At 43.9% G+C, this 115,343-nt stretch carries 111 protein-coding genes, 4 pseudogenes, 1 riboswitch and 1 other annotated feature (1 of these 117 cut by a window edge); of the genes and pseudogenes, 98 read left to right on the top strand and 17 right to left on the bottom strand.

Annotated elements, in window-relative coordinates; genetic code table 11:
- Positions 1-147 precede the first annotated feature (147 nt).
- The gene (locus tag MHH52_RS21280; RefSeq protein ID WP_340004329.1) at positions 148-402 is read left to right on the top strand and encodes a hypothetical protein; all 255 of its coding nucleotides are present in this window, start codon (positions 148-150) and stop codon (positions 400-402) included.
- 489 nt (positions 403-891) lie between these two features.
- Complete coding sequence (locus tag MHH52_RS21275) at positions 892-1,482, top strand: hypothetical protein (protein WP_340004328.1); 591 nt, start codon at positions 892-894, stop codon at positions 1,480-1,482.
- A gap of 502 nt (positions 1,483-1,984) precedes the next feature.
- Here the strand turns inward: MHH52_RS21275 and MHH52_RS21270 are convergent.
- A pseudogene (locus MHH52_RS21270) lies at positions 1,985-2,421 on the bottom strand (transposase); the annotation flags it as partial.
- A 715-nt stretch (positions 2,422-3,136) separates the two neighbouring features.
- Between MHH52_RS21270 and MHH52_RS21265 the strand changes: the two are divergent.
- The 5 genes from MHH52_RS21265 to MHH52_RS21245 all read left to right on the top strand — a co-directional run bounded on the left by MHH52_RS21265 (position 3,137) and on the right by MHH52_RS21245 (position 9,616).
- On the top strand, positions 3,137-4,069 hold the full coding sequence (locus MHH52_RS21265) for a sugar ABC transporter permease (protein ID WP_340004327.1): 933 nt from the start codon (positions 3,137-3,139) through the stop codon (positions 4,067-4,069).
- A 25-nt stretch (positions 4,070-4,094) separates the two neighbouring features.
- Entirely contained in the window at positions 4,095-4,925 is an 831-nt protein-coding gene (locus MHH52_RS21260; RefSeq protein WP_313638529.1) for a carbohydrate ABC transporter permease, read from the top strand.
- 103 nt (positions 4,926-5,028) lie between these two features.
- Positions 5,029-6,354: an extracellular solute-binding protein gene (locus MHH52_RS21255; RefSeq protein ID WP_340004326.1), complete on the top strand. Its 1,326-nt coding sequence runs from the start codon at positions 5,029-5,031 to the stop codon at positions 6,352-6,354.
- 62 nt (positions 6,355-6,416) lie between these two features.
- Entirely contained in the window at positions 6,417-8,087 is a 1,671-nt protein-coding gene (locus MHH52_RS21250; protein WP_340004325.1) for a histidine kinase, read from the top strand.
- Positions 8,084-9,616 carry a response regulator gene (locus MHH52_RS21245; protein WP_340004324.1) on the top strand — a complete coding sequence of 511 codons (1,533 nt, stop codon included), beginning with the start codon at positions 8,084-8,086 and terminating at the stop codon, positions 9,614-9,616. The genes MHH52_RS21250 and MHH52_RS21245 overlap by 4 nt, the downstream gene beginning before the upstream one ends.
- Positions 9,617-10,507: 891 nt before the next feature.
- On the opposite strand, the gene MHH52_RS21240 is transcribed toward MHH52_RS21245, so the two are convergent.
- Together MHH52_RS21240 and MHH52_RS21235 are read right to left on the bottom strand one after the other, a co-directional pair.
- The gene (locus tag MHH52_RS21240; RefSeq protein ID WP_340004323.1) at positions 10,508-11,698 is read right to left on the bottom strand and encodes a coenzyme F420-0:L-glutamate ligase; all 1,191 of its coding nucleotides are present in this window, start codon (positions 11,696-11,698) and stop codon (positions 10,508-10,510) included.
- A gap of 528 nt (positions 11,699-12,226) precedes the next feature.
- Positions 12,227-13,132, bottom strand: coding sequence for an AraC family transcriptional regulator (locus tag MHH52_RS21235; protein ID WP_340004322.1), 906 nt, complete (start codon positions 13,130-13,132; stop codon positions 12,227-12,229).
- A 184-nt stretch (positions 13,133-13,316) separates the two neighbouring features.
- Between MHH52_RS21235 and MHH52_RS21230 the strand changes: the two genes are divergently transcribed.
- The 8 genes from MHH52_RS21230 (at position 13,317) to MHH52_RS21195 (ending at position 19,526) form a co-directional block, all read left to right on the top strand.
- On the top strand, positions 13,317-14,171 hold the full coding sequence (locus MHH52_RS21230) for a sugar phosphate isomerase/epimerase family protein (protein ID WP_340004321.1): 855 nt from the start codon (positions 13,317-13,319) through the stop codon (positions 14,169-14,171).
- 17 nt (positions 14,172-14,188) lie between these two features.
- Positions 14,189-14,545 carry a Gfo/Idh/MocA family oxidoreductase gene (locus MHH52_RS21225; RefSeq protein ID WP_340004320.1) on the top strand — a complete coding sequence of 119 codons (357 nt, stop codon included), beginning with the start codon at positions 14,189-14,191 and terminating at the stop codon, positions 14,543-14,545.
- Between the two features lie 3 nt (positions 14,546-14,548).
- Positions 14,549-14,830, top strand: coding sequence for a Gfo/Idh/MocA family oxidoreductase (locus tag MHH52_RS21220; RefSeq protein WP_340004319.1), 282 nt, complete (start codon positions 14,549-14,551; stop codon positions 14,828-14,830).
- Entirely contained in the window at positions 14,824-15,837 is a 1,014-nt protein-coding gene (locus MHH52_RS21215) for a Gfo/Idh/MocA family oxidoreductase (protein WP_340004318.1), read from the top strand. The genes MHH52_RS21220 and MHH52_RS21215 overlap by 7 nt, the downstream gene beginning before the upstream one ends.
- 668 nt (positions 15,838-16,505) lie before the next feature.
- Positions 16,506-17,036, top strand: a complete 531-nt coding sequence (locus MHH52_RS21210) for a hypothetical protein (protein ID WP_340004317.1) — start codon at positions 16,506-16,508, stop codon at positions 17,034-17,036.
- 55 nt (positions 17,037-17,091) lie between these two features.
- Positions 17,092-17,700, top strand: coding sequence for a hypothetical protein (locus MHH52_RS21205; protein ID WP_340004316.1), 609 nt, complete (start codon positions 17,092-17,094; stop codon positions 17,698-17,700).
- Positions 17,701-17,799: 99 nt separating this feature from the next.
- The gene (locus MHH52_RS21200; protein WP_340004315.1) at positions 17,800-18,912 is read left to right on the top strand and encodes a hypothetical protein; all 1,113 of its coding nucleotides are present in this window, start codon (positions 17,800-17,802) and stop codon (positions 18,910-18,912) included.
- A 41-nt stretch (positions 18,913-18,953) separates the two neighbouring features.
- Positions 18,954-19,526, top strand: a complete 573-nt coding sequence (locus MHH52_RS21195) for a type 1 glutamine amidotransferase family protein (protein ID WP_340004314.1) — start codon at positions 18,954-18,956, stop codon at positions 19,524-19,526.
- A gap of 164 nt (positions 19,527-19,690) precedes the next feature.
- Here MHH52_RS21195 and MHH52_RS21190 read toward each other — a convergent pair whose 3' ends face one another.
- Entirely contained in the window at positions 19,691-20,245 is a 555-nt protein-coding gene (locus MHH52_RS21190) for a hypothetical protein (protein WP_340004313.1), read from the bottom strand.
- Positions 20,246-20,554: 309 nt separating this feature from the next.
- On the opposite strand from MHH52_RS21190, the gene MHH52_RS21185 reads away from it, so the two are divergent.
- From MHH52_RS21185 to MHH52_RS21175, 3 genes are read left to right on the top strand one after another with little or no spacing between them, the layout of a single operon-like run.
- Entirely contained in the window at positions 20,555-21,217 is a 663-nt protein-coding gene (locus MHH52_RS21185) for a ribonuclease H family protein (protein ID WP_340004312.1), read from the top strand.
- Positions 21,218-21,260: 43 nt separating this feature from the next.
- Positions 21,261-21,926 carry a uracil-DNA glycosylase gene (ung, locus tag MHH52_RS21180; RefSeq protein WP_340004311.1) on the top strand — a complete coding sequence of 222 codons (666 nt, stop codon included), beginning with the start codon at positions 21,261-21,263 and terminating at the stop codon, positions 21,924-21,926.
- Between the two features lie 34 nt (positions 21,927-21,960).
- Positions 21,961-22,365: a hypothetical protein gene (locus MHH52_RS21175; protein ID WP_340004310.1), complete on the top strand. Its 405-nt coding sequence runs from the start codon at positions 21,961-21,963 to the stop codon at positions 22,363-22,365.
- 81 nt (positions 22,366-22,446) lie between these two features.
- Here MHH52_RS21175 and MHH52_RS21170 read toward each other — a convergent pair whose 3' ends face one another.
- Together MHH52_RS21170 and MHH52_RS21165 are read right to left on the bottom strand one after the other, a co-directional pair.
- Entirely contained in the window at positions 22,447-23,556 is a 1,110-nt protein-coding gene (locus MHH52_RS21170; protein ID WP_313638970.1) for an AI-2E family transporter, read from the bottom strand.
- 193 nt (positions 23,557-23,749) lie between these two features.
- A complete protein-coding gene (locus MHH52_RS21165) occupies positions 23,750-24,031 on the bottom strand; it encodes a hypothetical protein (protein WP_340004309.1) in 282 nt (93 codons plus the stop codon).
- A gap of 307 nt (positions 24,032-24,338) precedes the next feature.
- On the opposite strand from MHH52_RS21165, the gene MHH52_RS21160 reads away from it, so the two are divergent.
- The 5 genes and pseudogenes from MHH52_RS21160 to MHH52_RS21140 all read left to right on the top strand — a co-directional run bounded on the left by MHH52_RS21160 (position 24,339) and on the right by MHH52_RS21140 (position 29,139).
- The gene (locus tag MHH52_RS21160; protein ID WP_340004308.1) at positions 24,339-25,103 is read left to right on the top strand and encodes a DeoR/GlpR family DNA-binding transcription regulator; all 765 of its coding nucleotides are present in this window, start codon (positions 24,339-24,341) and stop codon (positions 25,101-25,103) included.
- Between the two features lie 145 nt (positions 25,104-25,248).
- Positions 25,249-26,160, top strand: a complete 912-nt coding sequence (gene pfkB / locus MHH52_RS21155) for a 1-phosphofructokinase (RefSeq protein WP_313638968.1) — start codon at positions 25,249-25,251, stop codon at positions 26,158-26,160.
- A 38-nt stretch (positions 26,161-26,198) separates the two neighbouring features.
- Positions 26,199-27,471, top strand: a pseudogene (locus tag MHH52_RS21150) (fructose-specific PTS transporter subunit EIIC).
- Positions 27,472-27,649: 178 nt separating this feature from the next.
- Positions 27,650-28,150, top strand: a complete 501-nt coding sequence (locus MHH52_RS21145) for a Crp/Fnr family transcriptional regulator (RefSeq protein ID WP_340004307.1) — start codon at positions 27,650-27,652, stop codon at positions 28,148-28,150.
- 317 nt (positions 28,151-28,467) lie between these two features.
- Positions 28,468-29,139, top strand: coding sequence for a YitT family protein (locus MHH52_RS21140; RefSeq protein ID WP_340004306.1), 672 nt, complete (start codon positions 28,468-28,470; stop codon positions 29,137-29,139).
- Between the two features lie 395 nt (positions 29,140-29,534).
- Here MHH52_RS21140 and MHH52_RS21135 read toward each other — a convergent pair whose 3' ends face one another.
- Positions 29,535-30,431 carry a rhodanese-related sulfurtransferase gene (locus tag MHH52_RS21135; RefSeq protein ID WP_340004305.1) on the bottom strand — a complete coding sequence of 299 codons (897 nt, stop codon included), beginning with the start codon at positions 30,429-30,431 and terminating at the stop codon, positions 29,535-29,537.
- Positions 30,432-30,612: 181 nt separating this feature from the next.
- Here MHH52_RS21135 and MHH52_RS21130 point away from each other — a divergent pair, with 181 nt between their 5' ends.
- The 11 genes from MHH52_RS21130 (at position 30,613) to metE (ending at position 42,232) form a co-directional block, all read left to right on the top strand.
- The gene (locus tag MHH52_RS21130; protein WP_060622514.1) at positions 30,613-30,807 is read left to right on the top strand and encodes a helix-turn-helix transcriptional regulator; all 195 of its coding nucleotides are present in this window, start codon (positions 30,613-30,615) and stop codon (positions 30,805-30,807) included.
- On the top strand, positions 30,804-31,301 hold the full coding sequence (locus tag MHH52_RS21125; protein WP_340004304.1) for a DUF3278 domain-containing protein: 498 nt from the start codon (positions 30,804-30,806) through the stop codon (positions 31,299-31,301). Before MHH52_RS21130 ends, MHH52_RS21125 begins: the two co-directional genes overlap by 4 nt.
- 132 nt (positions 31,302-31,433) lie before the next feature.
- Positions 31,434-32,228, top strand: coding sequence for a TIGR00266 family protein (locus MHH52_RS21120; protein ID WP_313638964.1), 795 nt, complete (start codon positions 31,434-31,436; stop codon positions 32,226-32,228).
- A gap of 421 nt (positions 32,229-32,649) precedes the next feature.
- On the top strand, positions 32,650-33,114 hold the full coding sequence (locus MHH52_RS21115; RefSeq protein ID WP_340004303.1) for an NlpC/P60 family protein: 465 nt from the start codon (positions 32,650-32,652) through the stop codon (positions 33,112-33,114).
- Positions 33,115-33,349: 235 nt separating this feature from the next.
- Positions 33,350-34,051 carry a response regulator transcription factor gene (locus MHH52_RS21110; RefSeq protein ID WP_340004302.1) on the top strand — a complete coding sequence of 234 codons (702 nt, stop codon included), beginning with the start codon at positions 33,350-33,352 and terminating at the stop codon, positions 34,049-34,051.
- Positions 34,048-35,046, top strand: coding sequence for a sensor histidine kinase (locus MHH52_RS21105; protein WP_340004301.1), 999 nt, complete (start codon positions 34,048-34,050; stop codon positions 35,044-35,046). The genes MHH52_RS21110 and MHH52_RS21105 overlap by 4 nt, the downstream gene beginning before the upstream one ends.
- A gap of 85 nt (positions 35,047-35,131) precedes the next feature.
- The gene (locus tag MHH52_RS21100) at positions 35,132-35,902 is read left to right on the top strand and encodes an ABC transporter ATP-binding protein (protein ID WP_340004300.1); all 771 of its coding nucleotides are present in this window, start codon (positions 35,132-35,134) and stop codon (positions 35,900-35,902) included.
- Positions 35,877-37,826: an FtsX-like permease family protein gene (locus MHH52_RS21095; protein WP_340004299.1), complete on the top strand. Its 1,950-nt coding sequence runs from the start codon at positions 35,877-35,879 to the stop codon at positions 37,824-37,826. Before MHH52_RS21100 ends, MHH52_RS21095 begins: the two co-directional genes overlap by 26 nt.
- Before the next feature lie 17 nt (positions 37,827-37,843).
- Positions 37,844-38,467, top strand: coding sequence for a DedA family protein (locus MHH52_RS21090; RefSeq protein ID WP_313638832.1), 624 nt, complete (start codon positions 37,844-37,846; stop codon positions 38,465-38,467).
- A gap of 50 nt (positions 38,468-38,517) precedes the next feature.
- Positions 38,518-39,378 (top strand): undecaprenyl-diphosphate phosphatase, encoded by an 861-nt coding sequence (locus tag MHH52_RS21085; RefSeq protein WP_313638831.1) that lies wholly within the window; start codon positions 38,518-38,520, stop codon positions 39,376-39,378.
- 193 nt (positions 39,379-39,571) lie between these two features.
- Positions 39,572-39,778, top strand: a riboswitch (cobalamin riboswitch).
- A gap of 153 nt (positions 39,779-39,931) precedes the next feature.
- Positions 39,932-42,232 carry a 5-methyltetrahydropteroyltriglutamate--homocysteine S-methyltransferase gene (gene metE, locus MHH52_RS21080; protein ID WP_340004298.1) on the top strand — a complete coding sequence of 767 codons (2,301 nt, stop codon included), beginning with the start codon at positions 39,932-39,934 and terminating at the stop codon, positions 42,230-42,232.
- Positions 42,233-42,371: 139 nt separating this feature from the next.
- Here metE and MHH52_RS21075 read toward each other — a convergent pair whose 3' ends face one another.
- Positions 42,372-42,524 carry a DUF1540 domain-containing protein gene (locus tag MHH52_RS21075; protein ID WP_313638829.1) on the bottom strand — a complete coding sequence of 51 codons (153 nt, stop codon included), beginning with the start codon at positions 42,522-42,524 and terminating at the stop codon, positions 42,372-42,374.
- Between the two features lie 124 nt (positions 42,525-42,648).
- Between MHH52_RS21075 and MHH52_RS21070 the strand changes: the two genes are divergently transcribed.
- Both MHH52_RS21070 and MHH52_RS21065 read left to right on the top strand, forming a co-directional pair.
- Positions 42,649-42,888: a hypothetical protein gene (locus MHH52_RS21070; protein WP_340004297.1), complete on the top strand. Its 240-nt coding sequence runs from the start codon at positions 42,649-42,651 to the stop codon at positions 42,886-42,888.
- Between the two features lie 239 nt (positions 42,889-43,127).
- Positions 43,128-44,252: a DUF4349 domain-containing protein gene (locus MHH52_RS21065; protein WP_340004296.1), complete on the top strand. Its 1,125-nt coding sequence runs from the start codon at positions 43,128-43,130 to the stop codon at positions 44,250-44,252.
- A 72-nt stretch (positions 44,253-44,324) separates the two neighbouring features.
- Here the strand turns inward: MHH52_RS21065 and msrA are convergent, their stop codons facing one another.
- Positions 44,325-45,311, bottom strand: a complete 987-nt coding sequence (msrA, locus tag MHH52_RS21060) for a peptide-methionine (S)-S-oxide reductase MsrA (RefSeq protein WP_340004295.1) — start codon at positions 45,309-45,311, stop codon at positions 44,325-44,327.
- Positions 45,312-45,410: 99 nt separating this feature from the next.
- Positions 45,411-46,031, bottom strand: coding sequence for a VTT domain-containing protein (locus MHH52_RS21055; protein ID WP_313638825.1), 621 nt, complete (start codon positions 46,029-46,031; stop codon positions 45,411-45,413).
- Positions 46,032-46,195: 164 nt separating this feature from the next.
- On the opposite strand from MHH52_RS21055, the gene MHH52_RS21050 reads away from it, so the two are divergent.
- The 5 genes from MHH52_RS21050 (at position 46,196) to ric (ending at position 49,863) form a co-directional block, all read left to right on the top strand.
- A complete protein-coding gene (locus tag MHH52_RS21050; RefSeq protein WP_340004294.1) occupies positions 46,196-47,131 on the top strand; it encodes a Gfo/Idh/MocA family oxidoreductase in 936 nt (311 codons plus the stop codon).
- Positions 47,132-47,156: 25 nt separating this feature from the next.
- Entirely contained in the window at positions 47,157-47,480 is a 324-nt protein-coding gene (locus MHH52_RS21045; RefSeq protein ID WP_340004293.1) for a hypothetical protein, read from the top strand.
- A 124-nt stretch (positions 47,481-47,604) separates the two neighbouring features.
- Positions 47,605-47,922 (top strand): helix-turn-helix domain-containing protein, encoded by a 318-nt coding sequence (locus MHH52_RS21040; RefSeq protein WP_313638822.1) that lies wholly within the window; start codon positions 47,605-47,607, stop codon positions 47,920-47,922.
- Between the two features lie 241 nt (positions 47,923-48,163).
- Entirely contained in the window at positions 48,164-48,895 is a 732-nt protein-coding gene (locus MHH52_RS21035) for a hypothetical protein (protein WP_340004292.1), read from the top strand.
- Positions 48,896-49,167: 272 nt separating this feature from the next.
- Positions 49,168-49,863 carry an iron-sulfur cluster repair di-iron protein gene (ric, locus tag MHH52_RS21030; RefSeq protein WP_340009761.1) on the top strand — a complete coding sequence of 232 codons (696 nt, stop codon included), beginning with the start codon at positions 49,168-49,170 and terminating at the stop codon, positions 49,861-49,863.
- A gap of 55 nt (positions 49,864-49,918) precedes the next feature.
- On the opposite strand, the gene MHH52_RS21025 is transcribed toward ric, so the two are convergent.
- Complete coding sequence (locus MHH52_RS21025) at positions 49,919-50,875, bottom strand: IS30 family transposase (protein ID WP_340003901.1); 957 nt, start codon at positions 50,873-50,875, stop codon at positions 49,919-49,921.
- A gap of 308 nt (positions 50,876-51,183) precedes the next feature.
- Between MHH52_RS21025 and MHH52_RS21020 the strand changes: the two genes are divergently transcribed.
- The 4 genes from MHH52_RS21020 to MHH52_RS21005 all read left to right on the top strand — a co-directional run bounded on the left by MHH52_RS21020 (position 51,184) and on the right by MHH52_RS21005 (position 55,749).
- Positions 51,184-51,894, top strand: a complete 711-nt coding sequence (locus tag MHH52_RS21020; protein ID WP_340004291.1) for a hypothetical protein — start codon at positions 51,184-51,186, stop codon at positions 51,892-51,894.
- A gap of 228 nt (positions 51,895-52,122) precedes the next feature.
- Positions 52,123-54,546: a nitrite reductase large subunit NirB gene (gene nirB / locus MHH52_RS21015; protein WP_340004290.1), complete on the top strand. Its 2,424-nt coding sequence runs from the start codon at positions 52,123-52,125 to the stop codon at positions 54,544-54,546.
- A 38-nt stretch (positions 54,547-54,584) separates the two neighbouring features.
- Positions 54,585-54,905, top strand: coding sequence for a nitrite reductase small subunit NirD (gene nirD / locus MHH52_RS21010; RefSeq protein WP_340004289.1), 321 nt, complete (start codon positions 54,585-54,587; stop codon positions 54,903-54,905).
- A 52-nt stretch (positions 54,906-54,957) separates the two neighbouring features.
- The gene (locus MHH52_RS21005; RefSeq protein ID WP_313638816.1) at positions 54,958-55,749 is read left to right on the top strand and encodes a formate/nitrite transporter family protein; all 792 of its coding nucleotides are present in this window, start codon (positions 54,958-54,960) and stop codon (positions 55,747-55,749) included.
- A gap of 174 nt (positions 55,750-55,923) precedes the next feature.
- Here the strand turns inward: MHH52_RS21005 and MHH52_RS21000 are convergent, their stop codons facing one another.
- Positions 55,924-56,649 carry a Crp/Fnr family transcriptional regulator gene (locus MHH52_RS21000; protein WP_313638815.1) on the bottom strand — a complete coding sequence of 242 codons (726 nt, stop codon included), beginning with the start codon at positions 56,647-56,649 and terminating at the stop codon, positions 55,924-55,926.
- Positions 56,650-56,946: 297 nt separating this feature from the next.
- On the opposite strand from MHH52_RS21000, the gene MHH52_RS20995 reads away from it, so the two are divergent.
- From MHH52_RS20995 to MHH52_RS20900, 20 genes and pseudogenes are all read left to right on the top strand, one after another.
- Complete coding sequence (locus MHH52_RS20995) at positions 56,947-57,087, top strand: hypothetical protein (protein ID WP_340004288.1); 141 nt, start codon at positions 56,947-56,949, stop codon at positions 57,085-57,087.
- Positions 57,080-57,481: a glycosyl hydrolase family 65 protein gene (locus MHH52_RS20990; protein WP_313638814.1), complete on the top strand. Its 402-nt coding sequence runs from the start codon at positions 57,080-57,082 to the stop codon at positions 57,479-57,481. The genes MHH52_RS20995 and MHH52_RS20990 overlap by 8 nt, the downstream gene beginning before the upstream one ends.
- A 32-nt stretch (positions 57,482-57,513) precedes the next feature.
- The gene (pgmB, locus tag MHH52_RS20985; protein WP_340004287.1) at positions 57,514-58,152 is read left to right on the top strand and encodes a beta-phosphoglucomutase; all 639 of its coding nucleotides are present in this window, start codon (positions 57,514-57,516) and stop codon (positions 58,150-58,152) included.
- Positions 58,153-58,684: 532 nt separating this feature from the next.
- A pseudogene (locus tag MHH52_RS20980) lies at positions 58,685-59,770 on the top strand (extracellular solute-binding protein).
- Between the two features lie 399 nt (positions 59,771-60,169).
- Positions 60,170-62,791, top strand: coding sequence for a bifunctional acetaldehyde-CoA/alcohol dehydrogenase (gene adhE, locus MHH52_RS20975; RefSeq protein WP_340004286.1), 2,622 nt, complete (start codon positions 60,170-60,172; stop codon positions 62,789-62,791).
- A 251-nt stretch (positions 62,792-63,042) separates the two neighbouring features.
- Complete coding sequence (gene pflB, locus MHH52_RS20970; protein WP_340004285.1) at positions 63,043-65,304, top strand: formate C-acetyltransferase; 2,262 nt, start codon at positions 63,043-63,045, stop codon at positions 65,302-65,304.
- Positions 65,305-65,521: 217 nt separating this feature from the next.
- A complete protein-coding gene (pflA, locus tag MHH52_RS20965) occupies positions 65,522-66,259 on the top strand; it encodes a pyruvate formate-lyase-activating protein (RefSeq protein WP_340004284.1) in 738 nt (245 codons plus the stop codon).
- Between the two features lie 425 nt (positions 66,260-66,684).
- Complete coding sequence (locus MHH52_RS20960; RefSeq protein ID WP_340004283.1) at positions 66,685-68,094, top strand: extracellular solute-binding protein; 1,410 nt, start codon at positions 66,685-66,687, stop codon at positions 68,092-68,094.
- 127 nt (positions 68,095-68,221) lie between these two features.
- Positions 68,222-69,106 (top strand): sugar ABC transporter permease, encoded by an 885-nt coding sequence (locus tag MHH52_RS20955; protein WP_340004282.1) that lies wholly within the window; start codon positions 68,222-68,224, stop codon positions 69,104-69,106.
- Positions 69,106-69,936, top strand: coding sequence for a carbohydrate ABC transporter permease (locus MHH52_RS20950; protein WP_313638806.1), 831 nt, complete (start codon positions 69,106-69,108; stop codon positions 69,934-69,936). Before MHH52_RS20955 ends, MHH52_RS20950 begins: the two co-directional genes overlap by 1 nt.
- Before the next feature lie 128 nt (positions 69,937-70,064).
- The gene (locus MHH52_RS20945; RefSeq protein WP_340004281.1) at positions 70,065-71,921 is read left to right on the top strand and encodes a sensor histidine kinase; all 1,857 of its coding nucleotides are present in this window, start codon (positions 70,065-70,067) and stop codon (positions 71,919-71,921) included.
- A complete protein-coding gene (locus MHH52_RS20940; protein ID WP_340004280.1) occupies positions 71,896-72,687 on the top strand; it encodes a response regulator in 792 nt (263 codons plus the stop codon). Before MHH52_RS20945 ends, MHH52_RS20940 begins: the two co-directional genes overlap by 26 nt.
- Before the next feature lie 915 nt (positions 72,688-73,602).
- Positions 73,603-75,837, top strand: coding sequence for a stalk domain-containing protein (locus tag MHH52_RS20935; protein WP_340004279.1), 2,235 nt, complete (start codon positions 73,603-73,605; stop codon positions 75,835-75,837).
- Positions 75,838-76,061: 224 nt separating this feature from the next.
- Positions 76,062-76,523: a Fur family transcriptional regulator gene (locus tag MHH52_RS20930; RefSeq protein WP_042129860.1), complete on the top strand. Its 462-nt coding sequence runs from the start codon at positions 76,062-76,064 to the stop codon at positions 76,521-76,523.
- Positions 76,524-76,525: 2 nt separating this feature from the next.
- Positions 76,526-76,789 carry a membrane protein insertion efficiency factor YidD gene (gene yidD, locus MHH52_RS20925; protein WP_234532379.1) on the top strand — a complete coding sequence of 88 codons (264 nt, stop codon included), beginning with the start codon at positions 76,526-76,528 and terminating at the stop codon, positions 76,787-76,789.
- A 39-nt stretch (positions 76,790-76,828) separates the two neighbouring features.
- Positions 76,829-77,089, top strand: a binding site (T-box leader).
- Between the two features lie 49 nt (positions 77,090-77,138).
- Complete coding sequence (gene metG, locus MHH52_RS20920) at positions 77,139-79,151, top strand: methionine--tRNA ligase (RefSeq protein ID WP_340004278.1); 2,013 nt, start codon at positions 77,139-77,141, stop codon at positions 79,149-79,151.
- A 221-nt stretch (positions 79,152-79,372) separates the two neighbouring features.
- Positions 79,373-80,362 carry a zinc ABC transporter substrate-binding protein gene (locus MHH52_RS20915; RefSeq protein ID WP_313638837.1) on the top strand — a complete coding sequence of 330 codons (990 nt, stop codon included), beginning with the start codon at positions 79,373-79,375 and terminating at the stop codon, positions 80,360-80,362.
- A gap of 34 nt (positions 80,363-80,396) precedes the next feature.
- The gene (locus MHH52_RS20910) at positions 80,397-81,146 is read left to right on the top strand and encodes a metal ABC transporter ATP-binding protein (RefSeq protein WP_340004277.1); all 750 of its coding nucleotides are present in this window, start codon (positions 80,397-80,399) and stop codon (positions 81,144-81,146) included.
- A gap of 351 nt (positions 81,147-81,497) precedes the next feature.
- The gene (locus tag MHH52_RS20905) at positions 81,498-82,301 is read left to right on the top strand and encodes a metal ABC transporter permease (protein WP_313638799.1); all 804 of its coding nucleotides are present in this window, start codon (positions 81,498-81,500) and stop codon (positions 82,299-82,301) included.
- An 89-nt stretch (positions 82,302-82,390) separates the two neighbouring features.
- Positions 82,391-83,104, top strand: a complete 714-nt coding sequence (locus tag MHH52_RS20900) for a cytochrome c biogenesis protein CcdA (protein WP_313638798.1) — start codon at positions 82,391-82,393, stop codon at positions 83,102-83,104.
- Positions 83,105-83,170: 66 nt separating this feature from the next.
- Here MHH52_RS20900 and MHH52_RS20895 read toward each other — a convergent pair whose 3' ends face one another.
- Positions 83,171-83,299, bottom strand: a complete 129-nt coding sequence (locus MHH52_RS20895) for a hypothetical protein (protein ID WP_313638839.1) — start codon at positions 83,297-83,299, stop codon at positions 83,171-83,173.
- 119 nt (positions 83,300-83,418) lie between these two features.
- On the opposite strand from MHH52_RS20895, the gene mntR reads away from it, so the two are divergent.
- The 3 genes from mntR to MHH52_RS20880 all read left to right on the top strand — a co-directional run bounded on the left by mntR (position 83,419) and on the right by MHH52_RS20880 (position 86,791).
- A complete protein-coding gene (mntR, locus tag MHH52_RS20890; protein ID WP_313638797.1) occupies positions 83,419-83,844 on the top strand; it encodes a transcriptional regulator MntR in 426 nt (141 codons plus the stop codon).
- Between the two features lie 303 nt (positions 83,845-84,147).
- Positions 84,148-85,770: a family 10 glycosylhydrolase gene (locus MHH52_RS20885; protein WP_340004276.1), complete on the top strand. Its 1,623-nt coding sequence runs from the start codon at positions 84,148-84,150 to the stop codon at positions 85,768-85,770.
- A 91-nt stretch (positions 85,771-85,861) separates the two neighbouring features.
- On the top strand, positions 85,862-86,791 hold the full coding sequence (locus tag MHH52_RS20880; protein WP_340004275.1) for a patatin-like phospholipase family protein: 930 nt from the start codon (positions 85,862-85,864) through the stop codon (positions 86,789-86,791).
- A 105-nt stretch (positions 86,792-86,896) separates the two neighbouring features.
- Here the strand turns inward: MHH52_RS20880 and MHH52_RS20875 are convergent, their stop codons facing one another.
- The gene (locus MHH52_RS20875) at positions 86,897-87,238 is read right to left on the bottom strand and encodes a hypothetical protein (protein ID WP_313638794.1); all 342 of its coding nucleotides are present in this window, start codon (positions 87,236-87,238) and stop codon (positions 86,897-86,899) included.
- A gap of 7 nt (positions 87,239-87,245) precedes the next feature.
- Entirely contained in the window at positions 87,246-88,244 is a 999-nt protein-coding gene (locus MHH52_RS20870; RefSeq protein WP_340004274.1) for a DUF1385 domain-containing protein, read from the bottom strand.
- 156 nt (positions 88,245-88,400) lie between these two features.
- On the opposite strand from MHH52_RS20870, the gene MHH52_RS20865 reads away from it, so the two are divergent.
- The 3 genes from MHH52_RS20865 (at position 88,401) to efp (ending at position 90,642) form a co-directional block, all read left to right on the top strand.
- Positions 88,401-88,892, top strand: coding sequence for a YqhR family membrane protein (locus MHH52_RS20865; protein ID WP_340004273.1), 492 nt, complete (start codon positions 88,401-88,403; stop codon positions 88,890-88,892).
- A gap of 74 nt (positions 88,893-88,966) precedes the next feature.
- On the top strand, positions 88,967-90,037 hold the full coding sequence (locus MHH52_RS20860; protein WP_340004272.1) for a Xaa-Pro peptidase family protein: 1,071 nt from the start codon (positions 88,967-88,969) through the stop codon (positions 90,035-90,037).
- 47 nt (positions 90,038-90,084) lie between these two features.
- A complete protein-coding gene (gene efp, locus MHH52_RS20855; RefSeq protein ID WP_339319696.1) occupies positions 90,085-90,642 on the top strand; it encodes an elongation factor P in 558 nt (185 codons plus the stop codon).
- A 166-nt stretch (positions 90,643-90,808) separates the two neighbouring features.
- Here efp and MHH52_RS20850 read toward each other — a convergent pair.
- Positions 90,809-92,177 (bottom strand): annotated as a pseudogene (locus tag MHH52_RS20850) (IS1182 family transposase).
- Between the two features lie 442 nt (positions 92,178-92,619).
- Between MHH52_RS20850 and MHH52_RS20845 the strand changes: the two are divergent.
- The 3 genes from MHH52_RS20845 (at position 92,620) to MHH52_RS20835 (ending at position 95,085) form a co-directional block, all read left to right on the top strand.
- On the top strand, positions 92,620-93,168 hold the full coding sequence (locus MHH52_RS20845) for a dihydrofolate reductase family protein (RefSeq protein ID WP_340004271.1): 549 nt from the start codon (positions 92,620-92,622) through the stop codon (positions 93,166-93,168).
- 194 nt (positions 93,169-93,362) lie between these two features.
- Positions 93,363-94,616: an aspartate kinase gene (locus MHH52_RS20840; RefSeq protein WP_313641870.1), complete on the top strand. Its 1,254-nt coding sequence runs from the start codon at positions 93,363-93,365 to the stop codon at positions 94,614-94,616.
- Between the two features lie 124 nt (positions 94,617-94,740).
- Positions 94,741-95,085, top strand: a complete 345-nt coding sequence (locus MHH52_RS20835; protein WP_340004270.1) for a hypothetical protein — start codon at positions 94,741-94,743, stop codon at positions 95,083-95,085.
- 77 nt (positions 95,086-95,162) lie between these two features.
- On the opposite strand, the gene MHH52_RS20830 is transcribed toward MHH52_RS20835, so the two are convergent.
- Entirely contained in the window at positions 95,163-96,029 is an 867-nt protein-coding gene (locus MHH52_RS20830; RefSeq protein WP_313641868.1) for a YitT family protein, read from the bottom strand.
- Positions 96,030-96,351: 322 nt separating this feature from the next.
- Between MHH52_RS20830 and MHH52_RS20825 the strand changes: the two genes are divergently transcribed.
- From MHH52_RS20825 to recN, 24 genes are all read left to right on the top strand, one after another.
- Positions 96,352-96,594, top strand: coding sequence for a YqhV family protein (locus MHH52_RS20825; protein ID WP_313641872.1), 243 nt, complete (start codon positions 96,352-96,354; stop codon positions 96,592-96,594).
- Positions 96,595-96,676: 82 nt separating this feature from the next.
- A complete protein-coding gene (gene spoIIIAA, locus MHH52_RS20820) occupies positions 96,677-97,678 on the top strand; it encodes a stage III sporulation protein AA (RefSeq protein ID WP_313641867.1) in 1,002 nt (333 codons plus the stop codon).
- Complete coding sequence (gene spoIIIAB, locus MHH52_RS20815; RefSeq protein WP_060622567.1) at positions 97,671-98,189, top strand: stage III sporulation protein SpoIIIAB; 519 nt, start codon at positions 97,671-97,673, stop codon at positions 98,187-98,189. Before spoIIIAA ends, spoIIIAB begins: the two co-directional genes overlap by 8 nt.
- 13 nt (positions 98,190-98,202) lie before the next feature.
- Entirely contained in the window at positions 98,203-98,406 is a 204-nt protein-coding gene (gene spoIIIAC, locus MHH52_RS20810) for a stage III sporulation protein AC (protein WP_036682849.1), read from the top strand.
- A gap of 7 nt (positions 98,407-98,413) precedes the next feature.
- Positions 98,414-98,803 carry a stage III sporulation protein AD gene (gene spoIIIAD, locus MHH52_RS20805; RefSeq protein ID WP_042129828.1) on the top strand — a complete coding sequence of 130 codons (390 nt, stop codon included), beginning with the start codon at positions 98,414-98,416 and terminating at the stop codon, positions 98,801-98,803.
- A 42-nt stretch (positions 98,804-98,845) separates the two neighbouring features.
- Positions 98,846-100,087 (top strand): stage III sporulation protein AE, encoded by a 1,242-nt coding sequence (spoIIIAE, locus tag MHH52_RS20800; RefSeq protein ID WP_313641866.1) that lies wholly within the window; start codon positions 98,846-98,848, stop codon positions 100,085-100,087.
- Positions 100,088-100,121: 34 nt separating this feature from the next.
- Complete coding sequence (gene spoIIIAF / locus MHH52_RS20795; RefSeq protein ID WP_313641865.1) at positions 100,122-100,883, top strand: stage III sporulation protein AF; 762 nt, start codon at positions 100,122-100,124, stop codon at positions 100,881-100,883.
- 40 nt (positions 100,884-100,923) lie between these two features.
- Positions 100,924-101,565, top strand: a complete 642-nt coding sequence (gene spoIIIAG / locus MHH52_RS20790) for a stage III sporulation protein AG (protein WP_340004269.1) — start codon at positions 100,924-100,926, stop codon at positions 101,563-101,565.
- 67 nt (positions 101,566-101,632) lie between these two features.
- Positions 101,633-102,532 (top strand): SpoIIIAH-like family protein, encoded by a 900-nt coding sequence (locus MHH52_RS20785; RefSeq protein ID WP_313641116.1) that lies wholly within the window; start codon positions 101,633-101,635, stop codon positions 102,530-102,532.
- A 147-nt stretch (positions 102,533-102,679) separates the two neighbouring features.
- Positions 102,680-103,189, top strand: coding sequence for an acetyl-CoA carboxylase biotin carboxyl carrier protein (gene accB / locus MHH52_RS20780; protein WP_340004268.1), 510 nt, complete (start codon positions 102,680-102,682; stop codon positions 103,187-103,189).
- Positions 103,190-103,243: 54 nt separating this feature from the next.
- A complete protein-coding gene (accC, locus tag MHH52_RS20775) occupies positions 103,244-104,587 on the top strand; it encodes an acetyl-CoA carboxylase biotin carboxylase subunit (protein WP_313641114.1) in 1,344 nt (447 codons plus the stop codon).
- A gap of 114 nt (positions 104,588-104,701) precedes the next feature.
- On the top strand, positions 104,702-105,118 hold the full coding sequence (locus tag MHH52_RS20770; protein ID WP_042132343.1) for an Asp23/Gls24 family envelope stress response protein: 417 nt from the start codon (positions 104,702-104,704) through the stop codon (positions 105,116-105,118).
- A 74-nt stretch (positions 105,119-105,192) separates the two neighbouring features.
- Positions 105,193-105,732, top strand: a complete 540-nt coding sequence (amaP, locus tag MHH52_RS20765) for an alkaline shock response membrane anchor protein AmaP (protein ID WP_313641113.1) — start codon at positions 105,193-105,195, stop codon at positions 105,730-105,732.
- Positions 105,733-105,747: 15 nt separating this feature from the next.
- The gene (locus tag MHH52_RS20760) at positions 105,748-105,981 is read left to right on the top strand and encodes a DUF2273 domain-containing protein (protein ID WP_313641112.1); all 234 of its coding nucleotides are present in this window, start codon (positions 105,748-105,750) and stop codon (positions 105,979-105,981) included.
- Positions 105,982-106,270: 289 nt separating this feature from the next.
- A complete protein-coding gene (nusB, locus tag MHH52_RS20755) occupies positions 106,271-106,723 on the top strand; it encodes a transcription antitermination factor NusB (protein ID WP_313641111.1) in 453 nt (150 codons plus the stop codon).
- A gap of 38 nt (positions 106,724-106,761) precedes the next feature.
- Positions 106,762-107,619 carry a bifunctional methylenetetrahydrofolate dehydrogenase/methenyltetrahydrofolate cyclohydrolase FolD gene (gene folD, locus MHH52_RS20750; protein ID WP_340004267.1) on the top strand — a complete coding sequence of 286 codons (858 nt, stop codon included), beginning with the start codon at positions 106,762-106,764 and terminating at the stop codon, positions 107,617-107,619.
- A gap of 11 nt (positions 107,620-107,630) precedes the next feature.
- Positions 107,631-109,010 carry an exodeoxyribonuclease VII large subunit gene (gene xseA / locus MHH52_RS20745; RefSeq protein WP_340004266.1) on the top strand — a complete coding sequence of 460 codons (1,380 nt, stop codon included), beginning with the start codon at positions 107,631-107,633 and terminating at the stop codon, positions 109,008-109,010.
- Entirely contained in the window at positions 108,988-109,245 is a 258-nt protein-coding gene (gene xseB / locus MHH52_RS20740; protein WP_042129807.1) for an exodeoxyribonuclease VII small subunit, read from the top strand. The genes xseA and xseB overlap by 23 nt, the downstream gene beginning before the upstream one ends.
- Positions 109,232-110,179, top strand: a complete 948-nt coding sequence (locus MHH52_RS20735; RefSeq protein ID WP_313641109.1) for a farnesyl diphosphate synthase — start codon at positions 109,232-109,234, stop codon at positions 110,177-110,179. The genes xseB and MHH52_RS20735 overlap by 14 nt, the downstream gene beginning before the upstream one ends.
- 99 nt (positions 110,180-110,278) lie before the next feature.
- Positions 110,279-112,183, top strand: coding sequence for a 1-deoxy-D-xylulose-5-phosphate synthase (gene dxs, locus MHH52_RS20730; RefSeq protein WP_340009758.1), 1,905 nt, complete (start codon positions 110,279-110,281; stop codon positions 112,181-112,183).
- A gap of 46 nt (positions 112,184-112,229) precedes the next feature.
- Positions 112,230-113,129 carry a TlyA family RNA methyltransferase gene (locus MHH52_RS20725; RefSeq protein ID WP_340009757.1) on the top strand — a complete coding sequence of 300 codons (900 nt, stop codon included), beginning with the start codon at positions 112,230-112,232 and terminating at the stop codon, positions 113,127-113,129.
- Between the two features lie 227 nt (positions 113,130-113,356).
- The gene (locus tag MHH52_RS20720) at positions 113,357-113,722 is read left to right on the top strand and encodes a hypothetical protein (RefSeq protein WP_231573852.1); all 366 of its coding nucleotides are present in this window, start codon (positions 113,357-113,359) and stop codon (positions 113,720-113,722) included.
- An 88-nt stretch (positions 113,723-113,810) separates the two neighbouring features.
- On the top strand, positions 113,811-114,260 hold the full coding sequence (gene argR / locus MHH52_RS20715; RefSeq protein ID WP_313641106.1) for a transcriptional regulator ArgR: 450 nt from the start codon (positions 113,811-113,813) through the stop codon (positions 114,258-114,260).
- A gap of 64 nt (positions 114,261-114,324) precedes the next feature.
- Positions 114,325-115,343, top strand: partial view of a DNA repair protein RecN gene (gene recN / locus MHH52_RS20710; protein ID WP_313641105.1) — the 5' portion only. The gene runs 709 nt beyond the window's last position; 1,019 of the gene's 1,728 nt are visible here — the first part of the coding sequence; it begins with the start codon at positions 114,325-114,327; its stop codon lies off the right edge, out of view.

Below are 115,343 nucleotides of genomic sequence, written 5' to 3'. Positions count from 1 at the left end.
CTATCGGGAAACGTTAGCTGAATAGACTTACAACGGTAGCCGGACAACGATCGGCTACCGTTTTCTCAACTAACAGGCAGGATAATCCAACTGGTCACCGAATACTAAACTCAGGTTTTAGAATGACTAAAGATAAGGATGAATTATGTGCCAAATGATTATGTTTGGGGGATTTTCGTTGCTGATGCTTCAACTGGTTTTCCAAATTTCTTTCCAATAGGTATTTACACCACACGTGAGTTAGCCATTAATGAAGTCGAAGCTTTGCCAAGAGATCACAATTATCAATTACTTCGAATGCCGCTAAATAATAACTTCGCATATTACCATAGAAAGAGTAGTAAGTTGGTTGGAATGGATGCGATCCATCATGAACATTTTCATTTCAAAGATGAAAGTTAAACCGATTGGTTGTTACGCTAACGGGACACTTTAGTTCAAAAATGAGAGGGCTGCCGAGAGCTAGCCCTTTGTTCAACAAACAGGCAGTTTAGCGTAGTAAAGTTAATGATAATTGACCATTGTGTCGGAAAGAGTTTGTTTGGTGGTATTAAACAGATGGAAAGTTTTACTAGCAGAACGTTAAATGGAAGTAGCCTTAGAGCCCTTCCTTAATCTGCCGCCCCGCAAAATTGGTTCAACTAACGCGTATGATATCTTCAAATTTGAAGGGGGCATGAAATTGTAAAGAAAGGTTGTTGTGTTGTTTTGAACGAAAGAGCGGGATAGTGGAATAGTTAGAGGGAATTAATAAACACACATTTTATATTACATATATTTTTTATATAATAGATGTTTGCATTTGATTAATCTGTACGAGGGAGAATAATTATGGGGTCCTCATGGTGGAAAAATTTATTTTATTTTGTTGTTTTCGTATTTGCGTTATTCATGACAATCAATGATTATCCCCCACTCCTGACAGTCGGGGTTGTTAGCGTTGCAGCCTTATTAGCGTTTCTACTGTTCTTTTATTATCCATTGCTATTTGAAAAGCGCATAGACCGCTTGGAGTCCTTTTTGCGCAAACAGAAAAAAACGCCTGCGATTTACATTAACTATGTCTTAGCGAACAGGCTAGAGGATGAAGCAAGATTGATTATAGATCAGCTTATGAGCAAATATAAGAAGGCAGAGACACAGGCACAGTTCAAAGCGGCTTTCGGTGTTTATCAGAAGGATATGGCTACTGTTCGGGAAGCTGTGCCTCATATGCGTAAATCCGATTATCGCACGTATTACGAAACGTTTTTGCTAATAGAAAACAGGGAGAGCGATCAAGCGAGAGAAACCCTTCAGTCAATCAAGAAACACTGGATGAGATTAACGCTGCTTGTGGAAATAGAAATTAATGCTGGCCGCTATGAAACCGCCATTCAGTATGCTAGGGAAGCACTAAACTCTTCCAGAGGCGTCCACCGTTATGTGCTATATAGAAAATACGAAGAGGTATTGCCGCAAGCTGTTGAAGGCATATCATAAATTCACACGTTTAGCCAGGTTGTTACCATGCATCAGATTCGCCATCAGATGGCCACGTGAATTGAACGGCGCGCAGTCGTCCTGCTTTTTGATTAAAGTAACGGGACACGATAGTTCAATCACCAACAACTAGGCCGTCGACGATTACTTCGACGGCCTTCCGTGTATATTATGAAAGCTTGATCATAGTCCTAGGATTAAGCTTTGTTTGATTCTTTAATTCGGGAATTTTCCTAGCAGGTAGGAATCCCATAGTTTATTGATAAATTCAATATTGATCTTGTTTTCAAACACCTTGGAAATTAGACCGAAGTCGTCCGACGTATACCCTGCCAGCTCTGAATTCTGGGTTATCCGAAAAGTTTGCTTGAACACAAATTCCCTAATTTCTCTAATCACCTTATTTTCAGAGGGATCAATTTTATCAACTTTTTCGTAACTTGAACTCCATGCCGCATCAAAATTCAACAGCATCCCTAGCGTCTAATTCAGCGTCCCAATCAATAGCCTGGAACTGCAGCTTCGCTTGAACATACATACCCGTTAAAGATTCATGCTGGTGAGTGAGATAGCGTAAATTCATGAGATGCTGACCCCGTTTTTTGATGGGTTCAAACTCTTCTTTATAGAACAGCGCCCCAAGTTGATAGTCATCAGCAGCATCCGTCTTGACCCGTCTCAAATTAGTTTTTTTTGCTTCATATGAGATTAACAGATTAATGACGATGTACAGATACTGGTGCTCATCAAGAAACTGAACAACAGGGCTATGATAATGGCAGCAGCTGATTCCACTGCTCTAACATAATTAAGAAAAGACGATAATCCCTCTAGATCATGATTAAATCTAAAGATCTTCCCATGAGGTACTCCACGGTCTAAAAAAGCTTGTGCATGGCTCTCTCCCTTGGACACATCCAAACCAATGACTGGATTCATGACATCACTCCTGTAGTATTTTCACCGGCAACCCCTAACCTTCTTGTCTTCCACACTATCGCATGTGATACGGGATCAACGTCCCAACCAGCCTAACCATGGTTGAACAAGTAGGGGGGGATGAACAGAATAGCTCTCGGGATCCAAGTCCCACGGGCAGAAACGTTCGATCCCCGGCTACCGCTATCTTACGACCACACAAAAATGAGGTCCACCAGAAAGATCTGGTGACCTCATAATACGAACGGGCAGGATAGTATACTTGTGATTTGCTAGCAAAGCAAATTGGACAAAACTTTGAATAAGGGCGCCTACACAGGCGTTCTTATTTTTTGCTTTTATGTTTTTTATATCATGCGTATCATATACCTGTAAAAGTATATCCGTCGATTGCCATTGTACTCTTGGCAGGTTGGAATTACCGATTACAGCGATAAGGGGCCATTCATGCATCTTTCGTTTTTAGTATTTGAACTAATAGAAATGCACAATATTCTCGCATCTTATTCTCCTATTTTGGGAGGGTATTTTTATGCGAAGGATAGCGTAAGAGGATGACTAGGCTAATGCTAGATGCTAGAGATGAAGGATCACGACTTATTCCGTGTAAGCTGAAACGGACGATATTACAAATAAGTGCGGTCATTGTTTCATTCCTTCCCAACCGCTGATTAAGTCATAATATTGACAAGAAGCAAAGGATATAGGAGGAAGCATGATGGAGATCGTATTGAAAAACGAACCCAAAAGGAAAAAAATAAGATCGTACTCATTGGAGAAATTAGAACGGCGAGCTGGCTTGTTGTTTGCCACTCCGGCACTTATTGGTTTTTTATTGTTTGTGCTGATCCCCATGATTTGTGTTTTCTTGCTGAGTATTTTCAAGGTTGATTTGATGACTAATACGTTCGAGTTCAAGTCATTTATCTACTATGACAAAATGATCCACGACGCGGACTTCTGGAAAAGCGTCAGGAATAGCTTGGTCTATATGGTCATTTATGTTCCTTTAACCTTAGCAATGGGTCTTGGGATGGCGCTCATCTTGAATAGTAAAATGCGGGGAAGAGGTATCGTTAGAACCTTCTTCATTATTCCCTACATCACTACGTACGTTGCAACTCTTGTTGTATGGAATGTATTCCTTCACCCGACGGAAGGCCCATTGAACAGCTTGCTCATGAGTCTGGGGGTAAATCACCCACCCCAGTACATGGTCGATGTAGATTGGGCACTTCCCATCCTGGCTATTATTGGTTCATGGAAAGACGTTGGCTATCATTGTATCTTGTTCTTGGCCGCCCTACAGTCCGTGTCCAAAGACTATTATGAGGCGTCTTCTATTGATGGAGCTAATGGGTTAAAAAGGTTTAAGCACATCACGTTTCCGCTTATTTCTCCAACCTCATTTTTTCTGTTATTAATTACGATTATCGGAAGTCTGCAAGCCTTCAATCAAATGGCGCTTCTGACTAAAGGTGGACCAGCCTTCAGCACGACTACGCTGACGTACCATATTTATCGTTCTGCGTTCGAATATTATAATTTCTCTTACGCTTCGGCAGTAGGCATGTTCTTATTCTTACTTACTTTGGTGTTTATATTAATCAACTGGTTTGCTCAGAAAAAGTGGGTTTTCTATCAATGATTCATCACGGAGGGAGGTTTTGAACGTGCTGTTAAGCCACAAAGTAAGGTACACAGTTCGCTCTATTATTTACTTGCTGATAGGTCTTATCTTTATCACGCCGTTACTGTGGATGTTTTCTACTTCTTTCAAATATGAGAGTCAAGTATTCGAACGGCCGTTTGTTTTTTTTCATTGGGATCAGATCAATCTGGATAATTATAAGCATATTTTGACGGAAACCGCATTTCCAACCTGGATGTGGAATTCCCTGTTTGTCGTGGTTATTTCCGTGGTGTTCAGACTTCTGCTATCAACTTTGGCAGGATATGCTTTCGGCTATCTGAAGTTCCGTTATTCGGAAATCATTTTTTTCTTCTTTCTGACAACGATGTTTATCCCCTATCAGTTAACCTTGCTCCCTCAATTTATATTCTTTCGATTTATTGGTTTGCTGGATACGCATTGGGCGTTAATTATTCCGAACATCGTCGACATTCTGTCTATTTTCCTGATGCGACAATTTTTCCTCACCTTTCCGAAAGAATTAGTCCAAGCAGCATATATAGAGGGATCTGGTATTTTTCGTTCCTTTATAAAAATTGCGCTTCCGCTAGCTAAAACACCGTTGTTAACGCTGGGACTTCTTAGCTTTTTTATGATCTGGGATCAGTATTATCAACCGCTTATCTTCTTACATTCCAAAGAGATGTATACAATACCGATGGGTCTTCAAAGCTTCCAGACGCAATTCGGTAAGCAGTACGCGATGCAAATGGCATTAGCCTGCTTAGCAATTATCCCGGTACTCGGCGTGTTCCTAGCCCTTCAGAAGCAATTTATCGCGAGTATAATGTCTTCAGGGTTAAAAGGATAAGAGCGTACTATTTTACAAATAGAAAAGCACTTATTACATTTGAGAGAATCCGATTCCGGTTCATAATGAAAACAAGACCAGATAAATAAGGGGAGGTTACAAAATGATTAAAAAGTCAGTGTTAATTTCAACAGCATTTCTACTTTTGTTCGCACTCTCCGCTTGTGGCAGCAAAGGAAACAATAGTGGTTCGGACAAAGAAGTAACGCTTAAGTTCTTGAATATTTCGGAGTATATGGATTCCACAGAATTCAAGGCGTTCTTAGAACGTTTCCAAGAGAAATATCCGAACATCAAGGTCGATCCAATTTCTGTACCTCATGAGCAATACATTAACAAGCGCAACATCATGCTGGCTAGCGGTGAGCAAGTCGATTTGATCTGGGGCAATGGTGTAGAACAATTCGATGCTATTAATAAAGGCTTTCTAATGCCGCTTGACGATGTCGCCAAAGAAGTTGATGTCGATATGGCTAAAGATTTCGGTGACTTTAAGCCGGATAAAGACGGTAAATATTATCGCTTCCCGATTCAACAAAATAACTGGATGCTGTATTACAACAAAAAAGTATTCGATGATGCCAAAGTACCTTACCCAGATGCCAAAGTGCCAATGACATGGGATGAGATGGCTGTCGTAGCACAGAAGCTTACCAACCTGAGCGGCAAGGAAAAGGTATATGGCATGTTCTATAACAACTGGGGAATGTATTTCTACGGTTACGGCAGCCAGTTGAATAACGGAAAGTTCTATACAGAGGATGGCAATGTCAATATCAATGCTCCGGAATTTAAACGTAGCTTGGAATGGATGAATGATGTCATGAACGTCAAGAAGGCAGCCATACCGATTGCGGAGTTTATCCAGAATAATACGGATTTCCTTTCCTATTGGAACGGGAATTACGGAATGGTTGTAGGAGCACAGTGGTATGCCCAACTTGCGGCGACGAAGAAGGATCAATTCCCACGTGACTGGAAAGCGGGTATCGCCCCAATGCCAGTTCCAACGGAAATGGCAGGTAAGCACATGAACTGGTCCAGTATCGATTCTTTAGGTATACCGAAGAACTCGAAGAATGCAAAAGAAGCGCTTATCCTTGCAAAAGAATATATTACAGATTACACATTGAGTACGGGTACGCTTCCAATGTATACTAAGGTAAATAAAGACAAGTATTTTGAAGACTTAGCCAATGCTTTGAAAGATGACGATATTACACTTGAGCAAGTGACCCACTTGTTCGGCGGTGATCCTAATGTGATCAACGTAGAAGAGAAGCCAATATTGGGTGCACCGCAAGAATACGAATCAACATTTCTCGATCTCGTCAGCCAATACTATACCGGCTCGAAGACGGTTGATGAGGTGTTGAATGAAGTGAAAGAGAAGGTAGATATAGCGATCAAAGAACAAAAAAATAATTAGGCCCAGCGGCTAAGCCCATCATTTGTGGTGGGCTTAGCTCGTTGTTACTAAGGGGATATGTCATGAGATGGGGAAGTAAGTGGTATCAAGGAGCGAGATCCGTACGGCGGAGAATTATCATTTTACTCGTCGCTATTTTCATCCCGTTGATCATCATTCTATTTGCTGCCTATCATTATTTCGAACGTACAATGGTGAATAAAGTAGCAGAGATTAACCGGATTAAAGTAGAGCAGACAGCCTCCAGGGTGAAGGACCTGTTTCAACGGGCTTTCATGTCGACCAATAACTTTATCTACGACAAAGCATTCATCCATGCGCTACAAGAGCAGGATCCGCTGAGTATCGAGAAAAACTCGACCTATCTTGAGGCTATTGAACGGCTTCAATACACCTTCTTCTTAAACGAAAAGTATGCGGTTGTCATACAAGACAACTTCGGTAATATGTTTGAGTCTAATCCATCTAGATTTGGTTTACAAAAAGGAGAACTGCAAGCGGGAATCCTCAAGACGGTTCAGTGGAACGGGTACGATTTTTTCAATAGCTACCAATGGGGATTGCTTAAGCCTCAAGAGGAAAGTGAGCCCCTGATCGTGCTTAGCCGATGGATATTCAGTCCGGTTACTGCGAGCAAAAGAGGGATCGTCTCTGTAGTTATTCCTTTAGAAAATTTGAAAGCGATATTGGGTAACGATACTGGGTCATATGCCATTTGGGACGACAAAAATAATCTGATCTTCACCACTCGATCGGAGCAGCCAAGGAGAGACGGAGCTACTACAGATTCGGAGATCTTATTGCTGCCTACGCAGTGGACGATGGTCCAGACGGACTCTACGGCCGTCATTCAGAAAGAATTGCGCTATTTTCAACTTACGGTCATAGCAACGATTCTAATTATATTAGTCATCTTTATCACGACATCGACCTTCGTATTGAAGACGATCAGCCAGGTGCTTCATCAAATACGGTTATTATCCAAACGTTTGGTTAATCCTTCGCTTAATCTATCCACCGCTGTGCACTCTGATTATCATTTAGCTGAATTGTCAGAGTTACTGCAACAGTTGACTCATAACCTCCAGATCTCCCGCAACAATTTGGAATGGGCTGCTACAGAGAAGAGGAATCTGGAAATGAAAATCCTGCAGGAGCAAATGAATCCTCACTTTCTGTTGAACTCATTGAATACCATCCGTTTTCTCGCAGAACAATCCTCTCAGAATAAGATAGGCTCACTCGTGCTGTCGCTATCGTATCTCTTACAGCAACAACTATATCGCAACGAACGATATTGGACTTTGGGGGAAGAGAAGGAATATCTTCTGAAATATGTGGAGATCCAACGGGCAAGATTCGGTGAAAACATTATTGTGACGGTAGACTTCTCTAAGGAGTTGACCCACTTGCCAGTTTTAAGAATGTTATTACAGCCTCTTGTGGAGAACAGCTTTGAACATGGCTTCAGTGGGAGAATGAAGGGCTGGATTCTAATTCAAGCCGAACGTTGGGGTAGCGGTGTACGAATCACCGTTTCTGATGACGGTGTCGGTGTTGGTTCTATGGTTTCGTCCGCATCAACTTCTCGTAATTCTATTGGGCTGAATAATGTTCGTGAGCGATTGCGTTTGCATTATGGAGAACGATCAGTATTGGAGATGACCAGCAGGCAGCCGAATGGAACGATTATATCCTTAACGATTCCGGAGTTGAAGGGTGAAGCTATATGAATATTATGATCGTGGATGATGAATACAGCATTCGCACTCACCTGGTGGTCATGCTTCGCGGCATGGAGGGCCTACGCGTCATGGAGGCGGTGAACGGTGAGGATGCACTGCAACAAATGGAACGGTCACTCCCGAATATCGTGCTGACTGATATTCGGATGCCGGTCATGGATGGAATGGAATTGATTCGACAATGTCGGATGAGGTATCCCGATGTATGGTTCATTGTTCTGAGCAACTTCGCCGAATTCGAGCTGGCGCAGAAGGCGTTGGAATATGGGGCGCGAAAATATCTCTTGAAGGCAACGATTACTAAAGATAGCGTGGTTGAGGAAATCAATAGAGCTATTCTTCTTTTGGATAAATCTATGGAAAAAGAAGCTAAATTCGAGCCCAACGAAATATTGATGGTGCAAAACTCTTTGTTCTACGAACGACTAAATGGGCATATCCACAATACTGAGCTTCTTCGGAGAGCAGAGCGTCTGTCTGTTTCCGTGTATATGGAGGCATTCCACACCCCTTCGAAATTTGCAATAATGGAAATTGAAAGATTCGTAGATTGGACAGGAAATAAATATAGGGGCCGGGCTGATCTAGCCGTTTATGCCCTGATTAATGTAGTGCGCGAAATCATTAAGCAATGGAATAAGGGAAATGAGTTATTTCATCTGGGGGATAATCGCTTTGTTGTTCTTGATCTAGGAGAATCTGACGATGACCGCCATGCCTTGAAGATTGAGGATATTTCGGCCATCACTAAGCAATATCTGGGGCTTGAGGCCTCCTTCTTGATTAACTGCGACTTTAGCGATATGGACGATTTTTTTCAGAAGGTGTTAGAATCCCGTCAGCAATTAGTTCATTTCTTCTATGAGAAAAATGCTTGTATCGTTAACACTAAACACGTGCCGGCGCCGGTTGCAGACTTGGATTTGTATTCCTTCTTTCAATCCGTGGAGGGAAGTGGCAATGAAAGGCTTCAGGTTGCGGCTTTACCTGGCGTGATCGAGGCCTATTTCGAGCTACTTCGTCATTTATGCCGCCCATCTGTATCGGTCAAGGGAGACTTAAAGACGTTGATTCAGTTTATTGAGAAAAGCGGGTTTGCCGTCCCTGCGTCATTGAAGTCGGATATCGATCAGCTTCTGGCTTTCCGGCTCACGGATTTCAAGCTTGTTTTTACAGAGTGGCTTGGAGAGCTGGATTGGAATAGTAGACATCGCAAAGAGATTTCTAAGGCTTTAACTTTCATTCATGACCGTTATGCCACCAAGGTATCTCTAGAGGATGTTTGTGCTCATGTGAATCTAAGCCGATCGCATCTGTCTAAGCTTTTTAAGGAACAACATGGCATATCTGTCATGGAGTATATGGAGTCCTATAGGCTGAAGCAGGCACGGTTACTTCTTCGGACTACCAAACATCCGATCTCGGAAATCATTGACCGAGTGGGGGTCACAGATGTTTTTTATTTCAGCAAATTGTACAAAAAACACTTTGGAATCAATCCGAGTAAAGACAGGTAGCCAGCTTCAGTCCCCACTCCCGCTCCTCTTGCATGTTCTTCCAATTTAGCATGTGCGGCAGAAGGACGATCATAAATCATAATTGAAAATCTGCGAAAGACAGACACCAATAGCGTACAATTCTGGCTTTAAAGTAATACTACCACTTTGTGTAGTGGCTTCAGATAAATGGATATAACTTGAAAGTACAGTAGACTGAGCAGTCGAATATCCAGCAGAAAATGTCCTGCTGAATATTCAAAAATTGTGGATTCGCACCGAGCCGTATTATAAGTGAGGGCAAGTTTTATGATCGAAAAATGAGGCAACAAAGAAGGAGAAGGGAAACCTTCTCCTATTTGACTTGTCCATTCAATAAGCTTATTTAATAACAACTAAGAATCTAGATATAGCTAATAATTATAACCTGCCATAGCTCATTGGTGTATCGGTATAGTCAATCGGATATGCTATATTAATTTTAATAATTTTTTACGAGGAGATTAATTTATGAGCACTCAAACCGAACCTATTAGCTGTTTGTCTGAAGGATGGACAACTTGTCGGCGATGTCGGCATTCATTTTATGGATGAAGATTTTCAGGCTGAAATAGGCATAGAATTCAGGGTCCGTCGATCCAGACAATTTGAAGTCTATAATGCTTCTTGAAAATCTAGGTTTTAGAAAAGAAGCTCACTTTATCAAAAGCTATCGACTGAATGATGAGTGGTATGATGATTGCGTTTATGCCATTTTGGCAGACGAGTGAAAGTGACCTTGCCAGAAAGTAAAAAGGGAGCCTCGTTTAGGAGACTCCCTTTTTGTTCTACGCTATAAATTATCCTTATATTTCTCGCATAAACTCTTACCGTCCTTATAGAGACGCCGAAGGCGTTTTTGCTTGACTAATCTTATTTTGTATAGTTATCGAAGTAACCTTGAATATAAATCATTGGTGTTCCTTTATCTCCACTACCAGAAGTCAAATCAGATAAGGATCCAATGAGGTCCGTTAATCTACGAGGTGTAGTGCCTTGTGCTTCCATCGCACCAACCAGGTCATCATTTTTATTCTGGATGTATTTAGAAATGGCTTGTTTTAGCTCTTCACCACGAAGATGAGAGAAGTTGTTATCTGCCAAGTATTTCAATTTCACTTCATTTGGTGTTCCATTAAGTCCTGCAGTGTAAGCGGGAGATACAACTGGGTCTGCCAGCTCCCATATTTTGCCGACTGGATCTTTGAATGCACCATCGCCATAGATCATGACTTCTACTGTTTTACCTGTTATTTCTTTGATTTTTGCTTGGATACCATCCACGATAGGTTGGCAGTTATTAGGGAATAGCTTTACGCTTTCTTCTGTTGCTTTATTTGATCCAAGAAGACCGTAAGCTTCGTTAAAGCCGCTGCCATTAATTGATTCTGTAAGAATATCATCCAGGCCAAATACTTTTTCAGCACCATTGTTTGTTAGAATGCGTTTTGTTCTGAACCGTGTGTGAATATCACAAGTTAATACATTTTTTGTATAGTCTAAAATGGTTTTCGGATTGTTGGAGAAGATGACTTCACAAGCTACACCTTCAGCTTCAATTAAACTCTTATAATATTCAATATAGTCAACACCTGTGAATGGGTGCTTGATATAGCCGAAATGCTCACGGAACTGAGCTTCTGATAATACATCCGTCCATGGGTTGATGCCTTTAGCATCTAGTTCGTCGATGTCGACAAGATGGTTACCCACTTCATCAGATGGATAGCTTAACATTAAGACTACATTACTTGCCCCTTTGGCAATACCACGCAAGCAGTTAGCAAATCGGTTGCGGCTAAGGATTGGGAAGATGATACCCACGGTTTCCTCGCCGAATTTTCCCTTTATATCAGCAGCAATATTGTCAATCGTCGCATAGTTTCCTTGTGCCCGAGCAACAATGGATTCAGTTACGGTTACAATGTCACGATCCTCTATATTAAAACCTTCGATTGTTGCTGCATTCAATACCGTTTGAACTACGATTTCTTCAATGTTATCCCCATTGTTAATGATGGGCCCGCGGAGTCCACGTACCACTGTTCCAACTACTCTTTCCAATATGATCTCTCCTCTAATAAAGGTATACTCTATATAAATAAGTAATGGTTATAATCCTATATTACTATACCCTTTTTAAGCGATATAAGTGAAATTAATGTTTGTGATATCTAATATAAAAATAATTTATATCATTGTTTCGAAAAGAGGTTAATCATGAATCGCGTTCCAATAAAAACAATCCTTTGGCAGGGGAGCCTCGTTGCTGCTGTTGTAGAAGGGCGATTGTTGTTTACCATGGAATCTTTGAGAACTCCCCTAAGTTAGCTTTGGCTTTCTGGATAGTGCTTGGAGTTTTTTGCACTTGAATAGATTGAATCAGGTCATGCTGAAAGCAGCGGAGAAAATAGAACGATTGCGGAAAAGCGGAGCGGTCGCCTAAAAGCTTACCATCGGAAAGTTCGCTTCGAAAGCATATGCTGTCCCAGGATTTTCACCGCTAAGGAGAATAATTAAAATCTGGGAACAACAGCGATTGGAGTAACGTTCCATTCGCGTAGCGTCCGCACAGAGCGATAGTTTCCGCATCTATAGAATCCTAGACAACTTACGATACGCCCGCGGAGAGATTCCCTCATTCGCTGTGAATACTCTACTGAAATAATGGATATCGGGATAACCGACCAGATCACCCACCCTTTCAATCGGCCAATCCGTTTCCCGCAGTAGCTTGCGCGCTTCCCTATGCCGGATCGAACGGAGGTATTCGCCCGGGGGCATCCCCGTCACCTCACGAAATAGCTTGGCAAAATGGTCCTCATGCATATTCATCGTCGCGGCCATGGATTTGTTGGTCCAGCGTTCTGCTGATCTCTCTTCTACTTCTTCTATTAATGCCCTGATACGCTCGGTGTGAACTGAAGATTTAGCTGCATTTCGGGAGTTTTGCATTCGAAGCAGCGAAGTTAGAATGCCTAGCAGCAGCCCCCGACAGACCCATTCATAACCAGCAGGCCTCATAGTAAATTCATGAACGAGTTGTTCCATGGCATGAACACAATCGGGAGGTGGGGAGTAGATCGGTTCTTGAGACAATGGCATGAAAGGAGCGGTTACGGCTTCAAAGGCGAATTTCTCGTCCATTACCTCATCCTCATTAACTACCATATCTTCCTCATGTGTAATAATCGACTCCCCAAAGAAATCAAAATGGATCCCAATAAGTTTGGTATCTGTTTCTGACAGGATAGCATTCTGATGATATACCCCAGAAGAGAGAAAAATCAGCTGACCAGAATTCAGTATATATTCTTTCGTGTCCATCTTTGTTGATAATTTGCCTTGGCGAACGTATAGAAGCTCGAAGTCATATAGCCTTCTTCTTGGAAAGGTACAAGGTGGAAGTGCTTGCAATTGTGCATAGTGAATTCCGGGTGACCAATCACGAGAAGGCACCTGCTTTCTCAGTGGATAACAGGGATCTTTTTCAGACACGGCACTGCCTCCTTAATGGTATATAAACGATTATTAGAACAGACCGGAATAATGCAAAAAGTCTCTTCTTCGCCTAAATAAATTCAACTTTAAATCTATTATAATATAAATAAATAAAGGTTACAAAGTGCATCTAAGTCTAGAACACCAAAAACGGAAAAGAACAAATATAAGGAGGATTCAAATGAAAAAGGGAATAAACATCTGGTCGTTTCGCGAAGGAACAGAAATTAAAGAATGCGTACGTCTGGCCAAAGCGGCTGGATTTGAGGGTATCGAGCTGTCATTAAACGAGTCAGGTGAACTTGGTCTGCAAACCACTGAGAAAGAGGCACGTATCCTTCGTGATTCCATTAATGAAACGGGTCTTGAGATCGCGGGGCTGGCAACAGGTCTGTATTGGTCTTATGCAATGACTAGTGAATCTGAAGCTAATCGAACTAAGGCAATCGACGTATGCAAAAAGCAACTGGAGCTGGCGGCTGCGCTAGGTGTAGATACGATTCTTGTCATCCCTGGTGCTGTTGGTGTGGATTTTATCGAGGGCTGTGAGGTTGTTGATTATGAAAAAGCTTATGATAGAGCGCTGGAAGCGATTAGTCATTTAGCCAAGGATGCTGAGCAAGCAGGCGTTTCCATTGGTATTGAAAATGTGTGGAATAAATTCCTGCTGTCTCCGCTCGAATTACGTACTTTTATTGATACGGTCGGTTCCAGTTATGTTGGTTCCTATCTTGATGTTGGGAATATCGTTCATTCTGGTTATCCTGAGCAATGGATACGGATTTTAGGCCATAGAATCAAGAAGGTGCACTTTAAGGATTACCGCCGGACGGCTGGTGGACTTCACGGTTTTGTTGATCTGCTCGCTGGGGATGTAGATTATCCAGCCGTTATGAAAGCGCTTGAGGACATTGGCTACAACAATTATGTTACGGGTGAAATGATACCGTCATACACACATTATACGGAGCAAATTATTTTTAATACTTCTGCAGCTATGGATGCCATTCTCGGACGCACCACTTTCAAAGCTTAAAGTAAGGGGTGAAGGCAATGCCCAAAGTCGGACTGGTAGGCTTTGGTTTCATGGACCGAATGAACTTTGATAATTATGTCCAATTAAACGAAGACGGCTATCCGATTTCACTAGTTGCCATTTGTGATTCGCAGATTGAAGCACTTCAACATATCAAATCCGGTGGCAATATGAACACGGCTCAAGAGGTATATGATTTATCCGCCTATAATCTCTATGATAATTTGGAGCAGATGCTCGCGAGTGAGGAGCTGGATGCCGTTAGCCTTGCGGTGCCTACGTACCTGCATGCTGAAATGGCTTGTTCGCTATTAGAGCGAGGGTATCATGTATTTTGTGAAAAACCGATGGCCAGACACTCTGCCGAGGCTTGAAAAATGGTAGAGGCGGCGCAAAGTAGCGGGAAGAAACTGCTGACTGGTCATTGCCTTCGCTTTTGGCCGGGGTATGAATATTTGAAGGAGCTTATAACTAGCGGTGAATTCGGTCAATTCACCGAAGGATATTTTTACAGAGGTTCCGGTGCGCCTAAAGGGTGGCTAGTCAAAGATGAACTAAGCGGCGGCTGTATGCTGGATATGCATGTTCACGATACAGATATTATCCAGCACCTGTTCGGGAAACCAAATAAAATCTCGGGGGAGGCTTCACTATGTTGAAAATAGGTTTGATTGGCTTTGGATTTATGGGCCGGATGCATTTTGATAATTATGTTCGCTTAACGGAAGAGGGGCATCCCATCGCTCTTAAAGCAATCTGTGATTTGCGAATTGAGGAATTGAAACACGGTAAAGCGGACGGGAATATGAGCACCGCTCAGGAAGTTTATGATTTGACAGCTTACAATCTCTATGATGATCTGGAGAAAATGATAGCGGATGAGGAACTGGATATGATTGATATTGCGGTTCCTACTTACCTGCATGCTGAGATGGCTTGTTCGCTGCTGGAGCGAGGATATCATGTCTTCTGTGAGAAACCGATGGCTAGAACTTCAGTAGAAGCGCAGAAAATGGTAGAAACAGCGGAGCGCAGTGGAAAGAAACTGATGATCGGACAGTGTCTTCGTTTTTGGCCGGGGTATGAATATTTGAAAGAAGTTGTGGAAACTGAGCAGTTCGGTCAAGTGACGGAAGGGTATTTCTACCGTGGCTCAGGAGCTCCTAAAGATTGGTTTCTGGATGAGAAGCTAAGCGGTGGCTGTATCATGGATATGCATATTCACGATACGGATATGATTAACTATCTGTTCGGCAGACCGGATAAAGTATCGACTTTGGGACGGAACGTCCTACCGGGAAGCGGATACGATATGGCATCTACTCACTATTTTTATAAGGATGCAAAGGTGATCAATGCTCAGGTTGACTGGACTCTGGAAGGTGATTTTGGCTTTTACATGGGTTATAGAGTTAATTTCGAGCGAGGAAATGTTGTATTTGATGGTAGTCAGGTTAAGGTGAATCCAAATGATGGAGCAGGCTTTATAGTGGAGCTTTCCCCGGATGCGGGTTACTACAGAGAGCTGGTCTATTTCCTGGATGCGATTATTCAAGATAAGCCTATCGTAATTTGTACACCGGAGAGTGCAGCGGAGTCTTTGGAAATCGTAGAGGCGGAAGTAAAGTCAGCGGATGCCGAAGGGGAATGGATTATACTTAACTAACAGTATGTAGAGTAGACATAGACGTGAACTGGAGCATGGATCATTGTAGATGATTTCTCCAGTCACGTCTTTTTGGAAATATAAGAAAGTATAAGTTTCACGCTATACATCATCCTTATATTTTTACGAGAAACGGTTGTCATCAATAAAGGACGACAACATCGTTTCTTCTTGCATGCATGATAGCCCCTATCCTTTATTCCGTTGGAATCTTGTATTGTCTCTAGCATAGTGCGATACGGAGCCGTCATATCTTCTCAGGCGTACCTGTTCATCGGAGAACTGTTCAACAATTCCTGAGGCTACCTCTGAATACATTCCATCAGGGTCAAGCTGTAGGGCAGAAATATAAGTTTAGGATAAAGCGGCTATTAAAAAATCAATATTTTTATTTAGTGTATGTGGCATGGTATTCCCTCCGGTGATATCTTCAACATGAATATTTATAATCATTAGGAGTTATTTTACCACGATTTGCTGATGATTTTGAGAAGGAATTACTTGGTATAGATCGAAAATATGCGAAATTTGGTTGTAATTGTATTTATAATCGAAGATCATCCATGGGCAGGTGGCGAAGTTATTTCGCTGTCTGTCTTTTTTTACTTCTAGTTTGAAAAGAGGCCTATGAATGGATATGATTTGGATAGTGAAAGGATGATCACTAGATGACAGAAGAAACACAAAGAGCCAAGGAGTTATATACACGATTTCTGGGTCATTTTTTAAACATGCATAAGGAAGGTTTACTCAAGAAGTATAAGAGTTTTGAAATTCCCCGAGAACAGGAGCTGGAATGGCTAAATGAAATGGCTTTGGAATATGTCAAGCAGTTGTCGATACGGGATTGGGACGCGATTTCTGTGATAGAAGCATTATCAAGAAACTTTCAAGACAGCTGGATTGTGGAGAAAATATCCTCTTTTGCTTCTCGTAATATTATGAGTGCGGATAGTCTAGTTAGGTTGATTTATGCAGAGGAACTGGTTGAAATCATTCGTTGCCATAAACAAGTGATCTCAAAAGAACTGTTATTTCAAGCATGTAAAGTCACCGTTCTAATCCTCGAAGATGTAATTTCACAGCCGCTGGTCATTGACCCTGGACACGAGCTTAAAGATCTTGGTCTTAAAGATAAAAGAGCATTGAACAGCCGTGCGGAGCAAAGTATGGAACAAGTGAAGGTGCTAATTAATTAACCGTTGGAGGGATATGATGAGGTTACTCGTAGCTCAACCTAATCACGAACCACATTTGGAGCAACTATTGGAGGAACTTAAGGAACAGGATTCTTTTGACGCGGTGTTGTATCCGGAAGGTTATGTAGCAGATGAATCCAGTGTAAAGACCTTGTGTGAACTCGCCAAAACATATAAAAAGTTGATCATTACAGGATATAGGAACGGCAATAACAAGGATAGAGCGCTAATGATTCATCCTTCTGGGGACATTATTTTGGAACGAGCCAAATCTCCCACGGATGAACAGCTGTATCGCCCGTCTGTTGTGGAAGCGAATGGCCTCAGTATTGGTTATTTGCTGTGCGTTGAGTTGCTGCAGGGATACATCGGCTTGGAAGGACAAGCAGAGTCGTTAGATTTCATTGCGCATCCAATTGGGGTGGGCATGTTTAGCGAAGAACAGTTCGCATTATGGATCGAGGAAGCCACTAGGATTGCCGTGAAATATAACACGATGATTATTGGAACGAGCCATGCTGACGGATCTTACCGAAATTGCGGGATTTCAATTCCAATCTCTTATGGGATTGATTCAACTGGAAAGCCTATATATATTTCGAGCAATGATACGAGAAGCCGCATTATTAATCTCGAGACAAGGCAGGTTGATATTCTAGATTAGGGAGTGGCCGAAGTTGACATACTGTTGTCAAATTGGGTGTGTTACGATTTCATAACAGATTAACTCTGATGATCTATAGAAGAAAATGAGGGATACACAATGGCTGAACCTTTAAAAGCTATGTACAATAAACAATTTCTACATGATTTCGGAGAAAAGATTCGTAGCGTACATAACATCTTCGATACGGAAGCATTTGTAAGCTCAGCCATGGCGGAACCCTGGGACGCGCTCGAACTTAAGGCAAGAATGCGGCGAATTACTGAGACACTAGGAACCCACCTATACCTTCCTTATGAGGAGGCGCTAGCTATTTTGTTCGCAATTACTGAGGATTGTGTGGGATTTCCATACTTGATCTTTCCGGATTTTGTAGAGGTATATGGCCAAGACGCGGAGCATTGGGAGCTGTCTATGCAGGCGCTGGAGAGATTCACTTCGAAATCGTCAGCAGAATTCGCTGTTAGGCCGTTTCTCTTGCGTGAGCCGGAGCGTATGATGGAGCAAATGCTAGTATGGTCGAAGCACCCCCAAGAGCATGTACGACGGTTAGCTAGTGAGGGTTGTCGCCCCCGTCTACCATGGGGACAGGCTCTCCCGATGTTTAAGCTTGATCCAACACCTGTGTTACCAGTACTAGAGCAACTTAAGGCGGATTCATCCCTATATGTGCGCAAGAGTGTTGCTAACAATTTGAACGATATTGCTAAGGATCATCCAGAGATTGTGCTCGAAACAGCACGCCGCTGGAAAGGTACACATTCCTACACGGACTGGATTGTGCGGCATGGCTGTCGTTCCTTAATCCGTAAAGCTGAGCCAGATATTATGGCCTTATTCGGTTACGCGGAGCAAGCAGACGAAGAAACACCACTTATAACGAGTGCTTCCATAGAGATTGATCCTTCCATACTGCGGATTGGTGAAAACTCTGAATTGCAATACGAACTTCAAGTCCGCGAAGGAACGCCGGTACGCATTCGTATCGAATACGGAATCTATTTCGTGAAGGCTGCAGGCCGAACTTCTCGTAAATCTTTCCTACTATCTGATAAAACGGTGCCAGGAGGTACAATTCTATCGGGTAAACGGACACATCGCTGGGCTGATTTAACGACTCGTCGTCATTATCCTGGGGAACACCGAATTGTACTGCTGGTTAACGGGCGTGAAGTTGCTGATGCGGTGTTGGCACTTGAAGCGGTTAAGTAAAAAGGGGTTAAGGTCAAAGTATATTAAAGGAGTGTTATTTTATGAAAAAGGAAGTTTTGATTTTTATTTCTAATGGATACGCGGATTGGGAAGCTGGGTATATAAGTGCCGAACTAAACAAGCCAGAAAGTGAATACAAAGTTAGGACAGTTTCATTAAATAGCGACAATGTACAATCTATGGGTGGATTTACTGTTGTACCTGACTATACTATAGATAGTTTACCCGCCCAGTTTGAAATGTTAATTTTAATTGGGGGTACAGGCTGGAAAGATAATTCAGCGATTACTCCAGTTATTGAAAAATGTATAAATGATAAGACACCTATATCCGCTATATGTGACGCAACCACTTTTTTGGCGGAACATGGATATCTAGATAACATTCCTCACACTGGAAATTCATTGGATTACTTAAAAGAGTACGCTCCTAATTATAAAGGGCACACAAATTTTATAGAAAAACAGGCAGTTTCGAGTGATTATATCATTACTGCTAATGGCACGGCTTCTTTAGAATTTGCAAGGGAAGTTATGAAGAAGTTAGACGGTTTTCAAGTAGAAAAAACGGATGGATGGTATAACTTTTTTAAAAATGGATTTTATCAAGAATAATTAGGTCATGAAAAAAGGTGTTCTCAGGTCTTATCGACTTGAGAGCACCTTTTTGAAATATAAGAAAGCATAAGTTTCGCACTATACATTATCCTTATATTTCTCGCAGAAACGGATACCGTCCCTTAAAGGACGGTGTAGCCGTTACCGCTTGAGCGACAATCTTATTTTTTTACTTCAGTAACACCAGTTACTTTCCCTTGATCCGAGGTATCGAATGTGGATTGATACTTAGCATCTGCGAAGTAAACATTCCCTTCAACAGTGGCATTTACTAAGCTGAAGCCTTCCGCTTCTACGTAAACATCACCAATAAATGTGCCGCCTTGAATACGAGCGTTTTTACTCTTGATCGTAATTTTTGGTGCAGTTAGTTTATAGGAGTTGGTGATATTGTGCTCCGCATCTTGTGTATAGAGAGCAATTTTGCGGGCGGGTTCATCTTTATTCGTGAATTGTCCGTCCAGCACGAGATCCTCGGTGAAGGTTAAGTCTTTCAGCGTAGCGGCAATCCAAGTACCATCTGCGCTGATAGCCTTTTTAAATGCCTCTTCATTATCAACTACTGAAGCTGAAGTAACAGCATCCGTGGTGTTATTAGTGTTACCAGGTGTAGTAGTGGCAGTAGGTGTGACGTTGGCATTGTTATTTGTTGAGTTTCCGCATCCAACCAATAGCACAATTGCAAATACTGCGGCTACGCTTGCTATCTTTCTCATCTGTATAACCTCCCTGAGTAATTGTACTGATATCCTTCGAGCTTAATATAGACTGATTAGTTAGTATTAATGTGGTGTAAGCACAAACGCTTACCGTCCTTTAGGGACGCTGAAGGCGTTTCTGCTTGTAGACACAATAATATTTACCGATCATTCTACAAATGGTAATATAGGCCTGGACATCTCTGGCGTATAGTATGACCTGGAAAATATGATTTATGCGAAGAAATTCACGAAAAATAACATTATTCTTTTGATCAAGAAGCAATTTGGATTACAATAAGTTAAGGTGAAAAAGGAGCTATACCAATGGCTAAACAGAAATATTATGTAGTATGGGAAGGCAAGCAACCGGGAGTCTATAACACTTGGGCAGAATGCCAGGCGCAGACGGATCACTATACCGGAGCCAAATATAAATCTTATGAATCTAAGGCGGCGGCAGATGCGGCTTACAAAGCAGGTTGGAAAGGAAATTGGGGAACGGGGGCATCGGCATCCGGCGCAGCTAAGTCTAAGGGGACAAGTTCTTTTAAACGGAGCGCTACAGTAGAGACCTCAGCGGAGATCGATTACAACAGTATTTCTGTGGATGTGGGTACGCGTGGCAATCCGGGGCCAGTTGAATATAAGGGCGTGGATACGCAAACGGGAGATATTATCTTCTCTTGTGGGCCGATCAAGAAGGGCACTAATAATCTAGGTGAATTTTTAGCGATTGTGCATGCCTTGGCGCTCCTGAAGAAAGAGGGGAGCAGTAAGACGGTCTACAGTGACTCTGTGAATGCAATGAAGTGGGTGAAGCAGAAGAAGGTTGCTACAACCTTGCCGCGCGATGCTTCAACAGAGGAAATATGGGTGCTTATTGATCGGGCAGAGCGTTGGTTGCAGACCAATATATATGACAATAAGGTGCTGAAGTGGCAGACCAAAGAGTGGGGCGAGATCAAAGCAGATTATGGTCGGAAATAAGTAAGTAAGGCTCTGGATTTCGGCTAGAGGAGGAGAATTGGGGATGTTCGGCAACGATTGGGATGAGATATTACAGGATGAAATGCAAAAGCCCTATTTTCTGGAGCTAATGGCTAATCTGGAACATGAATATAAGGAACATACAGTCTATCCGCCAAAAGAATTACTGTTCACGGCGTTAAAACAAACGCCTTATAGTGAGACACGGGTTGTTATTTTGGGTCAGGACCCTTACCATGGAGCGGGACAAGCCCACGGTTTAAGTTTTTCTGTAAATCCGGGGGTGCGTATACCGCCTTCACTGCGTAATATTTATGCGGAGCTAATGGAGGATATCGGTGTTACGATTCCGAACCACGGGTCCTTATTGAGATGGGCAGAGCAGGGAGTTCTTATGCTCAACTCGGTACTAACCGTACGAGAGGGTGAGCCGAATTCTCATAAAGGTCTAGGCTGGGAGACATTCACAGACACCATAATGAAGAAGTTAAATGAAAGAACTACGCCGATGGTTTTTATTTTATGGGGAAGTCATTCACAAAAAAAAGGCGCCTTCATAGACCAAAGTCGTCATGAGGTTATTCAATCTCCACATCCGAGCCCGCTCTCGTCGTATCGTGGATTCTTTGGTAGCCGTCCTTTTTCGAAGGTCAACCGGTTTTTGGAGTCGAATGGAATGAATGGGATCGATTGGTTTATTTCGGACTAATAGCTAATGGGATGTTGGGAAGGGGGAGGGAGCTATGAAGCATTGGGTTGGTAAACCGGTTATCATGTACTGCGGCGACGAACCTTACACGATCATGAAAGGCATTCTGCGCAAATGGGATCTTTCCGCTTCTGTGGCGGTAATCGGGCATCAGGAAATTGCCGTGCCATTTCGGGATATTGTGGTCATCAAGGCTTTGGCTCCTAGAGAAAGAGCACTGCCTCCAGTCTTACATTCTGTGGGTTATGTGATGAGGGAACGGCAGCAATTTGATAATGCAGTATATTTTAAATCGGCCGTAAGCGTTTGGAAAGAGGATCGGCTGATTGCACTGAATACGACCATCGTTTCACATACGAAAGGTTCAGTTACACTACAGGATGGACAGAACCTCATGAAGGGTAATCACGTATTTGTAGTTCGCTCTTTGCGGGGTTAATTTCAGTAACCCTATAATGAAGAACAAATGGTACGTCTCCGATTGGAGATGTACCATTTTTTTACTGTAATGTCCGCTATGTTATAGCTTCACATTCTTGAGAGGCTCAGCCTCTTCCTCTCTATCTGCAACAATAATCTCATACACTCTCAGGAAAATAATTTTTGCAATCATATAGACTGGCAGCGCAATAAGCACGCCAATAATACCGTAGAAATCCCCACCTATAAGAACAAGAAGGACAGTGGTCAGTGGATGAACATCTAATGATTTTCCGTAAATGATCGGTGAGAGCACATTATCTTGGATTTGCTGTGCAACAAATATGATCACCATGGACCATATTGCCATCGTAGGTGACTCAATGAAGCCCACTATGATTACCGGTATTGCTGCAAGAAAAGAACCTACATAAGGTATGAAATTGAGCGGTACAGAAATTACTGCGAGCAGCAGTGAGTAAGGCAGTCCGATGATAAGGAAACCGATATATAACATAATACCGAGTACGACGTTTAGCACCACACGTGTGACGATGAAACTGCTGAGCGCACTGTCGATATCTCCAAACATCTCTTGTCCTTGCTTGCGGTATTTTTTCGGGATTAGACCCTGTAATTTAGGTGATAACTTATAGTCATCTTTCAGCATGTAGTACAGAATGATGGGCAAGGTAGCGATTAGTACCACAATGCTGGAAACTACACCGATCAAATTGGACATTGAATTGGTAACCCAAGTAATAGCATCGCTAAGATATTCTGATATACGGGCAGCTATGTCGGAGTCCCCTTGGAAAAATCGCGACAGTGACGGATTGTCCCTTAATGCATTGAACTGATCTTGCAATCCCTGAACGAGATAAGGGGTGTTATCAATAAAGTTCTGAATTTGTTCTTGCAGCGTCGGCCAGACTAGAATCCAGAAGAGAATGAATAATCCCGCAAACAGGAAGTAAATGAGCAGGATGGAGAGCGTTCGGTTTAATTTTCTTTTCTCAAGAACTCTTACTAACGGACGCAACAGGTAGTACGTGAAACCTGATAGTACCGTGGGAACGAGTAATAATCTGAAAATGGCAGCCAAAGGTGCGAATAGAAACATTACTTTGGAGCCTAAGTACAAAATAAGTAAAAAAGCGATAATAGCAAGACTTGTCCGAAAATACTTCTGTTGTTGCAATAGGAACATCCCCCAAGTTCAAAATTACAATCTATGTAGTTTAATAACCCTAATTCACATGTCTTGATTCAAAATACAGGATTACTGCTCTATAGGTAGTTCTTGGCATATCCGTAGAGGATGTCCAGATGACTAAGGCTACGTCAAGTAAGTATGCCGACAACAAAATATCATCATATGAATTAGTGAAGTCGTTATGGCCTTAACGCCGTTTCCTACGGGGAGAATTTTTTCTGAATTGGATAAAGAGCTCTGGGCCGACTTCGCCACCGGTTTCCTTCGTAACTTGTTTTGCCTTGACGAGAGCTAAAAAAGCAAAAAAGTCCCCTAAAGTGGCCAGTGCGGCAGCAATGATCTCATAATCTTCAGCGCTTAGCTCTGCAGCTTCCTCACTGCTAGTGACTTTTCCATTGATATTATCATTATTATTATTATTAACATTGCTGTTACCGTTGTTTTTTTTGTTATTTCTTCCGTTGGCCACTTCTGATCACCCGCTTTTCCTATATGTAGTATTAATATGTTTTAAACACGGTTGAGGAGATAGGCAATTGGTATCTAATTTTCTAAGGGGATTTTTTCACCTTTAAGGTAAGCTGAGATCATTCCATTTTTTTCATCATGTCCGTGAGCCATTTTTAGTGTTTAAGCGCTTTACAGATGATGAAAACGCTGTTAAAATCACAAACGAGCACAAATGGGCAATATTAGTCATAAATAATCAATTAATGATCACAAAATTCCAAAGATAAGCGCAGAGATAGAGCTGTTACTTAAAGGAGCGAAACACGATGTTGTTTGAGGAAGAGAGAAAACAAAGAATCGTGCTTTTTGTGGAAAAGAACTCAAGGGCTTCGGTACAGGAGCTAAGTCAGGAAATGGGCGTATCCGAGTCTACTGTGCGTCGTGACCTGAAAGAGCTTGAAGATGTCAAGCTGTTGAAACGGACGCATGGCGGGGCAGTATCGCTACTAAGCGTCAACTTTGAGGCGACATATCCAGATAAGGAAGATCGCTTGTTGGATGAGAAGCAGAGGATTGCACGCAAGGCTGTAGATATGATTCAGGAGGGCGACGCTATTCTGCTGGATGCTGGAACGACAACATTGCAGATCGCCAAAGAGCTGAAGACCTTTTCTAATATCAAGGTCATTACGAATTCGATCATGGCGCTTAATGAGCTGCGGGATTGTCGCAATATAGAAGTTTCGATTACAGGCGGTATGTTGCGACCGGATACGCTGGCTTTTGTAGGACCGATGACAGAACGTTCTTTAGATATGGTGAGAGTGGATAAAACCTTTCTTGCAACAAATGGGTTGGATTTACGAGAAGGCATCACGATACCCAATATGCTTGAAGCAGCGACCAAGCGCAAGATGATCTCGGTTGCGAAACAAGTGATTCTACTGGCTGATCATAGCAAGCTGGGTCAGGTTTCCTTCTGTAAGGTTGCTGATGTGACGGAAATGGATCACTGCATTATTGATTCTGGTGCGTCTGACAAGTTCATCCGTGAGATCACGCAAATGGGCGTTGACGTCTCTCTGGTATGAACCTAGGTAATGATGTTCTACAGATCGAAATGGCTGCTACTTTGCCGCAAAGGAATCATCGTAAGATCGTTTGGAAAAATTACACTTGCCGCAAGTGTTGGCGGTAATCTATGGCTTAGAAAACCAAAATAATTGAGGGATAATCATGATCTATACAGTAACGCTTAATCCTTCCATTGATTACATCGTGGAAGTTGAAGATTTGAAACTAGGTGACTTGAACCGGATGAAACGTGATTTGAAGCTTCCCGGAGGTAAAGGGATTAACGTATCACGTGTGTTAAATCAGCTTGAAGTTCAGAATAAGGCTATGGGTTTCCTAGGAGGATTCACTGGCCGATATATTGAGGATTGGTTGCGAAAAGAATCGATTTCAAGTGATTTCATATTTGTATCTGATGATACCCGAATTAACATCAAGCTCAAGCATGGAGAGGAGACGGAGATTAACGGTGCAGGACCCGTCATCCGTGATACGGAGGCCGATGCGCTGTTACAGAAGCTGGCCGCTCTGAATGTGGATGATGTTGTGATCTTGTCAGGAAGTGTTCCCCCATCACTGGGTGCAGATTTCTATGACAAGTTGATATCAGTATGCAAACAAAGTGGAGCTGAATTCGTCATTGATACAACGGGTTCAGCGCTGAAAAAGGCACTACCTCATCAGCCGTTGCTCGTTAAGCCTAATCATCATGAACTTGCAGAGCTATTCGGCGTTACGATTCATTCAAGGGAAGAGATTATCATTTATGGACGCAAACTGCTGGAAGCTGGCGCGAAGCATGTGCTAGTTTCAATGGCTGGTGAAGGAGCTTTGTTTATCTCAGAACATGGGGTATATCATGCCAATGCGCCGGCGGGAAAAGTGAAGAATTCTGTAGGTGCAGGTGATTCCATGATCGCTGGTTTCGTCGGCACATTATCCTTGACTGGAGATTTGATGGAGGCGTTCCGTGCAGGTGTTGCCTCAGGTAGCGCAACCGCGTTCTCTGATGACCTGGCAGATAGAGAATTCATTGAGCAGCTGAGACCGCTGATCGACATCTCAGAAGTGTAAGCAAGCAGCATTCAAAGTACTCAAGGGAGTTGGAAGAAATGAAAATTACGGATTTGATGATAAAAGATACAATGATCATGGATTTAAAAGCAACCACTAAAGAATGAGCAATTGATGAATTGATTGCCAGCCTTGCCGCTAATGGTCGAATTAATGATCCGATCCTTTTTAAAGAGATTGTTGATCGATAGAGAATTCATTGAACAGCTGATGAATACCCAAACCCCGGATGAGGTATCCGCTTTGTTCGATGCCAAGCAGGCTGAAGGGGAAGCTAAGGAAAAAGAGAATGAAACCAAAGATGCGCTCAAGAAGAAGGCTCTGGAAATGGGAGTCAATATCCGCGTAGAGACGAATGGTTCAGAGGGTGCCAAAAACGTATTAACACCCGATGAGATTCGGCGTGCAAGTGGTGTAATTGTCGCAGCGGCAATGACGAAGAGTCAAAAGAGAAATCTGGCAGTATCGGCAGTAAAATATATAAGGACTTGATGAACGGTATCTCCCACATGCTGCCGTTTGTAGTCGGCGGTGGTATTCTGCTGGCGATTATATGGCCTTGAATTCTAACGCTGGATTCCTCGGCGGTCTAGCCGCAGGTTTCTTGGCAGGTTATGTAGTTATCGGACTGCGCAAAGTATTTGCAGGTCTGCCGAAAACCCTCGACGGACTGAAGCCGATCCTGTTATATCCAGTATTCGGCCTCTTGATAACTGGTGGATTGATGTACTACCTGTTTGATCCGATTTTTAGCTGGATGAATGTAGGACTTATTAATTGGCTTAATGACCTTTGAACCGTTAATGCAGTTATTCTGGGTCTGGTTCTCGGTGGAATGATGGCTATAGATATGGGAGGCCCCTTCAATAAAGCGGTTTATACTTTTGCTATTGGGGTATTCACTACCAGTGGAAATACCAACGGTTCATGATGGCGGCTGTAATGGCAGGTGGAATGGTACCTCCACTTGCAATAGCATTGGCTACTACCTTCTTTAAAAATAAGTTTACGGAATCAGAACGCAAATCAGGCTTAACGAACTATGTACTGGGCTTGTCGTTTATTACGGAAGGGGCAATTCCATTCGTCGCAGCCGATCCGCTTCGTGTCCTAACCTCCTGTATTCTTGGTTCGGCCGTTGCTGGTGGTCTTACACAGCTGTGGAATATCAACGTTCCAGCGCCGCATGGCGGGATATTTGTAGCTGCGCTCTCGAGCCACGCGCTGTTGTTCCTGTTGGCCGTTCTGATCGGATCAGTCATTTCCGGATTAATGCTCGGATTATGGAAGAAGCCGCTTGAGGCAAAGTAATAAAATAAATAATTTGAACTGCTGGGTGCCAGACTCTTATTCTGGTGCTTGGCAGTTTTTGCATGGACTTAGGTCTCCACATTCTCCTCACCCATAGGTAGATTTATCTCCTTGATTGAGGTTTATTTTTGTATAATTGAAAATATATATATAATCTGAAGGAAAAGGAGCGAGCGAGATGATACTACACAAGGGGGAGGTCTTGTTCCGCCAAGGGGACAGCTGCGAGTTCTTATATAAGGTAAAAAGCGGGCTGTTCAAGGTAACAAGGCTTCATGAGAATGGGAACATGGTGCTATTCAACATCCTGTATCCCGGTGAGATGGTTCCCCATCATTCACTCATTTCGCCAAAGGAGGCGCATGGAACAGCGGTAGCTATGATGAAGAGCGAAGTGGAGGCAGTACCTTCAGCGGAATGGTATCAACGGGTACGTGATGAGCCAGGTCGAGCGATGGAAATCGCCATTCTCCTTCAGGAGAAGGTACGGTTTATGCAGACGCGGCTAGATCACCTTACCGTTGGTACGCCAGCAGAACGTTTGGAACTGCTAACCCGCTGGTTCAATGACTACTCTCATGGCGCAGCGCTAACAGAGCTTTTGACACAGGAAGAAATTGGACAATTGATCGGTGTGAGACGCGAAACAGTCAATCGTTTGCTGCGAACCGCGGAGTGATTCCTGCCTATTTTTATAGCAAAGTGTTTAGAGTGGGGGATCTCCGTGGTATAATGTATTCAGAACTTATTAAATTAGAGAAAGGATCAGGATACCATGTGTCCCCGAAGGACGATTCCCCAAAGGACGATTTGGAAACGTTATGATCTGTCTTATACTTAGCTTCCCTGTAGAAGGTGCGTGAACCGTTGTTACTCGACGAACCGCCTCTGCGAGGGGAAGGAGTATATATATGCGAAGGAGCAACACCTCCGGTTTTACCCGTCGTAGAGGTTGGTGGGACGTTTAGCCGCCATATACGATAAGGGGAGACCTGTATGAGGAACCACAATCACGGAGTGAATGTACTGCTCCGGTTGACAGTCATTTTGTTTGGAACATTTTTGCTTGCATTTGCTTATTATCACATCAATTTTCAGAACCATTTGTCTGAGGGCGGATTCGTAGGATTATCGCTGCTCGGCAAATATGTATTAGGAATTTCACCTTCAATTTCTACTCTGCTTCTAGACGTTCCAGTACTCTTGATTGCATGGATGTTCAAAGGGAAAGCGTTCGTGTGCAACACCTTTGTTTCTGTAGGAGCTTTTACAATCTTTTACGGACTTATGGAACGATATTCCGGTTTGATCATCAACTTGCAGGGCAATTTGGCAATAGCAGCCCTTTTGTCTGGCGTACTGACAGGTTTAGGAGCGGGAATTATTCTGCGAAGCGGCGGCGCAAGTGGTGGAGACGATGTTTTGTCGCTGCTGATCAGTGAATGGAAGGGAATCAAAGTAGGTACAGTATTCATCATGTTGGATGTAATCGTTCTGGCACTATCACTCTTCTATATGCCTGTTAAAGAAACGATGTATACGGTGATGGCGGTAGTCGTAGCTGGCTATGTGATCACATTTACAACCTCATTAGGCAAACCAAAGTTAGTGAAGGCGCCAAAGATTCAGTCTACGCTGCGTAAACCACATGATGGAACGGTAATGTGAAGAAGGCTGGTATATAACAGCTTATTTGGGGATATACTACATTTAAGGTCAGCCAGAATTTCTGGTTGACTTTTTTTTTGCTGGATATGAGACGTGATTTAAAGTGTTGCAGACATCAGGCGTTGCTAGAGTAAATCTAGACCTCGGACGCTTCGTCCATACTAAAAGGTGGCGCACAGTAAAAATCCTGTGCGCCACCTTTTAGTTAACCTACGACTCTGGTGCCCATCTTTGAATCTTGTTGAGACATTTGCGTCCACCTTCAGCCAGACAATCCAGGGCTAATATTTATTGGGAAAAAGCACATTGGAGCGCTCTGTCAAATATCGTCTCGCGGGTGGACAAATCCCTCTTTGGGTTGCATGGTCAGCTCACTGCCCTATCTATACCTTTATTTAGTGCGCTGCATTCGTGATAGCGACGCATTCGTCCGAGCAATGACCACTATGCTCCTTTTCGCAGTCCTCACAGCAAATATGCTGAAGATGGCAAGCATCGTTGGCGCAGTTGATGAATTGGTCAGCTGGTTGACCGCAGTGATGGCAACGTCCGACAACGATATCCCCGTCGGTATGATTAATCTGTACGGAGATCCGCTCATCGAAGACATAACATTTTCCATCAAACAGTTGGCCCTGTACCTCAGGGTCTTTACCATAGGATACAATGCCGCCGTCCAGTTGGTACACCTGCCCAAAGCCTTCCTTCATCATAAACCCGCTTAATTTCTCGCAGCGGATCCCGCCTGTACAGTAGGTCAGGATTGGTTTATCCTTAAGCTCGCTCATATTCTCACGAATCCAGTCCGGGAATTCTTTGAAGCTGTCTACTTCGGGGCGGATGGAGCCGCGGAAATGACCAAGATCGTATTCGTAGCCGGTACGGCCATCCAGAATCACCACATCATCGCGCTGCATCATTTCATAGAAATCTTTGGGCGCCAGATGCTCTCCCGTGATCACGTTAGGGTCCAGTTCCTCCTCGACACGGAAGGTCACAAGTTCACTTTTATAACGCACGAAAATCTTTTTGAAGGCATGAGCATCAGCCTCATCAATCTTGAAGACGATATCGCTAAACAACGGGTTTGCACGCAAATCCTTCATGTATTGCTCGGTTTGGGCAATCGTACCGGATAGTGTCCCGTTAATGCCCTCATCTGAGATGAGAATCCGTCCTTTTACGTCAAGCTCTTTGCAGTAAGCCAAATGTTCCTGGGCGAATTGTTCTGCATCAGGCACTTTTACAAATTTATAGTATAGCAGAATTGCAAATTCCGATTGTGGTTTCATTCATTTCACCTTTATCATTAGAGTTAGACTTCTTACTAAATAAACATTCAAGTATAAAAAGTATTGTAACATATTATCAAGGCTTGACAAGAGATACTCTTGAATCAGTAACAATAAGTGTGTCATGTATAATTGACATTTCGCTCAAGTGTCATATATATTGTACACGAGGGGGTCTTATATGAATAAAGTTAAAGAATATAGGCAGATCGCTGGACTGACGCAAATGGAGCTAGCAACTCGTGTTGGCATCGCCCGCCAGACTGTAAATCTTATTGAGAACGATAAATATAATCCAACGTTATTCCTATGTATTGCACTTGCTAAGATCCTACATACAGACCTGAACACATTATTCTGGGAGGAAGAGCGATGAAGAACAAAATGTTAAATCGTCTTATAGGCGTAACAGATGACCGTGATGAGTATCAACTGCAAGAAATCTATAAAGAGCTTGCATTTTCGGGGGCATTGATGTTCTACCTCTCTATGGCTCTTATGTTCATTTGTCTTCTTGTAGATACGTTTAAGCATACACTTAGCATCGGGACAATAGGCTTGTTAATTGTGAATATGATTTATGCTAGCAAAGTGTTTTTTCGGATTCGCAAAAAAGAGCTGGATTCACTAGAATGTACCAGTGAAGAGGAGTACAGGGAGAAGATCAAGAAGCTGCGTAAAGGTGGATTTCAGGCAGGTCTTTATTGGGGATCGTTAATGTTTATACTAAATGCATACATACTTCCTTATCTCGCAAGTGGTCTCATTGAACTAACCTGGAGTAATTTTATCATCTGGCTATGCGGGGGGATATTCTTCGGCGTAACAATGTACTTCATAGGCAAGTCTAAAGTGAAGAAATGTTATTAGTGCCACAATATCTCTTCAATAGATAAAATTCAGGGCTGCGTCTTAATAGGATGAAACATTAGGTCGCAATACGCGTATATTTTCATTGAAAAAGTCACTGGGTGGCTTGTAATTAAAAGGAGGAACTGCGGGATGAGTGCTCACGAGATTGATTATGTCATTATGGGCGAGGAAATACAGTGTGTAGAGGTGCAGCTTGACCCCGGAGAGAGTGTAATTGCCGAAGCTGGGAGCTTCATGATGATGGATCAGGAAATAGCGATGGAGACGATTTTTGGTGACGGTAGTGGAGGCTCGCGTGGAGGCGGACTGATGGGTAAGCTGATGGGCGCGGGCAAGCGTCTGCTGACAGGTGAAAGCTTGTTCATGACCGTGTTCACACACAGCGGTTCTTATGGACGAAAAAGTGTCACCTTTGCTGCCCCATATCCAGGCAAAATCATACCGCTAGATCTTCAGCAATACAGTGGAAAAGTGATCTGTCAAAAGGATTCATTCCTCTGTGCGGCGAAGGGCGTCTCGATCGGTATTGAATTTCAGCGTAAGCTGGGCACGGGCTTTTTTGGTGGAGAAGGTTTTATTATGCAAAAGCTGGAGGGTGACGGACTAGCTTTCGTACACTCTGGCGGTTATGTTATGGAACGTACACTGCAGCCTGGAGAGACGCTCAAGCTGGACACCGGTTGTCTAGTCGCTATGACGTCTTCGGTGGATTATAATATTGAGTTTGTAAAAGGTGTCAAAACCGCACTGTTCGGCGGTGAGGGCCTATTCTTCGCTACGCTGCGCGGACCCGGGAAGGTCTGGGTACAGTCGCTGCCATTTAGCCGAATGGCTGACCGCATATTGTCCGCTGCCGGTAACAGCGGACGCAAAGAAGAAGGAAGTGTGCTTGGCGGACTCGGCAATCTGCTGGATGGCAGATAAGTTTGTATGGGCATTCGACGCGTAGAGTGTTCGGTTTTAGCGCGGTGGTTTATCAGGGGGACGAAACAAGGGCAGAAATGCCCTTGATTTCTGGGGATTGGCCCGAATGGAGCGAATCCAGCGAAAAGAACGGTATAAATCCCGTAGAAAAGCCGAATCGGGCTAATTGAGCGGCCTTAGAGTACCAGTTCAGTTTGTTTCAACAAGACATTGATTACTTATGTTCGATGTAATATCACCGTTCGACGTTTGTATTATCGACTCTGTGATGTCCACCGATACTGTATCTGAAACTAACTATATAGTGAGACCCGTGAATGATTATGCTCATTCAGGGTCTTTTTTTAGTCGATAGGCTTGGGATAGTTTAGTTTATAACCATTAAATACCGGCTCATGAGAGACTGGTTCAGGAATGTCTATTGGAATTGGAATTGAAATTAGATTATGACTTTGACCAAAAAATTGAGAATGCAATAACCTGGGCTAAGGAGCTGCTAGATTCACAGGAGTATCCGCTGCGTTGTCTTGCTTTTGTAGAAGACGCTTATGAGAGAAGCAATGGGATCGAAATGTGGGGAGGCAGCGATGCCCGCGAATCCGCAGAGTTGTATGAGGCACACAAGAATACTGGGAATCCGCCAGCGGGCGCATTTGTTTTTTATTCCTGCTCTGGCTTGGTAGAGGGGGAGCTTAAGCATTGGGGACATGTTGCTTTATCTCTTGGGAACGGTGAGGCTATTCATGCATGGGATAAGGTTAGAATAGATCACTATTTAGAAGTTTGTCATCTGCAAGCTGCTCCCGGCTGGACGAAACCTGAGTTTATCGGCTGGGCACCTGTTCAGAGAGTGCTCGCTGGGATGCAGAAGAAACAGTGGGACTAATTTATTTTATTGAGTTACTTAAAAAGCAGTCATTTCCTAATTAAATCCAACGAACCTTAAATAGCTAAGAACCCAGGAACCCCTCAATAAGCGGGAGCTTCATGGGTTCTTTTTGCACTGGATACGCTTGACGATTTGTCTAACGTTACCCCTGAAGATTTGACTAACCCTGTCCGCGATGTATATATTATTTGGCAAACCCCTATATTGTTAAGGCTGTGACCGGAGGCATGATATGTTCAAAATATTTATTATAGAAGATGACCGTGGACTGGTGGCTCTGCTACAGGATTATTTACATAAGTTTGGATATGAGACACAGGCTGTGAACGATTTCGAGCGGGTTCGCACTCAGTTTGAAACGTTTGCTCCGCACCTGGTTCTGTTAGATGTTAATTTGCCAAAATACGATGGTTATTACTGGTGCCGCCAGATTCGTGGGATATCCACCTGCCCTATCCTTTTTATATCTGCCCGCGACGGAAAAATGGATCAGGTGATGGCGCTGGAGAACGGAGCCGACGATTATATCACCAAGCCCTTTGATTATGAAATTGCGATGGCCAAAATCAAAAGCCAGTTACGACGCGCCTACGGCACCTATGCGGGAAGCAACAATGAGCGTACCCTATCCGTTGCCGGAATGACGCTGGATGTGGAGCGACTAGTGCTTACTCGAGGAGAAACCAAGGTGGACTTAAGTCACACGGAAGCCAAGATACTAGATGAGTTGATGCAAAAGTCGGGAACCATCGTTACCCGCGACAGACTGCTCGAAAAAATTTGGGATGATCAAGCCTTTGTGGATGAGAATACGCTTAATGTCTATGTCACCCGTGTACGTAAAAAGCTTGCCGCTCTTGAGATTACGGACGGTCTACAAACCGTTCGAGGTCAAGGCTACCGCTTGATTCCGAATTGGGGGGATGAGGATTGAAGCTATTTTTAAGGGAGCAGATCCCTTTAATTTTTGTCTATCTAGCACAGCTCATCTTGATCACACTAGTATATCGGCTGGATGGGGGCAGTGGTGTGAACGTAAGTCTGTACGCTGCTCTTCTCAGCACTTGTCTGCTGCTTAGCTACCTTGCTTATCGGTATATCAGCAATCGTACATTTTATGAACGTCTGGAGACACTACCCTCCTCTCTAGATGAAGCTGGCGGTCCATCACAGGATTCTCCGCTTGCCGTGAGTTTACGAGGACTACTAGGGTCACAATTCCGCCTCTACAAAAATGATTTACATAGCTACCGCCACAAGCTGGAAGAACATATTCATTTTATTAATCAGTGGGTACATGGGATGAAGACACCATTGTCTGTCATCCATTTGATGATTCAAGATAAGGACGGACCACCTTTTACAGCAATTGGTGATGAACTGGATCGTCTGAAAAAAGGACTGGATACCGTACTTTATACGGCTCGGCTAGATACTTTCGAGCATGATTTTTACGTTGAACGTTTGGATTTGGAAACCCTCGTACGTGGAGTGACCTCAGAGCAGAAGCGTCTGTTCATACGTACCCGTATATTTCCTACTATTAAAATAGATGAGCGAATCGCTGTAACCACAGATGAGAAATGGCTAAGTTTTGTGCTGACACAGCTCATTACGAATGCAATACGTTATACGACGGAAGTCGGCAAACATGTATATTTTCATGGGTACATACAAGAAGAAAAGAGAGCAGTACTGGAGATACGAGATGAAGGAGTTGGCATCCCAGCAGGTGATCTGCCACGTGTGTTTGATCCTTATTTTACAGGTGTGAATGGACGAACCTTTCAAGAATCCACGGGGATGGGTTTATATCTTGTGAAACAGATCTGCGGAAAACTTGGTCACGAGGTGAGCATTTGCTCAGAAGAAGGTAAGGGCACGACCGTGCGGATAGTGTTTAGGGAGTCCTACCTTACAAATATGTAAGGTCATTGTAAGTTAGAGAAATGGCAGCCTGTGTATACACTTTGTATAATGAAGGCAATCCAGTCGAAAGAAGGAGAGGTAACACTTGCCCATTCTAGATGTTCATAATTTATCAAAAATATATGAGGGTAAAGTGTCCACTCAGGCATTGAATCATATCCGCTTTTCTGTTGAAAAAGGGGAGTTTGTTGGCATTATGGGACCTTCGGGGAGTGGGAAAACAACGCTGCTCAACACGATCGCCACCATCGACCAGCCGACCTCCGGTCAGATTCTGATCAACGGCCGAGATCCAAATCTGCTTAGCAGAAAAGAAAAGGCACTCTTTCGCCGCCATGAGCTCGGTTTCGTCTTTCAGCATTTCAATCTACTGGATACGCTCACTGTGGAGGAGAATATTGTACTGCCTCTTACACTTGCTGGTGTCCGTGTAACGGAAATGGAGAGCAGGTTGAAAGAAGTAGCAAGTATGCTGGACATTAAGCATTTACTGCAAAAACGGACATACGAGATTTCAGGTGGGCAAATGCAGCGGACCGCCATCGCCCGGGCGATGATTCATCGTCCTGCTCTGATTTTAGCAGATGAGCCTACAGGGAATCTGGATTCCAAAGCTTCAGGTGAAGTTATGAATATGCTGACAGAGGTGAATAAGGAAGAAGGGACAACCGTGCTGATGGTCACACATGACGCAGTGGCCGCGAGCTTTTGTAATCGGGTCATCTTTATTAAAGACGGACGTTTCTATAGTGAAATGTACAGGGGGAGCAGCAGAGGCGCCTTCTTCCAAAGTATTATTGATATGTTGTCTCTGCTTGGGGGAACTAGCCATGACCTTTCGGCAATTCGCTTATAGGAATGTTACACGTAACAAGCGTAAATATGCGGCTTATTTTGTCGTCAGTGCTTTTTCAGTGATGATCTTTTTTGTGTGCGCTTTGTTTATTTACCATCCGGATATTTCTAAGAGCTTGGTTTATAGTACAGCAGCTCATACAATGATGGCGGCAGAAGCCATTATTTATGTGTTTTGCTCCTTGTTCGTTCTCGTATCGGTCGGATCGTTCCTGCAGTCACGTAAGATGGAGTTTGGGATTTTGTTGATGCATGGAATGACGAAGCGACAGCTCAACACGATGGTATTTTTGGAAAATATGATGATCGGCACCTCAGCCATCCTTACAGGTACTTTACTAGGGCTAATTCTGGGCAAGTTGTTTTTAATGATCGGATCTACTTTTCTAGGAATACCTCTTTTAACGTTTCATCTTCCATGGCAGGCGCTTGTACTTACGATATGTAGCTTTGCGCTGCTATTTATTCTAATCTCGCTGAGCACGTTCTTTTTTATTGGGAATGAATCACTGATGCGGCTGTTTCAGGGAGAACGAAAAGCAGAAGAGGAGCCTAAAGTCTCCTTGGTGTTATCTATATTGTCTGCTTTATTGCTGCTAACGGGCTATTATATGGCAGCTACAGCACAAGCGGCTTCGGTTGAAAAGGTGATGTTCCCCGTCGTTGTAATTACGGTTGCGGGTACCTATCTCTTTTATACTCAGCTCAGTATTTACACTGTTAAACTACTTAAGACGATCCGGCGCCTGTATTGGAACCACACGAATATTATTACTTTATCGGGCTTGTCTTACCGCTGGAAAGAGAATGCCCGAATGTTCTTTATGGTGACGATTGTATCCGCAGTATCTTTTACTTCAGTGGGAGTATTCGCATCGATCCATACGCTTTCCAGAGAATTGAAACTGGACTATCCCGCAGCGGTTGGTTATGTAGCCAAAGGCAATCAGTCGCAGGACCCTTTTGATCAGCATTTGGACGAAATTAAGGAAGAGCTTACAACGCTCGGTTTACCCTATGAGACACTTAGCATTCCGATCAAATACGCAGAGGTGGAATCTCAGACCGGGCCAGATCGCACGTTAAGGCTTCCCTTGATTACTTACAGCGATTATAAGCTTGCTCTGCTTCGTGCAGGGTTTACGACGGATGAGCGCCCTCTTACTGGAGATGAAGGACTGGTAATGATCGGTTCGCAACGAGACCGGAGTCTGACAGCGGGTAGAGTAAAGCCGATATACACCTTGAAGCAAGGACTTTCCATTAGAGAAATAGGTTATACCCAGCATGTTCCGATAGCCGAATATCTATTGCCGGAGCTGGATGGAAGGGATGGGGGAGATTTCAGTGGTGTCGTGATTAGCGACGAGCTTTACAAGGCCATTGATCCCGTACAGACAGATTTGTATACAGGATTTTATATGGATGACTTCCCGCAAACGGTAGGTATAGCGGCGGATCTTGCCCATAAAGGCAAACGATCCTATGAAAGTAACTCTCCATACGCGATTGTTGTTAGCGGCACGCTGTTTGAAATACAGAGAACACTGTACAACACGATGCTATTCGCTTCTTTACTGGTGGGTACTGTTTTTTTCATTGCGGCAGGCAGCTTCCTTTACTTCCGGCTGTATACAGATCTAGATCATGATCGTCATCAATATTCTACATTGTCCAAAATGGGGCTTACAGATCAAGAGCTAAACCGAATTGTAACGATACAATTGTCGTTGTTGTTTTTTGTGCCGGTTGGGGTGGCCATTTTGCATAGTGTGTTTGCCTTTATTGCGCTTCAGCGGTTGTTCTACTTATCTATTGCTGTGGAGACCGGGGCGGTGTTATTGGGATATTTGGCTGTCCAGGGACTTTACTTCTTTTTTATTCGCAGCCGTTATTTACGCAACTTGAAGAAGAACTTGATCTGAATAATGGGGGTTACGAAATGCAAGCATGGATTACAGATTTTATGGAGCAGTTTGGTTATTTCGGTATTTTCCTAATGCTCGCTTTTGAAAATATATTTCCACCGATTCCTTCCGAAGTGATCCTCCCTTTTGGCGGATTCATGACAACCACAACGAATTTGACCATTCCTGGTGTAATCATTGCTGCTACGCTTGGCTCTTTGCTGGGGGCAGTGATTCTCTATTATATTGGTCGTTTGTTGGATGTAAATCGATTGGAAAAGATCGTTGAACGCTGGGGCGGACTACTTCGAATCAGCAAAAAAGATATCCACAAGGCTGACGCTTGGTTTGACAAATATGGCTATTGGACCGTATTATTTTGTCGGATGGTTCCACTAGTGCGAAGTTTGATTTCGATCCCGGCGGGGATGTCGGGCATGAAATTTGGAGTGTTTATGATCTTCACAACGATTGGTACGCTGGGGTGGAATCTACTGCTTGTGCTTATTGGTGCGGCATTGGGTGAGTCTTGGGAAGACATCGCCATGTATATGGATATGTACTCCAACGTAGTGTACGTACTTATTGCTGGGGGATTAGTGATCCTGGGGTATCTGTTCTTCCGCAAGCGCAGCCGGAAAATGAACACCGAAGGTTGAGCCGAGAAGGACTTATAGATAAAAGTTATGATTAAAAAGGAGGAGAACAAATGGAGCTATTAACGATTATTAAAGCTATTATTTTGGGAATTGTTGAAGGATTGACCGAATTTGCTCCGGTATCCTCCACAGGTCATATGATTATTGTTGATGATATGTGGTTGAAATCGACAGAGTTATTTGGGCAACATACGGCCAATACATTCAAAGTGGTCATACAACTGGGTTCTATATTAGCGGTTGTTGTCATTTTTAGAAATAGGTTCATTGAACTGTTGGGGTTAAAGCGTTTCAGTCGGAAGCAGTTGGACCCTGTAATTGAGGAACAACCGCAGCTCGAGAAGGGTGGACACCTTAAGCTTACACAGGTGCTTGTAGGATTAGTGCCAGCAGGTGTGCTGGGCGTTCTGTTTAATGATTATATTGACGAGCACTTATTCTCTACATCAACAGTGTTAATCGGTCTAGTAGTCGGTGCTGTATTAATGATTATTGCGGATCTGTTTGGACCTAAGAAGATCCAAACGGAGAGTGTTGATCAGATTACATACAAGCAGGCGCTAGGTGTTGGTCTGGTCCAATGCTTCTCGTTATGGCCGGGATTTTCACGTTCCGGGTCGACGATTTCTGGTGGTGTCCTCCTTGGTATGAGTCATCGCGCTGCTGCTGATTTCACATTTATTATGGCTGTTCCAATCATGGCAGGCGCCAGTCTACTCTCGCTGATGAAGAACTGGCAATATTTCACCATGGATGCTCTACCGTTCTTCATCGCAGGCTTTATCAGCGCCTTTGTGTTTGCGCTGTTATCGATGCGTTTCTTCTTGAAACTGATCAACCGGATCAAGCTTTTACCGTTTGCTATATACCGGATAATACTTGCTGCTGTAGTATATTTCGTATTTTTCTAAATCCGTTATAAGGAATCGATATAACAGAAGCCCCCGTAATCTATTGCAGATTATGGGGGCTTTCACGTATGATGACATCAGATTAAGACACATACTTTATTAATTATAAGGATAAAGTAAAAGTTTCACTTTATCCTTATAATTCTCGCATAAACGCTTACCGTCCTTAAAAGGACGCCGAAGGCGTTTTAGCTTGACAATATCGGAGACAGGTGCTTGCCGGGAATTAGTAGTCCGGTAGGCTTAATAGGGAAATTCGGTTCGAAGCCGATGCGGTCCCGCCACTGTAACGGAAGAGTCCATAGCAACATATGTCACTGGCAATTTACTACTGCTGGGAAGACTGCTAAGGATGTTGACACCGCTAGCCAGGAGACCTGCCTGTTTCAACAGCACTGCTTCACCTACGGAAGATAGGAAGGTGTTAGACGCTAGCCATAGGTATATCATGGGCGTCTTTCCCTTTGACTTTTTTAGGGAAGGGCGCTCTTTTTTATAGGAATACAAGTGATATCGAGTCCAAAATAAGAAGATGGAGAAGGAGAGCTGCAAAGTGACGAACAAAGTAAAAGTAAGCAATCTTGGCTATCCAAGAATCGGAAAAAACCGCGAGTGGAAGAAAACGTTGGAAGCCTTCTGGGCGGGAAAAATAAATGAGGAAGAGTTCCGTGCTGAAATGGCAGGAATCCAGCTTCAGCATTTGAAGACTCAGCAGATGGCAGGAATTGAGCTAATTCCAGTAAATGATTTTACATTCTACGATCATGTGTTGGATACGGCTGTAATGTTCGGGATCGTACCTCCACGTTATGCGTATGATGGTGGCGACATTGGGCTTGATCTTTATTTTGCGATGGCTAGAGGAAATGCGGAGGCTACCGCCTGCGAGATGACTAAATGGTTCAATACGAACTATCATTACATCGTTCCAGAGATCGGTGAACAAACGCCGCGTCTGACCGAGAATAAACCACTGAAAGCTTATCGTTTTGCCAAATCCCAGGCGGGGATTGAGGGTAAACCTGTGATTTTAGGCCTTTATACCTTCCTTAAGCTGTCAAAAGGTTTTGCAGCTGCGGATATTGCGAAGATTGCCGCTCGGTTTCTTCCAGGCTACGTTCAGTTGTTGCAGGAACTGAAGCAAGAAGGGGTAAGCTGGGTACAAATCGATGAACCAGCGATTGTTACAGGAATAAGCACTTCAGAATTGGAATTGCTTAATTTGATATACACAGAAATTGCTGAATCCGTGCCAGGCTTGAATATTATTCTGCAGACTTACTTTGAAGCTGCTGAACCGCTGGAGGCATTGTTCAAGCTTCCGGTACAAGGTTTGGGACTAGATTTTGTCCATGATGGCGGAACGAATCTGGCGTCGATTGAACGTCTTAGCTGGCCTGAGGATAAATGGCTGGGAGCGGGGATTATTGACGGTCGCAACATTTGGCGCTCGGATCTGGATGCTAAGCTACAGCTAATAGAGAAGCTAAGTGTACATGTACCGCTTGATCGTCTTATTCTACAACCTTCATGCAGTTTGCTGCATGTTCCGGTCACCGTTCAGGGTGAGGTGAAGCTGAAGACAACCGTCAAGGCTGCTTTAGCCTTTGCTGATGAGAAGCTTAGTGAGCTTGGCCTGATTGCTGCAGCCTTAGAGGGTACCGGAGAAGCTACTGCTGCGCTGACAGCCAGTCGCGAAGCCCTTGCAGCCTTCCGTGCACTTCCTGAACGCGGCCGTAAGGATGTAGCAGAGCAAGTTATCGGCCTTGCAGATTTACCGGACCATCGCAGTCTGCCTTTTGCTGAGCGCCTGAAGGTGCAGCAAGAGAAATGGCAGCTTCCACTTCTGCCAACGACAACGATCGGAAGCTTTCCACAGACCGTAGAAGTGCGCCAGGCAAGGTTGAAATGGCGTAAAGGCGTATGGAATCAGGAGCGGTACGACGGGTTCGTTCGTGAGCAGATCGCGGATGCAATCACCTTCCAAGAAAAACTAGGTCTGGATGTACTGGTGCACGGTGAGTTCGAGCGGACGGATATGGTAGAGTTTTTCGGCGAGAAGCTGGATGGGTATTTATTTACAAATAATGGCTGGGTTCAATCCTACGGTTCCCGCTGCGTCAAACCACCGGTTATTTATGCGGATATAGCTTTTATCCAACCTATGACCGTAAAAGAAAGCGTCTATGCTCAGTCGTTGACTCAGCTTCCTGTTAAAGGAATGTTGACAGGACCCGTTACGATCCTCAATTGGTCTTTCGTACGTGATGATCTTAGTCGAGAAGAAGTAGCGAATCAAATTGCCCTAGCGCTCCGCCATGAAGTTAAAGCTTTGGAAGATGCAGGCATAGAGATGATTCAAGTGGATGAGCCAGCTATTCGCGAAGGACTTCCTTTGAAGGCAGAAGATCGTGAGGAATACTTGAATTGGGCGGTGAAGTCGTTCCGTATCGCGACGAATCATGTGAAGGCTACGACACAAATTCATACTCACATGTGCTATAGCGAATTCAATGACATGATAGATTCAATTTCGGCTATGGACGCTGATGTCATCTCTATTGAGACTTCCCGTAGCCACGGGGAACTGATCGTCAGCTTTGAGGAGCAGGAATATGATAAAGGAATCGGTCTTGGTGTATATGATATCCATAGTCCACGAGTTCCTGCAGTAGAAGAGATGACAGCTAATATTGATCGTGCGCTGCGGGTGCTGGATCCTGAACAGTTCTGGATTAATCCAGATTGCGGTCTTAAGACACGTGGCTGGCAGGAGACAGAAGATGCACTTCGTAACATGGTAAGAGCTGCTGCTATTGCTAGGGAGAAGGCAGGAGTTATAGCCTCCAAATAGGCAAAATAGGTATACGGTAAATCGAAGCCGGGGATTTTCACCCTGGCTTCTTATTTCAGCCACTTGATAATAATTCTCATTCTTGTTAGAATGAAAAAAGAAAAGAAGGAACCGTGGAGGGTCCCTTCAAGTTATTATCTTATTTGCTTTCGAAAGTTTTGCAGTCTGTTTCTTCTGCACGTGTAGGTTCTTGTGAGCTGTGGAAAGCTACAAAGATAGAATCAGCACTGCATTTTTTCTCTTCTGCCCAGTGGGTGCAGGAGTTAACTTCACAAATTACGTCTTTTGCCATGTGGGTACACCTCCCCTTGTTGTGATAGACAGCATCATTCAGTGAACTACTCTGTTCAGCAAGGTGGAGCTTGTCCGAACAGAACCATGCCGCGCCCTCATTCATTATGAATAGAGGGTATTTGGTGTTTTCTGTGTGGTTAGACGTGGTAATTGTACCAAATAAAGCGCTTGTAAGAAAATGGGTTTTTAATAACGAAATAGTTACAAAATTAACAGAGAAGAGCTATGCTAATGTTCAGGGTTCTTCAGTTCTTGTAGGTACTACTGGTTATGATGTTGATATTTACATGGCGAGATTATTAAGCGGTTCTCTACCAGATTGTGTTTATGTCATTAAACAAAGTGCTTCAAACCCAGGTTAGAACTTTGCACAAAATATAATAGCTTTAAGCCAAAAGAGTCGCAGAAATACGGCTCCTTTTCTGTTTAGTGAGCATAAAATCAAAGGAAATTGCTTGTAATTCCATTTTTCAGTGCAACCTTCCAAGTTTTGGAACGTCATAGTAAAGAGTACGGAAGAGATCTGCTTAGAACAAGACATTCCGTAACTATATTATGATCCGTGTAAGCGGTATCTACTACATTTTTTGGAGGAATGAGAATGCGAAAATGGGGTCTGCATTACTTATGTTTATTAATTCTTGCGGTGGTCTTGGCGGGTTGTGGCTCAGCGGATAGCAATTCGGCGGGGGATAGTTTGGCAAAGAATAATAGTAGTATGAGTAATGATGAAGCAGCAAAGATAGAAGAAGCTCAAAACTCAATGGCCTCATCCGCGGATCAGAGTACCTCGGCAGCACCTGAGACAGCAGCAGGTGGCAGCGAAGACTCAGCAGTAAAGGGCTCGACATCAGAGAATACAAATCAAGCAAGTGCAGGATTTACAGGCAGTGATGTAGTGGCGGGATTGAACAAGAAGCTGATCTATAAAGCCAATCTTAACATGGAAGTAGAAGACTACGGAAAAGCTCAGACTGAAATTCGTAATATGGTAACAATGGCTAATGGATATATTATTGAGTTTAACGAAAATATGTCGCAGTACGAGCAAGGCGGAACATTTATCCTTAAGGTGCCTGCAACAGGGTTCTCACCTTTTCTGAATAATTTAGAGAAAGTTAAACACGAATCTCTACAGCGCAGCATCCAAGGTCAGGATGTCTCGGAGGAGTACGTTGATCTGGAGTCGCGTCTGAAGGCAAAGCAACTAATGGAAGCGCAATATACAGAGTTTATGAAAAAAGCAACTAAATCCACTGATCTGGTCGCCTTCGCGAACGAGCTTGGTTCGATTCAGGAAACAATTGAGCAGATTAAAGGTAGAATGCGTTATATAAATCAGAATGTATCCTTCTCTACGGTAGAACTGAGAGTGTATCAGACGGATGCAAGCATTGCTGTGAAGGAGAAGGAGGAGCAAGGTCCATTAATGGAACGGGCTTCGGATGCTCTAAAAGGAAGCTTGAATGCGTTATCTGTTATGTTTCAATGGATTGTCGTTATTCTTGCAGGAGCGTTACCGATACTAATCGGAGTAGCCATTATTTTAGCCATTGTTTTAGTTACCCGCAAAAATATGCGTGAGCGTCGGGAGCAGCAGACACAGAGGATTCGTCAGGGGAATAAGGAACTGAACAGAGAGCAAGTCATGCCTGCGGCAACAGAGCCTAAAGAGGCAGCTTCAAAGGATGATCAGAAGGCTAGTGAGGATTCAAAGAAAGAGTAAGCTTATATGAAGAAACGGTTGTCATCCTTAAAGGACGACAACCGTTTCTTCTTGTGTGCTGAGGATTGATAATTAAGCAGGCTGGAAGAGTACGCGATACTCCCCGTATCCTTCCTTCTCCAAATCCTCTTTCGGAATAAATCGTAGCGCCGCTGAATTTATGCAGTAGCGTAGACCGTTTTCCCCTGGACCATCGTCGAAGACATGGCCTAGATGGGAGTCTGCTACTTTACTGCGTACTTCTGTACGAACCATTAAATGGCTGAGATCCGTCTTTTCCTTCACAGCGTAATCCTGGATCGGACGAGTAAAGCTTGGCCAGCCGCAACCGGAATCATATTTATCCTGCGAGCTGAATAACGGTTCGCCAGATACGATGTCTACATAAATTCCTTCTCCGTGGTGATCCCAGAAATCATTCCGGAAAGGAGATTCTGTAGCACTATTCTGAGTGACTTCATATTGAAGTGGAGTTAGACGTTCTTTCAAGCTTTGTTTGTCCTCTTTATGTGTCCAGTGGGTTTCGATAAAATCCTCTCGCCCAGAACCTTTACGGTAGCGTTTGTAGTGGCCTGGATTCTTATGATGGTAGCCCTGATGATATTCTTCGGCATGATAGAAGGTGGCTGCCGGAAGGATCGGGGTTACAATTGGGCTAGAGAATCGACCGCTAGCTTGCAGAGCTGCCTTAGATGCCTCTGCTTGTTGCTTTTGTTCCTCTGAATGGGTAAAAATAGCTGTTCCATAAGAAGTCCCGCGATCATGGAATTGTCCACCGGCATCGGTTGGGTCGATTTGCTGCCAAAACAGCTCAAGTAGCTTGCTGTACGGGAAAATATCTGGGTTGAACGTAATTTGTACGGCTTCAACATGTCCTGTAGTTTCAGAGCAAACCTCTTCATAAGTCGGGTTCACTGTATGTCCGCCGGTATAGCCGGAGACGATACTAATGATACCTGGCAATTCCTCGAATGGGGAGACCATGCACCAGAAGCATCCACCTGCGAATGTTGCTTTTTCCGTTTTAGAACTTATATGGTTAGTATGATGCTCACTCATTAATATCCCTCCATTCACGTAATGCAATTAAATAGATCACAATTTAATTATAAAGCAAATATCCACAGTCTGCCAGCTTGCACCAAATAAGTTCTTTCCCTATCTGCAATTCTTCGCTTCTTGAGAGCGAGGACGCAAGCTTAATCCAGCAAGAATTATTACAGCGGCATAGACGATGATTGCTGTAATTGCACTTCCGGGATTCTGTAACAGATGATCCCCGAGGAAGGCGTATAAGGCAATCCCCGGCATTTTTCCTATACCTGAAGCTACAATATAGCTCCAAAAAGGAAGGCCAGCGGCCCCAGCGTAGATGTTAACCGCTGTTTGGGGAATGATCGGCACGAGACGTACAAGGACAATCGAAGCGAAAGGCCGTCGCTCTATGCCTGCTGTGAACTTTTCGAGTGCGGGTTTGGAGGCTAAAAAAGCTCTCGCTTGGCTTTGAAATAAGTACTTCACAACACCAAAAAGGATTGCAGCAGCAAGATTTGTAGCTAGCCAGCAGATCAAAGCACCCACTAAACTTCCGTATGCATAACCGAAGAATCCGATGACAGCCTTGTAAGGTACAACTGGAAACAGAGCCAGTAGAGTTGCGATACCTATGTAGCTGAAGAGATTATGATCCTCTTTCATCCAGCTAAGGATGTCATATCTGTAGATAAACGCAAGGATTGTGCACGAAACATAAAGAATAATCGAGAACCATTTTCTCATAGATAATATGCCCTTTCTTCCACTCATTCATCTCATCATACGGGATAAGTAGTAAATATTGAAGTAAAGATCAATTGGTCAGGGAATGAGAAGCAGGTATAATAGCATTTGTAGAGAAGAAAGTGAAAGTACGAGTTCTTGAAGTCAAGAGGGGAGATAGATCAGTGATTGTTCCTAAACGCAAAAGAGTCGCCATTATCGGAATCGGCAACATTGCCCGGAAAGTATATTTGCCACTGCTCTCTCAGCATGATCATGCGGAGGTAGTTGGTGTTCTCAGTCATTCACCGACAACGGTGGAGCAGGCAGTTCACGCCTACCGTTTTCCTAAAGGTACGACGAATTTGAATGAGCTGTTATCTTGGGATCTGGATGCAGTATTTGTACATAGCCCAACAACTACTCATTATGATATAGTAACAAAATGTCTCGAACGTGGGATTTCGGTATATGTAGATAAGCCACTTTCTTATGATCTTGAAGAGTCCAGAAGAATGGCAGAGCTAGCACAAGATAAAGGGCTACTATTAGGAGTGGGATTTAATCGCCGTTTTGCCCCTATGTACGTCACTGGCAAGCAATGGCTTGAGGAAGTCGGTGGGATTAGCCATTGTAGTGCGATTAAACATCGAACGAAGCTACAGACAGGCAGTAGTCGCGAAACCGTGCATGATGATCTGATCCATATGCTTGATCTGCTGTTGTGGTTGTGCGGAGATCATTATGAACTGCTTCGTAGTCATCTTCAATCTAGTGGAGAAGGGCGTCTGATGCAGGCATCTGGAATGCTGGGCTGGAAGCATGGCGCAGTGGGAATGTACAGCATGGTTCGTGAGGCCGGTGTGGATCTGGAGAAGCTGGAACTGCACGGAAATGGCAGATCGGTAGAAGTAGTGGATCTGGACAAGGCTGTTCTTTATGAAAAGGATGCTTTGCCGCATATTCAAAGCTTTGGAAGCTGGGATACTGTGCTGGATAGAAGAGGTTTTAGTGGAGTGGTAGATTATTTTCTAAGCAACATAAATACACCGGAGCAATGCAGTATTGCAGCTTCAGCAGTCTTGCCTAGTCACATGCTAGCGGCACAGCTTGCTGAATGAGGTCTCTAAGAAAGGAGTAGAATATATGGAGGATAACCGTAAATTAGTGGAGGAACAGATCATCGAAAGTTATAAGCGCGAAGAAGAGATGATGATTCTTGTCTTTGCGCAGTGGTGTGTAAATAATGGACTCGATCCGCATGCTCTTTATTTGCAGGCCTATCCGCAGCAAGAAGGGAATGAAGCCTTGCGTAAGGCGCTTGCCCTCACGGTTTCCGCGGAGGAAGCGGGGGACATTTCCGATGACACCGTTCTGGGTGTGCTTTCGCTATTTGGAAATGATGACTTAGCCCAAATAGTGACAGAAGCAATTGCTCAAAGGGTATCTAAAGGGTATGTGGGGGATTGACACTGGGGATATAATAATAGAGTCAGATGAACTTTTTTGGGTAAACGATGTTCATCATGGTTAAAATGTGTTAATATTATATATACTAACTAATAGTAAGTTTCGCTAGTGAGAGGTGAGAACAATGGAAGAACATCAGTTTTCGATGTGTCCCAGATTTGAAACAGCCTTCTCTTTCTTAGGCAAACGTTGGAATGGACTTATTATTCAGACATTGATGAGTGGACCGAAGCGGTTTAAAGATATCTCCGGCCTCATTCCTTCAATGAGCGATAAGATGCTGTCCGAGCGGATGAAGGATTTGGAAGGTGAGGGTATTCTGGTTAGGCATGTATACCCGGAGACACCCGTACGTATTGAGTATGAATTAACAGACAAAGGCCGTGCGTTGCAGCCTGTTATGCAGCAGATTCAGTCTTGGGCTGAGAGCTGGGTAGACTAAAATTCACAGTAATGTTGTGGCCCTTTTTCCGGAATGGTGGAGAAGGGGTTTTTCAATTTCTTGTAATATAAGGCCGCCGAAGGCATGTATGCTTGAAAAAAACTTGCACAGTTTAAAAATAATTGTAATATAATAGAAAAACATTGTATGATCCTTGAATGGAAACGCTCGCGTATTGTTTTTTGCTCAAATCTACTCAGCTGGAGTACAGGCATAGCAAAACTATTAGGAGGCGAGGGAGATGAAGACGAAGACGACCCTGTTTTCCCGGGAAATAACGTATGGAAAAAAGGATGTTGCTGAGCTAGAGAATGCTTCTATCAAAGTACAGCTCATCTATGACAAGACGTTGTTCATGCTGCATAGCCATCTTCCAGATTTCTTATGGGATGCGTGGATTGGCGTGCCTTACAGCATTATCTCTTCACTCTACAAAGGCAATAATGATAGCGGGACTATTTTTCAAAAATGGATTCAAAGTCCGACCGGCTGGAAATGTATTGGCTGTGAACGACACTGTCTGGAGTCGACGGAACCTCTCCAAGATGTAAATGCGGCGAATCATGGGCGACAATATAAGTTTCATAACGGCATTCGCCAGAGTATGGTGCTTCAAGCCTTAATTTGGTCCATGTACGAGAATATCGTATTATTCAAACCCTTTTTAGGCGATGAGCCTTTTTTTGACGATGATGATTTGCATACGATATCCTCTTATTTCGTTCCAACTTATCTTAACGATTATCACCTTATTGAGCGGTCTAAGCCATGCAAAGAATACAAAGATCAGAGTATACGTGTCTTTCAGGAATGGATTTCCGCACCTGATCTTGTCCTCAAATGGAATGGCGGCCTGACAGAAGGCAGATGGATGACCGGTGTCTATATGGATCACTCCCGCTTTGCCGGCTTGGGACCTTATTTGAAGGATTCGAAGGGACAGCGGACGTATATGCAGGCTTATGTGCAATAAAGAGAGTTAAATACAGGTTTTCTATGATAAAAGCACCTTTGTAGGTAAAGGTGCTTTTTTGCGTGTATTTTGCATGTACATCTATCCCCAAATTCGTTCAAAAATAAGATACAATTTCCGTGCGTACAATCACAAGTCAAAGTTCCTTTCAGGGTTAAGGTGAGAAGGTAGAAACGATTTAATCAAAACCTGATCCCATAACCCAAGGAGGAGTTATAATGGAAACTAAACAACTTAATGATAGAATTTCGGATTCGAAGCAAGCGCAATCGGTGCAGGCTGGGTTTACCTCAGATGCACTGGTGAGGGATATTGTATTGCAGTTCCCCAAAGCGGCAGATTATTTCAAAGCAAAACGGATTGATTTCTGTTGCGGCGGAGCTAAACCTCTTGCTGAAGCAGCTGCAGAGCGTGGTCTGGATCAAGAGATAATCATCAGTGATCTTAACAAGCTGTTCGAAGAATATCCGGTACCTCAAGAGGAAATCGCTTGGAATACCGCACCTTCAGAAGAGTTAATTGACCTTATCATTAACAAACATCACCGTTATCTTCGTGAAGAGCTACCTCTCATTAGTCAAAATGTAACCAAGGTGTATCGAGTTCATGGCGAGGATTCTCCTCATTTGGCGGAGTTACACAGCTTGTTCAATACACTTAAGGAGGAATTGCTTGAGCACACGGCTAAGGAAGAAGCAGATGAATTTCCTAAGTTGTTTGCATACGCTGCTAATCCAAGTGAAGAAGGCTTGACAGCGCTCCGCGAGTCATTGACTGAGCTTGAGAATGAACATGATGGTGCGGGAGATATTTTGAGAAAAATACGTAGTATTACCGAAGATTTCACTCCACCGGCTCATGCCTGCACTACCTATCGATTGACATATGCCCGGCTGGAAGAGCTGGAGAGTATGACTTTTGAGCATGTACATCTGGAGAATAATATATTGTTCCCTAGGTTTCAGTGAAGATGAATAGAGTTCTAAAGAGTCCCTTAGGGGGCTTTTTTTAAAAGACGGATTGTCAAGCTAAGTGCGACACTTCGGACATGAAAGATTCGTGAGCAGACTTCCACCCCAGACATTTCCGGGGGCGGTGGTTGATGAGATCTAGGGCGTGGGCAAGCTCCTCATCTGAAACTTGTGCAAAATCATGGCCTTTGGGAAAGAACTCTCGAAGGAGTCCGTTGCCATTCTCGTTAGACCCTCGTTGCCAGGACGAGTAGGGATCAGCAAAGTAGACATCCAGTCCATGAAAGGCTTCCAGAGCGCTATAGCAGGCGAATTCCTTTCCTCGATCCGCAGTAGCCGTTCGGAAAGTTTCTTGCGGATACTGGCTAGCCACAACACCAAAGGCGATCTCCATCGAATGAGCGGTACGGTCGGGCATCTTTACGGCCAGATACATCCGTGTCTTGCGCTCGATAAAGGTCGCGGCACAAGCACGGCTTTTTCCTCGGCTGGAAACCACCGTATCTAGTTCCCAGTGCCCGAAGGAATCTCTCTTTCGTACTCCCTTTGGCCGTTGACTAATGGTTTTCCCCACGAGGAATCGACCACGTGTCTCCAGTGGTTTACGTCGTTTACCCTTATGCCGTAGCACCTTTACTTCGCCTGCAACCAGACGACCTGCATATAGCCAACGGTAGATCGTCTTGAAGCATACGAAGGGTTGACCACTGGCTCTACGCTGTTCAGCAATCTGCTCGGGCGACCAGGTAAGTCGGAGTTTCTCATTGATCTCTCCGGCCAGTTCCGCGGTGAAACGACCTGTCGACTTACTCCCTTGTCGACGTTCGCTATACGCGATCTGAGCGGTCTCAGCAAGATAGGTATTTCCCTTGCCTCCTCGCTTCCGTTCTCTGGCAATGACGGAGTGATGACGTCCAAGTTCTGCCCCAATCGCTCGACTAGACCATCCCAATCCGTATAGTACTTCTAGTTTGCTTCGCTCCGTTATGCTAAGATGAGTGTAACCCATGGTGTGATTCTCCTTGTGTGAATGGTGTGTGGTAACTTCATTCTACACGAATCCCCATGGGCTTTCTCTGTTTAGCTGTCGCACTTCATATTACAATCCGTCAAAATATAAGAAAGTATAAGTTTCACACCATACTTTATGTCTTATATTTCTCGCTTAAACGCTTACCGTCCTTATAAGGACGACGAAGGCGTTTTTTCTTGTTTGAGAACATGGCTTGTTTAAGTTATCCTTAAAAAGATAGTATACATAACTTTACAAGCCTGAGACGCTATATGGTCATTAGGCGGGACAAGGCGGTGCCAGAAATGTCCATACGATATTTATGGAAGTTGATGCTAGGATTAGTTATCGTATTCATAATAGGTGGATGCTCTACTAACACTGACGGTAATAGTAATGCTAATAATAGTGCGGCAGGATCAGAGGGACCGACGATATCGATAAGGATTGGTGATAATGAACTGCTTACCAAACCATCGGATAGGTCACTTAGTGGGAGCTATAGAAATGGAATAACGATCATGGAGCTACTGAAAGGTAGTAATATCGCCACATTTGCTGAGGATAACTCAAGCATTCTTTCGGTAAAGGATTTTTCACTAGAGTCGGGGATGGTTTGGGAGCTTCAGATGGACGGTCTAATCATTGGGAATGCGGATTGGAATAATACTGTAGGGTATGATTCACAGCTAGTCTTCACTGCGAAGTCGAAGGACCATCAAGCACCACTTCAAACTGTTATGCTGACTTTGAACGGTGGAAGTGTAGAAGTAGACTTACATCATTCGTATATTATGTTATATAAAGAGGATTTAACTGTAAGGGATTTGCTAAAAAGCTGCAGTTTGGTAAAGTTGGCCGATGACAATAAAAAGGTGCTTTCCGTCAACGATTATACCCCTCTTAGTAATGAAGAATGGAAGTTGAAGGTGAACGGAAAACAACTACTCGATGATGGAATGGATATGAAGCTCAGGCCTCAAGATGAATTGGAGATTTTATTGACTTTACGCTAAAAAATCGTACATTAAGCCAGATCAACGGTTGATCAGAATCGTTGATCTAGCTTTTTTTTTCTATAAAATAGACAATAATTATTGTCACAGATTTATGTGAAAATATTCACGAATAATGTGATTGTAATCACAATCACCCTTAAATTTTAAAATGTATAATTCCAATATGAAGAGAATAATTGACGCGAAATTAATCAAGAACCCATAAGCTTGAGGAGGCACCTAACCATGGCAACGATAAGAGAAAAATTAGTATTAGTCGGCAACGGTATGGCAGGCATAGGTACGATAGAGCAGATTTTGAAGCTGGGTGGAGCTTATGATATCACAGTCATTGGAAGTGAACCTCATCCCAATTACAATCGAATCATGTTGTCCTATGTTCTCGAAGGTAGCAAGACTATTGATGATATCATCCTAAATGACTGGAACTGGTATGAAGACAATAATATTACTCTGCACACTGGAACAACAGTGACACGAATTGATGAAGGCTCGAAGCAAGTTATTACTGATAATGGTATGGCAGTCTCTTACGACAAAGTGATTATTGCTACAGGATCGAATTCGTTCATTTTACCAGTGCCTGGAAGCGAAAAGGAAGGCGTAGTTGGTTTCCGAGATATTTCGGACTGTGACGCGATGCTAGAAGCAGCCAAACAATATAACAAAGCGGCTGTAATCGGCGGAGGGTTGCTTGGGTTGGAAGCGGCAAAGGGTCTTGTGAACCTTGGCATGGACGTTACTGTAGTTCATTTGATGGAAGATCTGATGGAACGTCAGCTTGATCGTAATGCCTCTTCGATGCTGCAAGCTGAGCTTGAGCGCCAAGGCGTGAAATTTGCTATGGGCAAACAAACGGTAGAATTGACCGGTGAACAAAGAGTAAATGGTTTACGTTTCAGTGATGACAGTACGCTTGCGGCAGATTTTGTGGTAATGGCTGTTGGAATCAAACCGAATGTGACTTTGGCAAAAGAAAGCGGAATCACCGTAAATCGTGGGATCGTGGTGGATGATTATTTGCAAACCTCGATGCAGAATGTATATTCCATCGGTGAATGTGCCGAGCATCGCGGAGTGTGTTACGGACTAGTGGCTCCACTGTTTGAGCAAGGCATGGTGCTTGCTAAACATTTGTGCGGTAGTGATACCAAGCCCTATGAAGGTTCTGTTGTCTCCACAAAATTAAAAATATCCGGTGTGGACGTATTTTCTGCGGGTGAGTTTATGGATTCCCCTGAACATACTGTAATTTCGAGTAAAGATGAGTGGAAAAAAACATATAAGAAAATTCTGCTTAAAAATAATGTGATTGTCGGTGCGGTTCTGTTCGGTGATGTGACGGAATCAGCTAACCTGCAAAAATTAGTAAAACAAGGCGCGGTTATGACCGATGAGATTTATTCGGAGGTTATGGGGACCGGATGCTGCGGTGGTGGAGCCAAGAAGGGCACATCCGTAGAAGCTATGGCGGACGAGGAAATCGTCTGCGGCTGTAATGGAGTAACCAAAAAAGCGATTATTGATGCTGTTACCGAGAACGGCTTCACTACTGTAGATGAGATCAAAGCATGTACTGGCGCTACTCGCTCATGTGGGGGTTGTAAACCCGTAGTAGAACAAATCCTGCAATTTGTCTTGGGCGATAGTTTCCAGCAAGGTGCGAAGCAGGGGATTTGCAGCTGCACAACGCTTAGCCGTGATGAAATTGTTGCTGAGATCACAGCTAAAGGACTTAAAACTACTAAAGAGGTTATGAATGTACTCGAATGGAAACAAGAGGAAGGTTGTTCTAAGTGTCGTCCGGCGATTAACTATTATCTGGGGATGATGAATCCTGATACCCATCAAGACGAGAAGGAATCACGGTTTGTAAATGAACGTATGGGTGCCAATATTCAAAAAGACGGAACCTATACCGTAATTCCACGCATGTACGGCGGTGTAACGACACCGGAGGATTTGAAGAAAATTGCTGATGTCTCCCTTAAGTATGATGTAAAAGTTGTGAAGGTGACTGGCGGGCAACGCTTGGATCTGATCGGTGTGAAAAAAGAGGATCTACCGAAAGTGTGGGAAGAGCTGGATATGCCATCAGGTTATGGTTATGCCAAATCTCTACGTACGGTTAAGACTTGTGTGGGTTCGCAGTTCTGCCGCTTTGGTACACAGGATTCGTTGGGAATGGGCGCACTTTTGGAGCGTAAATATGAGCGTCTTGATTTTCCTGCTAAGTTCAAAATGGCTGTTAACGGCTGTCCTCGTAACTGTGCGGAATCCTGCACGAAAGACATCGGTATCGTCGGCAACGATGGTGGCTGGGAAGTATTTATCGGTGGTAACGGCGGTATCAAACCGCGGATAGCAGACGCCTTCTGTAAAGTGAAGACCGATGAAGAGTTAATCGAAGTGTGCTCCGCTGTGATGCAATACTACCGTGAGACCGGAAATTATTTGGAGAGAACCTCCGAGTGGGTAGAGCGTATGGGACTTGAACAGATTCAAATGGTGATTTTGAACAACGAAGAGAACCGTAAAGAGCTGGCGGCACGGATTGATTTTGCCCTCACTCAGGTTACGGATCCTTGGAAAAAAATCCTGAATGATAACAGTACCCGTACTGCACTTTTTGAAGATGCGAGAGTTTAACGGATAGATAGCCACACAGAAGGGGAGAGACCAAACCAATGAAAATGACAACACAAACGTATGCGATAGGATCAGTACAGGATTTCCTGATGCAGATTGGCCGGGTAGTGGTGGCTGGAAATGTGGAACTAGCTGTATTTCGTACCTCTGATGGACGAATCTATGCTCTAGAGAACCGTAGCCCTCATCCAAAGGGTGGTCCGCTTGCTGAAGGAATCGTTTCGGGTCACTTTCTTTATGATCCACTTTACGACTGGAAAATCGATCTGCGCACTGGTGAGGTGCAGGCACCGGACCAAGGTAGCGTTGTGACTTATCCAGTCACTCTTGACGGAGAGAATGTGACAGTGAGCGTGTAGACACTGAAGCTTGTAGTAACAGATTTAATAGAAACCGGTGGGGTGGAGTATTATGTTTACGCAAAGTGTGGAGAATATCGTAGAGATGGCAGTCAGTAAGCGTGACAAAATGAATGAAAGCTTACCAAGATATTTTTTAGCAGCACTCTTGGCCGGTGCTTATGTGGGTATTGGGATTATCCTTATCTTTTCATTGGGAGCACCGCTGGCGGCTGCCAAATCTCCATTCCAACCGCTCATTATGGGGACCTCCTTCGGAATTGCACTGACCCTTGTTGTATTTGCAGGTTCAGAGCTGTTTACCGGGAATAATATGTTTTTTACAGTTAGTACGCTGGCAGGTAGAACAAGTATCTGGGATACCGCTAAGAACTGGGTGCTTGTATTTGTCGGGAACGTGGTGGGTGCAGTCATTTTGGCACTATTGATCCGCGGAACTGGACTATTCAGTGCGGCTCCCCCAGAGCATTTGATCTTCGCATCAGCAGCCAAGAAAATGAGCCTTCCGTTTTCGGAGCTCTTTTTCCGGGGAATCCTATGTAACTGGCTGGTCTGCTTGGCTCTATGGATGTCCTCACGCGCTAAGAGTGAAACCGCCAAGCTGGTTCTAATCTGGTGGTGTCTATTTGCCTTTATTGCGAGTGGATATGAGCACAGTGTAGCTAATATGACGCTGTTGAGCGTTGCTGTATTGCTCCCGAATCACCCAGATACCGTTACTATTGCCGGATGGATACACAATATGATACCCGTTACATTGGGAAATATGATTGGCGGGGGCATATTTGTTGGCATGGCTTACTGGTTGATCTCTCCCGTGCGAGGTATTCAGAACAAGCGCTAAGAGTATATTTATGGTTATAGAGCTGACCCGATTTCGGGCTCAGCTCTTTTTCTTCTTGTGGTATAAAAAAGACGCCCTCGATAGGCGCCTTGGACCACTCTATTTTATAATGTGCAGAATAATTGGGTCATATATGTTTCGTTGAGGAGAATAGAGGGTTTATTATAACGGAAATTAGATGCGGCAGATTTCGTTAGGACACAATTCGCAGTGGCAAATTTCCTGCAGCATGCCTAGATCCTTGATGACAATCATACCGTTCTCGTACTCAACCGCGTCCTTTTTACGCAAGTCACTCAGCATCCGGTTCACACTCTCACGAGTAGCGCCGATCATGTTGGACAGATCTGTATGCGTAATTTTTTTGTTGATGAGGATATTCTCACCATCGCTGCTCTTCTCACCATAGGTATTACCAAGTCGAATAAGAGTGGAGCAAAGTGCGCCTGGTTTGCCGTACATCATCAGATCACGGAATTTTGTTTGAGTTAAACGGTGATGAATGCCCATCCATTTCATAAAGTCGATGGCAAAATCACAATGTTGGCAAATGAGAATTTCTAAATCCTTTTGCTCGATGACGCCAACTTCACTTTCTTCAATCACTTCAGCAGTAAAGCTGTGTTTGGTGCTGAAGAATGGGTCTGCTTGACCTACCATATCGCCAGCTTGGTACATATAAAGAATAAGTTCTTTACCTTCATCCGTTGATTTAGTTAATTTCACACGTCCACGTTTGATATAAAACAATTTATCCGAGTAGTCGCCTTCCCAGAATAGATGTGAACCCTCTGGAACAACGCGCTCTTTCATAGTAACTAGAAGTCTGTTGAAATTCTGTTCGGAGAAACAGTTTGTATTTCCGTGGGCTTCGATAACATTGTAATGTTCTTTTAGCATAATCGACATCCCCTTTATTCCCTCAGTTTTTCAGTAAATTTTAAATTAATTATACCTCTAAAATCTTCGATTTGGTTAAGAAAAACCATTTAAAAGTGTCGAATTTTCAACATTGTGATTATTTTCACTTCAAAAGTGCTAGATGTAATATGATTTTCAACAAAAAAAGAGTAAGAAGTATTGTTTATTATATATCAACAGTGGTAATTTATTATTCTCAAATAATGGGTCTGTCGCTGTTTTTTTTGCACAAATATAAGAAATTATTAGATTCTACATATTATACTGCAAAAATTCATGATTGAAAAATCAGTTCGATTTCAAATTCCATATAAATACACACATCTTCATTATGGTCAGACATTGGCGCATCTGGCGTGGAACGATATCCTGAGAATGGAGCAAAAACCAGGAGAAGGGGAAATCATACATGGCTAAAATGGCAGACAAATATCTTAAGGTAGATCCTTGGGCAATTATTGAAGAGGACTTTGATCCAGAACAGTATGTAGGGGATCTCTACATCGGTGGTACCCACCCAGCCGCGAACGGTGGCGCTTGGATGGCTGCAGTTCTTGGTTTTGCAGGGTTGAATTATGATGGGTGGACTGTCCACATCAAACCTTCACTGCCTAAACATTGGCAGTCTGTTGAGCTTCCTGTTACACTTCGGGGTGATACTTTTAAGCTGCGGATCAGCAAGGATGAAGTTACTGTTATCACAGCAGCCGATTACAGCGGAACTTTGGTGTTCTCGGTGCAAGGACGAGAAGGGAATTCCTGTTCTGCAGGTGAGACCTTGCGGTTAGCCTTGACCGAAACAACAGTATAGATATTAATTAACAACGGAGAGGAAGTAAATCCATGTTGCAAAATATGAAAGGTGCCATTTTCGATCTGGATGGCGTTATCGTAGACACGGCCAAATATCATTATTTGGCTTGGGCGAGTCTTGCTGATGAGCTTGGGTTTACATTTACGGAGGAGGATAACGAACGCCTAAAGGGTGTGAGCCGGATGAGATCGCTCGATATTCTTCTGGAAGTCGACGGCCTACAATTTGAAGAAGCGGAGAAGCTTGCGATGGCGGAGAAGAAAAATCGCCTATATGTAGAATACATCTCTAAGCTTGAGGAGTCGGAACTGCTTCCTGGAGTCAAAGTATACTTAACTGGACTGAAATCGCGCGGGATTGGAATTGCGTTAGGTTCAGCCAGTAAGAATGCGGAGTTTATTTTGAATAAGCTGAACATTACGGATCTGTTCGATGCTGTTGTTGATGGTAACAAAGTGTCTCTTGCCAAGCCAGATCCGGAGGTATTCTTGATCACTGGTCAGGAGCTTGGCTTACAGCCGGACGAATGTGTCGTGTTTGAGGATGCGGAGGCGGGCGTTCAAGCAGGTAAGGCTGCAGGTATGAAGGTAGTAGGTATTGGCAAGCCGGAAGTGCTAAAGGAAGCTGATCTTGTCATTAAAGGATTGTATGAATTGTTGATAGATTAGTTATATTGAATCATTTAAATTGGTACTGGACTCATCACAAGTAGTGAATTCTACTTGGGGTGGGTCTTTTTTACGTAAATGTAAGGGTCGATCAAGGGTGTTAGCAGCACGTTGTAGCTCTAAGATGCTAATGGTTGACTAATCAGTAACTATCACCAGCAATAAACCTGCAAGAGTACATTTATTAATGATGCGAGGATGGCTAAAGCATTAATTCCTGCAAATCTGCAGTTATTCTTGCTCCAGAAGAAGCCTTCGAACCATAAGTGAGGATATACCTGTACATTTGCAGTTTTTGGACTTAATGAAGAGGATAGGATTTTGGAAATAGAGGAGCGAAAGCGTCCGCCTTTCTCTCCGGATTTTATCCGCTAGTGGCGGTATAAATCAGAAAATCTGGAGACAACAGCGGTCGGAGATCCAAAGTTTCCACGCAATGACACCTTGATTCGCTCTCAGTATAATCCGCACAACAGAAAAAACTACATACAAATGACCATAATAAACTTTAAAACCACCTGACTTGACTGAAATGAGAGCTCAGGAAGACGACAGAATCAAACGTTTCCAAGAGGTATATCCAAACGTTGAAATTGTAAAAGACGACTGGCAATACAATGTAAGTGGAATCGGAATCAAAATGGCTGCGAATGAAGCGCCAACCTTCTTTAATACTTACGCAATAGAAGCTAAATTCCTGGTTGAAAAGGGCTGGGTTGCTGACATCACAGATCTATGGAACAAAAATGAATTTAAAGATCAAATTAACCCAGTGTTGCAAAATCAATTTATCATTGATGGTAAAGTTTTCGGAGTCACACAAAAGGGTTATGTAACAACTACTATGATCAACAAAAAAATGCTGGATGAAAAAGGCGTTGCGGTCCCACCAATGGATTGGACTTGGGATGATATGCTGAATACGGCTAAAGGCGTGGCTGATGTCAAAAAAGGTATTTCCGGTATTGCTCCAATGGGTAAAGGTAACGAAGTAGGTTGGAACTGGACCAACTTCCTGTTCGAAGCTGGTGGAGAGATTCAAAAGATCGAAGGCGGTAAGGTTGTAGCTACATTTAATTCCGATGCTGGTGTTAAAGCACTGGATTTCTACAAGAAACTTAGATGGGAAGCAAACGCGATTCCTCAAGACTGGGCACTGGGCTGGGGCGATGCTGTAGGTGCGTTCCAACAAAGTCGTACAGCTATGGTAATGGCCGGATCTGATGGCGTTATCGAGCAAGCGTTGAATTATATCACATTTGACTACTTCTCTGATAAAGGTTTGGAAGCACTTGATGCAGTTCTTCAACAACGTACAACGGAAGGCAAATACTTTATCCCGCCGCTCTTAGACTACTACTCAGCAGATTCTGATTTCGATAAGAAGACCAAAGCTGTTTATGACAAATACACAAATGTATACCAATATAGCCCTGACATTATGGGACTTTTGGATGGCAAACCTGAAGCTCAATACAATACACAGGACTACTACGCAACAATGTCCAACGTCATTCAATAGCTGTTCTCCAAAAAAGGAACGGATTCCAAGAGCCAGCTTGAAGCTGCAGCCAAAACAGTACAAGAGAAATTCTTTGATACGATTAAAGCAGAATAGGGAAGGAAAGATCGGCCCCTTTAGGGGTCGATTTTATTGTTGTTATAATTTATAAAATTATAAATCTACAGAAATAGTGATAATCAACTGGAGATTATCACGACGTAGGAAAAAGGTAAATTTCTGTTAAGAAGGGTTAACTTTTTTAAGTGCTATGTTGAGTATCAAGGAAGAAAATGGGGCGTGAACTTTGCTTGTAAAAGTATAATTTAAGATTTGAAGGGATTTATAGCATAAAATAAGGTAAAAAATCTATAATATGATCGAATGAAAGCGCTTTGAAAACAAATCAAAAATACTTTATACTTTGTGAAAGATTTCACTATACAAGGTGGAAATGATGTGATAAGATAAATGTGTAGAGAAAAACAACTAAAAATTGACAGGAGGACGAGGGAGATGGCAGTTAAGAACGAGGTCGCCGCCCAAGTTAAACAAGTTACCGCTGAAGAGTATATTCAGAATTTAGTGGATAAAGCAAAAAAAGCGCATGAGGCATTCATGGCGCTAGACCAAGAGCAAGTTAACACAATCGTTCATGCAATGGCGTTGGCTGGACTCGACAAACATATGTACCTCGCAAAATTGGCCGTAGAAGAAACAGGACGCGGCGTATACGAAGACAAAATTACGAAGAACATCTTCTCGACAGAATATATCTGGCACGGAATTAAATATGATAAAACAGTAGGCGTTATTGAAGATAATCCATATGAGAACTTTCAAAAAATTGCTGAACCAGTCGGAATCGTTATGGGTATCACACCAGTAACCAACCCAACATCCACCACGATGTTTAAAGCGTTGATTTCGATTAAGACACGGAACCCTATTATATTCGGTTTCCACCCATCTGCGCAAGAGTGTAGTGCTGCAGCAGCTAAAATTCTTCATGATGCTGCCGTGAAAGCTGGCGCACCTGAGAACTGTATCCAATGGATTGAAATGCCAACAATGGACAAGACAAACGCTTTGATGAACAACCCAGACGTTGCTCTTATCTTGGCAACTGGTGGATCTGCAATGGTAAAAGCGGCTTATAGCTGTGGTAAACCTGCTCTTGGTGTAGGCCCTGGTAACGTACCTGCCTTCATTGAAAAGAGTGCTGATATCGATCAAGCGGTAACGGACATCATTCTTTCCAAAACATTCGATAATGGTATGATCTGTGCTTCCGAGCAAGCAATTATTATTGAAGAACCAATCTTCGACCAAGTGAAGAAGAAAATGATCGCTAATGGCTGCTACTTTGTTAATAAAGAAGAAGCTGGTAAGTTGACTAGCGGTGCAATGAACGTAGATAAATGTGCAGTAAACCCAGCAATCGTTGGTCAATCCGCAGTGAAGATTGCTGAAATGTGTGGCATTCAAGTTCCTGCCGGTACAAAGATTCTGGTAGCAGAACTCGAAGGTGTAGGCACTAAATACCCACTGTCTGCTGAAAAATTGAGTCCGGTTCTTGCTTGCTACAAAGTTAAGAATGCTGATCAAGGTATCGAACGCGCAGCTGAAATCGTTGAATTTGGCGGTATGGGTCATAGCTCGGCTATTCACTCCAACAACGAAGAAGTGATCATGAAGTTCTCTAACCGTCTGCAAACAGGACGTATTCTCGTCAACTCGCCTTCGACACATGGCGCAATCGGCGATATTTATAACACCAATATCCCTTCGCTGACTCTGGGCTGCGGATCTTATGGACGCAACTCTGTATCGCAAAACGTTACTGCTATCAACTTGATCAACGTGAAAAGGGTGAATCGTCGTACCGTGAATATGCAATGGTTTAAAGTACCTGACAAGATTTACTTCGAAAAAGGTGCAACTCAGTACCTTGCCAAAATGCCTGATATCACACGTGTAGCAATTATCACTGACCCTATGATGGTTAAACTTGGATATGTTGAAAGAGTGGAACATTACCTGCGTCAACGCCAAACTCCAGTGGCTATCGAAGTGTTCTCCGAAGTAGAACCAGATCCATCGACAACTACTGTTGAAAAAGGTACAGCAATGATGAACAGATTCCAACCGGACTGCATCATCGCACTTGGCGGTGGTTCCCCAATGGATGCTGCAAAAGGAATGTGGTTATTCTATGAACATCCAGACGCAGACTTTAACGGTCTGAAACAGAAATTCATGGATATCCGTAAACGGGTTTACAAATTCCCTAAACTTGGAAATAAAGCGAAATTCGTTGCGATTCCAACAACTTCGGGTACAGGTTCGGAAGTTACATCTTTCGCAGTTATTACAGACAAAACAACAGAAAACCATACTAAATATCCTTTGGCTGACTACGAGCTGACACCAGACGTAGCTATCATCGATCCTGAGTTTGTCTACAGCTTGCCAAAAACGGCTGTTGCTGATACAGGTATGGACGTATTGACACATGCTATCGAAGCTTATGTATCTGTTATGGCGAGTGACTACACCGATGGTCTTGCTATCAAAGCGATTCAACTGGTGTTCCAATATCTAGAAAGATCCGCACTACAAGGTGACAAGCTTGCCCGTGAGAAAATGCACAATGCATCAACACTGGCTGGTATGGCTTTCGCAAATGCGTTCTTGGGTATTAACCACAGTTTAGCCCATAAATGGGGCGGACAGTACCACACCGCTCACGGTCGTACTAATGCGATCCTTATGCCACACGTTATCCGCTACAATGCTAAGAAACCTACGAAGTTCGCTTCGTTCCCTAAATATTCGCATTTCGTAGCTGATGAGCGCTACGCAGAAATTGCTCGTATTCTGGGATTGCCAGCTCGCACAACTGAAGAAGGTGTAACTAGCCTGATCAATGCTATTCGCGATATGAATAAAAAATTGGGTATCGAAGAGTCGTTCCAACAACTGGGCTTTGATCCTAAGGACTTTGAATCCCGCGTAGATTACTTGGCTGACCGCGCATTTGAAGATCAGTGTACAACTGCCAATCCTAAGCTGCCATTGGTATCTGAACTTGCAGATGTATACCGTAATGCATTCTACGGAAGATTCGATAATTAATAATTGGTTAAATAGAGATTAGGATAGTAGTGGATTAGATAAAAGTGACAAATATCACTGGAAAGGTGATATTTGTCACAGTATTTATATAGAAAGTAAACTAAAATGTTTATATAAACAACGGTCCCACATATGAAATGTTGATTGTGAATTTTAGAACAACCACATCTTTTTGGGATCACGAGACACGGGATCAACCTTCAAGCCCGCGATCTCTACAAATATAATAAATATAGATGGAGGGATTTAGCATGTCGGTGATTGAAAAAGATGTAAATGAAGTGAAATCCGGTTGGAGAAGTTTTGCAAAAGGTAAATGGTCCAAGAAAGTTGACGTTAATAACTTTATCACTAGTAACATTAAACCTTATGTAGGAAACGAGGAATTCCTCGTAGGACCTACTAGTAACACCACTGAACTGTGGAAGATTATTTCCCGACTGAGCAAGGAAGAAAGAGAAAGAGGCGGCGTATTGGATGTTTCCTTGGATACTGTCTCCACAATCACTTCACATGCTCCAGGCTACATTGATAAGGACAAGGAACAAATTGTAGGCGTGCAGACTGACGCCCCTTTCAAACGTTCCATTCAGCCTTTCGGCGGAATCAAGATGATGGTTGATGCTACGAAGGCTTATGGCTTCGAGCTTCCACAAAACATCGTTGATATGTTCACGAACATTCGCAAAACGCATAACCAAGGCGTATTTGATGCATATACACCAGACATGAGAGCAGTGCGTAAATCCGGCGTTATTACAGGTCTTCCTGATGCTTACGGCCGCGGACGCATCATCGGTGACTACCGCCGCATCGCTCTGTACGGTATTGATTTCCTGATTAAAGACAAAAAACAACAACTAACTGAGCTCGAAGTTGATTCCATGACTGAAGATGTAATTCGTTTGCGTGAAGAGCTGTCTGAGCAAATTCGTGCACTGGGCGAATTGAAACAAATGGCAGCTGCTCACGGTATGGATATTTCCAAACCAGCGACCAACTTCAAGGAAGCTACTCAATGGGTATACTTCGGATATCTGGCAGCAGTTAAAGAGCAAAATGGTGCGGCGATGTCCCTGGGACGTGTATCTTCCTTCTTAGACATCTATGCAGAACGCGATATTGAAGAAGGTTCTTTGACTGAAGAACAAGTACAAGAAATTGTCGACCATTTTGTAATGAAACTGCGTATCGTGAAATTCTTGCGGACACCGGACTATAACGATCTGTTCTCCGGCGACCCTACTTGGGTAACTGAATCCATTGGTGGTATGGCAGAAGACGGAACAACTCGTGTTACAAAGAATAGCTTCCGATTCCTGAACACTCTGTACAACTTGGGTCCAGCTCCGGAACCAAACTTAACTGTTCTGTGGTCCGAAAGATTGCCTGAAGGCTTCAAAAATTATTGTGCCAAGGTTTCCATCGAAACTAGTGCAATTCAGTATGAAAATGACGATTTGATGCGTCCATACTGGGGTGATGATTATGCGATTGCTTGCTGTGTATCTCCAATGCGCATCGGCAAACAAATGCAGTTCTTCGGCGCTCGTGCTAACCTGGCAAAAGCTTTGCTGTATGCTATCAATGGTGGCGTAGATGAGAAATCTGGAGCACAAGTTGGACCGGAATTCCCAGCGATCACTTCTGAATATCTGGATTATGACGAAGTAATGAAACGCTTCAAACCGATGATGGAGTGGTTGGCTAAGACTTATGTTAACACCTTGAACATCATCCACTATATGCATGACAAATATTCTTACGAACGTATTGAAATGGCACTGCATGACCGTGATATTCTGCGTACTATGGCTTGCGGTATCGCTGGTCTGTCCGTTGCAGCTGACTCCCTGAGTGCTATTAAATACGCGAAGGTTAAACCAATTCGTAACGAACAAGGTATTGCAATTGACTTCGAAACCGAAGGCGAATTCCCTTGCTACGGTAACAATGACGATGCTGTAGACAGCATCGCAGTAGAATTGGTTGAAACCTTCATGACAATGATCCGTAAAAACAAAACTTATCGTGATGCTGTGCCGACTCAATCGGTACTGACTATTACCTCGAATGTAGTGTACGGTAAGAAGACAGGTACTACACCTGACGGACGGAAGAAAGGCGAACCATTCGCACCAGGTGCTAACCCAATGCACGGACGCGACAAGAAAGGTGCCCTGGCTTCCCTGAATTCTGTAGCCAAACTGCCTTACTCCGATGCACAAGATGGTATCTCTAACACGTTCTCCATCGTACCTAAGGCACTGGGTAAAGAAGAGGAATCACGTAAGTCTAATCTGGTACACATGATGGACGGATACTTCCATAACAACGCTCAACATTTGAATGTTAACGTATTTAACCGTGAACAATTGATGGATGCTATGGAGCACCCAGAGAACTACCCACAATTGACTATCCGCGTATCCGGATATGCTGTTAACTTCATCAAGCTGACTCGCGAACAACAATTGGATGTAGTTAACCGTACATTCCATGGTTCGATGTAATTAGTTCCTATTCAAGAAGATCTTTGACTTAAGTTCTACATTGAAATAATTGCAAGGAAGATACCGCCCTTGTCTCAAGGGCGGTAATATCTTGTTTGAGAATCGTTAAAATTTTAAATTTCACAGCCGCGATTAAGGGAAACGACAGTCTCAAGGACAGGGAGCTTCTTCGTGAAAGAGGGACTGTTAGTCTGTCGTGGCGAAAGGATGACATCCTATGATTAAAGGTCGCATACACTCTTTGGAAACCTTTGGAACCGTTGACGGACCTGGTATTCGTTTTGTTTTATTCATGCAGGGCTGCTTGTTGAAATGCCAATATTGTCATAATCCTGATACTTGGGCTTTAGATGAAGGCAAAGAAATGAGTCTGGAAGAAGTGCTTTCCGAGATCGAGCCTTATTTGAACTACTATCGTACTTCCGGAGGCGGGTTGACTGTATCCGGTGGTGAACCAACTTTGCAGGCTCAATTTGTAAAGCAGTTATTTACGGAAGTGAAGAAACGTTGGAATTTGCACACCACACTAGATAGTAACGGTTATAACGAAGGTGATAAGATTAATGACTTATTGGATGTTACTGATTTGGTTATGCTTGACTTGAAGCATATTGATGATGAAGCACACATTAAGTTAACTGGCAAATCTAATGATCGTACCTTAAAGCTTGCACGCTGGCTGTCGGATCATAATCGTAAGATGTGGATTAGACATGTATATGTTCCAGGCATTCACGACCGTGAAGAGGACCTTATTAATTTAGGTCGTTATATTGGAACCTTAAATGGCGTTGAGAAATTTGAAATATTACCTTATCATCAAATGGGTATCTATAAATGGGAAATGCTCGGCAAGCCTTATGAATTGGATGGAGTGCCATCCCCTACGGACGAAGAAGTTCAGCGGGCATACCGCTTGGTCGAAGAAGGTCGTAAGCAGACAGCGCTTATATAATTGATATCTACATTAAGTAAAGCCGTTCCTTCAGTGATTTACTACTGAATGAATGGCTTTTTGTTATGAGAGGGGCGTTGTGGTGTCTTAAAGAGGGGGTATTTTGTATGTACCCTTGTAAAAACATGATATAGTTACAGCGGCTTAATAAGGAGGTTGGAAATTCAGTGTGATAGATATTGTATCATTAATTAAAAGTTTTATTCGTTTCATCAACTTAAATGTCCGATTAAATTACATAAAATAGTGATTAACCGCAACTTTCACTATATTGAAGTTATATTATATTACGCATTGTGTAGTTGATTCCGCTTTCATTAGAGATTTTTATCCCTATAGTGGATGAATCTTAACCTTACGAGAATGGAGTCTATTTTCTATAATAAGAAGTGTAAAGCACAACATTATATGGGGGGTCACAAAAAATGAAAAAAGGTATGACTTTGCTATTGTCCCTGATTTTTGTATCATCAGCTTTACTGGCAGGTTGCGGAAGCAACAATAATACATCTTCTAACAAAGGAGATGGAAACGCTACCGCGACGAATTCAGCGGATGCTACAAATGCTCCAGCAACAGAAGAGCCGGTAAGTAACGAACCGTTCGAAATGACGATTCGTCACACTCAGATCGGTGCCGACAAACAGAAACGTCTGGCTATTCTGCAAGAAGTAGTGAAAAAGGTAGAAGGGGATGTACCGGGCCTAACCTTTAAACTTGATGGGGTAGATTCAGATGTAAACCGTAAAGAAAAATTGCGTGGTGAAATGGCTGCAGGTAATCCACCAGAGATCTTCGATCTATTCGGTAGCCCTGACTCTAAGATCTATGCTAAAGAAGGTAAATTACTTGACCTAACTCCAATTCTTGAGGAACTAGGAATTAAGGATAAATTCTCAAATCTTGATCCTTTCACTTACGAAGGAAAAATTTACGGATTGCCGATCGGTGGATCTGGTGAAGGATTCTTCTACAACAAAGAATACTACGCTAGCAAGGGTTGGAAAGCGCCAACAACATTTGCAGAATTGGAACAACAATTGGCTGACATCAAGGCTGACGGAAAAGTACCTTTAGCTGGTGCATCCAAAGCTGGTTGGGTACCACTTATGCTCGCTAACCACTTGTGGTCACGTTATGCAGGTCCGGATGTAACTGCTAAATTTGCAACTGGCGAAGCTAAATGGACTGATCCAAATGTTGTAAAAGGCTTTGCGAAGTACAAAGAGTGGGTTGACCAAGGATACTTCAAAAAAGGCGAACTTGGTTTTGAGTATGCTGAATATACAACACAATTCACTAGTGGTGAAGCAATCCTGCTGTATGATGGTACTTGGAAATCCTCCGTATTTAAAACAGGCCAATCTGGCGAAGGTTTGATCGGTAAAGTTGGATTCTTCAATATCCCGGTAGTTGAAGGCGGAGTGGGCGACCAAACTGCATTGATGCGCGATGTGAACAATGGCTACGGCTTCTCTGCTTCTGCTGAGAAAGATCCACGTCAATTGGCTGCTGTGAAATCTTTTATCAAAAACTTGTTTAACGAAGAAATGCAATTGCGTGGACTTGTTGAAGATGGCGTATTACCAGCAATGAAAATTGACCAAAACGTACTGAATGAGAATATTACTGATGATCTGATGAGCGAAATCGTAGGTGTACTTAATAACTCACAATCTTCGTTCCCGGCATTTGACTCTCTTGTTCAAGCTGATGTAACTACAGAAATCAGTAACATTCAAATTCAAAAGCTAATTGGTGGTCAGACGACTCCAGAGAAAATGGGCGAAGCTTTACAGAAGGTACAAGAAGAAGCAAACGCAGCAGTTGAATAAGTAGCTGCAAACTGAATGTACCCTGGTGCTAGAACCAGGGTACATTTTTAAACTTAAAGAATTTATGTGTTTGCAAAGATCTAAAACATTCATTGTTCGCCAGATGTCAAAGCAACCGGAGGTAGTCATGAATAAAGCGCTAAGAAATCCATTGGTATTTTTCCTTTTTATTCTTCCAGCACTGATCTTGTTCACGATGTTCTTCATCTATCCCATCTTCAGTTCAATCTATTACAGCTTTACTAGCTGGAATGGTGTATCTGACACAGTCAAGTCTGCCGGAATCAGTAATTTTAAGAAGGCATTAGGAGATGAACGATTCTGGATATCTGTCAAAAATAACGGTTGGTTCATTCTTTTCTCCTGTTTTGTACAGGTGCCGTTAATCATATTCTTCTCGTTATTGATATCAAATGTAAAGAAGCTAAAAGGCTTATACAAGACAGCAGTCTTCATGCCTTCCATTATGTCTACAGCAGTTATCGGTATTCTATGGGGCTTCATTTATGAGCCCAACATTGGACTTTTAAATAAGGTTCTTGGCTTAGTTGGTATTAACCCAATATACTGGCTGTCGGATGAAAGATTCGCAATGTTATCGATCCTGATCACGAATGCTTGGCAATGGACCGGATTCTATATTGTAATGGTACTGGCAGCTATTTTGTCGATACCAGGCGAATTGGACGAAGCTGCTGCCATTGATGGTGCAACTGGATTCCAACGTGCTACACGCATCACACTTCCGCTAATCGTTCCAATCATCTCAGTCGTGATCATGTTGTCTATTGCTGGGGCAATGAAAGCGGCGGATATCGTAATTGTTATGACTAAGGGTGGACCTGCTGGTTCAACCGATGTAATGGCAACTTACATGATTAAATATGCGATTACTAACTTTAAATACGGGTACGGTAATGCCATCGCAGTCCTGATCTTTGTATTTACACTGGTGGTTACAGCCGTTTATCAGCTGCTGATAGCCCGACGCACAGAAAGGATTGAATACTGATGCCACGCGCCCTGAAAAAGAGTCTGCCACATGTCGCACTTTTGTCCTATCTGCTAGTTATTCTATTTCCTTTCCTGTTCGTGTTATTCTCTTCTGTGAAAAAGGATAACAATGCAATAGCGCTTAACCCTTTTGGTATTCCAAAGGAGTTTGTCTTCTCTAACTACGTTGAAGCTTGGGTGAATGCCAAGATCAGCACCTACTTTTTTAACAGTTTGTACATTTCCATATTGGCTTCTGTAGTGTCTATCATTCTAGCGTCTATGTTTGCTTTCGCAGTTACACGGATGCGCCAAGGCAAATGGAATACGATTTTGTTCTCGCTAGTTATGGTGGGAATGCTGATTCCAAACAACGCATTGATGCTTCCTATTTATACGATTGTACGTAAGATGGGGATTCTGAATACGCACTGGGCGTTGATTATCCCTTATATCGCGAATGCAATTCCATTTACGATAATAATATTGGCTGCATTTATGCGTTCGTTGCCTAGAGAAATTGAAGAAGCGGCGGTCATGGATGGGTTGAAGGCACCAGGTATCTTTGCTAAAATTATTGTACCTCTAACCGTACCTGCCATGGTTACTGTATTCATTGTTAATTTCCTGGGAAATTGGAACGAATTCTTGCTGGCAAACTATTTCCTTTCGAATGACGAACTGCGTACGCTCCCAGTAGGTATGGTTCAATTCCGCGATCAATACCAGATGAACTATGCTCAAATGTCAGCGGGTATCGTCTTCAGCGTGCTTCCAGTAATTATTATTTATGCGATTTTACAGGAAAAGATTATTGAAGGTGTAACAGCGGGCGGCGTTAAAGGATAACTTTTTTTCTCAAAATATACGAAAGTATCAGTTTTACCCTATCCTTTAGCCTTATATTTCTCGCTTAATCGCTTACCGTCCTTATAAGGACGCCGAAGGCGATTATGCTTGGTCAGGAGCACTAGCCGATGAATTTGCGCTATAAATTATTTACGGCATTTTTGGGCCTGATTATCATTCCCTTATTTATTCTAGGCATGCTTATGTTTTTTGTAACTTATAACTCTATCGAGAAAAAGTATAGCCAGCAATCGGAATACTCTCTCAAAGCAATTAGTTACAGTATTTCTAATGTGTTAAAAGATATGGATAACGTTACAGACAACGGAATTGCTACCTCGGTTTTTCATATGGCCCTTAGCGCAGAAGATCCTGCTAATCAGGATTTAACTGATGCTGAGCAACTCAATTTGAATGCTAGCCAGCGCAATTTCCGTAGTCTGTTGTTTAACCACCCATCGATCAGCTATGCTTTTTTGTACAATTTTAACGGTAGAGGTAACTCTGAAATCGTGTCGCTTTTTACCAAGGAAAATTTCCGAACGCTACCCTATGATACATTCAAGAAAAGTGATTTGTACCAGGAAGTAATGGATTTGAATGGCGTGCCGAAATGGCTGGCTCCTCATGAATATCCCGAACTTACGGGAACTGAACCTGTGTTTACACAAATTCGACTCGTGAAGGAATTGAGCTTCTTTCAGAACATAGGTATCCTCGTTGTGCAGATCAAAAATTGGGAGTTCGAATCTATATTTCGCAATTTAAAAATTGGGGATAGCAATCAGGATGTTTCGTTTATGCTTGTAAATGATGACGGAATGATTCTATTCGACCCAGATCAAAAGCTGGATGGACAGGATATTCAGTCATTCGCGAATAAAGAGATTACCTTTAAAAAAGGGTTTCAGAGTTTCAAAACACAGTATAACGGGGAGAAAAGCATTCTCTCTATGTATCATTTGAAAGATTATCCATGGAGTCTAGTGTCTGTAACTTCATGGAACACTTTGTCTCGTGAAGTTACAGTATTTGCACGCTGGTTTGTCGGAGTAATTTTCCTTTGCTTTTTGGCAGCAGTGATCTTCAATTTATTCTTTATGAATCGGATTACTGGTGCAATAGCCGTAATTGTTCGTTTTATGCGACGGGTTGAGGATGGAGATCTGACTACGCGGGTAGAAGTAAAGGGGAATGATGAATTAACGCTTCTTGGTAAAGGCTTTAATGATCTTATGGATAAAATTAATGGGTTGTTTAACAGAATCCATGTGGAACAGCGTCGTAAGAATCAAGCGGAGATGCGTGTTCTACAGGCACAGATCAAACCACATTTTTTATTCAATACGTTAGAGTCGATTAATGTTCTGGCGATACAAAATGAAGGTAAGAAAGTTAGTGAGATGGTCTACAGACTGGCAAGTATTTTACGTATCAGCATTCAGGATCGAGAAGAAATTACACTGGATGAAGAAATTAAACATCTGCGCAATTATTTAGATATTCAAAAATTCAGGTTTGAGGATTTATTTGAATATGATATTAATATCCCACAAGAATTGATGAGTTGCGGCATTCTAAAGCTTACTTTGCAACCGCTTGTAGAGAATAGCATTCAGCATGGATTTGAGGGTATTGATTACAAAGGTCAAGTTTCTGTGAAAGTATGGGAGAAGCAAGGGGACTTGATTTTACGGATTGAAGATAACGGTATTGGTATTACACCGTCTCAGTTGTCCATTTTCCAATATATTGTGAATGATCCTGTGGAGCAAGAGGTTAAAGTTGAACGGGATAACCGGATGAATCTTGAACGTAGGGGTCTTGGCATTCGCAGTGTAGCAGATCGCATCCGCATTGAATACGGTGACAGGTACGGAATATTTATTTGTTCCAGTCCAGGCTATGGTACTATAATTCAATGTGTCATACCTAAATACGAGCAGGGGGAAGATCATTATGCTAAAAGTATTATTGGTAGATGACGAAGCCCCAATTCTGAATAATCTGAACAGAGTGTTGCCATGGCAGGAGATGGGTATGGAGGTCGTCGGTATGGCGCGCAGTGGTATGGACGCCTTGCGCATTGCTGAAGAGGAGCAACCCGATCTTGTGTTAAGTGACATTCGTATGCCAGTGATGGACGGGTTAACTTTTGTAGGAAAGTTGCGGGAAATTGGATTGGATAGTGAGGTGCTACTTCTTACCGGGTATCAGGAGTTTGACTATGCACGAGAAGCGATCCGGCTAGGGGTTAAAGAATACATTTGTAAGCCAATACATTATGAAGAACTTGGCAATAAGGTACGGGAGATCGGAGCTAATATCCGTAGTAAACAGTTTAAAAATAAACTGTATAACAGCATCCCCTTATTCCAGGAGATCCCTGGAGCAGACAATGATTCTGGCAAAAAAACACCGGATCAGCTAATGAACTTAGCCGCCCAATATATCACTGAACATCTCCACTCAGATATCGGGATTGAGGAAGTGGCGAATAAGATCAGCATTAGCGGCAGTTACTTCTGTCTCTTGTTTAAGAATCATTTTGCAATGACTTTCGTGGAATACGTAACACTACAGCGAATTGAAGCTGCTAAGTTTATGCTTACTAATAGCGATAAGAGCATTACGGTGATTGGTTCCGGAGTGGGTTATCAGGAACGACGTTATTTCACAAAGGTATTTCAGAAGCAGACGGGGATGTCTCCTAAGGAGTATCGCGACCGATGCCGGGCCGAAGCGCAGTGAGGTCGGCGTTACTGCAGTGTGGTGAGGTTTAGCGTCTCTGCGAGGAATATTTGGACTTACGGTCGCTGTTATTATCGGATTTCTTGATTAGAAACCGCAGCTCGCGGTTGAAATCCAATGATAGCATGATAAAGAGCAATGTGCGATTTACGTATGGCTGTGATAGAAGTACATAAGCTAAGATTAATTAAATGATTTTAAACAGTAGAGATGATTCACCTTGGTTTCCAAGGAGAATCATCTCTTTTCTCAATAGAAATATAATATGTTCCCTACACCCCCGAAAAAATATCATATGTTTTAAATAGAGTGTAAGAAAGATGTATAAGACGTTAGCAGAGCAATCGTGATTAGGGCTTTAGATTGGGATGAAGGGGAACTGGGAGAACTGAAAATGAATGTGGAATTGTGCTTTAAGAGCTACGGTCTGAGCCTGTTTTTCACTGATTTGTTTGCATGAGAGGTCAGCAATTGTATGGTCCAGGTTTTGAAGCAGGGAGTTATAGCTTGAGCATGGGATAGCCATTTCTTTGTCATGGTAGTTTTTACAAATGGCAGTGTGGTTCCCTACTCAACTTTGCATATTTTGTTTGCGAGATTACGAACAAAAGCAAATGAAAACGAATATACCTAGGCGCAAAATACACATATTTATATGGATAACCTCAATTTTTTCTGGGAGGAACTGAAAGGTTGGATTTGTTTTTTTTAATACTGAGTTAATCTTTCTTTACTTTAAAATGAAACTTTTTGCGGCCGAATGCGTCTAATACTATGTTTTGTTATAACGAACGTGGCAAAAAGCAATTCTTCCGCTCTGCTGAGGGCGGTTGCGTTTTTGCGGGGAATATAAGAGGAGTATGAAAAAGACAGAGACCTACTTATATTTACAAATAGGAGCAGAGGAGTCATATCATGGATTTAAAGAAATTAACGTTAGTTGCTGTTTTGGCCATATCTCAGGCCGCCTCGGCAGTGCCGGCTTTTGCCGAAGCTGTCAATAATACCTCCGGTAATACCAATGCAGTAGGAGCATCTGCCACATCTGTGACAGATGTAATGCCAGAAGCTACTGACCCATTGCCGCCAATGCCAACTGAGGTGCCAGGGGGAGTAGTATCACCTACACCAACTCCAACTCCAAATACTGGAGGAACAACTGAACCTACGACAACAACCGAACCTACATCAACAACGGTACCAACGCCTACTCCGATCCCTACTGCAACACCTGAAACTACTACACAGCCTACATCGACGGATGGTGTTCGTGCTGCGGCTAGTAATCAGCTTGTACTTATGATGAACAGCAACAAAATGTACCAAAACGGCGTTGAATATTTGGCTAATCAGCCAATGGCCGTGAAGAATGGTGTCTCATACGTTTCGATCCGGGCTATGGTAGAGCGCGTAGGTGTGAAATACGTTTATGATTATAAAACGAAAGAGACCATTGTTACCAAGGGAAGCGACGTTATGCGCTTTAAGACGGACAGTAAGATCTATTCCGTTAATGGTAAAAATGTGACGATGAAAGGTCCAGCTTATCAATTCAAGGGTACATTCATGGTTCCTTTGACGTCCATCACTGGAGCGTTAGGCATTCCTTATACTGTTGATAATGTGCAAAAACGGGTGATTCTTACGCTGAACACGAAGCCTAAAGCTTCTTTTACAGTGCCAACTCAAATTTATGCTGGTGATACAGTGAATTTTGTGACTTCCAGTTCTTCGCCGAATGGTTCGGCCATTGTCGATGAGCGTTGGGATGGAAATAAGCAGGATGTCTATGATACACCAGGGGTTTATGTAGTATCCTATTCCGTTATGGATGCGAATGGACAGTGGAGTGATCCTTATTCCGTGACCATCAATGTGCTTAAACCAAATACACCGCCAGTTGCTAATTTCACGACAGACAAGGATTCTTACAAGATGGGTGAAATGATCACTTATTCGGATCTAAGTAGCGACCCAGACGGTGATCAAATTGAAGTAACTTGGACAAACAAAGCAGAAGCTTTCTTCACTCCAGGTCCAGCAACAGTAGCCATTCAAGTAAAAGATTCACATGGCGCAATCAGCACTTTTGAGAAGACCATTAATATTTCGGATGAAGTCTTGTACAGTAAAGAAGATTTCTACAGATTATTCGCTTCTCCGGGTAGTGTATTTAACATCGACGGATCGATGGTTCCAACTTGGCAGAAGGTAGCCTATAACCTCTCTTCCGAGCCTTATACCCTTATTCGCAGTAACAGCCCAGAAACAGTGAATACGGAAGGGATCACGTATAAAGAAACATCATTCGGAGGAACTCGATTCTTGGTCCACCACAAGAATAATATGAATATTAAAACGAAGGTGTATGTGATTGCTAAGAATAACAATCTGTACCCTACAACAATTACAACAGAGTATGTAGGATTTGGTGGTCCAAACTCTTATCCTGAGGGTACTGGTAAAATGTCAGTGCAGCGGTACTGGGAGTCTATGCAGACCAGAAGAGATTATAAGACAACTGTCCTACAACCCGGGGAAAGCGTCTCGATTCTTACAGAACTAAACAAAACTGCGATGAAACCAGGCGAAATTGTTTCACTCCAAGCGGACTTATTTAGTGATTATCCTATTGAATATAATGTCATGATGATCGATGCAAATAAAGATCCGTTGACTACACTTCCTACACTTCCAATATTGGATCGTGATGGGGTGCATAACCGAGGAACTTATGCTGATTCTACACGCATCATCACGGTTAGCGATGAAGTAGGAGCAAGTCCTGTGAGACTTCTTATTGGTGACAATTCGAGTGATTTGAATTTGATCGGTGTAGACCCAATGAACGGTACTGAAGCATCCAATGCGGGTAATTTCGGCGTGTTATACAAAATCAAATTCGATCATGTCGCACCTAATTCCTTGGTTACGTTTAATCCACGTGGCGGTAATTACATGGGGCCAGTCATGGTTAACGGTCAAATCGTACACATGCCGACTTCGGGAAGTCTCTCATCCGCTGACATGAATAGTGTGATTTATCGTACTGGTGATTTTGGTGGCTCCGTGGAGATTTTGTTCACAGCAGCTTCTGGTAGTAACTTGCCGGTGAATTTCTTGGTAACACCGCTACCAGCGAAGAAATAACAGAATAGGTTTATCCCTTAAACACCATTTGGGATTCACCTTGCAATAAAAAGTCCGGCTGAATATTCCGCAAAGGAATACCAGCCGGACTTTTGTATTTAAATGTATGATTTACTCAGATGAACGCTCATGCGCACGGTTGATTCATTGACGGGGCATTTATTTTGGGGCATTATTAAGAGAGTGAATTATAAATGAACTGAAATGTAATGGGAGATGAGCGTATGCTGTCGACAGAACAAATATTAGAAGTCATGTCGGGGCAAGGTCTGCGAATCACCGACCAACGCAAAACGCTTGCCAAGTTATTCGGCGAGAATAAGGGTTATTTGTCAGCGAAGGATGTCTATGAGCATATGGGCCGCAAGTATAGCGGACTTAGCTTTGATACCGTGTACCGCAATCTGCGTGTAATGGAAGAGCTTGGTGTACTTGAACAAATCGTCTTTGAAGACGGAGTGAAATTCAAGGGAAGCTGTAATCATCAGGATCACCATCATCATATGATCTGCCTTCAATGCGAGAAAACCTACCCGATTAATTTCTGCCCGATGAATTTAACGGATACACCTGATCAATTCCGGGTAGTCAAGCATAAATTTGAGGTGTTCGGTTATTGCAAAGAATGTGAAGAGAACCGGGAAGAAGAACTAGTCGCAGCAGCTAATCACAAAAAAGGGGTTTAAGGATGGCGACCCTTCGAAGAACGATTCAGGCTCCCATTCGGGTGTACCGCAAGTACATTTCCCCGATTAAGCCTGCCACTTGTCGCTTCTATCCAACCTGCTCTGCCTATGCATTGGAAGCGATTGAAGTCCATGGTCCTCTAAAAGGCTCATGGCTTGCTGCCAAGCGGATTGCTAGATGCCATCCCTTCCATCCAGGGGGACTTGATCCGGTTCCGCCTCTTGAGGAACACCCCACGAAGAAGGATTCTGCTCGCGCGACTTGACACGAACCCTTGCCATTGGGTATATTCACAATAATAGTATGAATTCCGAGGAACGGATGAGTAAATCGGTACGTCCATTACAGAGAGCCGGAACGAGCTGAAAGCCGGCATGGAGCGTTAGATTGAATATGGTCCGGGAGGAACTGTGTTCGAGCGGGAACTGCAATTAAGGTTCACGTAAGATAACGGCGTGTTCCAGCGTTAATGGACAGTTCCCGCGAGGGAACTGGCGAAGCCTGTTCTCTGTGAAGAGACAGGAAATTTGGGTGGTATCGCGTGAGTTATACTCTCGCCCCATTATAGGGGCGGGAGTTTTTTGTCTTTTTATGAAAGAAAGGATGATTAATCAATGAGCGAGAAGAAAACTTTTTACTTAACTACACCAATCTACTATCCGAGTGATAAGCTGCATATCGGACATGCTTATTCTACCGTAGCTGGAGATGCAATGGCTCGCTACAAACGTCTACGCGGCTATGATGTACGGTATCTTACAGGTACAGACGAGCATGGTCAAAAGATTGAACGGAAGGCAGAGGAAGCTGGCAAAACCCCTCAGCAGTTCGTAGATGACATCGTTGTTGGTATTAAAGAATTATGGCGCAAGCTAGACATCTCCAATGATGACTTTATCCGTACAACGGAAGAACGTCATAAAAAGGTTGTTCAGGATATTTTTGATCGACTGCTCAAGCAAGGTGACATCTATAAAGGTGAATACGAAGGCTGGTACAGTATTCCGGATGAAACCTTTTATACAGAAACACAATTGGTTGATATCGTTCGAGATGACAATGGCTTAATCATTGGCGCAAAAAGCCCAGATAGCGGTCATCCCGTTGAACTGGTGAAGGAAGCGAGTTATTTCTTCCGGATGAGTAAATATGCAGATCGATTGCTGCAATTTTATGAGGAGAATCCGGAGTTTATTTTGCCAGAATCCCGTAAGAACGAAATGATCAATAACTTTATCAAGCCTGGTCTGGAGGATCTTGCGGTTTCCCGTACGACATTCGATTGGGGAGTTAAAGTTAAAGGTGACGAAAAGCATGTAGTGTACGTATGGATTGATGCTTTGACGAACTATATTACTGCTTTGGGTTACGGCTCCGAGGATCGCAGTCTGTACGATAATTTCTGGCCTGCAGACGTACACATCGTCGGCAAAGAAATCGTCCGTTTCCATACGATATACTGGCCGATTATTCTAATGGCACTGGGTGAACCTCTTCCGAAACAAGTGTTTGCACATGGCTGGCTGCTTATGAAGGATGGCAAAATGTCGAAATCCAAGGGTAATGTAGTAGATCCTGTTACTCTGATTGATCGTTACGGCCTGGATGCACTGCGTTATTACCTGCTACGGGAAGTACCGTTTGGTTCGGATGGTACATTCACACCTGAAAGCTTTGTAGATCGGGTTAACTATGATCTTGCTAATGACCTTGGTAACCTGTTGAACCGGACAGGTGCGATGGTGGAGAAGTATTTCGGTGGAGAGCTTCCAGCATATGAGGGAAATGTAACAGCTTTTGATGGTGAGCTTCAAGCAGCGGCAGAGAACACTTATGCCAAAGTAGAAGAAGCAATGGAAAAAATGGAGTTCTCCGTAGCGCTGACAGCTATCGGGACGTTTATCAGCCGTACCAATAAATATATTGATGAGACGCAGCCATGGGTGCTTGCTAAGGATGAGAGCAGAACTGCCGAGTTGGCCTCAGTGATGAGACATCTCGTGGAAGGTCTTCGTACGGCTTCCATTCTTCTGCAACCATTCGTGACGCAAACCCCAGCGAAGATTTGGGAACAGCTTGGAATCGAATCAGGTGAGCTGACGACATGGGACAGCGGCAAGACCTTCGGTCTGATTCCGGCAGGAACGAAGCTGGTAAAAGGCAATCCTATCTTCCCGCGTCTGGATGTGGAGCAAGAGGTAGCTTATATCGCAGAAGCAATGGGCGCTGGTAAGCCAACTGCTGAAGTGACCGAAGCAGCACCTGCTGCGACTACAGTATCGGAGCCTGAGGAAGAGCATAAAGAAGAGATCGGCATCGACGATTTCGCGAAGGCTGAGCTACGTGTAGCTCAAGTCATTGCGGCTGAGCCCGTTAAGAAAGCCGACAAGCTGCTGAAGCTACAATTGGATCTAGGTTATGAGCAGCGTCAAGTCGTTTCTGGTATCGCGAAGTTTTACACACCGGAAGAGTTGGTGGGACAGAAAGTGATTTGTATTGTGAATCTTAAGCCAGTGAAGCTTCGTGGGGAGTTATCTCAAGGAATGATTCTAGCGGCTTCTAAAGGTGATCAGTTGACCATCGCCACAGTTCCAGACAGCATGCCAAATGGAGCTATTGTGAAGTAAGACTAGTTATGTAGAATATATAAATGTAATTGTTATATTAAGAAAGGGAATGTTCCTTCAGCTGGATAAGCTGTGGGAACATTCCTTTTTTCAAAGTATAAGCAGGGTTAAGGTTCAGAGTCATCTTACCAGGATTTATTGTTGACTTATCGTAATGATTACTATTATACTTCTAATAGTAAAGATTACGATTTGAGAGGAAGATCAATTTAATGGTTGCTATGAAGTCACGAATAAGTCTGCTTATACTTGCACTGGTGCTTGTATTTACACTCACTGCATGTGGACCTAAGAGCAGTGGAAGTATAGTTGAAGGGAAAGTAAATGTTGTAACCACTTTTTATCCTATTTATGAGTTTACTCGGGAAATTGGTGGAGATGATATAAATGCCATTAATTTGCTTCCAGTTGGCGTAGAGCCACATGATTGGACACCGCGCAGTCAGGATATTATCAACACCTCCAAAGCGCAATTGTTCCTGTATAATGGAGCAGGGCTTGAGGGTTGGGTTCCTAATTTTCTAAAAGGACTTGATAGTAGCAGCAAGGCGGTAGCCGTTGAAGTAAGTAAAGGCATTGATTTAATAATGACCGATGAAGATGACGGACATGATCACGGGGGGAGTGGTGAAGAGGATCATCATGAGGAAGATGCTGATCATAATAGCCATGCTGCTGGGGACAGCCTTCATACAGACCCACATACCTGGGTAAGCCCGAAGTCAGCGATCATTATGGCCCGCAATATAAAAGAAAGTCTTCAGTCCGTGGACCCAGAGCATAAAGATAGTTATGAAGAGCGTTACAATAAGCTTGCTGAACGTTTACAGGCTTTGGATAGTAAATTTGAACAAGAGCTTACAAAGCTGCCTAACCACAAAATTGTAGTCTCGCACCAAGCATTTTCATACCTTACTCGTGATTATGGGCTTGAACAGCATGCGATTATGGGATTATCCCCAGACGCTGAGCCGCGTGGACAGGATTTAGTGAACCTGGCGAAGATGGTTAAAGAAGAAGACATTCGGTATATCTTTTTTGAAGAGCTGGTCTCCGATAAACTGGCTAAGACGTTAGCAGCTGAAGCCGGTGTGTCTACAATGGTTCTTAATCCGGTAGAGGGTCTTACTGCGGAGCAAGAAAAGAACGGGGATAACTACTTCACCTTGATGGAGAAAAATTTGCAAAATCTGATTATGGCTTTACAATAAAAAGGAAAGTATAAGGAAAAGGCGGTGCTTAAGCATGCAATCGGTATCCTTGGACTGCCATCAGCATATCATCGATATACAGGATCTTTCTTTTTCATATGGCGAACAGAAGGTTATTTCGAATCTTAACTATAGTGTAAGAGAGCGAGACTTCCTCGGTATCATTGGTTCTAATGGCGCTGGTAAAACAACACTGATGAAGATGATTGTCGGTTTGCTTCCGGCTAGCAGTGGTGAAATTAAATTATTCGGAACGACTGTCCGCAAGTTTAAAGACTGGGAACGGATAGGTTATGTTCCGCAAAAGAACGCCTTCAACCCGCTGTTTCCAGCAACGGTGCGTGAAGTAGTGTTATCTGGTTTGTACAACAACAAGAATCTTATTCGAAGAGTATCTAAGGCTCAGCATCGTCAGTGCGAAGATGCACTGGAAGTGATGCGAATACAAGATATTGCGGAGAAAAGAGTAGGCCAGCTGTCAGGCGGTCAGCAGCAGCGTGTATTTCTGGCGCGTGCTTTGATCAACCATCCGGACTTGCTGATTTTGGATGAGCCTACAGTCGGTATTGATGCTGAATCACAAGCAGGATTCTTTGATTTAATTACACATATGCATGCCCATCATCATATGACATTCCTAATGGTGTCGCATGATATCGACATGATTAAGAATTACTTAGGTAATGAACCTGTGCAAACGAACGGCAAGATTAACTTTTTCTCCCGTCACTCTCATGATTTGCAGAATTGTACGGAAGAGAACCTGCAGCATACGCTTTCTTAGGTCTTAGTTAAACTCTGATAGTAGAAGAGGTCTCTCTATTATTGGCGGGCATACATAGAGCTGGAGAGTGGGAATTGCAAGCAGTTGAGATCAGCTTAAAGCGGTATTTGACCTTTCCGTATCTAAATACCGCGACGCTGTAAGCGTGCCCCGTAAGGGGCGAAAGCGATCTTTCCCCGACCTATCTAGGTTCAGTAACCCGTCCTCCTACGCTAGTTGATCTTAGCGGGTGTCCAGAGGGCAGAGCCCTTGGGGCCCTCCCTTGGAAGGGAGGGTTTGGGAGGGATCGAAAAAAGGTTTTAATAAAAGCTTTTAAAAATGTTTCAATTGTTCTACGGAGGAGAGTTAAAGTTGGAAATTCTATTTAGCGATTTTTTTCAGCGGGCGCTGGCAGGCGGTCTATTGATTGGCATTACAGCGCCGCTTATAGGCGTTTTTCTTGTGCTCAGACGTTTATCCATGATTGGGGATACGCTGGCTCATGTTACAATAGCCGGTGTAGCACTTGGTTTTTTAATAGGTGTCTATCCGCTGGGAGCAGGTCTTATATTTGCAGTGGTGGCTTCCTTCGCGATTGAGAAGCTTCGCAAGGCTTATAAGAGTTATGCAGAGCTCTCGATTGCCATAATTATGTCGGGCGGGGTGGCCTTAGCCTCACTCTTTTTCACCTTAGGAAAAGGTTATAATGCAGACGTTATGAGTTATTTGTTCGGTAGCATTTATACACTAGATAATATCGATTTAATCGTAGTAGGGATAGTAACGATAGCTGTTGTAGTAGTAGTTACGATGTTCTTTAAGGAGTTCTTTTTGCTTAGCTTTGAAGAGGATGCTGCGAGTGTCAGCGGACTGCCTGTGAAGCTGCTTAACATGCTGATTACCATTCTGACGGCGCTTGTAATTAGCACAGCGATCAAAATTGTCGGATCCTTGCTAGTATCTGCTCTACTAACCATTCCGGTGGCAATTAGCTTATTGCTGTCTCGAAGCTTTAAATCCTCGGTCATCCTATCGGTCATTATTTCGGAAATTGCTGTTGTAGGCGGACTAGTAGTAGCAGGAGTTTGGAATCTGGCCCCTGGTGCTACCATTGTGCTTTTACTCATATCGTTTTTAGTGTTGACCTTGATCGGCAAAAAGGGTTTGCCAGCATAAACAGCGAATAAAAAATACGGTACATTAGGTAGGAGTAAAGCTACAAGGTTCCATGAAGTGACTCGAATGCTGGAAGGAGAGCCGCTACTTTGTCTAATATCAATGCAGGAATAGCCTTAGCAGCAGGGGTAGCATCGTTTATATCACCTTGCTGTTTACCGCTCTATCCCTCTTATTTATCGTATATTACCGGATTATCCGTTCAACAATTGAAATCAGGCAGCAATACCAAAGAGGTCCGTATACGCACGATAACCCATACATTGGCATTTATTTTAGGATTTTCAGCGGTTTTTTACACACTGGGGTTTGGTGCAGGACTATTCGGACAATTCTTTAATGGGCAGCGTGATCTGATTCGGCAATTATCGGCGATTCTGATTATTGTGATGGGATTATTTCTGCTTGGGATCTTTCAGCCGCAGTTTTTACTTCGTGAACGCAAGCTTGATTTAAAATGGAAGCCGGCGGGTTATGTGGGATCGTTTATATTTGGGATCGGTTTTTCTGCTGGGTGGTCTCCATGCATAGGTCCGATTCTAACCGCGATTATTGCACTTTCCGCAAGTGAGCCTGGCACGTGGTTCACATTGATTACGGCCTATAGCATCGGATTCGCATTGCCCTTCTTTGTCTTAGCATTCTTCCTTGGTGGAGCCAAACGTATCCTTAAGTATTCAAATGTGCTGATGAAGATTGGTGGCGTTCTCATGGTATTCATGGGGGTGCTGCTCTTTACGGATCAAATGTTTCGGATCACAGTGTGGCTGCAGGGAATAACACCTGATTGGCTCATTTTTTGAAATATAAGAATTTATATGCTGCGCAACTATAATATCATTATATTTCTCGCATAAACGTTAGGTGAATTAATCAATTCCTATTTCAGGAAAATGCTCGAAATTCCGCTCTGTGATAAACTCTCGCAGGGCGGTTTGCTGTTCATCTGGATGGACATACTTGTTCTGCCCCCAGCCCAATATAAGCATGGCAAACATGTGCAACTCTTCTGCAAGTTCCTTTGAAGGACTTGCCAAGGTGCGTTAGTAACATGTATCATTGTTAGAGCAAGGTTTGGCCCGGCGCCATGCTCATTATAGAAAAGAGGTAAAGTTTAATGCCAACACCCAGCATGGAGGATTATTTGGAGCGCATATACAAGCTTATAGATGAGAAAGGTTATGCGCGGGTCTCGGATATTGCCGAGGGACTGGAAGTACACCCCTCATCTGTGACCAAGATGATCCAAAAACTGGATAAGGACGAATATCTCATCTATGAGAAATATCGTGGGCTTGTCCTAACCAACAAAGGGAAAAAAGTAGGGAAACGTCTTGTTGATCGTCATCAACTATTGGAGGAATTCCTCGGATTGATCGGAGTACAGCAGGAATATATTTATAATGATGTTGAAGGAATCGAACATCACTTAAGTTGGGATTCGATTACGCGGATTGAAACGTTGGTAGAATATTTCCGCCGCGACGAAGAACGTATACAGACTTTATATGCGATTCACAATGAACTGGCAAGCGATTCTTAAAATGTTTTTTCCCGAAACGGATACTGCCCTAAAAGTTATGCGCAGCAAGGCTTTCGTGAGCATAATCAGTGGATAGTATAGCCGTTTCTATTTTGTTTAGTGCAACCTTTCCCAGTTTTTAGCGTCAAAACGGATACAGTCCTTTTTAAAATATAAGAGAGTATGAGTTTTTTTCGATACTTCTTATATTTCTTGCAGAGACAGATACCGCCTTTTTAGAAGGAGGCATTCTCTCATCTGCATGGAGGATTTATCCGTTTTTTCTTTTTTTGGATACATATTTTTTAGATTTGGGGAGGAATTATGAATTATCGTAAATGGATGTTGGGATTGTTAGTACTTATGTTGTTTCTGCCTTTATGGTCTCCTGGTGCACGTGCGGCAGCGGTGCAAATTACCATTGAACTGGATGGAGAGGCGCTGGCTAGTGATGTGCCCCCGTATATCACAGCCTCCAATGTAACGATGGTGCCAATTAGTGTGATCAGTAAAGGATTAAATGCCGGTGTAGTGTGGAATCAAAGTAGTAAGACGGTTACGATCACTCAAGGAGATACGGTCCTTAAGCTGACTAGTGGCCAGAAAAATGCGTTAGTAAACGATGCTTCCGTAGCACTGGACACTTCAGTCCAGATCAAACAGGGGCGGGTAATGGTGCCGATTCGTTTTGTAAGTGAACAATTGGGATTGCAGGTGTTATGGGATCAGGTCAACAAGCATATTTCCTTATTATCAAACACTGAGCCGCCACAATCTGTCGATCCGGAAACACCAACGACGCCAACCTTGCCAACGATACCTACTATCCCTGGTGGATCGACTAGTAAGGAAATGAAGGGAGCCTGGATCTCCACAGTGTTTAATCTGGACTGGCCTTCAGTGTCTTCGGCGGGTAATGAAGCGAAACAAAAGCAGGAGTTTGATAATCTGTTAGACAAGCTAAAGGCAGTTGGTTTTAATGCTGTATTTGTTCAGGTTAGACCTTCAGCAGACAGCCTATATCCATCTACTTTAGTTCCTTGGTCTAAGGTATTGACGGGTACACAGGGGAAGAATCCGGGATATGATCCACTAAGCTATATGGTTAGTGCTGCTCATTCACGCGGCATGCAGTTTCATGCTTGGTTCAACCCATTCCGCGCAACAACAGATGCTTCCACATCAGCTTTAGCTAGTAACCATGTGGCAAAAGCACATCCAGAATGGATTGTGAATGCCGATGGTAAGAAATACATTAATCCAGGTATTCCGGAGGCTCGCCAACATATCATCGACACGGTGATGGAAGTTGTTAAAGGTTACGATATAGATGGCGTCCATTTGGATGATTACTTTTATCCTTCAAATGTTTCTTTTGCCGATGATGCTGCTTATACGACCTACAATACGAAAAACCTTTCTAAAGCCGATTGGCGTCGAGATAATATTAATGAATTTGTCCGTCAGTTGGGAGAACAGATTCATATGGTGAAACCGAAGGCTTCTTATGGAATCAGTCCTTTTGGAGTATGGCGCAATGTTAAAAATGATAGTACGGGTTCGGACACTAGTGCAGGAGTTTCTGCTTATGACAGCATGTATGCGGATGTTCGGACATGGATTAAGCAGGGCTGGGTTGATTATGTCGCTCCACAAATTTATTGGAGTTTGTCCTTTAGCACAGCCCGCTATGACAAGTTAGTGGATTGGTGGGTAAATGAAGTTAAGAATACGAATGTTAAGCTCTACATTGGGCTAGCTGGGTATAAGGTCGGAGCAAGTGATCAAAAGGCAGAATGGCAAAGTGGAGATCAGATTATTAATCAGCTCAAATATAATGAGAAGTACAAAGAGGTTGCAGGTAGTATTATGTTCAGAGCGAATGACGTCGTAGTCCGCAATCCGTTTGGGTTGTCGAGTTTATTGACATTTTATTTTAAGTCCTAATAAGATAGCTGTTATTCATAAGGAGTCATGAATGTTCCCCCGTGCTCATAGATAAGCAATAGAATCTATGGGAAACGGGGGATTTGTGTGTATGGAGATTAACGCAGTATTTGAAGGGGGAGGCGTAAAGGGAATTTCCCTCGCGGGAGCAGTTGAAGCTACTGAAAGAGCGGGCTGGACGTTTAAAAGGGTAGCAGGCACCTCCTCAGGTTCGATTGTAGCCACCTTACTAGCTGCGGGTTATGAAGGGGAGGAGATGAGCCGGATGATTCAAGACACGTCCTTTTCATCGTTTCTGAAGCGGGCCCCCATCTATAGCACTGCCATTGTAGGTCCCGCGCTGCGTGTGATGTTGAAGAAGGGATTATATTCTGGAGAAGCCTTGGAGTCCTGGGTAAGAACACTATTGCTGAAAAAAGGAATCGTCACCTTCCGTGATCTGCCTTCCGGCAAACTATCTATCATCGCATCCGATATCACAAATGGAAGGATATTGGTCTTGCCAGATGGCTTGGCTCAGTATGGGATCTCTCCAGAGCATTTTGAAGTAGCCAAGGCTGTGCGAATGAGCTGCAGCATTCCTTATTTTTTTGATCCAGTCATGCTAAGACTAAATGGGCAAGCCGCTAGAGGGAAATCTTTTACAGAGCAGTTTGTGTATGTTGTGGACGGTGGGCTCTTGAGTAATTTCCCTTTGTGGATATTTGACGGGAAAGGTGAGGGGAGTAAACAACCAGGGAGCAGAATTCCTACGGTAGGTTATCAAACGGTAGGTAAGACCAATCCGCAGCCACACAGAATTAGAGGACCGTTCAGTATGCTGCAGGCTATGGTAACCACGATGCTCTCTGCTCATGATGAGCGATATATTGAAGGGGATAAATTTGTTCGCACGGTAAAAATTCCTACCCTAGGTATTGGTACGACTCAGTTTGAAATTACGAAAGCGCAAAGCGATGAATTGTATGCAGCCGGAATAAAGGCAGGGGAAGATTTCTTTAAGGAGTGGCGGCCAAGATAACGAGCACAATTCAAAAAAACATGAGAAAAAAAGCATCCCACACGTTACTTATAACGTGGAGATGCTTTTTTGGCGATGACGACAACGTCGTTTCTTCTTGTTTAGTTAGTGATACTTCGGAAGCTGATCGTCATTTTTCCCTTTACTTCCTTCGATCACTTGGAAAGGATAGCTTTTGCGTTTGCCTGGAGCAGCTTGAGTCTTGCGAATTCCTGCTACCTTTGACATGGTCTTCTGGGAAGGCTTCACTTTAACCTTAGATCCACTGCTACTGTGAGCATATTTTCCTGGCCCCATTTTTTTGTAAGCATAATAAATGATCGCGAACAGTACTAAGGGGAGAATCAGCTTCGACAGCGTATAGAAGGGTGCAGTCAAGACTCCAATCACAAAACCGAAAATCGCAAGCGTAACCGCAATCCAAAAAATTAAAGCATGCCTGATCATAGATCACTCATCCTTTCGCAGGATCCAATATGCCGCTTGACACACTTGCCTCCGTATATCCTCTTGCTTCAATCGCAGCATCAAGCTCACGCATACGGTTAAAAGAGGCAATAGATACTTCTACCTGATCGTCTTTTGGCTCTTTGGTCGTAAGGAGTTGCAGCCACAATCCTGGGTAACCCAGATATTTAAGGCCTGGAACATCTCTTACAGCATTGGTTCCCTTCAGAACTTCAAACGATACGCCAATTACGACTGGCAACAAGATAATCCGTTGGATGACACGTTCCCAAAGATCATCCCATGGCACTACGGAGTAAATGATCACGCCGAGGATAATCGTTAGCATCATAAAGCTGCTTCCGCAGCGGTAATGCAGACGGCTGTATTTCTGAACGTTCTGAACAGTCAGTTCTTCGCCTGCTTCAAAGGCGCTAATGACTTTGTGTTCGGCACCGTGATACTGGAACAGTCGCTTGATCACAGGTGTTTGAGAAATCGCCCATAAATAGACCAGCAAGAGAATCATCTTGATGCCGCCTTCTATGAGGTTGTGCAGTACGTAGTTATCAAATACATTTTTAAATAAAAAATCCTCTACAAAAACCGGAACAAGCGTAAAAATGAGCTTTCCGAATAAAAAGGATAGAATACCCATAACAGCAACACCAAAAATCATTCCAAGGCTCCAGCCTTCATCCTTTTTCTTCGGCTTTGATTTTTCCTTCTCCAGATCTTCTGGTTCCAATTCATCTTCAGCGTAGGATTCGGCCGAATAATTCAAGTGCTTAGAGCCTTTAGCGCTGGCATCTATAATACTGACAAGGCCGCGAAGCAGCGGAATCTTGCGCAGTTTCGTGACCCAGCTCTTATCTCTTTTTGGTACCTCCAAAAATGTGATTTCCTGATTCTTTCGTCGTACGGCTGTTACATTGATATGCTTGCCGCCGAACATGACACCTTCAATGACGGCTTGGCCGCCGTAACTGGGAGTTTCCTGGGACAACCAATTCACCTTCTCGTATTTAATATGATTTATATAATACATTGTAACTAATTTTTGAAGACATTACTAGTTGGATCGCCTTTTGCTGTACATACTATCTTCTAGAGAGAGCGAGAGATAATTCGGCATTGAAAATAAAGAAAGCGAGGCAATTTTATGAGCAAATCTCATCAACAACAATCGGGGCATACAAATATGTGGCTTTTTGCACTCGAATTAGGTTTTTTTGCAGGATTGATTTGGGGAGGGCTTCATTGGCTAGTCTATTGGTTCAGTTTTACCAAAGTCAGCCCTGGCTTTATCGCAGAGCCTTTTTTCAAACATGAGTTTTTGACAACAGCGCTCGGACATTTCGTGGGATATATGATGTTTATCGTATTTTCAGTGATCGCATCTTTGCTGTATGTACTTCTTCTGCGCAAGCTGAAGGGACCCTGGCCAGGGCTGGTCTATGGCGTCTTATGGTGGTCGGTTATATTTATTCCTGGCTCTCAGATGTTTCTTATGCAGCCTCCGTTCAAGCTACCGTGGAACACGGTCATTAGTGAGTTCTGCATTTTTTTACTCTGGGGAATGTTCATTGGGTACACAGCGGCGCTCGAGTATACCGACGAACGAAAGCGTGAGCAAAGTACAGCGCTTGCCTAACGGCTCGAAAAAACTTCTCAAGGGGATAACCCTATGTTAAAATACAATGTGGCTATTTCGAGAGGAGAATGAAAATGGGTAACAAGCGTGTCTCCAAGCTACGTAAGGTTTTGCAGGATCAAGGATTGGATGCAATGTTGATAACCAGCGGTTATAACCGCCGCTATTTAAGTGGATTTACCGGATCGTCCGGTTATGTATTGGTGACAAGTGATGATTGTTATCTGCTGACTGACTTCAGGTATATGACACAGGCTGCGGACCAAGCAGTGGGGGTTAAAGTTGTAGAACACGCAACTAAGTTCATTGATACAGTACGCGAGCTTCTGCCTTCTGGTGGAGAGGTACGTATCGGTTTCGAACAGGATGATGTTTCATTCAGCGCGTACACCTCATATGCAGAAGCACTTAAGCCGGCAGTGTTAATTCCAATTTCCAAAGCCGTGGAAGACCTCCGTATGTTCAAGGATGAAGAAGAGCTTGCCGTTATGCAACGTGCAGCAGATCTGGCCGATGCTACATTCAGTCATATTCTGAACGTGATCAAACCGGGCATGACTGAGCGTGATGTTGATCTGGAAATGGAATTTTATATGCGTACCCATGGTGCAACTTCTTCATCGTTTGATACGATTGTTGCTTCAGGCGAACGTTCATCCATGCCACACGGTGTAGCAAGCAGCCGTGTAATTCAAGGAAATGAATTCATTACCCTTGATTTCGGTGCATTACTTGATGGCTATTGCTCAGATGTGACAAGAACCATTGCACTCGGAGCACCGGATCCGAAGCTGAAAGAGATCTATGATATTGTGCTGGAAGCTCAGCTACATACGTTAGCACATATCAAACCGGGTATGACCGGACGGGAATGTGATGCCTTGGCACGTGATATCATTGCTAGCTACGGATATGGTGAACAATTTGGACACAGCACAGGTCATGGACTTGGAATGGAAGTTCATGAGTGGCCGCGTTTGTCCAAACTTAGTGACGATATTATGCAGCCGGGGATGGTCGTAACTGTGGAGCCTGGTATCTATTTGCCGGGAATTGGCGGAGTACGTATTGAAGACGACATTGTGATCACGGAGAGCGGAATATCGCTGCTGACCCATTCGTCCAAAGAATATACAGTACTGTAAGTAAGCGGGATGTATTAGATTAATTATGAATTTTGGAGGGATTTTTAGTGATTTCAGTAAATGATTTTAAAACAGGTTTGACCGTAGAGGTAGAAGGAGATATTTTTACCGTTATTGATTTTCAACACGTTAAGCCAGGTAAAGGCGCAGCATTTGTTCGTTCCAAGCTTAAGAACTTGCGTAACGGTAATACAGTAGAGCGTACATTCCGTGCAGGTGAAACGATTGGCCGTGCCATTATCGAGAACCGCGGTGTACAATATCTGTATGCAAGTGGATCGGACCATGTATTCATGGATAACGAAACTTATGACCAATTCGAATTGTCTGAAAAGCAACTGGAATGGGAATTGAATTTCCTTAAAGAAAACATGACTGTTAACATTGTTAGCTACAAAGGTGAGATTCTCGGAATCAATCTTCCTACAAGCGTAGAGTTGAAGGTTGTTGAAACTGAGCCCGGCGTTAAAGGAAACACGGCTCAAGGTGCTACGAAATCGGCCAAGCTTGAAACCGGTCATAGTGTTCAGGTTCCATTGTTCATCAACGAAGAAGACGTATTGCTCATTGATACTCGTGAAGGTAAATATATCTCCCGCGCGTAGGCAGCATAACAATAACCTTACTTTAACAAAACAGCCTCCCCGTTTTTAGAGGCCACTGAAAAACGTGTGTTTTAAGAATCTGTAAAATGAGCTTAAACAGCTAAAGGCGAATTCCCCTCCATTCTGAGTGAGAATTCGCCTTTATTTTATGTATTCCTCATGCTCTTTACTTTAATAGCGTCAATATTCTTTTGAGATTTACTGCAAATATAGCCATTGCTCCTTGCATGTGCATGCCGACGAGACCTGAGGAAGATGCCACATCATACCCATGTCTGTGTTTTAGTTCACTATTCTTTGCTTCAATTTTATAACGTTCTCTTGCCTGCTCACTATGCTCCGTGGATTTGATGCTCACTGAATAGGTTTTTGATTGTGCGCCCTCTTTATAACATCCTTCTTTGTAGGGGCATTGCTTACACTTATCGATATCAAAATAATAAGTATCCTTTTGATTTTTTCCTACATTCTTTGTCCCCGTACGTGCCCTACGAATTGCCATATGCCCTGCTTTACAAACGTACATCCCTGCATCTTTATTAAACTCAAATTCATCTTCTTTTTTACGAGTACCCTGAGTAATCTGCGGATGTAATTTGGATATGAGTTGCAATTCATTTTGTTTGGCATACTGAATATTTTCTTTCTCAGAATAGGCTGTGTCGCCAATGACTGTATCGATATCCATGCCCGTTTTGCGACTTTTTTCGATTAGTATTTGGAGTTGTTTCCCATCACTTTTTTCACCTGTTGTAACTACGGCAGCTGTAATAATACGTTCTTCATTCATTGCAATATGTGTTTTATAGCCAAAAAAAGAAGAGTCGGCTGTTTTGTGACCCACACGTGCATCTGGATCATTAGAAAATTGAAGGTGCTCCACGTGATCTTCTACGATTTCCTTTAAGTAGTTCAACTTTTCCTTTACCTTTGGATATTCGCGGATACTTTCTTCTTTTTCCACGGCGTCAATTACTTTTTGGCAATAGTCCAGTTCATCCACTAATTCGTTTGTCGTTGTTTTTGGCGGGAATTTATCTTTCATGTTTTCATTGATTTGATAAACGGCCTTGCGCAACAGCTTAGACTTCTCCATCAATATTTCTTTGGGTGATTGCTGATTGAATCGTGATTTCGTGTGGGTAGCATCCACAATAATTGCGCGGCTCTTAATGATTTCTTTTTCCAATGCAATTTCCACCGTTTTTTGAATCAGCATGTCGAGCAGGTTCACATCTTTCAACCGAAGTTTACGAAACTTCGTGAGTGAACTAGGATTGATGACCTCGTCTTCAGGCGCCATATCTAAGAAGTATTTGAGCGACATGTCATATTTAGAACGTTCTACGATATCCACATCGGATAAATCGAAAATCGATTTTAGTAATAAATACTTGAACATACTGTAATTCTTCATGAACAAAAGAAAAATCTACGAGGTCATTTATTTGTCGTAGCATATTATCTTTAGGTACGACGATATCGTAAATCGCCATAAATGGACTGAGGTTAAGGGATTGTTGGTTTGAAATCATCCGAGTCACCACCTGAAATTAATACAATCATTATACAGCAAAACAGGACACCCATCCTCGAAAAGATCGAGGATGGGTGTCCTGGAATGGAGTTTTCATGGGCCTCCAAAAGGCACCTTTATAACTTGAACTTAAAAACATTAGAGGGTCGTAGCGAAGGGGGAATTTGGAACTGGAGGAGCGATAGCGACCGCCTTTGTCTCCGGATTTTAACCGCTAACAGCGGTACAATTCAGGAAATTCTTACGACAACAGCGGCCGGAAGTCCAAATATTCTCCGTAGTTACGACTGACTCCTTAAATGTATGATCTAGAAAGAACTTTTTCAGTGGCCTCCGTTTTTACGGTGGAGGTTTTTGGTATATGAAAAGGAATGGATGAAGAATAGTCAAAGTGTGGAATGTTATATTTACGAAGTGAGGTATTATAAGGAGGCATGAAAATGAGAAAATTAATCATATCTGAGTTCGTATCCCTTGATGGTGTTATGGAAAATCCACAATGGACTTTCAATTTCGGCAGTCAAGAACAGGAACAGTTCAAATTTGATGAACTGAAAGCGAGCGATGCCCTATTACTCGGACGTACAACCTACGAAAGTTTTGCTGAAGCTTGGCCTAATATGGTTGAACAAACTGGAGAGTACGGCGAAATGATGAATGGATACGCTAAATACGTAGTTTCCTCTACATTGGAAGAAACTACATGGAATAATTCAAGTGTGATCAAGGGTGATCTTGCTAAGGAAGTGTCCAAGCTCAAGCAGCAGCCAGGCAGAAATATTCTCGTTTTTGGAAGCTGTACGCTTGCTCAGAGTCTGATACAGCTTGGCCTTGTCGACGAATACCAGCTTTTAGTCTTCCCAATTGTGCTTGGTAGCGGCAAGCGTCTGTTTGAAAATGTTGGAGGCGAGAAGGTGCTGGAGCTTGTAGAATCCAAGACATTCAGCTCTGGCGTTATGGCCCTTACCTATCGAGCAACCTCACATTAAAATACTGGAAGATGCGTAAGATAAGGTCAGCTGAAGTATTGAGGCTGACCTTATCTTTTTATATCCAGCTGGGAGATTTATTAATTTTTTTGTGAAACCATTAACGCATGGCACTATTTTCGTATTATACTGGTTTAAAGCGGGAAACCGATTAGAAGCAACTACATAGACCGATATAGGGAGTGAATGGGACTTTGTCACTTTATGTTATGAAATTCGGAGGCAGCTCCGTCGGCGACACTGAACGCATGAAACGCGTCGCCAAGCGCATCGCAGACAAGCAAGATGAGGGACATCGCTGCGTTGTGGTTGTATCTGCAATGGGGGATACAACAGATGATTTGATCGATACGGCGAAGCAATTAAACGGGCAGCCGCCTGCACGTGAAATGGATATGTTGATGACGACAGGTGAACAAATCTCCGTCGCCCTATTGTCCATTGCACTTCATGGAATCGGGCGGAATGCAGTTTCTTATACAGGATGGCAGGCTGGATTCCGCACTGACGAAACTCACGGCAGAGCTCGTATCAATGAAATTGACCCACGTCGTGTATTAGCGTCTTTGGAACGTGAACAGATCGTGATCGTTGCAGGTTTTCAGGGGATGACTGTGGATGGTGAGATCACCACATTAGGTCGTGGAGGTTCGGACACGACAGCCGTAGCATTGGCTGCTGCTATTCAAGCAGACGTATGCGAGATCTATACCGACGTAGATGGTATCTATTCCACAGATCCACGTATCGTGAAGACAGCACGTAAGCTGAAGGAAATATCTTACGATGAAATGCTAGAGCTAGCCAATCTGGGAGCAGCTGTACTACATCCACGTGCAGTGGAATACGCTAAGCGTCATCAAGTTAAGCTGGTCGTAAGATCGAGCTTTAATCATAATGAAGGTACCGTTGTGAAGGAGGAAGCAAACATGGAGCAGGGAGTCGTAGTTAGTGGTATTGCTTATGATAAGAATGTAGCACGTGTCAGTATTCTAGGAGTTCCTGATGTACCAGGTGTACTCGCTCAGGTCTTCGGCAAACTGGCTGAAGAAGGCGTTAACGTAGATATCATTGTACAAAGTGGTGTACAGAATGAGCAGGCTGACTTCTCATTTACAGTTTCTCTTGATGAACTGGATCGTGCAAAGGAAGTTATTAAACAAATTCATAAAACCTTGCCTTACCGTGAAGTTACATCCGAGGATAACCTGGTGAAGGTATCCATCGTTGGCGCGGGTATGGTCAGCCATCCAGGTGTTGCGGCTCAAATGTTCGATGTACTCTCCCAAGAGGGTGTAAGCATCAAGATGGTCAGCACATCAGAGATTAAGGTTTCTTGCGTAATAGAATCTGGTGATTTGCCATCAATCATTCAGGCGCTTCATACCGCCTACAATCTGGATACAACAGAGCAGGCTTTCGTCGGAGGTCCTAAGGATCGCCGATAAGAGCTGTTGAGTAAGAGAGAGGGATGTCCTAAAGCCATTTGGCTGCGGGTCATCCCCTTTTTTTGCCTTACAAACCGAGTTTGTTGCGGTATTCCTGCGGCGTTATGCCGTAATATTTCTTGCAATGAGCAAGCTGGCAAACGGTGGTACGCCTGAAACACCGTATGAGATTGCAACGGCTGCCGTTCGTAAACCTGAGAATATCGAAGCTATGAAGATCGTCATGGAACAGAAGGATACTCGTATGAAGAATTACTTCCAAGGACCTCTGACCGAAACCATGAAATCCAAAAATGAGTTATTGAAGAAACTGGTACTCCAAACATACTCCAAGATCATTTATGGTCAATCTCCTATTGAAGAGTTCGACACGATGGTGGCCAACTGGAAGAAATCTGGAGGTGATCAAATTACTAAGGAAGTGAATGACTGGTATATTTCCGCTACTAAAAATAAGCGAATATCATAGCTTATATATGAAAAGGAACGCTGCAGATTTGAATGCAGCGTTCCTTTTTTACTTATAAGGATGTAAGTCCCTCGTATTTATCCCAAACGTTTGAACCTGCCCTGAATCTCTACAGTCTCCACAACATTGACGAAGGAACTTGGGTCCGCCTCAAGTATGGTCCTCCGCAGATCTGCAAGCTCATAACGAGTCGTTACCGTCATTAGCATGGTATTTCCCTCATGACTGTATCCACCCTCTGCATTGACGACTGTGATACCGTGTGGCAGCTGTGTAAGACGATTAAGCATCTTTTCTCTTTCTTTCGTAACAATGAAGCAGGTCAGCTTCACATGGCGAATATGGATCATATCGACTACTCTACTCTTCACGAAAATACAGAGCATAGCGTACAAGGCGGAGTCCCAGCTTTTAAAGAAGCCTAAACTCAGAATAACCATTCCATCCATTAAGAACATTATATTCCCCATCGGAATATCCCGCTTACGTGAAATAATCGAGCCTAATATATCAAATCCCCCGGAAGAGCCCCCGGTACGGAGAGAAAAACCAACTCCGCCAGCAATAATTACCCCGCCGAAAATACTTGCCAGAATCGGGTCCTTGGTCAATTGCACCGCAGGAATAATAGTCATGAACCAGGTGGTGGCTACTACTGAAAGCATGCTTAGAAAAATATATTTTTTCCCCACCGCAATAAATCCCCAGACAATTAAAGGAAGATTTATCACAAAATAAAGCTTGGAGATGTACTTTGGATCCGTTAAATAACCGATGACGGAAGCCACCCCTGCTACCCCACCGCTCAGAAGCTGATGAGGAATTAGAAATAATCGCATCCCACTTGCAATTAAAAAGGCTGAAAAAATAATGATAGCTACTTCCTTAAGTGGTTTGACTACGGTCCGCATGTTGGTCGGTAACCCGTAACTTCGAACTTGCATGACACAAATCCCCTCTTTTTCTTATGTCTTTATAGTCTGCTCTTTTTGAAAATATAAAACCACTATATTTCCAATTAACAAGGATACCACAGATGGAAGTGTTCGTAAAAAATTAATTTATCGTACTGATTATATTTATTTATATAGGGGTGCACTATGAATTCTTTCACAGTGGGACTTGCAATTCTGTCATTTCTTCTTGTCTAAAGTGAGTAATTATCGCATATCCATGGATAAGAGAAAGACAAACAAGCCTTAGATACCATTTGGTGTGAATTTGTAAAGTTAGGAGTTGAGTGGATTGGACAAGTATGTAAGTTGGATGGCGATTCTTCGGCTGTTCTCGGGGAGTGCGGAGATTATAGCTGCGCTGATTATGTTGCGGTTGAATCAGGTAGATAAGGCGCTCGCAGTCAATTCTGGACTGGCTTTGGTAGGCCCAACGATCTTGATATTGACGACAGCTATCGGCTTAACAGGGATGGCTCAGCAGTTGTCTTGGAGCAAACTGGGTTGGGTCGGTTGCGGTGTAGCCTTTCTCTTAATCGGGATTCTAAAAAAATGATAGATGATAGGCATATTGAGCGAGTACAAGCATAAATATGGAATAAAGCAATTAGATAGAGGACAACTTGGGGGTACTTTGTATGGCAGATGATTGGTTGCAATTGTTTCCTGAAAAAGTAAGAGCACTATTAAAGTGCCTTCCCCTTCCGCTACTTGGAATGGTGGAAGAGATTCGGGTCCGTGAAGGTCGTCCGCTGGAGATTAACTATTCAGGTAAATATCACTTTCTTAGAGCAAATGGCAGCGTAACGCAAAGGCCTGAAGAAGCCTATAGGCCGGATCGGGAGGACACTCATAGACTGCTAGATCTGATCAGCAACCATTCACTATATACGATGGAAGAAGAGCTGAGAAAGGGGTTTATAACGATTCCCGGCGGCCATCGAATAGGACTTGCTGGTCGGACGGTGCTAAGTGGTGGTGGTGTGGAACATCTACGCGACATAACTAGCTTCAATGTCCGTATAGCTCGTGAGGTCCCCGGTGTCGCGGATAAAGTGCTACCTTATCTGCTGGACAAGGGGAGGCAGCGAATGATGCACACCTTGATCCTCTCGCCTCCACAGCACGGGAAGACAACACTTCTTCGCGATATCGCAAGACAAATCTCCTTAGGAGATTTGGGGAAGCGTGAAGGCGGAAGACCCGGTTTGAAGGTGGGAATTGTCGATGAACGTTCCGAGATTGCCGGAAGCAGGCGCGGAATTCCCGCCTTTGATGTCGGTCCGCGTACAGATATCCTCGACGGTTGTCCCAAAGCAGAAGGCATGATGATGATGATTCGTTCCTTGTCACCTGATGTATTGATCGCTGATGAGATTGGTCGTCCTGAAGACGCTGAAGCAGTCACCGAAGCGCTGCATGCTGGAATATCAGTCGTTGCTTCGGCTCACGGTAAAGAAGTAATAGAACTGGCTCGTAGGCCTGGGCTTGGCGGGCTATTGGAACAAAAGATGTTCGAGAGATACGTTATTCTGCATCGCTCAGAAGCGGGCCTCTCCTTTCGTATTCTGGATGGACAAAAACGAGGATTGCTCCTTATCTCTCCCGGGGAACGATTAGGTGGTGATTTACATGCTTAAGCTATTCGGTGCCGTGCTGATTGTGCTGGCAGGCACGCTGGCAGGGCTCCAATTTGCAAAACAATATGCAGACAGGCCCAGACATATCAGAGGCTTAATAGCAGCGCTACAGCGGCTGGAAACAGAAATTATGTACGGCTTTACCCCATTGCCTGAAGCTATGCGGCGTATTGGAATTCAGTCTAAGGAACCGCTCAAAACGTTGTTTGTTAAAACAGCTGAGGAGATGAGCCCACCCCATGACCGAAGCGCCCAGGATGCCATCCAGAGGGCTATGGAGGCGCATTGGAAGTCTACCGCATTGAAGGGGACAGAAAAAGAGATTCTCCGCCAGCTCAGTTGTACTCTCGGCACAAGCGATAGGTCCAATCAGAGCACTCATATCGCGCTAGCATTGCAGCAATTGAAGCAGGAGGAGTCGGTGGCCAGAGAGGATCAAGGCAAATATGAAAAATTGAGTAAAAGCCTGGGTCTGCTGCTTGGAGCATTGATCGTCATTTTGATCTTTTAGCGAGGTGCCAGGAATGAATATTGAAGTCAATGCGATTTTTCAAATTGCCGGCATTGGCATAATTATCGCCATGATACACACGGTGCTTAAACAGATGGGGAAAGAAGATTTTGCACATTGGGTCACCGTGATCGGGTTCGTCGTCGTGTTATTTATGGTTATTCGAATGCTGGACGGACTGTTGCAGGAAATAAAAACGATCTTTCTTTTCCAATAGGCGTGCTATGGAGATCATTCAAGTTGTTGGAATAGGGCTGATATCGACCATATTGATTCTCGTGCTGAAGGAACAAAAGCCGATGTTCGCCTTTCTCCTCGCTACTGCCACTGGGATTCTGATCTTCCTGTTTCTAATCGGCAAGATTGGAATGATACTTTCCACACTGGAGCGGGTGGCAGAGTCATCGGGGATGGAAATGATCTATTTGAAGACCGTGTTCAAAATCATCGGAATTTCATATATCGCTGAATTTGGAGCACAGATCGTGCGTGATGCAGGACAGGAATCGATTGCTTCCAAAATAGAGCTCGCTGGAAAAGTCCTGATTATGGTACTAGCTGTACCCATTATTAGCATCATTATTGAAACGGTCATGAAGCTGCTACCTGCTTAAAGCAATTGAAGAAAGCTAAGCAACGATTAGGGAGGAGAAGTTATGCAAGAGTGCATTGTTTTTCGTCCTCCAAAATTAAAAATAATACTGCTGCTGCTCCCATGCTTCTTCATTCTATGGTTTGCAGGTACAGCTCAGGTGGCCATAGCTTCTCCAGCAACTCCAGCACCTGGATCGGGGAACTCCTCCCCAGTAGACCAGTGGGTCAAGGGTCAGGTGAACAATCTGCCAACAGATAAGGTGGAGTCGTACTGGGATCAACTGATGAAGGATTACGGAGGTTTTTTTCCAGACGGGGCAACACCTTCACTTATGGACATGCTGCTTCCAGGGGATAAGGGACTCAGCCTGCAAAGTGTATTATCTGGGCTTCTAGGCTTTATGTGGCATGAGGTGCTATACAACGGAAGGCTGCTGGTCACGATTGTTATGGTCAGTGTGCTCAGCATGATACTGGAGACGCTACAAACCGCTTTTGAGCGAAAAACGGTCAGCAAGGTGGCTTATACGCTCTGTTATATGGTAGTGCTCGTTATTGCCGTGAACAGCTTCAATATCGCTATAGGTTATGCGAAGGATGCTATCGACCGGATGATTGATTTTATGATGGCCATGATTCCGCTGCTATTCGCGTTACTGGCTTCCATGGGGAACATCGTTACTGTCTCGGTCACACATCCGCTAATTGTTTTTATGATTCATACAGTTGGCACCCTGATCCACACCATTGTCTTTCCACTATTATTCTTCTCGGCGGTGCTACACCTCGTAAGTGCGTTGTCGGAGAAATACAAGCTGACCCAGTTGGCGAATCTGCTAAGAAATATCGGGGCTGGATTGCTAGGAGTACTGCTAACTGTGTTCCTTGGAGTGATTTCAGTCAGGGGGATAACGAGTTCGGTGACAGATGGAGTTACCATTCGGGCCGCTAAATATATCACAGGCAACTTTGTTCCGGTCATCGGAAAAATGTTCGCGGATGCTACAGACACAGTAATCTCAGCTTCGCTTCTGGTGAAGAACGCCATTGGGCTATCCGGTGTCATTATAATTTTGTTCCTTTGTGCTTTTCCAGCGATCAAAATCCTGGTGCTTGCTCTGATCTACAATGTAGCGGCTGCTGTGATGCAGCCGCTAGGAGAGACGCCGATTGTAGTCTGCCTTCAGACGATTGGAAAAAGCATGGTGTACGTTTTCGCAGCTTTGGCAGCTGTATCGTTAATGTTTTTTATGGCCGTCACGATCATGCTAACCGCTGGCAATTTAACTGTCATGATGAGGTGAACTTGATCCTTTTAATTGGTTAAGGAGGGAAACAATGAGCTGGTTGGGCGATTGGCTGCGAGAGATCATACTTGTCGTGCTACTAGCGTCATTCATTGAGTTGCTCCTTCCGAGTAAATCCATGGAACGTTATGCGAGGCTGGTGCTTAGCCTCCTGATTCTACTTACCATGCTTAGCCCAATCGTTTCTCTCCTTAAAGGTGACGCAATATCCGAGCTGAGTATAGCCATGGGGCGGCAGGAGAAAGAGGGGGGCTTGTTCACTGGAGGAGGAAAGGGAGATACCACATTAGAAAAGATTCTGGCTGATGGGCAAAAGCTTGCACAGGGGCGTCAGGATCAAAGTCTAAAGCTGGCGGCAGAAGAGGTTGCTGAACAGATGAGGGAACAGATCATCAGCGAGACTGGCAAACGAGGGGTTAATGTCACCGTAACGCTCGGCATGGGGAAATCCGGCGGAACTGGTAACGAAGACATCCCTGTCATCTCAGCAGTGAAGGTCTCAATGTCCACAGCAACAGCTAATACCACAGGTGCTCCCGGAACTTCCAGTGCAGCGGCTGCTCCGCCGATTGCTATCACTCCTGTAGAGCCTGTAGAAGTTAAAATCGGTGCTAATCCAGAGAATGGATCGGTATCTGTAGATGAACTCAAGGCAGTGAACGGAAGTGTAGCAGAAGACAACACATCTTCAAGTGAAATGGAATCCATCGTAAAGCTGTTGGAACAAAAATGGGATTTGGATCCCAATGTGATCCATGTTGATGGCAGCGGTGAGAATAACGTCAAATTATGAGTCTGTAGCTTCTAAACTAACAATTTTAGGAGGGATAGGAGTGAGCAATTGGCTGAAAAAGCTGGAGCAATGGGCTGGTGGCGGGGCTGGCAGTCCGAAGAGAAGCCATACTTTTCGCTGGCTGATCATTCTGGGTCTGCTGGGCGCAGCGATTATGCTGTTCAATTCCTTCGTCAATGTGAAGAAGATTGATAACGAGAATACGGGGCGTGAGCCGCCGCTGAATCAGTCCTCCCAAACAGCGCTAGTGCAGAGTGATCCTGGAGCGACTAACTCGTTCGAGAGTATTGAACTGACACTAGAGAACCGGACGAAGGAAATTTTGGAGAAAATCGTTGGCGTTGGTACCGTAGATATCATGGTCACCGTGGAGTCTACGGAAGAAATTGTCGTGGTGCGTAATATGAACGACTCCCAGCAGCTTAGTGAAGAGACGGACGCCAGTGGTGGTAAACGTCATACGACACAATATACGAGGGATGGCGAAATCGTAACCTACTCGCAATCGGGAGACGAGACGCCAATTGTAACGAAGCGGATCAAACCTCAGGTACGCGGTGTACTAGTTGTTGCCAAAGGGGCAGAAAACAAAGTTGTTCGAGGACTCATTGAGCAGGCTATCGAAAAAGGCTTGAATGTCCCCATTCAGCGCATCTCGGTAGTGCCGCGCAAGCAAGAGTAGCATCAGCAATTCTATAAGTGAATGCTTCCGAAGCAGCCATTAGATTAAATTTTAGGAGGAATATGAAATGAACGGAAAAAGACAAACAATATGGTTGGTTTCTATGCTTAGTTTGATGGTTGTCCTCTCGGCATACTATTTATTCACGGAAGACTCAGGTGCTTCGATTCCAAAAGATACAGCAGGGACAATGCAGGTGGATTCCTTGAAAAAAGACACAGCAAACGCAGCATTACCAACGGTTGGCGACAAAGGGATCGTTGTAAATGAAGTAGTCAATCAAGGTGAAGTTGTTGCTGATGGAGGAGTCGTAGATAAAGATAGCGGCACCACTGCTACTGACGATAGTGCAGCTACCGCAACTACTGATGACAGTGCAACTACAGCAGTTAAGGATGATAGCGGAAAAGGTACAGCAAACAGTGGCAACTCAGAGAAAGCTACGACTGACACCGCTGCGAAAGACAACAGTAAAACTTCCGATAAGGCGGCTAAAGATACAGCAACTAAAGATACAGCAGCTAAAGATACAGCGACTAATACAACAACCAAAACCCCTGCTAAGAATGACAAAGAAATCTTGGATGAAGTAGCTTCACAAAGCGTATCGGCGAGCAGCATGTTTACTAACTACCTGTATGAACGCGAGCAAAAGAATCTAAAGAGCCAACGAGACTTGCTCACCTTGATCAATGATATGGAAAAGACACCTGCTGATAACGCGGTCGCTCAAGAACAGCTCCTTAACCTGGAAGAAAAAGAATCCAAAATTACGGGTATCGAAGAACAGCTTCAACAAAAATATGGTGAAGCCATCGTGAAGGAAGAAGCTGGTGACAGCTATAAAGTGGTCGTGCTCAGCGACAAGCTGGATGTGAAACAAGCGGTTAGCATTGTTGATCTCGTGATGAAAGAACTGAGTGTGTCTCAGGATAAAGTTAGTGTTCAATACGTTTCTGAGAAATAATTAGACGTGAAATTATAGGGAAAATGACGAAAGAGCTCGGGTTCCCCCGGGCTCTTTCCATTTCTAGCGTTTGTGATATAATACATAAAGTTATCTTGTCCGCTTAAGAAGTGGCTTCGAGAGAAAGCTGAAGGAGTGAACTGATGTATGTTCAAGTTGAGCGAAATTAAGGAATTAATTAAATTGCTGGACCAGACCTCCTCTGTACATGAGTTGGAGATCGAAAGCGAAGGAATGAAGCTTGCAATTCGCAAACCGGATCGCCCTGAAGCTGATGGAACAGCAGTACAGGCGACTCCTTATAATGCCTATCCCTTTACGCCTGCCCCGCAGCCGCAGAGCGTGCAGCAAGTGTCCTTTCCAGTAATCAGCGAGGTTCCTCCAGCGCAGCAGCCACAAGCCGCAGCAGAAGGCAAACTTCATAAAATTGTATCTCCAATGGTGGGAACTTTTTATAGTGCCGCTTCTCCGGAAATGCCATCGTTCGTTAATGTTGGAGACCGTGTTGGTGAGAAAACAACGGTATGTATTATCGAAGCGATGAAACTGATGAATGAGCTGGAAGCGGAGATTAAAGGTGAAATCGTGTCTGTACTGGCTGAGAATGGTCAGCTTGTAGAATACGGTCAACCGCTATTCCTGGTTAAACCGGAATAAATACCGCAGATTACTTAAGGAGCGGAAGCTTCGCAAAACTTTGGGAGGAAACGCATGAACATTCAAAAAGTGTTGATTGCCAACCGCGGCGAAATCGCGGTCCGCATTATTAGGGCCTGCCGAGAACTAGGCATTTCCACCGTCGCGGTCTATTCGGAACCCGACCGGGATTCACTGCATGTCCGGTTGGCTGATGAAGCTTACTGCATCGGTCCGATGCCGTCCAAGGACAGCTATCTGAACTTTACAAATATTATGAGTGTAGCCACCTTAACAGAATGTGATGCCATCCATCCTGGCTATGGATTTTTAGCTGAAAATGCAGATTTTGCAGAGATTTGTGAATCTTGCAATATTATCTTCATAGGGCCATCTCCAGATGCAATCAACCGTATGGGTGATAAGGCTGTGGCGAAGGAAACCATGAAGCTGGCTGGAGTTCCGATCATCCCGGGCTCAGATGGCCTTGTGGGCGATGTAGACGAAGCCGTCATGCTGGGCCGCGATATCGGATACCCGATTATTGTTAAAGCTACTGCAGGTGGCGGGGGCAAGGGCATTCGGATTGCTGAGGACGAGGAGTCATTGGTGAAGCAGATCACTGCTGCACAACAGGAAGCACAGAAGGCGTTCGGTAACGCTGGTGTATACCTGGAAAAGTACCTTACAGGCATGAAGCACGTAGAGATCCAGATTATTGCAGATAAGCATGGCAATGTAGTGCATTTAGGTGAACGCGACTGTTCCGTGCAGCGTCGTCGCCAGAAGCTGATTGAAGAGGCGCCTTGTGCTGTACTCACACCGGATATTCGTGAAGCGATGGGTAATGCTGCAGTTCGAGCAGCTCTTGCCGTAAATTATTCGGGAGCGGGAACGCTTGAATTCCTGCTTGGACCGGATGGACATTTCTACTTCATGGAGATGAATACTCGTATTCAGGTAGAGCATCCGGTAACAGAAATGGTTACGGGTGTGGATTTGATCAAGGAAATGATTTCGGTTGCAGAAGGAAATCCTTTGTCATTTACACAGGAAGATATCGTGATTAATGGCTGGTCGATTGAATGCCGTATCAATGCGGAAGATCCAGAGCGTAATTTTATGCCTTCACCAGGCAAGATTGGCTTTTATTTGCCACCTGGAGGTCTCGGTGTTCGTGTAGACAGTGCAGCGTACCCTGGTTATACGATTTCCCCTTTCTATGATTCTATGATTGCAAAGCTGATTGTATGGGCTCCTACACGTCAGGAAGCGGTTGCGAAGATGAAGCGCGCTTTGGCCGAATTTGCGGTGGAGGGAATACATACTACGATCCCATTCCATCAGAAACTGTTGGAGCATCCTGTATTTTTGGATGGTAATTTTGACATCAAGTTTCTGGAAGAGTATGAAATTTAGGACGACTTCGCTTTGTTTGTCATAAAGTTCGTCAAATGATATAGTATGTTTAATAAGAGACGTGCTTTACGCTTGAAATTATGAGAATCTTTGTTGAAAGGTGTGAAGTCTAAAATGAGTACATTGCCGACAGAATACGAACGGACAGAAATCGGTGAGATCCAGATTGCTCCTGAAGTGATCGAGGTTATTGCAGGTTTGGCGACCGTTGAGGTTAAAGGTGTAGCTGGCATGAGCGGCGGTTTCGCCGGAGGTATTGTTGAGCTTCTCGGACGTAAGAACTTGTCCAAAGGAGTTAAAGTAGAGGTTGGACAACGCGAAGCTGCGGTGGATGTTTCTGTAATCATTGAATATGGTAATCGTCTTCCTGAAGTGGCTGCTGAAATTCAGCGTAATGTTAAGCGTTCTATCGAGACTATGACTGGTCTAACTGTTGTGGAAGTGAATGTGCATATTCATGATGTACAATTCAAGAACAACAACACTGTAGACAAGAACGAGGAAGCTGAAACGGTTCTTCGCGTGAAATAACAGTCGTCGTTCTTCCATAAACCCCCGACAGCAAAGTCGAGGGTTTACTCTAATTTAAGGAGGTTATGAGACTCGTGGCAAAAATTTTGGACAGACTTTTGCTGTTTGTCTACAGCTTAAGTATCGGAATACTATCTGTTATTGCCATCCTCCTCTTGAGCGGTGCTATTCCTAAAACTTTGGAGATTGAGAATGGACCAGCAGCTTATATTACTGCAATTATAGTGGCAGTTGTCTTGTTCCTTCTGAGCATCCGATTTTTTTACATCTCTCTGCGTCGTGATCGCGCTTCTTTACCTTCTGTTGATCAGCGTACAGAGTATGGGGATATCCAGATTTCAGTGGAGACCATTGAGAATCTGAGTCTGAAGGCTGCCGGTAAAGTAAAGGGAATCAGAGATCTCAAGTCGCGTATTCGCGTTTCTCAGGCTGGCCTTGAAATTACAATTCGCGCAGTAGTGGATGGTGAACATTCATTGCCGCTACTAACCACAGAAGTGCAACGTCAGGTGCATGATTTTGTGCAGGAGACAACCGGTATTCCGGTTGCTGATGTGTCTGTATATATTGCTAACCTCACGCAGTCTCCAAGCTTCAAAAGTCGAGTGGAATAGAGGTGGATTTCCCTTATGTCTTGGAAAGAAGTATGGGAAAGTCACGGGGGTAGAATCGCCGGAGTGACTTTCGGCATTGTTCTAGGTTTGATATATTTAATTTGCGGTTTTTGGGATATGTTGTTCTTTGCACTGGTAGTGTTCATCGGATATACGTTCGGCAAAAGAAAGGATAACGCAGAGGCTCCCCTGTTTCAGTGGCAGGAGCTGATTACGCGTCTGTCCGGACGCTGGCGTCCCTTCAAGTGAACCGCGATAGTCTTTTTCCCGGAGCAGGAAGCCGTAAGTTTGTGTTGTCCATTGCCCCTGGAGGAAAGGCTTTGCGGTTTTTTTATTAAAAAGTTATCTTTAAAGGACGATAATCCTCTAGAGATTAGGGATAGAATTCAAAGGATTTGGGCTTAAAATAATTGTAGGCGATGCAATTAAAGTCCGAATGATTATCACACAATAGGTGTGAAGATAAATTTATAGTTGCCCGACGTTGTAAAAGTTTAAGTGAACATGTTAATGCGATATAAGATTTTAGGAGGAACACATGAAAAGACGTATAGCGAGAGAGATTATTGTCCAAAGCTTGTATCAGATGGAAATGAACGATGTAGAAAGCGCGGAAGCCGTAGAAATGCTACTTGAGGAAGCTTCAGAAGAGAATGAAACCGAACGTGTAATCACGGACGAAATTCAGCTCAAGCACTATGTGGTGGAGCATGTAAATGGTGTATGGGAACACAAAGTCGCGATTGACGATATGCTTGAACATTACTTGAAGGGCTGGCAAATGAGCCGTTTGTCACGTGTGGATCGTCAGATTTTACGTCTTGCGGCGTACGAAATGGTGTTCGCAAATGATGTTCCGGCGAAAGTGGCAGTGAATGAGGCCATAGATTTGGCCAAGCATTTTGGAACGGATGATTCTGGTAAGTTTGTAAACGGAGTTCTTGGCAAGATGATCCAAGAGATAGATACACTTAAAGCTGACCATTCTTAATTTTTTTATACAAAGTATATAAAAGGGGAGAGACTATCATGACAGCAGCAATCATCAGTGGTAAACAAGTATCTGAGGAAATTCGTATTAGTATTGCCCACGAGGTTGCTGAACTGGCGAAACGCGGCGTGAAGCCCGGTCTGGCAGTAATTCTAGTAGGTGAAGATCCAGGATCACAAGTTTATGTTCGCAACAAGGAGAAATCCTGTATCAGCCTTGGTTTCCATTCTGAAGTGCATAAACTGGATGAGTCTACTACTCAGGAAGAATTGCTGGCTCTCGTAGCGCAGCTTAATGGACGCGATGATATTGACGGGATTCTGGTTCAACTACCGTTGCCTAAGCATATTGAGGAAAAAGCTGTCATTGATGCAATCTCCGTGGAGAAAGACGTTGACGGCTTCCACCCTGTAAATGTAGGTAACCTAGTGATTGGTGCTGACAGTCTGCTTCCTTGTACACCTGCAGGTGTAATTGAACTGATCAAACGTACAGGAACAGGGATGGCAGGTAAACATGCCGTGGTCATTGGCCGCAGCAATATTGTAGGCAAGCCAGTATCTTTGTTACTGCAACGTGAGAATGCTACTGTAACGATGTGTCACTCGCGTACAGCTAATATGCAAGAGATTAGCCGTCAAGCGGATATTCTGGTCGTTGCGATCGGACGCGCGAATTTCATTGACGCTTCGTATGTGAAACCAGGTGCTGTTGTCATTGATGTGGGTATGAACCGTTTGGATAACGGTAAGCTCGCGGGTGACGTTGATTATGATAGTGCAAGAGAAGTTGCCGGATACATCACACCTGTTCCGGGTGGGGTTGGACCGATGACCATTACAATGCTAATGAGCAACACGCTGATTGCGGCTAAACGCCGTCACGGCTTGGAATAGGGGTAGGATTCATGGCGGCAGAGCGGCAGGTTTATTCGATAAAAGAACTCAACCGTTACATCCGCATGAAGCTAGACTCGGATACTTTACTTTCGGATGTATGGATTCGCGGAGAGATTTCCAACTTTACGCATCACGGTAGCGGTCATATGTATTTCACGCTAAAGGATGAGAGCAGCCGTATCAAGGCGATTATGTTCGCTTCTCATAATCAGCGCCTACCCTTTATTCCGAAGGAAGGTGCTCGGGTTATCGCTAGAGGTAATGTGACCGTATATGAACGGGACGGGCAGTACCAGTTCTATGCCACACATATGCAACCTGATGGAATTGGTAGTCTGTATTTAGCCTATGAGCAGCTGAAGAGCAAGCTTGAGCAAGAGGGGCTTTTTGCAGAAGCGCGTAAACGCTCCTTGCCTCGCTTTCCGCAGTGCATCGGAGTGATTACCTCACCGACTGGTGCAGCTGTGAGGGATATCGTGATTACACTCCAGCGGCGGTTTCCGCAGGTGGCTATTGTAATCTATCCCGTACTGGTACAAGGTAAAGGCGCCGCGCCTTCGATCGTGAAGGCGATTGGAGCGCTGAACCGCATGGGTGAGGCCGACGTGCTTATCGTCGGCCGCGGCGGCGGTTCGCTCGAGGAGCTGTGGGCGTTCAATGAGGAGGAAGTCGCGCGAGCGATATCGGCATCGAGGATTCCGGTCATCTCGGCCGTTGGCCACGAGACCGACTTCACGATTGCCGATTTCGCCGCCGACCTCCGCGCGGCTACGCCCACAGCGGCCGCTGAGCTGGCCGTGCCACACGCCGGCGAGCTTGCTGCGCAGCTTCGCCAACAGCAGCAGCGGCTGCGCCAGGCGCTGCAAAGACGCGCCCAGCGCGGACGCGAGCGTCACGCGGGGCTGGAACGCTCGCTGGCGCTGGCAGGCCCGCGCCGCTCGCTGATGCAACACACGCAGCGGCTGGACCAGCTGCGTGAGCGGCTCCATCGCTCTGCGGATGCACGGCTCAGCCGTTCCCGCGAGCGCAAAGCTGTGCTGCATCATAGTCTGCAGCGATTCCATCCGCACGGCAGTGTTGCCGCTGCGCGTCAGCGCACGGACAGTATGCGCCGTGAGCTGATGGGCGCCATGCTGGCTCGCCTGCAGGAGAAGCGATCTCGCTATGTAGCAGAGATTCGTCATCTGGATGCGCTAAGCCCTCTTAAAGTGATGTCGAGAGGCTACAGCTTAGTCTATGACGAGGCAGAAGAACATTTAATCAAATCGCTGACCTTAGTGCAGCTTGGCGATCTTGTAGTGATAAAGATGAATGACGGACAGCTGAACTGCCAGGTATGGGGAATGAAGGAGGATGGCAAAGACGATGACGAAGGAAGCGGAACTTGATTTTGAAGGCGCCATGGACCGGCTGGAGGAAATCGTACGTGAGCTTGAACACGGCGACGTTCCCCTTGAGAAGGCCATCGATTTATTTCAGCAAGGCATGAAGTTATCTCAGCTTTGCGGCAGCAAGCTTGAGCAGGTAGAGCGTAAGATCGAAATGATTACCCTAGAGGACGGAGAACTGCGTAAGAAGCCGTTTGGTGCACGTCTGGAAGGGGACGCCGATGACTCGCTTTGAGCATGATCTTGAGAGAAACTCTGAAGGAGAAACACTTCGGCAGCCGCTGGAGGATTACATCGCGATCTTAGGCGATCTAGTCTCACATGAACTAGAGGCAATTCTCCCCACGCAATGGAAGGTTCCAGAGAATTTGCAGCAAGCGATGAAGTATTCACTTATGGCTGGCGGCAAACGCCTCCGGCCACTGCTGGTGATTATCGCATGTGAGGCACTGGGAGGAAGTCGAGAGGCTGCCTTACCTGTCGCTGCTGCAGTTGAGATGGTACATACCTACTCGTTAATTCATGATGATTTACCTGCAATGGATAATGATGATTATCGGCGAGGAAAGCTGACAAATCATAAAGTCTTTGGGGAAGCGACAGCGATCCTAGCGGGTGATGCGCTTCTGACCCATGCATTTTACAGTGTGGTACAAGCCTCGCGTAAATTTGGAGTTCCAGCAGAAAGTGCACTATCCATCGTAGAGGATCTGGCGGAAATGGCAGGTCCACGCGGCATGGTCGGCGGTCAGATTGCAGATATGGAAGGCGAGCAGGGTCTAACCGATCATGCACAGCTGAAGTACATTCATCTGCATAAGACAGGGGATTTGATTATCTTTTCGCTTTTAGCTGGCGGCCGTATTGCAGGTGCTAACGAGCAGCAACTTGAAGCTTTACATGAATTTGGAACAGCCATTGGACTCGCTTTTCAGATCCAGGATGATATTCTAGATCTGGTTGGAGACGAAGGTAAACTTGGTAAAAAAACAGGCAGTGATGTCAAGCAGCATAAAGTAACCTATCCTTATTTTATTGGCCTCGAAGCATCGCGTGAAGAAGTGAAGCAACTTACAGAAAAAGCGCGTAATGCTGTGCTGAACGGCGGCTTTCACGACAACCAGCGCCTGCTGGAAATTGCAGATTATTTAATGGCACGTGATCACTAATTATGAACTTTCGAAACGGCTGTATTTCGACAGCCGTTTCGTTTGTGTTATAATGGGTTTTATAAAATTTACAACATCAAGGAAAGCGGGGAACTATACGTGCTGCTTCCACAAATAAATGATCCTGAGCAACTGAAATCACTGTCAATCGATGAATTAACTACCCTAGCGGAGGAAATCCGTCGATTTCTAATTGAGAAGCTTACAGCAACTGGTGGACACCTTGGATCCAATCTGGGGGTCGTGGAGCTCACTTTGGCTTTGCATTATTGCTATAACAGCCCTCGGGATAAAATGATTTACGACGTTGGGCACCAGTCCTATGTCCACAAGATACTGACCGGTCGCCAAGACCGCTTCGATACCCTGCGTAAATATCAGGGCTTGTGCGGCTTCGTCAAGCGCTCTGAAAGCGAACATGATGTCTGGGAAGCCGGACATAGTAGCACCTCCTTGTCCGCAGCGATGGGGATGGCCATGGCCCGCGATCTCAAGGGTGAAGACAATAAGGTTATTGCCGTGATTGGTGACGGTGCTCTTACTGGCGGGATGGCGTTTGAAGCACTTAACCATATTGGTCATGAGAAGCGTAAGCTGATGGTTATTTTGAACGATAATGAAATGTCGATTGCTCCTAATGTAGGGGCAATGCACAATTATTTAAGCAAAATTCGTTCAGACCGTCATTATCTACGTGCCAAAGACGAGGTTGAAGGGCTGCTTAAAAAAATTCCAGCTATCGGGGGCCGCTTGGCCAAAACGGTTGAGTGGGTGAAGGACAGTCTTAAATATATGATGGTACCGGGTGTTCTTTTTGATGAGCTCGGCTTTACTTATCTTGGACCAGTAGATGGTCATGATCTGGAGAAGATGATTGATACCTTCCATCAAGCGGATAATGTGGCGGGTCCTGTGCTGGTGCATGTACTAACGACCAAAGGCAAGGGCTACAAACCGGCTGAGACCGATTTCTATAAATCGCATGCCATTTCCCCTTACAAAATTGAGTCGGGTCAGGCGCTTAAAGCTGTGGGTCCTCCAATGTACACGGAAGTGTTCGGCGAGACGCTGATCGAACTGGGTCGGGAAGATTCGCGTCTGATTGCAGTTACGCCTGCGATGCCAGGAGGCTCGGGCTTATTTCCTTTTGCTAAGGAATTTCCGGATCGTATGATTGATGTCGGGATTGCGGAGCAGCATGCGGCTACGTTGTGTGCAGCTTTGGCTATGGAAGGTATGAAGCCGGTATATGCGGTGTATTCTACCTTCATGCAGCGTGCTTATGATCAGATCGTCCATGATATTTGCCGTCATAATGCGAATGTTATGTTCGCCATTGATCGCGCTGGGTTTGTGGGTGCCGATGGTGAGACTCATCAGGGTGTGTACGATGTTGCTTTTATGCGCCATATTCCAAATATGGTGATGATGATGCCAAAAGACGAAAATGAGCTGCGTCATATGATGAAGACGGCGCTTGAATATAATGACGGTCCGATTGCTTACCGCTATCCGCGTATTAACGGTACAGGTGTGGCAATGGATCCAGAGCTGCATACTATTCCAATCGGATCATGGGAACGACTGCGTACCGGGGAAGGTTATGCTGTTGTGGCCTGTGGACCTATGGTTCAAGTGGCTGAAGAAGCCGCTGATTTGTTGAAGCGGGAAGGAATCCAGGTGGGCGTCGTGAATGCGCGTTTCCTGAAGCCACTCGACAACTCCATGCTGCTTGATTTGGCTCATGCTGGAACCAGCATCGTAGTCATTGAAGAAGCAAGTCAGGCGGGAAGTCTCGGCAGTGCAGTGTTGGAATTTTACTCGGAGCATGAAATTTATGACGCTCGTGTACATCTGATGGGTGTACCCGACATCTTTGTGGAGCACGGCTCCATTAAGGAACAGCGCCAAGAAACAGGCCTTACTGTAGAAGCGCTATGTGCACGTATCAAGTCCATGATGGCTTTAAGTGCTTATAATTACAAAACAACTTCGTCTTCCTAAGTGGAGACCGGAAATTAGTAACCCTTTGAACGATCGGGAGATGACCATGGAACACCGTAAAGAACGGATAGATGTACTGCTTGTTGAGCAAGGTTTTTATGAAAGCCGTGAAAAGGCAAAAGCAGCCATTATGGCAGGGCTGGTGCTCGCGGATGAGGAACGCATTGAAAAGGCTGGTATGAAGGTGTCACGGGAGGCTACCCTTAAGGTTAAAGGCTCTGTGCATCCTTATGTCAGTCGTGGGGGCCTAAAGCTGGAAAAGGCTCTTCGCCAATTTAATATTGATCTTACGGGACGAACCATGCTGGACATCGGTGCTTCTACTGGAGGCTTCACGGATTGTGCGCTTCAGAATGGAGTGAGCCATGTGTACGCGATTGATGTTGGCTATAATCAGCTGGATTGGTCGCTGCGTAATGATGAACGCGTTAGTGTCATGGAACGAACGAATTTCCGATATATGACACCTCCGGATTTGGTGGGGCCGATTCCAGACTTCGCGAGTATTGATGTTTCTTTTATATCCCTAAAAATAATTCTTCCACCGCTCAAAGCCTTGCTTAAGCGCCCGGCGGATATTGCTGCGCTGATCAAGCCACAGTTTGAGGCAGGACGGGAGAAGGTTGGTAAATCAGGTGTGATTCGTGACTCTGCCGTCCATAAAGAGGTATTGATTAATGTACTGACTATGGCTGCAGAGCTTGGCTACCAGCTACAGGGCTTAACCTTTTCACCGATTACAGGTGGGGAAGGCAATATTGAGTTTCTTGCTCACTGGAGACTAATGCCAGAAGTGGCAGAAGATGAAGAAGTATTACAGCCGTCAGATGCTGTTTCATCAGTCATCCTAGTGGAGGATTTCCCATCCCTAGCGGATGAAGTGGTTAAGCAAGCTACGGGTACTTTTAATGTAAATTCAATTCATGGAAACTCATCGCGCCGGTGAGTTTCTTTTTCCATATGGTCAAGTCAATAAGATCAATTATGCGGAAAGCTCCTAAAAAGACCGCTCAGAAGAAGGATTTAGCATGGCTTCACGCGAATAAATCACCGAGGTGATTGATAGTGGCGGGTAGCTCTGACAAGGTCGTTATGGCGTTTATAGGAGTAGCATTATCGATTTTTATAATTTATCGGATATATATATGGCTGCAAAGTTCTCCGCGTTCTTTCATGAAGGATCAGATCCCGTTTAATAAAGTGATTATTCCTCACCCATCTATAGACATACTAGAGGATGAAGGGTATGAGGTCGTTGGAGGGAAGCTCAAGATCCCATTGTCCTTCAACGTAAACGGAGCGCAGATGTATAGCCGGTTATTTATAGATTATGTGGCGACTAAGGAGGAAGGATCGATATATTTGGTCATCCTTTCCAGACCACGCAAACCTTTGGATTTCACAGGCAGTGGCTTACGAGATACCTTGCTTCCGTACTTGCTGATTTATCCGGAATGTAGCGGAGTTTTGTATGTTAATGTTGCGGCGGGATCCATTCAAGTGATTAAGCTTGGCAGAGATGACGGAGAATCAAACTGAGTCCATATTTAATTAGGTGTATGCTTCCGAAGTAGTTTTGCCGAAGCAATTCGGGGAGCATCGCTTACAAAACTTTTAGGAGGCAACAATGAAGGGTCAACGACATATTAAGATACGTGAGATTATTACGCAAAAGGATATCGAGACACAGGACGAGCTAGTTGAAGCCTTGCGTGAATCTGGTTTCCAGGTTACTCAAGCTACCGTTTCTCGAGACATTAAAGAGCTACTGCTCATCAAGGTTCCTATGGATGATGGAAGATACAAATATTCGCTTCCAACCGATCAGCGGTACAATCCAATACAGAAACTGAAGCGCGTTCTGGTGGATAATTTTGTGCAGATCGATTCCTCGGCTAATCTTGTGGTGATGAAATGCTTACCGGGTACGGCTAATTCAGTCGCAGCCTTAATTGATAATATTGACTGGCCACAAATCATGGGGACCCTCTCTGGTGATGATACCATTCTTATTATTTGCCGCCAGCCTGAGGACAGTAAGGCCGTAATTTCACAAATCATGGGTTACATTTCATAAAATATAAGAAAGTATTGATTTCATTCTATCAAATCCCTATCATCTTCTCGGAGGTGCTCTATTAGTGTTAGAAACCTTGTCTATCCGCAATCTAGCCGTCGTTGAGGCGGTAGATGTGCATTTTTATCCCGGCTTCCATGTGCTTACAGGGGAGACTGGGGCAGGTAAATCCATTATTATTGATGCGCTTGGACTGATTGCAGGTGGCCGCGGCTCCGCGGATTCTATTCGTTACGGTTGTGAAAAAGCAGAGATGGAAGCGCTCTTCAGTCTTCCCAGCAGTCATCCCGTCTGGGATACTTTGGAGCGTCTTGGCATCCAGGCCCAGCGTGAAGAGCATCTTATCATACGCCGCGAGATTACCTCTCAAGGTAAAAGCACATCGCGTGTAAACGGACAGATGGTCAATCTTACTATGCTTCGTGAAATCGGCGAGCAATTAGTTAATATTCATGGACAGCATGAGCACCAAAACTTATTGAAGGCAGAACGGCATCTGGGACTGCTGGATACATATGGAGAACTTATTATCGGGCCGCTTAAGGCGGTTTATCAGGAAAAGTATTCAGCATTTGCGAAGGTGGAGAAAGAACTGCGAGAGCTGCAGGAATCCAGCCAGAAGGCTTATCAAATGCTTGATTTATACCGTTTTCAGCTAGAAGAAATTTCATCTGCCGGATTAAAACTGGGAGAAGATGAATTACTTGCTGAGGAACGGGTCAAACTATCCCACAGTGAGAAAATGATGGATTCTGTATCAGGTGCTTATGAGCTCCTCTACGATAGACAAGGCTTGGAATCCATAGGGAATGTAATTTCCAGACTTGAAGACGCTGTTCGTTACGATGAAAAGGGTCTTAGATCCGTGCTTGAGCAGTTACAGTCCTCCTATTATCAGCTGGAGGATGCTGCATTTCAGCTTCGGGATTACCGAGAAGAGATCGAGTTCAACCCACAGCGACTCGAAGAAATCGAGAATCGCCTCGATTTGATTACCGGACTTCGCCGTAAATATGGTGAGAGCGTTGAACAGATTCTGGCTTATTATGAACAAATTCATCGTGAGACTGATTTGCTTGAGAA

The organism is Paenibacillus sp. FSL K6-0276, assembly GCF_037977235.1.
Lineage (GTDB): Bacteria > Bacillota > Bacilli > Paenibacillales > Paenibacillaceae > Paenibacillus_AQ.
This window is presented reverse-complemented; position numbering and strand designations above follow the sequence as displayed.

What these genes read in the sequence shown, in the direction of transcription:
- spoIIIAD (WP_042129828.1), top strand. Translation starts at nt 98,414, where the DNA reads ATGGAGATCATTCAAGTTGTTGGAATAGGGCTGATATCGACCATATTG.
- MHH52_RS20830 (WP_313641868.1), bottom strand. Translation starts at nt 96,029, where the DNA reads ATGCAAGTTCGAAGTTACGGGTTACCGACCAACATGCGGACCGTAGTC.
- MHH52_RS21230 (WP_340004321.1), top strand. Translation starts at nt 13,317, where the DNA reads ATGAAAAAGGGAATAAACATCTGGTCGTTTCGCGAAGGAACAGAAATT.
- MHH52_RS20945 (WP_340004281.1), top strand. Translation starts at nt 70,065, where the DNA reads ATGAATTTGCGCTATAAATTATTTACGGCATTTTTGGGCCTGATTATC.
- spoIIIAA (WP_313641867.1), top strand. Translation starts at nt 96,677, where the DNA reads ATGGCAGATGATTGGTTGCAATTGTTTCCTGAAAAAGTAAGAGCACTA.
- MHH52_RS20825 (WP_313641872.1), top strand. Translation starts at nt 96,352, where the DNA reads ATGGCGATTCTTCGGCTGTTCTCGGGGAGTGCGGAGATTATAGCTGCG.
- MHH52_RS21275 (WP_340004328.1), top strand. Translation starts at nt 892, where the DNA reads ATGACAATCAATGATTATCCCCCACTCCTGACAGTCGGGGTTGTTAGC.
- MHH52_RS21250 (WP_340004325.1), top strand. Translation starts at nt 6,417, where the DNA reads ATGAGATGGGGAAGTAAGTGGTATCAAGGAGCGAGATCCGTACGGCGG.
- MHH52_RS20910 (WP_340004277.1), top strand. Translation starts at nt 80,397, where the DNA reads ATGCAATCGGTATCCTTGGACTGCCATCAGCATATCATCGATATACAG.
- MHH52_RS21185 (WP_340004312.1), top strand. Translation starts at nt 20,555, where the DNA reads ATGGCTAAACAGAAATATTATGTAGTATGGGAAGGCAAGCAACCGGGA.
- MHH52_RS20915 (WP_313638837.1), top strand. Translation starts at nt 79,373, where the DNA reads ATGAAGTCACGAATAAGTCTGCTTATACTTGCACTGGTGCTTGTATTT.
- MHH52_RS21065 (WP_340004296.1), top strand. Translation starts at nt 43,128, where the DNA reads ATGCGAAAATGGGGTCTGCATTACTTATGTTTATTAATTCTTGCGGTG.
- MHH52_RS20955 (WP_340004282.1), top strand. Translation starts at nt 68,222, where the DNA reads ATGAATAAAGCGCTAAGAAATCCATTGGTATTTTTCCTTTTTATTCTT.
- MHH52_RS21110 (WP_340004302.1), top strand. Translation starts at nt 33,350, where the DNA reads ATGTTCAAAATATTTATTATAGAAGATGACCGTGGACTGGTGGCTCTG.
- MHH52_RS20960 (WP_340004283.1), top strand. Translation starts at nt 66,685, where the DNA reads ATGAAAAAAGGTATGACTTTGCTATTGTCCCTGATTTTTGTATCATCA.
- MHH52_RS21135 (WP_340004305.1), bottom strand. Translation starts at nt 30,431, where the DNA reads ATGAAACCACAATCGGAATTTGCAATTCTGCTATACTATAAATTTGTA.
- MHH52_RS20950 (WP_313638806.1), top strand. Translation starts at nt 69,106, where the DNA reads ATGCCACGCGCCCTGAAAAAGAGTCTGCCACATGTCGCACTTTTGTCC.
- MHH52_RS20845 (WP_340004271.1), top strand. Translation starts at nt 92,620, where the DNA reads ATGAGAAAATTAATCATATCTGAGTTCGTATCCCTTGATGGTGTTATG.
- MHH52_RS20885 (WP_340004276.1), top strand. Translation starts at nt 84,148, where the DNA reads ATGAATTATCGTAAATGGATGTTGGGATTGTTAGTACTTATGTTGTTT.
- ung (WP_340004311.1), top strand. Translation starts at nt 21,261, where the DNA reads ATGTTCGGCAACGATTGGGATGAGATATTACAGGATGAAATGCAAAAG.
- MHH52_RS21255 (WP_340004326.1), top strand. Translation starts at nt 5,029, where the DNA reads ATGATTAAAAAGTCAGTGTTAATTTCAACAGCATTTCTACTTTTGTTC.
- adhE (WP_340004286.1), top strand. Translation starts at nt 60,170, where the DNA reads ATGGCAGTTAAGAACGAGGTCGCCGCCCAAGTTAAACAAGTTACCGCT.
- MHH52_RS21195 (WP_340004314.1), top strand. Translation starts at nt 18,954, where the DNA reads ATGAAAAAGGAAGTTTTGATTTTTATTTCTAATGGATACGCGGATTGG.
- MHH52_RS21210 (WP_340004317.1), top strand. Translation starts at nt 16,506, where the DNA reads ATGACAGAAGAAACACAAAGAGCCAAGGAGTTATATACACGATTTCTG.
- MHH52_RS21200 (WP_340004315.1), top strand. Translation starts at nt 17,800, where the DNA reads ATGGCTGAACCTTTAAAAGCTATGTACAATAAACAATTTCTACATGAT.
- MHH52_RS21120 (WP_313638964.1), top strand. Translation starts at nt 31,434, where the DNA reads ATGAGTGCTCACGAGATTGATTATGTCATTATGGGCGAGGAAATACAG.
- MHH52_RS21040 (WP_313638822.1), top strand. Translation starts at nt 47,605, where the DNA reads ATGGAAGAACATCAGTTTTCGATGTGTCCCAGATTTGAAACAGCCTTC.
- MHH52_RS21130 (WP_060622514.1), top strand. Translation starts at nt 30,613, where the DNA reads ATGAATAAAGTTAAAGAATATAGGCAGATCGCTGGACTGACGCAAATG.
- MHH52_RS20880 (WP_340004275.1), top strand. Translation starts at nt 85,862, where the DNA reads ATGGAGATTAACGCAGTATTTGAAGGGGGAGGCGTAAAGGGAATTTCC.
- MHH52_RS21190 (WP_340004313.1), bottom strand. Translation starts at nt 20,245, where the DNA reads ATGAGAAAGATAGCAAGCGTAGCCGCAGTATTTGCAATTGTGCTATTG.
- msrA (WP_340004295.1), bottom strand. Translation starts at nt 45,311, where the DNA reads ATGAGTGAGCATCATACTAACCATATAAGTTCTAAAACGGAAAAAGCA.
- MHH52_RS20720 (WP_231573852.1), top strand. Translation starts at nt 113,357, where the DNA reads ATGAAGGATCAGATCCCGTTTAATAAAGTGATTATTCCTCACCCATCT.
- pfkB (WP_313638968.1), top strand. Translation starts at nt 25,249, where the DNA reads ATGATCTATACAGTAACGCTTAATCCTTCCATTGATTACATCGTGGAA.
- accC (WP_313641114.1), top strand. Translation starts at nt 103,244, where the DNA reads ATGAACATTCAAAAAGTGTTGATTGCCAACCGCGGCGAAATCGCGGTC.
- MHH52_RS21145 (WP_340004307.1), top strand. Translation starts at nt 27,650, where the DNA reads ATGATACTACACAAGGGGGAGGTCTTGTTCCGCCAAGGGGACAGCTGC.
- MHH52_RS20835 (WP_340004270.1), top strand. Translation starts at nt 94,741, where the DNA reads ATGAGCAAGCTGGCAAACGGTGGTACGCCTGAAACACCGTATGAGATT.
- pflB (WP_340004285.1), top strand. Translation starts at nt 63,043, where the DNA reads ATGTCGGTGATTGAAAAAGATGTAAATGAAGTGAAATCCGGTTGGAGA.
- MHH52_RS20735 (WP_313641109.1), top strand. Translation starts at nt 109,232, where the DNA reads ATGACTCGCTTTGAGCATGATCTTGAGAGAAACTCTGAAGGAGAAACA.
- xseB (WP_042129807.1), top strand. Translation starts at nt 108,988, where the DNA reads ATGACGAAGGAAGCGGAACTTGATTTTGAAGGCGCCATGGACCGGCTG.
- MHH52_RS21075 (WP_313638829.1), bottom strand. Translation starts at nt 42,524, where the DNA reads ATGGCAAAAGACGTAATTTGTGAAGTTAACTCCTGCACCCACTGGGCA.
- MHH52_RS20995 (WP_340004288.1), top strand. Translation starts at nt 56,947, where the DNA reads ATGATTGAAAAATCAGTTCGATTTCAAATTCCATATAAATACACACAT.
- MHH52_RS21125 (WP_340004304.1), top strand. Translation starts at nt 30,804, where the DNA reads ATGAAGAACAAAATGTTAAATCGTCTTATAGGCGTAACAGATGACCGT.
- MHH52_RS20940 (WP_340004280.1), top strand. Translation starts at nt 71,896, where the DNA reads ATGCTAAAAGTATTATTGGTAGATGACGAAGCCCCAATTCTGAATAAT.
- MHH52_RS21265 (WP_340004327.1), top strand. Translation starts at nt 3,137, where the DNA reads ATGATGGAGATCGTATTGAAAAACGAACCCAAAAGGAAAAAAATAAGA.
- spoIIIAC (WP_036682849.1), top strand. Translation starts at nt 98,203, where the DNA reads ATGAATATTGAAGTCAATGCGATTTTTCAAATTGCCGGCATTGGCATA.
- MHH52_RS21225 (WP_340004320.1), top strand. Translation starts at nt 14,189, where the DNA reads ATGCCCAAAGTCGGACTGGTAGGCTTTGGTTTCATGGACCGAATGAAC.
- MHH52_RS20875 (WP_313638794.1), bottom strand. Translation starts at nt 87,238, where the DNA reads ATGATCAGGCATGCTTTAATTTTTTGGATTGCGGTTACGCTTGCGATT.
- MHH52_RS20895 (WP_313638839.1), bottom strand. Translation starts at nt 83,299, where the DNA reads ATGTTTGCCATGCTTATATTGGGCTGGGGGCAGAACAAGTATGTCCAT.
- accB (WP_340004268.1), top strand. Translation starts at nt 102,680, where the DNA reads ATGTTCAAGTTGAGCGAAATTAAGGAATTAATTAAATTGCTGGACCAG.
- MHH52_RS21160 (WP_340004308.1), top strand. Translation starts at nt 24,339, where the DNA reads ATGTTGTTTGAGGAAGAGAGAAAACAAAGAATCGTGCTTTTTGTGGAA.
- MHH52_RS21175 (WP_340004310.1), top strand. Translation starts at nt 21,961, where the DNA reads ATGAAGCATTGGGTTGGTAAACCGGTTATCATGTACTGCGGCGACGAA.
- MHH52_RS20860 (WP_340004272.1), top strand. Translation starts at nt 88,967, where the DNA reads ATGGGTAACAAGCGTGTCTCCAAGCTACGTAAGGTTTTGCAGGATCAA.
- MHH52_RS21085 (WP_313638831.1), top strand. Translation starts at nt 38,518, where the DNA reads ATGGAGCTATTAACGATTATTAAAGCTATTATTTTGGGAATTGTTGAA.
- nirD (WP_340004289.1), top strand. Translation starts at nt 54,585, where the DNA reads ATGAAAATGACAACACAAACGTATGCGATAGGATCAGTACAGGATTTC.
- nusB (WP_313641111.1), top strand. Translation starts at nt 106,271, where the DNA reads ATGAAAAGACGTATAGCGAGAGAGATTATTGTCCAAAGCTTGTATCAG.
- MHH52_RS21045 (WP_340004293.1), top strand. Translation starts at nt 47,157, where the DNA reads ATGGAGGATAACCGTAAATTAGTGGAGGAACAGATCATCGAAAGTTAT.
- MHH52_RS21090 (WP_313638832.1), top strand. Translation starts at nt 37,844, where the DNA reads ATGCAAGCATGGATTACAGATTTTATGGAGCAGTTTGGTTATTTCGGT.
- MHH52_RS20770 (WP_042132343.1), top strand. Translation starts at nt 104,702, where the DNA reads ATGAGTACATTGCCGACAGAATACGAACGGACAGAAATCGGTGAGATC.
- metG (WP_340004278.1), top strand. Translation starts at nt 77,139, where the DNA reads ATGAGCGAGAAGAAAACTTTTTACTTAACTACACCAATCTACTATCCG.
- MHH52_RS20935 (WP_340004279.1), top strand. Translation starts at nt 73,603, where the DNA reads ATGGATTTAAAGAAATTAACGTTAGTTGCTGTTTTGGCCATATCTCAG.
- argR (WP_313641106.1), top strand. Translation starts at nt 113,811, where the DNA reads ATGAAGGGTCAACGACATATTAAGATACGTGAGATTATTACGCAAAAG.
- MHH52_RS20785 (WP_313641116.1), top strand. Translation starts at nt 101,633, where the DNA reads ATGAACGGAAAAAGACAAACAATATGGTTGGTTTCTATGCTTAGTTTG.
- MHH52_RS21055 (WP_313638825.1), bottom strand. Translation starts at nt 46,031, where the DNA reads ATGAGAAAATGGTTCTCGATTATTCTTTATGTTTCGTGCACAATCCTT.
- MHH52_RS21095 (WP_340004299.1), top strand. Translation starts at nt 35,877, where the DNA reads ATGACCTTTCGGCAATTCGCTTATAGGAATGTTACACGTAACAAGCGT.
- pgmB (WP_340004287.1), top strand. Translation starts at nt 57,514, where the DNA reads ATGTTGCAAAATATGAAAGGTGCCATTTTCGATCTGGATGGCGTTATC.
- MHH52_RS20725 (WP_340009757.1), top strand. Translation starts at nt 112,230, where the DNA reads ATGGAACACCGTAAAGAACGGATAGATGTACTGCTTGTTGAGCAAGGT.
- MHH52_RS21035 (WP_340004292.1), top strand. Translation starts at nt 48,164, where the DNA reads ATGAAGACGAAGACGACCCTGTTTTCCCGGGAAATAACGTATGGAAAA.
- MHH52_RS21245 (WP_340004324.1), top strand. Translation starts at nt 8,084, where the DNA reads ATGAATATTATGATCGTGGATGATGAATACAGCATTCGCACTCACCTG.
- yidD (WP_234532379.1), top strand. Translation starts at nt 76,526, where the DNA reads ATGGCGACCCTTCGAAGAACGATTCAGGCTCCCATTCGGGTGTACCGC.
- MHH52_RS20990 (WP_313638814.1), top strand. Translation starts at nt 57,080, where the DNA reads ATGGCTAAAATGGCAGACAAATATCTTAAGGTAGATCCTTGGGCAATT.
- MHH52_RS20930 (WP_042129860.1), top strand. Translation starts at nt 76,062, where the DNA reads ATGCTGTCGACAGAACAAATATTAGAAGTCATGTCGGGGCAAGGTCTG.
- spoIIIAE (WP_313641866.1), top strand. Translation starts at nt 98,846, where the DNA reads ATGCAAGAGTGCATTGTTTTTCGTCCTCCAAAATTAAAAATAATACTG.
- spoIIIAF (WP_313641865.1), top strand. Translation starts at nt 100,122, where the DNA reads ATGAGCTGGTTGGGCGATTGGCTGCGAGAGATCATACTTGTCGTGCTA.
- mntR (WP_313638797.1), top strand. Translation starts at nt 83,419, where the DNA reads ATGCCAACACCCAGCATGGAGGATTATTTGGAGCGCATATACAAGCTT.
- xseA (WP_340004266.1), top strand. Translation starts at nt 107,631, where the DNA reads ATGGCGGCAGAGCGGCAGGTTTATTCGATAAAAGAACTCAACCGTTAC.
- MHH52_RS21170 (WP_313638970.1), bottom strand. Translation starts at nt 23,556, where the DNA reads ATGTTCCTATTGCAACAACAGAAGTATTTTCGGACAAGTCTTGCTATT.
- folD (WP_340004267.1), top strand. Translation starts at nt 106,762, where the DNA reads ATGACAGCAGCAATCATCAGTGGTAAACAAGTATCTGAGGAAATTCGT.
- MHH52_RS21005 (WP_313638816.1), top strand. Translation starts at nt 54,958, where the DNA reads ATGTTTACGCAAAGTGTGGAGAATATCGTAGAGATGGCAGTCAGTAAG.
- MHH52_RS20760 (WP_313641112.1), top strand. Translation starts at nt 105,748, where the DNA reads ATGTCTTGGAAAGAAGTATGGGAAAGTCACGGGGGTAGAATCGCCGGA.
- MHH52_RS21220 (WP_340004319.1), top strand. Translation starts at nt 14,549, where the DNA reads ATGGTAGAGGCGGCGCAAAGTAGCGGGAAGAAACTGCTGACTGGTCAT.
- pflA (WP_340004284.1), top strand. Translation starts at nt 65,522, where the DNA reads ATGATTAAAGGTCGCATACACTCTTTGGAAACCTTTGGAACCGTTGAC.
- MHH52_RS21140 (WP_340004306.1), top strand. Translation starts at nt 28,468, where the DNA reads ATGAGGAACCACAATCACGGAGTGAATGTACTGCTCCGGTTGACAGTC.
- MHH52_RS21000 (WP_313638815.1), bottom strand. Translation starts at nt 56,649, where the DNA reads ATGCTAAAAGAACATTACAATGTTATCGAAGCCCACGGAAATACAAAC.
- nirB (WP_340004290.1), top strand. Translation starts at nt 52,123, where the DNA reads ATGGCAACGATAAGAGAAAAATTAGTATTAGTCGGCAACGGTATGGCA.
- MHH52_RS21025 (WP_340003901.1), bottom strand. Translation starts at nt 50,875, where the DNA reads ATGGGTTACACTCATCTTAGCATAACGGAGCGAAGCAAACTAGAAGTA.
- MHH52_RS21020 (WP_340004291.1), top strand. Translation starts at nt 51,184, where the DNA reads ATGTCCATACGATATTTATGGAAGTTGATGCTAGGATTAGTTATCGTA.
- MHH52_RS20865 (WP_340004273.1), top strand. Translation starts at nt 88,401, where the DNA reads ATGAGCAAATCTCATCAACAACAATCGGGGCATACAAATATGTGGCTT.
- spoIIIAB (WP_060622567.1), top strand. Translation starts at nt 97,671, where the DNA reads ATGCTTAAGCTATTCGGTGCCGTGCTGATTGTGCTGGCAGGCACGCTG.
- MHH52_RS21215 (WP_340004318.1), top strand. Translation starts at nt 14,824, where the DNA reads ATGTTGAAAATAGGTTTGATTGGCTTTGGATTTATGGGCCGGATGCAT.